The organism is Streptomyces marispadix (genome assembly GCF_022524345.1).
GTDB lineage: Bacteria > Actinomycetota > Actinomycetes > Streptomycetales > Streptomycetaceae > Streptomyces > Streptomyces marispadix.
Window position 1 is genome coordinate 2,298,919 of the sequence record NZ_JAKWJU010000002.1, and the last position, 115,343, is coordinate 2,414,261.

The window sequence follows — 115,343 nt, forward strand, 5'->3', positions numbered from 1 at the left end:
ACTCAAGACGCAGGAGCACTACGCATGACCACACACCGCATTTCCCTTCACCGTGCCGCCGTAGCGGCGGCGGCCACGGCGGTCGCCGCACTGGCGCTCACCGCCTGCGGCGGCAACGAGCAGTCCGCGGGCGGCGAACAGCACGGCGGCGGCCACGGCGGCACGAGCCACGACAACGGCGGCAAGGCCGCGAAGGAGGCCGGCCGCGCCGACGTCTCCTTCGCGCAGGGCATGATCCCGCACCACCGCCAGGCCCTGGAGATGTCCCGGCTGGCCTCTTCCCGAGCGGAGTCGGCGGAGGTGAAGTCGCTCGCCGGGAAGATCGAAAAGGCACAGAAGCCGGAGATCGACAAGCTCTCGGGATGGCTGAAGTCCTGGGGCGAGAAGGTCCCGGCGGCAGGCGAGGGCTCTGAGCACTCCGCGCACGGCGGCCACTCCATGCCCGGCATGATGACGCCTCAGGACATGGAGAAGCTGAAGAAGATGTCCGGCAAGGAGTTCGACCGCGAGTTCCTGAAGATGATGACGGCACATCACGAGGGCGCCGTGGAGATGGCCCGTACCGAGGAGTGGGACGGTACGTACAAGCCCGCCAAGGCGATGGCCCGTGAGATCCGCAGCTCACAGACCGGCGAGATCAAGGAGATGCGCGGGCTTCTGAAGAAGTAGGCCCGCCGCTCCGTTCCGGGGACCGCTCTCCGGACCGGCCGCCCTCGGCGTCCCATGCGTCGGCACCGCCGTCACCCGACGGACCGGTGCCTACGGACGGGCGCCGGGGGCGGACTTCGCCGACGCCGTACCGCTGCCGGGCCGTGGAGGCCGACGGCGCCACCCGTAGCCCTGCCCCTGCGAAGACAGCGGCCCAGCGGGCACCCTTCCGGGCCGACGGGGTACCCGCCTCCGCCGTAGGCAGCGAGGAGCGGAGGAGCGTCAGTGCCCGGAGGCAGATCGTCCGGAGGGCCGGACCGGGAACCGATGCCGGAACGGGAGCCGGGGCCGCGACGGGATTCCGGCCCCGGCTCCCGCACCCCCGCCGCCGAAGGCCCGGTCGCCGCCGAAGGCCCTGTCACCGAAGAAGGCCCTGTCACCGAAGAAGGCCCTGCCCCCGCCGAGGAGGACCCCGGCTTCGGCGCCCGCAGCTGGAAGGCCCTCGCCGTCTGCCTCGTCGCGGGCTTCATGACGCTGCTGGACGTCTCGATCGTCAACGTCGCACTGCCGTCCGTACGGGAGGGACTGCACACGACGGAGTCCGAACTCCAGTGGGTGATCTCCGGTTACGCGCTCTCCTTCGGCCTGTTCCTCGTCCCTGCCGGGCGGCTGGGCGACGCCCGTGGCCGCCGCCGGGTCTTCATGGCGGGACTCGCGCTGTTCACACTGGCCTCCGCCGGATGCGGCGCGGCCCGCAGCAGTACGTGGCTGGTGGTCGCCAGGCTGGTGCAGGGCCTGGGCGGCGCGCTGATCGCACCGCAGGTCTCGGCCCTGATCCAGCAGATGTTCTCCGGGCGGGAACGCGGCAGGGCCTTCGGCATGTTCGGCACCGTCGTCGGAGTCTCCACGGCCGTGGGCCCGCTGCTGGGCGGGGTGATCATCCAGGCCGCCGGTGCGAGCGAAGGCTGGCGCTGGGTCTTCTACGTCAACCTCCCCATCGGCGTCGTCTGTCTGCTGCTCGCCCGGCGGCTGCTGCCGGACACGCCCTCGGCAGGTACCCGGCAGCGGCCCCAGAGCCTCGACCCGGTGGGCGTCCTGCTGCTGGGCGCGGCCGTGCTGGCGGTGCTGCTGCCCTTCGTCCAGTCCCGCCAGTGGCCCGGTGACGGCAAGTGGCTGCTGCTGGCCGGGGCGGCGGTGCTGCTGCTGTGCTTCGTGCGGTGGGAGGCGCGGTGCTCCCGATGCGACACGGAGCCGCTGGTGGCGCTCTCCCTCTTCCGTATCCGCTCGTACTGGACGGGCTGCCTGCTGATCGTCTTCCACTTCGCGGGCTTCACCTCGATCTTCTTCATCACCACGCTCTACCTCCAGAGCGGGCTGCGCTACAGCGCCCTGGAGGCGGGGCTGGCGATCACGCCCTTCGCGCTGGGGTCCGGGATGGCGGCGCAGTACGGCGGGCGGGCCGTGGACCGGTACGGGCGCAGTCTCGTGGCCAGCGGGCTGGCGATGACGGCCGTGGGTCTCGCGGGCACCGCGTTCACGGCTCATCAGGTCGACGGGCGGGCCACGGGCTGGTATCTGATGGTGCCGCTGCTGCTCGCGGGCCTGGGCAGCGGGCTCGTCATCTCACCGAACCAGACGCTGACGCTCTCCCGGGTGCCGGTGGAGCGAGGCGGCAGCGCGGCGGGCGTGCTTCAGACGGGGCAGCGCATCGGGGCGGCGGTCGGCATCGCGGGCGTGGGCTCGCTCTTCTTCACACGCCTCAACTCCGGGGCGGGACACGGCCGTCCGGGGCTGGAGGACTGGCGGTCGGCGTATCAGCACGGGCTGGCGCTGTCCGTCGTCTTCGTACTGATCGCGCTGGCGGCCGCTTTGGCCGACGTATGGACGGACCGCAAGAACACGGCCCAGGAGCCGTCCGCGTCACGGCGGTGACCCCCATGGCCGCCGCCTGAGACGGAGCCCCTACCGCGGCGGTGGTCCGCTGTCGTCCAGCGCCGCCTCCTGGCCCGGCCCGGGAGCCCCCGTCGGCATCGCGGGATGCCGTCCGAGGATGAAGACCCCGCCGACGGCGGCGCTCAGCCCCGCGATCTGGCCCAGGATCGCCGGCGGCGTCAACCGCACGGTGTCCCCGAGGAATCCGATGCCGCACACGATCCCCGCCAGCGGCTCGGCCGCCGTCAGCGCGGGCAGCGACTGCCGCAGGGCTCCCGCCTCGAAGGCGCTCTGCACCAGTACGAGCCCCACGACGGCCGAGGCGACGATGACGTACGGCTGCCAACTGGTGGCGAGCCCGACGACGCCGGAGTCGTCGAGGATGGTGCTGGCCTCCCTCGTCAGGGCGTCCTGGAGTCCGTAGAGCACGCCGGCCGCGGCAGCGAGCAGCGGCGGCTCCTCCACCAGCCGCATGTGCCGCGCGATCACGACGAGCACCAGCGCCACCGCCACCACGGACCCCAGCACCAGCCAGTGGCGTAGCGCACCGATGGTGTCGGAGTCGGTGCCCTCGGGGGCACCGGCGAACATGAACAACGCGACGCCGCCGCTGAGCAGCACCACCCCGGCCCAGCCGCCGCGCCCCAGTCGCTGCCCGCTGATGTAGCGGGCCAGCGCCATGGCGAAGAGCAGATTGGTGGCGAGCAGGGGCTCGACGCGTGACACGTCGCCCTGGGCCAGGGCCAGCGCGCTGAGGATCTGCCCGATCACCATGAAGCCGATGCCGCACAGCCATCGCGGCACCTTCATCAGGTCGAGCAGCAGCCGGAACGACAGGATGTCGGCGAGCGGGGCCCGCGCTGCGGCCTCCTGCTGGAGTACGAACCCGAGGCCCAGAAAACAGGCCCCGACCAGGCCGTACACATAGACCATGATCGGCATGCCACTCCACGGCGCTTGAGCGGGCCCCGCGGTGCGCTGCGGGCCGTCCGCATCCGGGGGATGTGTCTGACGGACATCAGCATCTCCCATATGTGCCGGTACGGGACCGCTGGGAAGCCGCGACACAGGCGATGACAACGGAGCGGACCAAGGCCGGTTCCGCCCCGTTGCCGCGGACGCCCCGGACGCAGGCCCGGGACGTACGGACGGCAGGAGTCACCGGCCGCACATACCCGGGCGGGGGCAGGGCGGCGCACATGGGACGCCGCTCACGGACCGCCGCCCAAGAGGCCCAATTCCCGCCAGACGGACGCCCGATGGCCGGATCGGTCCCCCTGTGAGGCGCCGTCGGCCCCGGTTCTGCAACAGGCCCACCGAGGAGGTGAGCGCTGCATAGCGTTGAACCATGAGTCTGACGACCGAGGGAGAGGCGCCGGGGCCGGTGCGTTTCTATCTGGCCTGCGACGACATCGGCTGCCCGGCTCGCGCCGTGTTCGATCTCGTGATCCACGAACCGCCGCCGCCCATCGAGGACGATCTCTTCGGGCACATGCTGCACAGCAGCAGCCTCGCGGCCCCGTATCTGGAGGAGCAGGGCTGGACGTACACGCAGGGCGTCGGCTACTGGTGCCCCACCTGTTCCACGCCGCGGTCCCAGCGCCGTACTCCGCCGAAGCCGGGGCGTCGGCACATCGCACGCCGTCAGCGCAGGGACCCCCGGGGACCGCAGTGAGCCGCCGAGAGCAGCGAACCGGTACTCCGTGACCGTCGGGCCTTACGCGGACGAGCGGTCACCGCCGACCCGCACACAGTCACGCTCCGTGCCGAACTCCCGGCCCCCGCCGCCACGCTCCGCAGCCTCCCCTGAGCCGAACGCCCCGCATAGGCACGCATCCACGCGCCCCCTCTGCCGACTCGTGCGCCCGCGAATTCCAGCCGTTTCCGGCCGCCGCTCCGCTGGGCGCCCTCACCGCGAAGCCCGCCTTGGTCCAGTCGCGACCACGCTTATGCACCGGTTTCATCACAGGTGGGCACCTCTGCCTGCTGCGGTTGTATCTGCTCCCGTATGGATCGACCCTGGAAGAAACGTATGCGGGCTGGATTGGTGCCATGAATGCGTGGAGCGAGGCCGAGACCATCGACTTCCGTGGGCCATTCGACGTCACGAGTGCCGCCACGGTGCTGCTCGACAGCGAGAGCGTGGTCATCGGGTGGAGCGAAGCCGCCGGAGAGCTCTTCGGCTATGAACCGCGCGAGATTCTGGGCCGGCCGCTCGAGACGCTGATAGTGGGGCGCGCGTCCCGGAAACAGCCGCTCATCGAGCTTCTCGACCGGTCCGTCGGTCCGGCATGCCGCAGCGAGGCGTGCGTAGCGCTGCACCGTGACGGTCACCGCATGGAGGTGGCGACGACGATCTGCTCCTTCTCCGGCCGGGACGGCTCCCCGCAGATCATGGTCGCCGCCGCCCTCGAACCGCTGCGTTCCTGGGAGGCGCACCAGGCCATGCTCCGCGGCCTGGCCACCCAGTCCCCCATCGGCCTGGGCATCTACGACACCGATCTGCGGCTGACCTGGATAAACGCCAAGTATCAGAGCGAGATAGACCGCAAGTTCCACGAGTACGCAGGCAAGCGCGTCAACGAGCTCTACGACGGCGGCGAGGTCATCTCGGAGGGGCACCCCAGCTCGCTGGAAGAGGTCATGCGCGGCGTGATCGACACCGGCGAACCGGTCTTCGGCATCCTCTACGAGGCACGGCCGCCCGTCGACCCGGAGCACGACCACGTCTGGTCGTGTGCGTACTACCAGCTCAGGGACGCCGACGGCAATGTGATCGGCGTCTGCGAGGACGCCCTCGACATCACCGAGCGCTACCGCGCCCAGCAGCGGCTCGCGCTGACGGTGCGCGCGGGCGTCCGCATCGGCACCACGCTCGACATGATCACGACGGCGAGGGAGATCGCCGAGGTGGTCGTCCCCTCGTTCGCGGACCGGGTCACCGTGGACCTGGTCGAAGGGGTGCTGGAGGGCGAGGAGCCGCGCCCGCAGGGTGCCTCGCCCTCCCTGATAAGGGTCGTGGAACGCTCGGGCAGCCCCTACGCCGACGCCGGAAGCGAGGACGCGACGGCTGCGGGCCCTTACCGCGTCGAGTACGAGCCCGGCTCACCGCAGCTCTCCTCGCTGGCGTCCCGTAAGGCCGTCACCGTCGGCCACCACCCCCCGTACGGCGGCGGGGCCGAGGACGGCGTCCACTCCACGCTCGCCGTGCCGCTGCGTGCCAGGGGCACCACCATGGGTCTGGCCACGTTCATGCGCAGCGGCAACCCGGCCCCCTTCGAGACCGACGAACTCACCCTCGCCAACGAGCTGGCGACCCGCACCGCCCTGTCCGTCGACAACGCGCGCCGCTACACGCGCGAGCGCGCCTCCGCCCTGACGCTCCAGCGCAATCTGCTGCCCCGGGGTCTTCCCGAGCAGTCCGCCGTGGACGTGGCACACCGCTATCTGCCGTCCGACATCGGACTGGGCGTCGGCGGCGACTGGTTCGACGTGATCGCCCTCTCCGGTACGCGTGTGGGCCTGGTCGTAGGCGACGTCGTGGGCCACGGTGTGCACGCCGCCGCCACCATGGGCCGGCTTCGTACCACCGTCAGGGCCCTGGCCCGCCTGGACCTGGCGCCCGACGAACTCCTCTCCCGGCTGGACGACCTCGTGCTACAGGGCGCCGAGGACCAGGAGCCCGGAGCGGTGCCCGGCACCGACGAGGGCCTGGGCGTCGCATGCCTCTACGCGGTCTACGACCCGGTGTCCCGCAAGTGCACCGCGGCCCGCGCGGGCCATCCGCCCGCCGCGAGCATCGACCCGGAGGGCAAGTTCCAGCTTCTCGACATCCCGCCCGGGCCGCCGCTGGGTGTGGGCGGGCTGCCGTTCGAGGCGATGGAGATCGAGCTGCCCGAGGGCAGCCTCCTCGCGCTGTTCACCGGTGGCCTCGTGCAGGACCGCGACCGCGACATCGACACCGGCGTCGCAAAGCTGAGGGACGTGCTGAGCGACCGCGACGGCACACTTGAGGAGCTGTGCGACCGCGCCCTCAACGAGCTTCAGCCCGACGGCCCGGCCACCGACGACGCGGCGCTCCTCCTGGTGCGTACGCACGAACTCGGCGCGGACCAGGTCATCGGCTGGGAACTGACCGCCGAGCCCAGCTCCGTGGGCCGCGCCCGTACGCTCGTGCTCGACCAGCTCTCCGAATGGGGCCTGGACGAGATGGCGTTCACCACCGAACTCGTCGTCAGCGAACTCGTCACCAACGCGATCCGGCATGCGGTCGGCCCCGTCTATCTGCGGCTCATCCGGGACCGCAGCCTGCACTGCGAGGTCTCCGACAAGGGCCATACGTCGCCGAACCTCCGGCACAGCGCCACGGACGACGAGGGCGGGCGCGGCCTGTTCATCGTGGCGCAGATGGTGCAGCGCTGGGGCACGCGCTACACGACCTCGGGGAAGACGATCTGGACCGAACAGAACCTGGTCTGAGGGGAGTTGGCCCCGGGGGCCCGGTCCGTACGCACATCTGGCCGTACGCATATCCGGTCCGTTTACGGCCGGTGAATACGCGATCCGGCGTCCCGGGCCGTCGCGGCTCTGGCGCATGGGTGGTGCCCGGAGCCGGACTTGAACCGGCACGGCCCTCAGGGCCAACGAGGTTTAAGCTCGTCGTGTCTACATTCCACCATCCGGGCACCGGCTCCAGGGACCCGCCGGTTACGCAGAGCGTGCGGGTTCCTACCCCAGGGTGCAGGTAGAGCCTATCCAGCGTCAGACCCCCAACTGCCGGGCGTCGTCCCGATGTTGTCTTATTTTATGGGCAACTGACGAGGCGTCAGCACCGCGGTCCCCACTTCGGAGCGCCGCCCGTAGAACGCGTCTGTCATGGGAAATGACGGAAAGTCGCCGTCCGGACACTGGAATTCCTCTTCCGCCGATGGGGACCGACGGTGAGCCGCCCGCCCCCGGCCTCAGGGAGCCCGTCATACCCAGGGATGACCGCACAACGAGGCCGTACCTCGGAAGGCTGGCTCCGATACCGGTACGGGGGCTGATCCGCGGGGGCGCACGGGAGGACAACATGGTGTGGTCCCAAGACACGTACACCGGCCCGACAGGAGCGCCCTCCCGTGACCACCACCTACTCATCCCCCGTACCGGCCGCCGCACCAGCGCCCGTCGGCGTCGCCGCAGCGCGCGCCACGGACCTCTCCAAGGTCTACGGTCAGGGCGAGACCAAGGTGGTCGCCCTGGACCGGGTCTCGGTCGACTTCCGCAAGGCCGAATTCACCGCGATCATGGGCCCGTCGGGCTCCGGCAAGTCCACGCTGATGCACTGCATGGCCGGTCTCGACTCGGTCTCCGGCGGCAGCGCCCTGATAGGCGACACCGAACTGACCAAGCTGAAGGACAAGAAGCTGACGAAGCTGCGCCGGGACCGCATCGGCTTCATCTTCCAGGCGTACAACCTGCTGCCGACGCTCAACGCCATGGAGAACATCACGCTCCCCCTCGACATCGCCGGCCGCAAGGCCGACAAGGCGTGGCTCGACCGCGTCATCGACACGGTGGGGCTCTCCGGGCGGCTCAAGCACCGGCCGAGTCAGCTCTCCGGCGGTCAGCAGCAGCGCGTGGCGGTGGCCCGTGCCCTGGCGAGCAGGCCCGAGATCATCTTCGGTGACGAGCCGACCGGCAACCTCGACTCCCGCGCCGGTGCGGAGGTGCTGGGCTTTCTGCGCAACTCCGTACGGGAGTTGGGCCAGACGATCGTGATGGTCACCCACGACCCCGTGGCCGCCTCCTACGCGGACCGCGTCGTCTTCCTCGCCGACGGACGCATCGTCGACGACATGTTCGGGCCGACGGCCGAGTCGGTGCTGGAACGGATGAAGAACCTCGACGCCAGGGTGCGTACGAACTAAGGCCCGCCGCCCGGCCGTCGGCGCCCGTCCATGGGCGGACGCGCCCGCCGGGATGCCACGGCAACGAACCCAGGACCGCAGGTCCCAAGCCTCGAACAGGGCTTCCCGGGACCCATAACCCAGGACTCACCGATGCTCCGTACCGCCTTGCGCAACGTATTCGCGCACAAGGCCCGGCTGCTGATGACCGTACTCGCCGTGCTGCTCGGCGTGGCGTTCGTCTCCGGCACCCTGGTCTTCACCTCGACCATCTCCGCCGCGTACCAGAAGAGTTCGGAGAAGGGCTACAGCAACGTCGACCTGGCCATCCAGCCGCCCTCGGGTGCCGCCGCTCAGGCGCCCGGCGGCAGGCCGGGCGATGTGAAGCGCCTGTCGCAGGCGACGCTCGACAAGGCCCGCGACCTGCCGGGCGCCCAGAGCGCCCGCGGGTCCGTCAGCGGCTTCACCGCGCTCGCCGACAAGAAGGGCAAACTCGTCGGCGAGGGCTGGCAGACCATGGGCGGCAACTACGACACGGGCCGCGACGGCCGTGCCGAGGACGTCCGTTACCCGATGAAGGACGGCCGCGCGCCGCAGCGGGCCCACGAGGTCGCGATCGACGCGGCGACCGCGAAGCGCGTCGGCTTCGAGGTCGGCGACACCGCCCGCATGTCGGTCGACGGCCCCGTGCTCAAGCAGCGCATCGTCGGCGTCTTCAACACCGACGACGGCAACGTCGCCGCGCGGCGGCACCCTCGTACTCTTCAACACCCCTACCGCGCAGCGGCTGTTCGCCCAGATCGGGCAGTACGACCAGATCACGCTGAAGGCGGCGCCCGGCACCTCGCAGAGCGAACTGAAGGACCAGGCGCAGGAGATCCTTCCGGCGGGGTCGAAGGCCGTGACCGGCAAGAAGCTCGCGGCCGACCAGTCGGAGACGATCAAGAAGAGCATGAGCGGCATGCAGACCGCGATGCTCGTCTTCGCCGGAATCTCGCTGTTCGTCGGCATCTTCATCATCGCCAACACCTTCACCATGCTCGTCGCCCAGCGCACCAAGGAGCTGGCGCTGCTGCGCGCGGTGGGCGCCGGGCGCCGGCAGGTCACGCGCTCGGTGCTGGTCGAGGCGCTCGTCGTGGGCGCGGTGGCCGCGGTGGCGGGCCTGGGCGCGGGTGTCGGAATCGGTGCGGCGCTGCGTTCGCTCATGGGCCGCTTCGGTGCGAAGGTGCCCGACGGTCCGCTCATCGTCGACGGCACCGCCGTCGGCGCCTCGCTCGCCACGGGCATCGTGGTGACCGTTCTCGCCGCATGGCTGCCTGCCCGCAGGGCCGCGAAGATCCCGCCGGTGGCGGCGATGAGCAGCGTGCATGCCGCCGCGACGACGCGGTCGCTGGTCATCCGCAACATCTTCGGTGCGCTGCTGGCCGGTGCGGGCACGGCGCTCGTGCTCTACGGCGCGGGCATGGACGACCGTGACACGGCGAAGATCCCGCTCTCGGCGGGCGCCGCCACCTTGCTCATCGGCGTCTTCGTGCTGACGCCGCTGCTGTCGCGGCCGCTGATCGCCGCAGCCGCGCCGTTCATGCGGATCTTCGGGGTCGCGGGGAAGCTGGCGCGTCAGAACTCCGTACGCAATCCCCGCCGTACCGCTGCCACCGCGTCCGCGCTGATGATCGGCCTGACCCTCATCACCGGCATGACCGTCATCGCGGGCAGCGTGCAGCAGGCCATCGAGAAGATGGCGACGGACGCTCTCAAGGCGGACTACACCGTCAGCATGGCCAACCGGTCCCCGCTCTCACCCGAGGTCGAGCGGAGACTGGCCCGCGACGAGCAGGTCGAGGCGGTCAGCCCGCTGCGCAACTCCCCCGCGAAGATAGGCACTTCGACCGAGTACCTCACGGGCGTCGACGGCGGGTCGATCGACGAACTGACCGATCTGCCGTTCGCCTCCGGCGGCTGGGGCGGCCTGTCGGGCGGCAAGGCCGTCGTGGACAAGGAAACCGCCAAGTCCAAGGGCTGGAAGACCGGTTCGACCTTCCCCGTCGTCTTCGAGGACGGCAAGAAGAGCCGGATGACCGTCTCGGGTGTCTACGAGGGCAACGAGATGATCAAGGGCATCATGATCGACACCGGCACGCTCGATCCGCACATGAGGCAGGTCTCGAGCATGCAGGTCATGGTCAAGACGAAGGACGGCGCGAGCGATTCGGTCAAGTCGTCGCTTGAGAAGACCATGGGCGACAACCCCGCGGTACTCGTCCAGGACGAGAAGGACGTCTCGGAGTCCATCGCGAAGGTCTTCACGCTGATGCTCAACATGCTCTACGGGCTGCTCGCGATGGCCGTCATCGTCGCCGTGCTGGGTGTGGTCAACACGCTTGCCATGTCGGTCTTCGAACGGTCGCAGGAGATCGGGATGCTGCGTGCCATCGGCCTCGACCGTCGGGGGATCAAGCGGATGGTGCGGCTGGAGTCGCTGGTCATCTCGCTCTTCGGCGGTGTGCTGGGCATCGGTCTGGGAGTCTTCTTCGGCTGGGCCGCGGGCAGGATCGTCGGGCTCTCACTTTCGACGTACACGCTGGTGCTGCCGTGGGAGCGGATGGGGATCTTCCTTGGACTGGCCGCGCTGGTGGGCATGTTGGCGGCGCTGTGGCCCGCGCGGCGGGCGGCGAAGCTGAACATGCTGACCGCCATCAAGACCGAGTAGTCCCGAGGGCGGGACGCCTGCGGAAGACGGCGGGCTCCCGCGCAGACCTGATCGCCCATCGGCTCATGTACCCGCGGCCGACCTCTCCGCCGGTACGGAGCCGAGCTACCGCGGCCCGGTCCCTCGACGGAGGGGCCGGGCCGCGGTGTGTCAGGCGACCCGAGGGGCGCGGGGTGTCAAGCGACCCGGGGCGCGCCGGGTGTTGCGGACGCGGGCCCGGGCCGGTCGGGGCCGGGGCCCAGGTGCCGGGCCCCGGCGCCGGATGCTGTCGGCGCGTGCGCTGCCGCCGCTCAGCCCGGTGCGTCCCCGAAGTCGGGTACGGGAAGCCGCTCCCCGTCGCGCAGCGCCGAGTCGTGCGCGACGATGCCCGGCAGCGTGTAACGCGCGGCCACCCACGCGTTGACGGTGGGCGTACTGCCGTCGTTCACGGCCGTGACGAAGTCGTCGACGAGGAAGTGATGGCTGCCTTCATGGCCATTGGGCGCGTGCGCGAACTCGCGTGGCAGACGCGCCCGGTCGTGCACCGGCGCCGTACCCGAGACGAACGCGTCACGCAGCGCCGGCGACACCTCCGCCAGCGACGGATCGTCCGCGGCGAGCGTCGGCACCGCCTGAAGGTGCTCCGAGACGTCCCGCACCCCGCTCTTGTCCTGCCAGAAGCTGACCGTGGCCAACTGCTCGAAGCTGCCTTCCGTGCCGAAGAACCGGAAGCGGGACTCACGGATGTGCGACGGATAGCCGACCCTCCGGAACTCGTTCGTACGGAACGATCCGCCCCCGGCGACCTCGAAGAGCGCCGTCGCGTTGGAGAGATCGTTGCCGAACTGGCTTATCTCCCGGTCGAATACGCCGTCGCCGCGCTCGTCGGGCACGCCGATCGCGCTGACGCTCGTCGCATATGTCCGCCAGGCGCCGAGCACTCCGCCGATGCTGTGGGTGGGGTAGAGCAGCGGCGGATAGCTCGCCGTCTCCTTCCAGCGCTCGCCGCCGCTGTAGCGGTAGGCGTCGTAGAAGCCCAGGTCCATGTCGTGTACGTAGTCGCCCTCGGCGTAGAAGAGCCGTCCGAAGCCGCCGTCGGCGATCTTCTCCCGTGCGTAGACCGTGGCCGGGTTGTAGTGGCTGGTCTCGCCCATCATGTACGTGAGGCCTGTCTCCTTGACGGCCTCGATGACGGCCGCGCACTCCTCGTGCGAGACGGCCATGGGCACCGCGGAGTAGACGTGCTTGCCCGCACGCAGCGCCTCGACGGCCAGCGGGCCATGGGTCCAGCGCTGGGTGAAGAGGGCGACCGCGTCGACGTCGGTCTCCAGCATCTCCTCGAACGAGGACACCGTGCCTGCCAGCCCCTCCGCGGCGACGAGCCGTTCGGCGCGCTCGGGGAGTAGATCCGTCACATGTATGTCGCCTACGCCCGGGTGGAGCCGGAAGAGCTTGGCGAACGATCCGGCGAACTGTCCTGCGCCGACGATTCCGATGGAGAAGGGCACCAGCGAAGCCTTTCCTGTGCGTGCCGTCGTTGGTCGATGCGTCAACCGCTGTGCTTGAAGAGGTAGTTGATCTGTTCGTTGGTCCTGGTCAGGGAGCCGGCCGAGGATTCGCCCGCGTATATGTCCTGCATGGCTGGGATCATGATCGCGTTGATGTCGGCCGCGTGGTCGCTCACCGGGAAGGAGAAGGTCGTCCCCTCCTCGATGTGGCGGGTGAAGGGCGAGACGTCCATCCCGTTCCTGCGGTGGGTGGCGACGGCCCGCTTCGTGCCCTCGGGTGTGGCCGGGAAGACGGTGGCGTCCTCGCCCACCAGCTTCTGGCACTCGTCGGAGGCGAGGAAGGCGACCCATTCCGCCGCGCCCTGCTTGTTCTTCGCTCCCTTCGTGATCGAGTCGGCGAGGCCGCCCATCATCGAGGCGCGCTTCCCGGTGGGGCCCTTCGGCGTGGGGGCCGTACCGAGGTCGACGCCCTTGAGACCGGCGAAGGTCTTGAGCATCCAGGAGCCGTGCATGGCGAGGCCGCCTTGCCCGAACCGAGCTGAGTCTCGGGGTGGTTGGTGTCCGAGTAGTCCTCGATGGGAGCCATATAGCCCTTCTCCGCCAGCCCGAAATACCACTCGACGGTCTTCTGGAAGCGCTTCTGGTCGTAGTTGTAGTGCTCCCCCCACGGGTTCTTGTCGGTGTATTTCCATCCGGCCGACGCCGCGAACGAACTCCACTGCGTCTGCCCGTGGTTGTCCCCTCCGGCGTCGTTGGTGGCCAGGCCGTAGCGGACCACCTTGTCCTTGTCGAACCCGGGCTCGTCGCCGCGGTCGCCGTCGGCGTCGACGGTGAGCCTCGCGAGGGTCTTCTCGAAGCTGCCGCCGTCGCGCGGATTCCACGCCATGTCGCGCAGCGCGGCGTCGCTGACGCCCGCCGCCCTGGTGACCTTCCTGTCGTAGAAGAGGCCCACGGTGTCCCAGTCCTTCGGGGCGCCGTAACGGTGGCCGTCACGTCCCGTCCAGGGCCTGGCGAGGCCGGGCTCGTAGTCCGATGCTCTGATGCCGCGCGTGGGGCCCAGCTCGTCCAGCGGGCTGAGCACGCCCAGCCGTTCGTACTGCGGATACCTGGCCACGTGGTTGGTGAAGACGTCCGGCTGGGTGCCGGCGATGAAGCTCGCCGTGAGCTTCGTCCAGTACGAGTCCCATCCGATCTGGGTGATGTTCACCCGCAGCCCCGGGTGCTTCTCGTGGAACGCCTTCGCACACGCCTCGTACGCCGGCTGCTGCGCGGCGTCCCACATCCAGTACGAGACGGTGCCGTCGTCCGAACCGGCGGAGCTCTGCGCAGCGCAGCCCGCGGCGGGCAGGGCCAGAGCGAGGACGGCGAAGGAGGACGCGAAGCGCCGCATCAGCGGGCGCCGCCGTGGTGAGCCTGCCGTGGAGCGGGGGTGGGCGCCGGATAGGGCTGCGGATGTGCGCTCGTGCACGTCGGTGTTCATCGCGCTCTCCCTCACTTGATGCCGCTGAAGCCGATGGAGTTGACGATGCGCCTCGCCAGCAGCGCGAAGAGCACCACCATGGGCAGCGCTGCGACGAAGGTGGCGGCCATCAGCCCCGCCCAGTCGGTGCCTGTCTGCGGGGTCTGCGCACGGAAGACGCTCAGCGCCACGGTGAGCACCCGCGAACTGCCGCTGTAGGAGACCATCAGCGGCCAGAAGTACTCGTTCCACGCCGTGATGTACGTGAGGATGCTCAGCGTCGCGACGGGCGCCGCGGACATCGGCAGTATCAGCCGGAAGAAGACCCGGACCCGCCCCGCGCCGTCGATGAGCGCCGCCTCCTCCACCTCGCGGGAGATGTTGAGGAAGAACTGGCGCAGGAAGAAGACGGCGAACGGCATCGTCATGAACACCATCGGCAGCGTGACGCCGGGCAGCGTGTCCACCAGGCCCGCTTCCTTGATCAGTACGAAGTTGGGCAGCAGCGTGAAGACGGTGGGGATCATCAGCCCGCCGAGTACGAACCCGAACAGGGCGTCCCTGCCGCGCCATCGAAGCCGCGCGAACGCATAGGCGGCCATGGCCGAGAAGAGCACCTGGCAGAAGGTGACGAGCGTCGCGACCAGCACCGAGTTGGCCAGGTAGCGCCAGAAGTCGAGGGAGCCGCCCGAACCTCCCTCGGCCAGCGCGTCCTCGGTGCTCTGGAGACCGAAGACCCGCAGGAAGCCGCCGAAGCTGAAGTCCACCGGCAGCGGCGAGGCGGGAGCCTGTGCGAGTGCGGTGTTCGTGGAGAAGGCCGTGCGCAGCATCCAGTAGAACGGGAACAGCGTGATCAGGGTGATCACACCCATCGCCCCCCAGGCGAGGAGCCGCCCGGGAGAGAGCCTCCGGCGCCTGCCGCTTGCGTTCGCCGGCCTTCCGCGGGTCTCCGCCGCGCGCCCGGTGCCGGGGTGGGTCATCGTGGCCGTCACTGTGCACTTCCCTTCTCAGCCGAGGTCGGAGCGGCCGGCGCGCATCAGCCGGTACTGGACGACGGTGACGGCCGTCAGCACGAGCATCAGCGCCACGGAGATGGCCGAGGCGTAGCCGAACTGGAGCCGGTCGAACGCGAGGTCGTAGACGTAGAGCTGGAGCACGTTGGTGGCGTTGGCGGGCTTGCCGTCGGTCGTGACCGAGACGGTGTCGAACACCTGGAACGAGCCGACGACCGTGATGATCAGGACCAGCGACAGCACCGGCCGCAGCAGCGGCAAGGTGATGGACCGGAAGGTCCGCCACTCACCGGCACCGTCGACGCGGCCCGCCTCGTAGACCGTCGGCGGTATGGACTGGAGCCCCGCGAAGATCAGCAGCGCCGTGTATCCGACGTGCCGCCACACGTTCACGAGGGCGATCGTCGGTATCGCCCATGAGGCGTCGCCGAAGAAGGCGATCCGGTCGAAGCCGAGCCACTCGACGACCTCGTTGCCCACGCCGAGCTGGGTGTCGAGTATCCACAGCCAGACGATCCCGGCGACGACGTTCGAGACCAGATAGGGGGCGAGGACGATGCCCCGCAGCGCGGTCGAGCGCGTCAGCCGGTGCATCAGCACGGCTATCAGCAGCGCCACGACGGTCTGCACGCCGATGTTGATCACGACGTACTGGAGCGTCACTCCCAAGGAGTCCCAGAAGACCGGGTCGTTGACGAGGCGGCGGTAGTTGTCCAGGCCCGCCCACTTCTCCGGCGAGAGCAGGTCGAAGCTGGTGAAGCTGAGATACACGCCGCGCAGCGTCGGCCACACCAGGAAGACCAGATACCCCAGCATCGCCGGGGCGACGAACAGCAGCGCGGTACGGGCGTCGCCGGGAGCGCGGCTCGCGGTCGGACTCACTGTCGTCGGTTTGATCACGGCCACCGTCAGACCTCCTCGTCCGCGTCGCCTCCGGTCCGTTCCTCACGACGGAGTTACTTCTACGTGGAAGTTAATGAGGGTGTCAAGGCATCGCACAGCAAGGATCACGGCATGAATCGGGAGGTTTATAATTCCGAGTGGAACTTAACCTCGTCTCGCATAAGCTGAGAGACGCGCTCCCCGCACGCCCCCGTGGCGGGCCGGCGGGAGCGGCCCGAGTACCGCCGTGGAGGCCGTGATTGAACAGTTCGAGCGGTTCGGCCGATGTGCCCCCGAGCTGGAGACCGCTGACGCCCGCAGAGCGCGCGGTGGCCATCGAGGTGCTCACCAACGGGCCTACGTCCCGCAGTGAGATCGCCCGGCGACTTGGCATGTCGGGCGGCAGTCTGACGCGCCTGGCGAAGCCCCTGATCGACTCCGGCCTGCTGCTGGAGGCACTCACACCGGTCCCCTCCGCGGGGCAGGGCCGCCCCGGCCGCCCCCTGGACATCGTCACCGACCCCTGGCACTTCGTCGGCCTGAAGATCACGGCAGACACGGTCTACGGGGTGGTCACGACCCTGAAGAGTTCGGTGGTCAGGCGCGAGGACCGGAAGCTCGGCTCGGCCGAGCCCGACGCCGTCGCCGACGCCGCTCACTCGATCGTGCGTACCTTCGCCGAGGACTTCCCGCATCTCGCGGGCATCGGCGTCGGCCTCGGCGGCCAGGTCCGGGAGAGAGCAGTGGCGGTCGACTCCCCCTATCTGGGCTGGGAGGAGGTGCCGTTCGCCGAGCTGCTGGAGGAGCGTACGGGGCTGCCGGTCGTCGTGGAGAACGACTTCGCGGCCCTGGTGGAGGCGGAGACGTGGTTCGGCGCCGGACGCGGCCTCGACCGTTTCGCCGTGCTGACGATCGGCGCCGGAGTGGGATACGGGCTGGTCATAGGCGGAGAGCCGGTCCGCCTCCCCGACGAGCACTACAGCGGCACGGCGGAGCGCTGGATCCTCGACCCCAGCGGCCCCCTCACCCCGTACGGGGAGCGCGGCAGCGCCACCTCGCTGCTGACGGTCCAGAGCATCGAGTACCAGGTGCGGGCGGCGACGGGCAGCCAGGTCGGCTACGAGGAGATCCTCGAACTGGCCGGACGGGGAGACCCGGCCGCCTCACGCGTCGTCGGCGAGGCGGCACGCGGCCTGGGCGTCCTCATATCGCACATCGCCAACTTCGCGCTGCCGCAGAAGATCCTGCTCGCAGGCGAAGGCGTCGGGCTGATGGACGTCGCGGGCGAGACCGTCTTCGAAACCCTCGCCGCTCACCGGAACCCCCGCGCGGACCCCGTCGACCTGGAGACGAAGGTCTCCGACTTCCACGACTGGGCGCGCGGCGCCGCGGTCCTCGCCATCCAGGTGCTGGTGCTGGGCGAAGCGCCCGGCGACTGAACCATGCGTCCTGGACGGGTCCCGAAGCCCCGGGTCGCACGCCAGGCCGGGTCCGGGGCCCCGGCTCATCGACGCGGCGCGGCGAGCGGGGCCCCGACGCCCCGGACACGACGACCCGGGCTGGGCGCCGAACTCAGGCGCCCAGCCCGCCGATTCACGTCGTTCCGTTCCTCCACGTCACGCCGCGAGCCACTCCCTGGTACGCAGCGGCATGCCCGACGACCCGTCGGGCGAGGCACGGACGGCGAGGATCTGGTTGACGCCGATCCGGTTGTGTTCGAAGGCGAGCGCGGACGCGGCCATATAGAGCCGCCAGACCCGGGCACGTCCATATGAGCTGAGCCGCGCGGCCCTCTCGAACGCCGCCTCCAGATTGGCGACCCACGCGCGCAGCGTCAGCGCGTAGTGCTCACGCAGCGACTCGACGTCCCGCACCTCGAAACCGGCCTCCTCCAGCACGGCGACGGTCTGCCCCACGGGGGCGAGTTCGCCGTCGGGGAAGACATACGCGTCGATGAACTCATCGACCTCGTAAGCCGATTCGTCCGTCAGCGGACGCCGCCCGATCTGGTGGTTGAGCAGCCTGCCGCCCGGCCGCAGCAGCGAGTAGAGATCGTCCGCGTAGTCGCGGTAGCGCTCCCGGCCGACGTGTTCGGCCATGCCGATCGAGGAGATCGCGTCGAAGGGACCGTCGCGCACCTCGCGATAGTCCTGCACGCGGATCTCCACGCGGTCCGTCAGTCCTTCCTCCGCCACGCGCTTACGGGCGTAGGTGGCCTGTTCGCCGGAGAGTGTGATGCCGACGGCGCGCACTCCATAGGTGCGAGCCGCGTGCAGCACCATCGAGCCCCAGCCGCATCCGACGTCCAGCAGCCGCTGCCCCTCGCGCAACGCCAGCTTGCGGCAGACCAGATCGAGCTTGGCGCGCTGCGCGTCCTCCAGCGTGGGCGTGCTGCCGGGTGCTTCGGGCTCCCAGTAGGCGCACGAATACACCATGCTCGGGCCGAGTACGAGTTCGTAGAAGTCGTTGCCCACGTCGTAGTGGTGGCTGATGGCCTGACGGTCGCGGGCGCGGCTGTGCCGAACGCCGAACCTCCTGGTCCGTTCCTCCACGGGGGGCGGGGGCGGGGGCAGCGCACCGCCCAGAGCGACGAGTTCACGTGCTGCGGCCCGTGATGCGGGGTCGCGGACGCGGGCGAGGGCAGCGCGAACGCCGCGCCGGGGCGGCTCCCCCGCACCCTTCGCCTCCTCGTTCCGCTCCCACATCAGGCCGGCCAGCCGGTCGAGCAGCCCGTACAGTTCGCCGTCGCCGTCGGTGTCCAGCTCTCCGGCCACCCATGCGCGGGCCAGGCCCAGTTCGCCGGGCCGCCACAGAACGCGGCGCAGCGCACGCCGGTGGCGTACGCGGAGGACGGGGGCTTCCGGCGGGCCGGCCTCGCTGCCGTCCCAGGCACGGATGCGGACTGGGAGCGGCGCGCCGAGCAGCCTCTCGGTGAGCGCGCTGAGTCGGGACGCGACATCGGTCATTGCACACACCTCCATGACGGAAGGGGTGGAATCCCCGTACATGCAACACGATTGTCTTGCGAACTATGCCGCCGCACACACCGATTTGTCCCTACGTCACCTCACAACCGCGAGCATGGACGGCGGGCGCCGACGAAGGAGGGGACGGCGGGCGGGGTGTACGGGAACGAACGACGAAGGGGGCGCCCGCCCCACGGATGGCGGACGCCCCCTTCGCGGAGGTCTTCCGGCGGCCGGTACGGCCGCGGTCTCAGGAGGCCCGGGCCTCTTCCCGGTGCTCACGGCCGGCCCGGTCGCCCTGGTGGTCCCGGCCGCTCACGTCCCGGTTGTTCGCGTCGCGGTTGTTCGCGTCGCGGCTCTCCTTGACCCGGGTCTTGCGATCGGCCGCGGCCTGCTCGGCGGCGGCGGCCGTCACCGGCGACGCCGCCTCGTAGAACTCCTCGCGGGGGTGTTCCATCGCTCCGAGCGAGACGACCTCGCGCTTGAGGAACATCGCGAGGGTCCAGTCGGCGAAGACGCGGATCTTCCGGTTCCAGGTGGGCACCGCGAGGCCGTGGTACGTGCGGTGCATGTACCAGGCGAGGCGCCCCTTGAGCTTGATCCGGGTGCGGCCGAAGACGATCATCGCGACGCCCTTGTGCAGGCCGAGCCCGGCGACGGCGCCCTTGTTGGCGTGCTTGTACTCGCCCTGCGGGAAGCCGCGCAGCCGCGAGATCACGTTGTCGCCGAGGGCCTTCGCCTGACGCAGCGCGTGCTGGGCGTTCGGCGGGCAGTAGGCGCCGTCCTTGCCGGCGGCCACGTCGGGCACCTGCGCGTTGTCACCCGCGGCCCAGATGTGGTCCGTGCCGCTGACCTGCATCGTCGCGTCCACGTCCACGTGTCCCCTGGGGCCGAGCGGCAGGCCGAAACGGGCCAGCGCCGGGTTCGGCTTGACGCCCGCGGTCCACACGATGGTGCTGGAGTCGACCTCCAGGCCGTTGCTCAGCACGACGTGCCCGTCGACGCAGGATTCCATCGAGGTCTTGAGGTAGCACTCGATGCCGCGGCTCTTGAGGTGCTCCAGACCCCACTCGCCGAGCTTCGGGCCGACCTCCGGCAGGATGCCGGGCGCGACGTCGACGAGGATGAAACGCATGTCCTCGCGGCGGACGTTCGGGTAGTAGCGGGCCGCGTCGCGCGCCATGTCCTCGACCTCGCCGACGGTCTCCGCGCCCGCGAAGCCGCCCCCTACGAAGACGAAGGTCAGCGCACGGCGGCGCACGTCCTCGTCGTTGGTCGAGTCGGCCTTGTCGAGTTGTTCGAGCACGTGGTTGCGCAGGCCGATGGCCTCCTCCACGCCCTTCATGCCGATGCCGTTCTCGGCGAGGCCGGGGATCGGGAAGGTGCGGGAGACGGCGCCCATGGCGACGACCAGGTAGTCGAAGGGCAGGTCGTACGCCTCGCCGACCAGCGGCGCGATCGTGGCGATCTTGCTGTCCTGGTCGATCGTCGTCACGCGGCCGGTGAGGACCTCGGCCTTTGGCAGCACCCGCCGCAGCGGGACCACGACGTGACGCGGCGAGATGCTTCCGGCGGCGGCTTCGGGAAGGAAAGGCTGGTACGTCATGTACGAACGCGGGTCGACGACGGTGACGGTCGCCTCGCCGTAGCGCATCTTCTTCAGAATGCGCCGCGCCGTGTACAAGCCGACGTACCCGCCACCCACTACGAGGATTCGGGGACGCTCCGTGGTGCTCATGCCATCGAGTATCCACCCGGCCCCGGGGGTGACCTCGTGAGGGGCTTCACAAGCATGGGTGCGACCCCTGCTACACTGCGCGGCCACGCATCGGTCCCGTTTCCCGGGCCGATTCTCCGGCCGAGGCCCCAGTCTCCGAATCCTGGCCGTGAGCTGCGCTTATCCGCTTCAACGCGAGACCGCCGCGCTTCGCGGGCGCCGCGCTTCATCTGGCCGGAATCCTGCGTTCACAGACGTTCGCCCGCTCCAGGGCCCCGTGGGCGCCTCCGATCGGTGTGATGTGCGTCCGACGAGGCGGTTTTCCACGTGAATTATTTCACGAGACTTCTTTCCGTGGCCTCCCAAGCGGTGCCGGGCCACCCTTTCAAAGGTGACCAGGCCCGCTCAAGTGAGTCATCGAAGGGGCCGTCAAGTCAGGCTCCACGCAATGCCGTCGAGGATGTCGTGCTCGCTGACGACGACCTCCCGCGCACCCGTACGTTCCATGATCGTCTGGAGTATGACGGCGCCCGCGGTGATCACGTCCACGCGGCCGGGATGCATCACGGGAATCGCCGCCCGCTCGTCGTGCGTGGAGGCCAGCAGCCGCCCCACGATCGAGGCGACCTGCTCGCGGGAGACGCGTGAGTGATGGATGACGGTGCCGTCGTAGGCGTCGAGGTTCAGCGCGATCCCGGCGACGGTGGTGACGGTGCCCGCGAGTCCGACGAGCGTGCGGGCACCCGCCAGCGGCACGCTGCGCTCCACCTCGTCGAGCGCGGAGGCCACGTCCGCCCGCATCGCCTCGTGCTGGTCCGTCGTCACGGGGTCGGAGAGCCGGTGGCGCTCGGTGAGCCGTACGCAGCCGATGTCGACGGACCGCGCGGCTTCGACGGACTCGTCGCCGACGACCAGTTCCGTGGAGCCGCCGCCGATGTCCACGACGAGATACGGGCGCTCGAGGTCCTCGCGGCCCTTCAGCTCCCGTGTGGCGCCCGTGAAGGAGAACTGCGCCTCCTGGTCGCCGGTGATCACCTCGGGCTCGACGCCGAGGATGTCCACGACGCCTCTTACGAACTCGTCTCTGTTCTCCGCGTCGCGCGAGGCCGAGGTGGCGACGAAACGCACATGGCGGGCACCGTGCCGCTCCACGGACCGTGCGTAGTCGCGGCACGCGGCGAAGGTGCGCTCCAGCGCCTCCGGGGCGAGACGGCCCGTGCGGTCGACGCCCTGGCCCAGGCGGACGATCTCCATCCGCCGCTCCAGATCCTTCAGTTCGCCCGTGTCCGGGTCGGCGTCGGCGACCAGCAGCCGGATCGAGTTCGTACCGCAGTCCACTGCGGCGACGCGGGTCATGCGCTCTCTCACGCTCCTCACACGACGGGTGGGCCTCAGCGTATGCGGGCCGGGTGCGGGCCCGCGCCGCGTGGAGGCGGGGAGGGCACGCAAGGATTACGGACAGGCTCGTTGCGGGCCGGCGTCATGCCGTGCCGGGATCAGGCCGTAGCGGCGTCAGCGCGTGGCGGCGTTAGCGGGCGGCGGGGGCGAAGTGACGGACACACAGGGCCCCTTGGCCCACCACTCCGGCAGCATCGCCAGGGCCTCGTCGCCGAGCGGGTTGACTCCGGGCCCGGCTACGAGCGAGTGCGCGACGAGTACGTGCAGACACTTCACACGGTCCGGCATTCCGCCCGCGCTGGGGAATCCCACGAGGACCTCGATGGCGTCGCGGCGGGCGAGATAGTCCTCGTGGGCGGCACGGTAGGCGGCGGCCAGCTCCTCGTCCTCGGCCAGCCGGGCCGTCATCTCACGCATCACGCCCTCGGCCTCCAGGGTGCCGATGGCCGACGCCGCACGCGGGCACGTCAGGTAGTACGTGGTGGGGAACGGCGAGCCGTCCTCCAGCCTGGGCGCCGTCTCGACCACGTCCGGCAGCCCGCACGGGCAGCGGTGCGCGATGGCGCGCAGTCCGCGCGGGGGGCGGCCCAACTGCGCCTGGAACGCGGCCACATCGGCGTCCGTGGGCGGCGCGGGCTCGGTCTGCGGCGGAGGCTTTTCCATCGGTACGGGCTCTGCTCTCTCGGGTTCTTCGGGTCGGGTTCTGCCGCGACCGGTACGGGCCGGGCCGGGCACGGATGCGGAACTTCGGGCCGCGGGGCGGGAGTTCAGCGGTCCGCGGAGGACGGCGCGGAGTCGTCGGAGGACGCCGGGGAGCCGCCGCCGCGTCCGGCGGGACGGCCCGCAGGGGCCTCGCCGTCGGCACGGCCCGCACGGTCCGCCTTGTCCACGCCGTCCCAGAGGTTCTGATACCAGGCACGGTCGGAGCCGCGGCCGACGGGACGCCGGGCGTCGCCCGTGCCGTCCGGCAGCGTGAAGCCCGTCTCGCCGGGCCGTACGAAGTGCAGGTGCCTGCGGGCCTGTTGCTCGACGTACGCCGGGTCCTGCCAGCGGGCACGCTCCTCGCGCAGCCGCTTGACCTGCTGACGTGCGTGCTCCGCCTGACGCTGCTGCTCGGCGATCTCCGTACGCTGCGAGACGTACTGGCGCATCGGATAGGCCAGGGCCACCACCAGCGAGCAGACGACGAGCGCAAGCACCGCGGCACGGCCGGTGAGGCGGCTACGGCGCGGGGCGCGCACGGTGCGGCCGCGGGCGCGGTAGACGCGTTCGGCGGCGCGGGTGCCGAGCGCCCTGAGTCTGGTCGCGGTGGAGAACCGATCCGCGGGCACGTTCCTCCCCTGTCCCCTTCTCATGTCCCCTTGCTCAGCCGTCCGGCAGTCGGGATGTCCGGCCGTCCATGGTGCCGGTGCGGGCCGACGCCCGGCGGACGGCCCCACCGGCCAGTGCCCGACGGCCCAAGCCACCGTACGGGAACCGCGGCGGGGACGGGCGCAGCGACGGCCGGTCCGCACCGCGGCGCAGGCCACGGCACGGACCGGCCGTGCGAAGAGCACGCCCCGTACAGCGGGAGCGGGCGGGGTGCGGCGCCGTCAGCCCTTGTAGCGGGGGAAGGCGCTGCGTCCCGCGTACACGGCGGCGTCGTCGAGGATCTCCTCGATGCGCAGCAACTGGTTGTACTTGGCGACGCGTTCGGAGCGGGCGGGGGCACCCGTCTTGATCTGACCGCAGTTGGTGGCCACGGCGAGGTCGGCGATCGTGACGTCCTCGGTCTCGCCGGAGCGGTGGGACATCATGCACTTGAAGCCGTTGCGCTGGGCGAGTTCCACGGCGTCGAGGGTCTCGGTGAGCGAGCCGATCTGGTTCACCTTCACCAGCAGGGCGTTCGCGGCGCCGTCCTCGATACCGCGGGAGAGCCGCTCCGGGTTGGTGACGAAGAGGTCGTCGCCGACGAGCTGGACCTTGCCGCCGAGCTTCTCCGTGATGGTCTGCCAGCCGTCCCAGTCGTCCTCGTACAGCGGGTCCTCGATGGAGACGAGCGGGTATGCGTCGACGAGTTCCGCGTAGTAGTCCGTCATCTCGGCGGCGGTGCGCTCCTTGCCCTCGAAGGAGTAGACGCCGTCCTTGTAGAACTCGGACGCGGCGACGTCGAGCGCGAGCGCGATGTCCTGCCCGATGGTGTAACCGGCCTTCTGCACGGCCTCGACGATGAGGTCGAGCGCCTCGCGGTTGGAGCCGAGGTTCGGCGCGAAGCCGCCCTCGTCGCCGAGGCCGGTGGCGAGACCGCGCTCCTTCAGTACGGACTTCAGCGCGTGGTACGTCTCGGCGCCCCAGCGCAGGGCCTCGGAGAAGGACTCCGCGCCGATCGGGGCGATCATGAACTCCTGGACGTCCACGTTGGAGTCCGCGTGGGAGCCGCCGTTGAGGATGTTCATCATCGGCACGGGCAGCATGTGCGCGTTGGGGCCGCCGAGGTAGCGGAAGAGCGGCAGGTCGGACGCCTCGGAGGCGGCGTGCGCGACGGCGAGCGAGACGCCGAGGATGGCGTTGGCGCCGAGCGAGGACTTGTCGGCCGTGGCGTCCAGGTCGAACATCGCCTGGTCGATGAGGCGCTGCTCGGTGGCGTCGTACCCCACCAGCTCCGGGCCGATCTGCTCGATGACGGCGAGGACGGCCTTCTCCACACCCTTGCCGCCGTAACGGCCCGTGTCACCGTCGCGCAGCTCCAGTGCCTCGAAGGCTCCGGTCGAGGCGCCCGACGGAACGGCAGCACGGCCGGTGCTGCCGTCGTCGAGTCCGACCTCGACCTCGACCGTGGGATTGCCTCGCGAGTCGAGGATCTCGCGGGCTACGACGACGTCGATGGACGGCACGAGGATCTCCTTCGTGAAGGGTCTGGCTTACTGCCCAGAGCCTAACGGGCGTGGGGTGGTGCCCCTGTCGGCCAGTCGTGTCGAGGGGTTGAACAGCGGGCGACGGAATGCGAAGGAAGCCTGCTCAGGGGTGTGCGAGGGACGCCCGGAATTTGTTTGGGAGGGGAAGAAAATGGCGCGGGGGCGAGCGACCGCGACCGGTGGGAAGGAGCCGCAGCGGGCGGCCGGGCGGCGAGTTTCCCGCGAGGCGTGCCGGGGCCGGGAGCCGCGGCGGAGGCGTCAGAGGCGGAGTTCCTGGCCGGTGATGATGAGGCAGGGGTCGGAGCCGATGACGTCGCGGTTGCGCTCGTACAGCTCCCGCCAACCGCCCTTGACGTGCTGCTCCTCCGCGATGCCGGAGAGCGAATCCCCGTGCTCGACGCGGTATTCGCCGTTGCCCTGGCCGTCCGAGCCCGTACCGCTGTCGCCGCTGTCCGTGCCGGAGCCGCCGTCCTCCGCGTCGCCGCGGCCGTCGCTCTCGTCGCGGGAGGGGTGACTGGCGGAATCGTCGGGGCTCGTGGGGTCGTCCGGGTCGTACGACGAGCCGCCGTCGCCGGCGGAGCCGGACGGGTCGGGGGACTCGGAAGGCTCGGTGGTCTCCCCGGAGCCGGTGTCCCCGCTCTCGTCCTCCGGCGCATCCGGCGACGGCGAGGTGGGGTACGGGCGTTCGGCCACGGGGCCGTCCGCGACCTCGGAGCCGTCCGGGTCCACGTCCGGCGACCCCTCCGAGTCCTGTGAGAGCCCCGTGCTCTCCGCGCAGTCGCCGAAGGACTCGGTGCCCTCCTCGTCCAGCAGGCTCTCCGCCACCGTTATCTGCTGGTCGCGGCTGGCGAGATCGGGACGCTCGGCGTACTCCTTGCCGCCGTACTGCTCCCACGTCTCCTGGTCCAACTGGAGCCCGCCGTAGTAGCCGTTGTCCTCGTTGGCGCTCCACAGGCCGCCGCTCTCGCACTCCGCGACCGCGTCCCAGGTGGTGTTGTCCGCCGCGCTCGCCGTCGTCGCACCGAGCAGCGGAAGGACGAGGCCTGCTCCCGTGACGCCTGCCGCGACCATGAAGTCGGGGGCCTGGCGGGGGCGTCGGTGGCGCCCGTTCCCGGAAAGCAGGGGCGGCATGTGGTGACCTCTCGTATGGGCGCGGGAGTTGCTACGTCGCTTGCGTGGGGCAGGTGCGTGTGTGCTGGTGCCGGTGGCGTGGTGCGCGGTACGTGACGGCGTGGTGCGTAGTGCGTAGTGCGTAGTGCGTAGTGCGCGGTGCGTGGTGCGAGTGGGGTGGCGCCCTCGGCGGCTTTCGCTGCCTGGGGCGGCCGGTGGTACAGGGCGTGGTGCGCCTTGAGTTCACATGACTGAGCCGTCGCTGGGTCCGGACGTAGGACGTCCGGCGAGCGGCGAGCGGCTCGGCTGCCGCCCGAAGGTAGCTTCCGGATGTTCATCATCACAAGGTGGTGTCACGCACATCACGTGAAAGTCACACCCGCGACTCGTGTCACATCTGTCGCGCTGTTTAGTCCCGTTCGGGCTGCTCCGGGGCGAACTCCACGGGCAGCGTGCGCAGTCCACGCATGATGAGACCGCCGCGCCATCGCAGATCCGTGGCCGGAACGGCCAGCCGCACATCGGGAAGTCGCCGCAGCAGAGCGCCCAGCGCGACCCGGCCCTCCAGCCGCGCGAGCGGCGCGCCAAGGCAGTAGTGGATGCCGTGGCCGTAGCCCAAGTGCTGGTTGTCACGGCGCCGTAGGTCGAGTACGTCCGGATCAACGAACTTGTCCGGATCCCTGTCCGCCGCGGCCAGCACCACCAGCACCGGCTCTCCCGTCGAGATGCGTACACCGCCGATCTCCAGCGGCCGGGTGGCGAATCGCCAAGTGGCGATCTCCACCGGCCCGTCGTAGCGCAGCAGTTCCTCGACGGCGGTGGCGAGCAGACCGTCGTCGCCGGAGGTCACGGCCTCGCTCAGCAGGGCTCGCTGCTCCGGGTGCCGGAGCAGTGCGTACGTGCCGTTCCCGATGAGGTTGACCGTCGTCTCGAAGCCCGCGAAGAGCAGGATGAAGGCCATCGCCGCGGCCTCGTTCCCGGTGAGGTGCTCGCCGTGGTCGCTCGCGCGGATCAGCCCCGAGATCAGGTCCTCGCCCGGCTTCTCCCTTTTGCGGTGGATGAGTTCGGCGAGATAGGCGCGCATCCTCTTCACCGCGCGGCCGACGCCGCCGCGCGGCGGGCCCGGCTCCCCCGGCTTGTGGTGGCGCAGCATCATGCCCGCCCAGTCGCGGAAGTCGTCCTGGTCCTCGGCCGGTACGCCGAGCATGTCGCAGATCGCGTAGATGGGCAGCGGGAAGGCGAACTCGTGAATGAGGTCCGCCTCGCCCCGCGTTGCGAAGCCGTCGATGAGCCGGTCTGTCAACTCCCGTACACGCGGCTCGAATTCGGCCACCCGCGCGGGCGTGAACGCCTTGGAGACGAGTCGGCGGAGCCGCGTGTGGTCCGGCGGATCGATGTTGAGCAGGTGCGTCATCAGGTTCGCGCTGCGCTCGCCGGGGATGCCGACCTTGCCCTTGCCGTGGGCGGAGGTCTCGTGGTGGTGCACGGGGTTCTTGCTGAGCCGCTGGTCTGCGAGGGCCTGCCGGGCGTCGGCGTAGCGGGTCACCAGCCATGCCTCGACGCCGCTGGGCAGCTCGGTCCGCCGTACGGGCGCGTGCTCGCGGAGCCAGGCGTAGGCGGGGTAGGGGTCGGCGGCGAACTCCCAGTCGAAGAGCGGGGGCATGGGCGGGGAGGGTGAGGACGCGGGCTCCGGGGCGTGGGCGTGGGCGTCGGGGCTGGTGCCGGGGGTGGTACCAGGAGGGGTCCCGGGGGTGGGGGCGTCGGTCATGTCGGGCGCGCGGTGAGGCGGGCGCGGGGCATGGGCGCCGGGGTGTCCGAGTAGGCGGTGGGGTGCGGATGCGCGGTGGCGTGCGAGTACACCGTGGCGTGCGAGTACACCGTGGCGTGCGAGTACGCCATGGCGTGAGCGCGGGGATTGCGGGCCGTTTGTTGCACGGGGCGACGCTAGCGGGTGGGGGCGGGAGGGGGTGACGGGCGGGGTCGCGTGAGACGGGGCGGGGGCGGTCGAGGTCCGGGGCGGAGGCGCACGGAGGCCGGGGGCCGGGGGCGCACGGAGGCCGGGGCCCGGAGGCGCACCCAAAGCCGGGACGGGGCCGACGGGCAGGCGAAGAGGCCGGGCGGAGGCGCACTAAGGCCGGGACGCGGCTGGGGCGGCGTTCTGTGCGTCAGTGGTGACCGAGGCCGCCGCTGCCGAACCCGCCGCTGCTGCCCTCGTCCCACTTGGGCCTGGGCTGCTCATGCTCTCCGGGGTGGCTGTCGGAGTCGTAGTCCTTGAAGTCGTACGGCATACGGCGCTCACCGTCGTGCGGCACCTCATCGGGAACCCGGTGCCTGGTCTCGTACTCCTGAGGCGAGTTCGGGCCCTTCTCGCCGGGGCTGGACGGGCGCTGATCGCCCCGGGCCCGGATACGGATGCCGTAGGCGACGGCCGCGATCAGGCCGATGACGACCACGAGGCCCGCGATGAACGGTGCGATGCCTACGAGCAGGTCACGCTCGGCGGCCACGAGCACCGGCAACGTCTCGGATGCGGTCTGTATGGCGTACATGCCGCTCGGGTACCCCGGCCTCGGCCGCTATGCCGGTGGGGTGGCGGCGAAAGGCGAGGCGGGTGTGGGCGGGACGAGGTGGGGTGAGCCGGGCGAAGTGGGGCGCCATGCGGCGGCGTGGGCGAGATGGACGAGGTGGACGAGGCGAGCGCCGGAAGCGGGCCGGAGCCGGGGCGCTGCTCTGGAGCGAGAGCGGTGCTCTATGCGCAGCACCGCTCTGGTGAGGGTCAAGCGTGCGGGCTCTGCGTGCGGGGAGGGCGTGGGGCGCGCTGCTCGTGGTGAACACCGGTCTCCTGGAAGTACGGCGCTCCGCTTCGAGAGCACTGCTCGCGGCAAGGCACCGCCGCACGGCCCGCGAGAAGAGCACCGCTCCACTCAGCGAGCGCCGATTGTTGAGCACTGCCCCAGCCATGACGAGCGACCGCTCCGCAAGAACACCGGCCACGAACGAGAGCACCGCTCCGCCGCTGGAGCGCCGATCACGCAAACCGCGCCCCCAGACCACCGCGTCCCCCGCGAGAACACCGCCCCGCAGCGCAGCGCCAGAGAACAGCGGTCACTTCGCAGAGCACCGCTCTCACCCCGGGCCACCGCTCTCGCGCTCGCCCTCCCCCCGCGCGACCTCGTCCGCATCCGCTGCTTCGCCTTCGCCCCCGCCCTGCAATCCCTCCGCCGCCCGGATCGCGTCGCGGTAGGTGCGGGCCGCTACGCGGAGGGCGGTTTCCGGGTCGACGCCCTGGGACTCGGCGCGTACGGCGAGGGCGAGCAGTTCGTAGCCGATGCCGCCCGGATCCGCTGACGTCCCCGGCCCGGCGGGCGGCGCCCCAGAACCCGGGCCCGCCGCCTGCCCGGCGGTCACTCCCGACCCGTCGGCCGCACGGTCCGCCCCGCCCGGGTGCGGCACCTCCAGTCCGGCCAGGCGGACGCGTTGGGCCAGCTTCGCGGGGCCAGGGCCAGGGCGGGCTGTCCCAGGGGGATGCCCTCGGTCACGGAGTCCCGTCGCTTCTCGGCGGCCTTGGTGCGGAGCCAGTGTTCGCGTACGTCGTCCGCCGTGGCCGCCTGTTCCTCGCCGAAGACATGCGGGTGCCGGTGGATCAGCTTCTCCACGATGCCGCCCGCCACATCGTCGATGGAGAACGGCTCCTCCGGGTCCTCCTGTGCGATGCGGGCGTGGAAGGCCACTTGGAGCAGCACGTCCCCCAACTCCTCGCACAGGGCGCCTCGGTCGCCCTCCTCGATCGCCTCGACGAGTTCGTACATCTCCTCGATGCCGTACTTGACGAGCCCCTCATGGGTGCGGGCGCCGCTCCACGGGCAGTGGGTGCGGATGCTGTCCATGACCTGTACGAGATCGAGGAGGCGTGCGCCGGGGAGGTCGTAGGAGCCGGGCAGCAGCTCCAGTTCGGGCATCGCCGCCCGGCCCGATCCGGCCAGCGCCGCCAGTCCGTCCGTGAGTGCGGGTTCGCCCTCCGCGGCGGCGATGACGACGGTGGTACGTCCTGCCGTGCATTCGCCGACCAGTTCGCGGGCCGTCGGCAGTTCGCCGGTGGTGACGTGGACGCCTGCCTCACGGACGTATGGGAGCTGAGGGTGTTCGGGGTCGCCGCATACGACGTGGTCGGCGGAGCGCAGCGCCTCCCAGGCAGGCCAGGACAGCAGTCCGGGTGCCACCCGGTGGCTGGTGGTGAGGAGGACGATGCGGCCGATGCGGTCGGGGTGCGGCGAAGAAGCGTTCACGGGTCGAACGTAACGCAGGGTCCCCAGGTCCCCGCCTCCGGCCGAAGTCCCGCCCGGCAGCCGCCCCTGGTCGGCAGCCCCCCTGCTCGGGAGCCGCCCCAGCGCATGGCCGTCCCCGCGACGCGGCCCAGCGGCGTGCAGGCCCGGGCAGGCGGAGTCCGCCCGCGATCCAGGGTCCGTGACCCGGAGTCCGTGACCCGGGAGTGCGTGACCCGGAGTCCGTGATCCGGCGTCTGTGATCCGGAGTCCGGCCCACCGCTCCGGCCGCGACTCCGCCCGCACCCCCGCTACGTCACATCGGCGGCTGCGCCTGCTGCTGTTGCTCGCGGTCCTGCTGCTTGCCGGTGAGGTCGCGCAGCCACGGCTCCGTCTCGTTGCCGAGGGTGGACGCCTCCACGTTCCACTTGCCGTAGCGGGGATTGACGGAGATGTGCAGGTCCTTGGAGGTCTCGGAGAACTTCTTCCGCAGGGCCGCGTTGCCCTGCGGCGTGCGGGGATCGATGTTCTCCGCCTTCGAGATCTTGTCGACGGCGACCTGCATGCGCATCCAGTCGTCGATCTGCGAGGGGGCCACGGCCTGCTGCTGGAGCAGCGCGTCCTTCAACTGCTTCTCGCCGCCTGCCTGCTTGCGCAGTTGGGCGTGGTACTTGCCGACTTCGCGACGTGTGACGGAGACGCCGGCGTCCTTCGCGGCCTTCTCCACGATGCGTTCGCGGATCAGGCCGTCGAGGGCGGCACGCGTCAACTGCCCGCTGCCCTTGACCAGCTCCGCGCCGTGCGGCGCCGCGCGCTGCGCGTCGCGCACCGCCTTCACCTTCGCCTGGAGCTGGCCCATGGTGATGCGCTCGCCGCCCGTCACGGCGGCGGCACCGGGGTGCGCGTCGTCGCCGCACCCGGTGAGCAGCGGCGCTGCGACGAGCAGCGTCACCGCACCGCTGAGGGTGAGCGTTGACCTGCGACGACGGCTTCCTGTGGTGCTGCTGTGCATCGAGACTCCCGGACGGCGGCTAGGGGCGTGCGACGGTTGTGCACGACCTCGGCGTTGATCGATGTTAAGTAGTCAAGGTGGTTGAGACCACCGCTTCGGCTCTCTTCCCGGCAACGGTTCGGGGTGAACCGGGCGGTTTCGGCGCCGGTCACGCCTCCGCGCTTCTCGCCCCGCTTCCCCTCGCCCAGGCACCCGGCCGCCTGGCGCCGGGCCCTGTGACCTCCGGTCCACGAGCATCCGGCTCAGGGCACCGAAGCGTTCAGCTCCGCCGTGGCCGACAGGTCCTGCCGTAGGCGACGTTACGCCGTCGTCGTCACCGCGACCGCGCTGGCCCTCTCCTTGCCGTCGCCCTCGCTCACGGCGCCCCAGGCCGCACCCCGCACGGCAACGCCCGCCCTACGCATCCGGCGTCGGCGGTCACGGCCCCAAGTCCCATGACTCCTGCGGCGGTTCAGAGAGCGGCGAACGGAAAGCGCGGGCCGCTGCCCGGCTGGGCTGCCCCGTCCCTCGGGCGGTTGGGCTGCCCCGTCCCTCGGGCGCCTTCGCCGTCTCGGCCGCGAAACGCTCTGCACCCCGTCGACCTCGTCGACCGGTCCCGTACGGACCCCTGGCAACCGGAGGCGGGCGCACGGGAGTCGACGGCGCCGGTGCACTGCCCGGCGCGGCACTCCTCCCCGCTCCGCGCTCCGCCTCGGACGCCCGGCCCGCCCACGGCCGGACTTCCGAACCGCCCCGTATATGTCCGCGCCGGAGGCGAGGGGGCCGGCCGACCGGCCGGAAGCCGGACGGGAAGATCCCGGTACGCCGGGGCCCCGCGCGGCGTCACGCCCCCGGCACGGTGGTGAGGAACTCCCCGACCCATGCCAGCAGTTCGCGCCCCACCACCGGCTTGCCGCCGATGCCGCCCGCCTTCGGCCGCGGCACCAGCACCTGGCGGCTCGCCTGCTTGATCACCGAGCGCGGATAGACGCGCTTGAGGCGCAGCTCCTGCGATTCGCGCAGCTCCACGGGCGAGAAGCGGACGTTGGCGCCCTGGAGGGTGATGTCCGTGATGCCGCACGAGCGGGCGAGCATGCGCAGGCCCGCGACGAGCAGCAGGTTCTCCACCGGTTCGGGCAACGGCCCGTAGCGGTCGGCGAGTTCCTCCCTCACGGCCGCGATGTCCTCCTCGGAGTTGGCGGAGGCGATGGCCCGGTACGCCTGGAGCCGCAGCCGTTCGCCGGGCGCGTAGTCGTGGGGGACGTGCGCGTCGACGGGCAGTTCGATCTTGACCTCCAGCGGGGCCTCCTCGACCTGGCCTCCCTGCTCCAGGGCGTTGCGGTAGTCGGCGACCGCCTCGCCGACCATCCGTACGTAGAGGTCGAAGCCGACGCCCGCGATATGGCCGGACTGCTCACCGCCGAGCAGGTTGCCCGCGCCGCGGATCTCCAGGTCCTTCATCGCGACGTACATGCCCGCGCCCATCTCGGTGTGCTGTGCGATGGTCGCGAGCCGTTCGTGCGCGGTCTCCGTGAGCGGCTTCTCGGGCGGGTAGAGGAAGTAGGCGTAGCCGCGTTCCCTGCCCCGGCCGACTCGTCCGCGTAGCTGATGGAGCTGTGAGAGGCCGAAGTTGTCGCCGCGTTCGACGATGAGGGTGTTGGCGTTGGAGATGTCGATGCCGTTCTCGACGATCGTCGTGGCGACCAGCACATCGGACTTCTTCTCCCAGAAGTCGACGACCACCTGCTCCAGCGCCTGCTCCGACATCTGACCGTGTGCGGTGGCGATGCGTGCCTCCGGCACGATCTGGCGCAGCCGGGCCGCCGCGCGCTCGATGGACTCCACACGGTTGTGGATGTAGAAGACCTGGCCGTCGCGCAGCAGTTCACGCCTGATCGCGGCGCCCATCTGCTTCTCCTCGTAGGGCCCTACGAAGGTCAGCACCGGATGGCGCTCCTCGGGCGGAGTGGTGATCGTCGACATCTCGCGGATGCCGGTGACGGCCATCTCAAGGGTGCGGGGGATGGGGGTGGCGGACATGCTGAGCACGTCCACGTTCGCCCGCAGCTTCTTGAGCTGCTCCTTGTGCTCCACGCCGAAGCGCTGCTCCTCGTCGACGATGAGCAGCCCGAGGTCCTTGAAGCGGGTGTCGGATGAGAAGAGGCGGTGCGTGCCGATGACGACGTCGACCGTGCCGTCGCGCAATCCGTCGACGACCGCGCGGGCCTCGGACTCGGTCTGGAATCGGGACAGCGCCCTCACGTTGACGGGGAACTGCCCGTAGCGCTCGGTGAAGGTCGAGAAGTGCTGCTGGACGAGGAGCGTCGTGGGCACCAGAACGGCCACCTGCTTGCCGTCCTGCACCGCCTTGAACGCGGCACGCACCGCGATCTCCGTCTTGCCGTAGCCGACGTCGCCGCAGATCAGCCGGTCCATCGGCACGGACTTCTCCATGTCCTCCTTGACCTCGCCGATGGTGGTGAGCTGGTCGGGCGTCTCGGCGTAGGGGAAGGCGTCCTCAAGCTCCCGCTGCCAGGGCGAGTCCTGGCCGAAGGCGTAGCCGGGCGCTGCCATGCGGGCCGAGTACAGCTTGATCAGGTCGGCGGCGATCTCCTTGACGGCCTTCTTCGCCCGCGCCTTCGTCTTCGTCCAGTCGGCGCCGCCGAGGCGGTGCAGCGAGGGCTGTTCGCCGCCCACGTACTTGGTGACCTGTTCGAGCTGGTCCGTGGGTACGAAGAGGCGGTCGCCGGGCTGGCCGCGCTTGGCGGGGGCGTACTCCACGAGCAGATACTCGCGGGTGGCGCCCTGCACGGTGCGCTGGACCATCTCGACGTAGCGGCCCACGCCGTGCTGCTCGTGGACGATGTAGTCCCCGGGGGAGAGCGTGAGCGGGTCGATCTGCTTGCGGCGGCGCGCGGGCATGCGCGCGGCCTCGCGGCCGGCGGCCCGCTGCCCCGAGAGGTCGGTCTCGGTGAGCACGGCGAGCTTCAGGCCGGGGTCGACGAAGCCGTTGTCGAGGCAGCCGCGCGCCACGTGCACGACGGACGGGGCGATGGCGCCCAGGTCGCTCTCCTGCCGGGCGGGGATGCCCTCGCCGCTGAGGACCTCGACGGTACGCATGGCGGGGCCGTGCGCCTCGGTGATGTACACGCAGCGCCAGCCCGACGACAGCCACTCCTTGGTGTCGGCGAGGGCGCGGGCTGTGTCGCCGCGGTAGCTCTCGGGGGCGCGCATGCCGAGGCGCAGCACGTCGGCGCCGCCGTCGAAGTCGGCGTCGAAGTCCGCGTCCTCCGCGCCGCCGCCCTCGTCGCCGCCGGCACCGTCGCCGGCACCGTCGCCGGAAGCCGCACCGGGGCTGAAGGGGCTGACCGACCACCACATCATGCCCAGCTCGCGTGCCCGCTCGCGAAGGTCGGCGATGCCCCACAGCGAGGCCGCGCCGAGGTCGACGGGGGCCTCGCCCGCCTCGGACATCGCGGTGGCGCTCCACGACGCCTGAAGGAACTCCTGCGACGTGGCCACGAGGTCCGCCGCCCGCGTACGGACCCGCTCCGGGTCGCACACCAGCGCCATCGTCCCCTTGGGCATCACATCGAGCAGCAGCTCCATGTCGTCGACGAGTACGGGCGCGAGGGACTCCATGCCCTCGACTGCGATGCCCTCCGCGATCTTCCCGAGCAGTTCGCCCAGCGCGGGGTGCTCCTCGGCGAGGGCGGCTGCCCTGCGCCGCACATCGTCCGTCAGCAGCAGCTCGCGGCACGGCGGCGCCCACAGCCCGTGCTCGGCGGCCTCCAGGGAACGCTGGTCGGCGACGCGGAAGTAGCGGATCTCCTCGACCTCGTCGCCCCAGAACTCCACGCGCAGCGGGTGTTCCTCGGTGGGCGGGAAGACGTCGAGGATTCCGCCGCGTACGGCGAACTCGCCGCGCTTCTCCACGAGTTCGACCCGCGAGTACGCGGCGGCTGCGAGCGCGTCGACGATCTCTTCCATGTCGGTGCTCTGCCCCTGCCGCAGCGCGACCGGCTCCAGCTCCCCCAGCCCCTTGACCTGCGGCTGTAGCACGGACCGTACGGGCGCGACGACGACGCTGACGGGGCCGGTGCCCGCGTCGCCGTCCTCGTCGGGGTGCGCGAGGCGGCGCAGCACGGCGAGACGCCGCCCGACGGTGTCGGAACGCGGCGAGAGCCGCTCGTGCGGCAGCGTCTCCCACGACGGGTACTCCACGACGCCCTCGGGCGGCAGCAGCGAACGCAGCGACTCCGTGAGGTCCTCCGCCTCCCGGCCCGTGGCGGTCACGGCCAGCACGGGGCGTCCCGAGGAGCGCGCGAGGGCCGCGACTGCGAAGGGACGGGCGGCGGCGGGCCCGACAAGATCGACATGGTGCCGGTTGCCGTCGGCGGCGGCCTCGACGGCCTCCTGAAGCGCGGGGTCGCGCACGACGGCGTCGAGCAGTCCGGTGAGACTCATCTGGGGTGGCTTCCCGTCCGGAGGTGGGCAACGCGAACGCCCCGAAGCGGCGCGGCGCGGACGTTCCGGGGGGTTCCAAGCGTACGGCGGTCCGGCGACCGGCCGCGCCTCCGGTGGACTAGGTGGTAGGCTTAGTCCAGTGGTTAGTCTTCCTAGCCCGGACACAAGCTCCGGAGGGCGATTCCCGAAGGGCAAGCGCGGAGGACCATCCCGGAGGACGTTCCAGGAGGACATCGTGGAAGCGGCGAAGCCGTACAACGTGCACGAGGCGAAGACCCACTTCTCGCGCATTCTCGAACAGGTCGCCACGGGTGAGGAAGTCGTGATCAGCAAGGCGGGCGAGCCCGTGGCGAAGGTGGTCCCCCTGCGGCCCAAGGTGCAGCGGGCCGACCTGGGTTCGCTCCGGGGGCAGATTCACATCGCCGACGACTTCGACGAGCTGCCCGACGACATCGCCGACGCGTTCGGTATGCGCTGATGCGGCTTCTGCTCGACACCCACGTGCTGCTGTGGTGGCTCGACGACTCTCCTGAACTGTCGGACGAGACCAAGGAGTTGCTGCGTACAGAGCCCTCGGTCCACGTCAGTGCAATCTCACCCTGGGAGATTGCGATCAAGCAGTCCCTCGGGAAGATCAGAGGGCCTGAGGACCTGGCGGAGCGGGCGCGTGACTCCCAGTTCACGCCGCTGCCCGTGGGGGCCGGTCACGGCGTGCGCGCGGGCAAGCTGCCGCCGCACCACCGCGACCCCTTCGACAGGGTTCTCATCGCCCAGGCTCAGATCGAGGGCATGACTCTGGTGACCCGCGACAAGTGGATGCAGCAGTACGACGTGCAGATCCTTCCCGTCTGACACCGGGCACGGGCCGGGTGCGGGCCGGTGCGGACAGCAGCAGGCACCGGGGCCCTCGACCTCGTGGGTCTTACGGGACCGCCGGTGCCTCGGTGCCGCGTCGTGGCGACGGTACGGGAGCCGGTGCGGGTGTGCGGCGCGCTCGCCCCCGGTCAGCTCCAGGCCGCCGCCTGCCGTCTGCCGCCCGTCAGCGCGGGTAGGCGCAGATCGCGAAGACGCTGATCCCGACCGTGGAGCTGTTCGGCTGCCGTCCCAGGCCGATCCAGCCCCTGTTGTCGTCGGTGGGGAAGCTGCCGACCAGGATCGCCTCGTTGCCGCGGGCCTCGGCACCGCCGCCGAGCACCTTCTTGCCCCTGGGGCATGTCACGGTCCTGCGCTGGAAGTTGGGCACGTTCTCGTTCGCCAGCCGTACGACCTCGTAGCCGTGGATCTTGTCGTGACCGCCCGAGGACTTGACCGACCCGGTGGAGTCGGCCTGCGCCGTCCAGCCGCCTCCGGCCACGAGGGCCAGCGCCAGCGCGCTCACGCCGAGAATCCGGTTCCTTCTCATCTGTGCTCCTTTCCGGTCCTGCTGATTCGGGCCCGGCGATCACCGGACCCGAATCAGTATTAAGCGGACATTCGGAAAGGAAGACGCAGACACGAACAAGCTACGCAGTATCGCGCCTTCGCCTCAGCCGGGCCCTGCCTCGCCACCCGCGCGCTCCGCTCGTCACTCCGTGGCGATCGCGTTCAGCACGTTCATCCGTCCCGCGCGGAACGCCGGTACCAGCGCCGCCACCAGGCCCACCAGGGCGGAGCCCGCGAAGACCGCGCCGATCGTGGGCCAGGGGATCTCCAGTACGTTCAGGCCCTCCAGCGCGAGCAGCCTCTGTGCCGCCGCGCCCCAGCACATGCCGAGGCCCAGCCCGAGCAGGGCGCCGAAGAGCGCGATGACGACCGACTCCAGGCGGATCATCCGGCGCAGTTGCCTGCGTGCCAGGCCGATGGCCCGCATCAGGCCGATCTCACGGGTGCGCTCGACGACCGACAGCGCGAGGGTGTTCACCACTCCCAGCACGGCCACGATGATCGCCAGCGCCAGCAGTCCGTAGACCATGTTGAGCATCTGCCCGACCTGGTCCTGGAGGGTCTCCTTGAAGTCGGCCTGGTCGCGCACCTGATACTGCGGATACGGTTTGAGGAGCTTCTTCAGCGACGAGTACGCGGCCTCCTCCCGGCCGTCCTCCGCCGAGCCGAACATCATGACCGTGGGCGGCACTTGGGCCTCGGGGATGTGGCGCTGCGCGGTGGCGACGTCCGTGTACATCGCGCCCTTGTCGACGCTCGTCTCCTCCTTGGTGACGGCGGCCACCGTGAGCTTCGCCGTACGGCCGCCCGCGAAGGCCACCTTCAGCTCGTCGCCCGTGGCGACGCCGTGCTCCTTGGCGAAGGCGGCGCCGACGGACATCGCGTCCCGGCCGTAAGCCCCGGACAGATCACCGGACTTGACCTCGCGGCGCAGGTCCTTCATGTACGACGGGTCGGTCGCGGAGAGCTGTTCGCTGCCCGTCTTCCCGTCGGGTGTGGTGATGCGTACGGGGACCACCTTGTAGGACGTAGCGGTCCTCAGGGACTTCGACGCCTTGAACTTCTTCTCCACGGCCGGGGTGATCGGCTGCCCGTTGCCGGACTGGACGATGAAGTCCGCGCCCACGGAGCGGTCCAGTTCCTTCGTGGCGGACGCGACCATCGACGAACCGACGACCGAGAGCGACGCGACCAGCGCCAGGCCGATCATCAGGGCCGCCGCGGTGGCGCCCGTACGCCGCGGGTTGCGCAGCGCGTTGCGCTCGGCGAGGCGCCCGACGCGGCCGCCGAACGGCCTGAGCGTCACCACCGACAGCACACGCACCAGGACCCCCGCGAGCACCGGCCCCACGACGACGAATCCGAGGAGCGTCAGCACGACGCCCACGCCCAGGTACAGCGACCCCTGTGACGCCTTCTCCGCCTGCGTGGCCGCGTAGAGACCGGCGGCTCCGCCGCCCGTCAGCAGTACGCCGAGCACCGCGCGCACCGCCCCCGCCTTGCCGTCCGCGGGGGTGCCCGCGTCCCGCAGCGCCGCCATCGGCGAGACGCGTCCTGCTCGGCGGGCCGGCAGATACGCGGCGAGGAGCGTGACGAGGACGCCCAGCGCGACCCCGGTCACGGGCGTCGTCCAGGCCACCGTGAGTTCGGACGTACTCAGGTTCATCCCGAGCTTGCCCATCAGCTTCATCAGCCCCACGGCGAGGCCGACTCCGGCGCCCACGCCCAGCACGGAACCGACGACACCCAGCAGCAGCGCCTCGATCAGCACCGACCTGTTGACCTGGCGGCGGCTGGATCCGATGGCCCTCATCAGGCCGATCTCACGGGTGCGCTGGGCGACCAGCATCGAGAAGGTGTTGACGATGAGGAAGACGCCCACGAGGAGCGCGATCCCGGCGAAGCCGAGCAGCGCGTACTTCATCACGTCCAGGAAGGAGCCGATGTCCTCCCGGCTGGAGTCCGCGGCCTCCTTCTGCGTCTGGTACGTGTACTTCCCGGCGCCCAGCGAGGCGGTGACGTTCTTCTTCAACAGGCCGTGTGTGACGCCCTGTTCGGCGGTCACGGCGATGTTCGTGTAGGAGCCGGTTCCGCCGAGGAGCCTGCGCTGGGCGGTGGCGGTGTCGAAGTAGACGATCGCCGCACCGGGGTTGGTGACCTGGAAGGTCGCGATGCCGGAGACGCGTGCGGAGAAGTCGCCGGTGGCGGCGATGGTCCGCAGCTTGTCGCCGCGCTCGATGTGGCGCTTCTCGGCGGTGTCGGCGTCGACCATCACCTCGGAGGAGTCGCGGGGCGCGTGCCCGGAGGTGATCTTCATCGTTCTGCGGTCGCCGGACGTCCAGTTGGCGGCGATGGTGGGGGCTCCGGTGTTGGAGCCGATGTTCTTGTCGTCGCCGTCGACGACGGTGACCTGTTCGCTGGAGACCACGCCCTCGGCGGACTTCACGCCCTCCGCCGTACGGACCTCGCGGAGCACGGAGGCCGGCAGCGTGCGGGGCCTGGCGGCGCGCTGATCCGCGCCTTCCGCCTGGCCCTTCTCCTTCTTGGGGCTCACGGTCACATCGGCCGCGGTCGCGGCGAAGAGCCGGTCGAAGGTGGTGTTCATGGTGTCGGTGAAGACGAGCGTGCCGCAGACGAACGCCACCGACAGCAGTACGGCGACGGCGCTGAGCGCCATGCGGCCCTTGTGCGCGAAGAAGTTGCGCAGCGATGCCTTGAACACGGTCACGGCCAGCTCCCCCTGAGGTCGCCGTGGTCGCCGCCTCCGGCGCCCCTGGCGCCGAACGCGTCGAAGCCGTCGTGGAGCGTGCCGAACGCGGCCAGTCCGTCCGCCGCGGCGGCGGAGCGCCCGTCGGGCGCCTGGGCGTGAACGGCCGCCTCACTCGGGACCGTTCCGGCAGCCGATCCCGCCTCCGGCCCGCCCGTCTCGGCGAGCCGCAGCATCCGGTCCAGCACGGCCTGCGCAGTGGGCTTGTACATCTCGTCGACGATCCGTCCGTCCGCGAGATACAGCACCCGGTCCGCATACGCGGCCGCCACCGGGTCGTGGGTGACCATCACGATCGTCTGCCCCAACTCGTCGACGGAGCGCCGCAGGAAGCCCAGCATCTCGGCCCCCGCGCGGGAGTCGAGGTTCCCGGTCGGCTCGTCGCCGAAGATGATCTCGGGCCGGGACGCCAGCGCACGTGCGACCGCCACCCGCTGCTGCTGGCCGCCGGAGAGCTGGCTCGGCCGGTGGTGGAGCCGCTCGTGGAGGCCGACGGTCGAGATGACCGTCTCCAGCCACTGCCTGTCGGGCTTACGGCCCGCGATGTCCATGGGGAGGGTGATGTTCTCCAGGGCGTTGAGCGTCGGCAGCAGGTTGTACGCCTGGAATATGAAGCCGATCCTGTCGCGCCGCAGCCGCGTCAGCTTCTTGTCCTTCAGGCCGGTTATCTCCTGCTCGCCGATGCGTATGCGCCCCTCGGTGACGGAGTCCAGACCGGCGAGGCAGTGCATCAGAGTCGACTTGCCGGACCCCGAGGGGCCCATGATCGCGGTGAACGCGCCACGTTCGATGTCCACGTCGACATGGTCGAGCGCGATGACCCGCGTCTCGCCCTGTCCGTATGCCTTCACCAGCCGGCGGGCGGAGGCCGCGACAGCCGAACTCGCCCCTCCGCCCCCGCCCTTGGGGTCTGCTGCCGCCGTCGTCATGGTGTGTTTCCTCTCCCCGTCGTATTTCGGTGTTCCGGCAAATCTCGGCGTTCCGGCGTTCCGGTGTCCCGTGCCCACCCCCCGGTGGGTCATGAAGCGGGCCCGCGTGGGACCCCTGAGCGAGTGCGTGAGCCGTCGCGTATGCCGTTACGTCCGCGGCGCGATCACGCACACGCGGACGAACCGGAATCTACGCCCGGCACATATGGGTGGCGATCGAGTTTTGAAGGAGTCTCCCGGCGTGCGGTGCGCGCCGCGATGGTGCCCGTACCTCTTCCGGAGCGGGGGCTTGCCCCACCCCCGTCACCGCCCCCGCCCGCGACGGGCGCCTCCTGCCGGCTCCCTGGATGAGCGTATGCACCTGCGGCGGCGGCCTCCTCCTGCTCCAGGACGATTCCCCGGCACCGCGAACCGAGGGGCCACCCCCTAGGGGGCGGCCCCCGCTCGCCGGACGCCAGGCCCCGCCCCTGCTCCCGGTCGCCTGACCACTTCCCGCCTCAACTCCCCCCACCTGCCATTACCTTCAGTAACGATGTTGGAAATGTGACAGGTTTTCCCACCGGCTCTTCCAAGCGCGCGACACTCGCCAGTAACCTGCGCTCAACCTCGGGCGTTCGGCCCCGTACGGAGGGGAGGCGCGCATGGCGTTCGGCACCGGCGAGCAACACGGATTCTCCGAAGACTACGGACCGTATCGAAACGCACCCGCTTATCCGCCGCGACCCCACCACCCCCCGCGCCCCGCATACAGCCCCCCGCCCTCGCACGCCCCCAGCGTGCCCGCACGCGCGGACACCGAACTGGTCCGGCTGCGCAGCGCCTACCGCTGGCTGCGCCGCAGCATGACGCTCGGCGTCCTCGGCTACTTCACCGTCTGGCTCGCCATGGCCGCCTATCTCCCGAACCTCATGGCACAGTCCGTGGCCGGTTCGGTGAACCTCGGCGTCCTTCTCGGGCTGCTGCTGATCCCCATCACCCTGCTGACGATCATCAGCTACGAACTCTTCGCCCGCGTCACCGTCGACCCCATCTCGCACCGGGTGCGCATAGCCGACGAGGAAGAGCGCGAGAACGAAGAGGAGGGCCGTTGAACCCCAGCTCCGTGGACGCCGGTTCGCAGTCCCTGTCCTTCGCCATCTTCGCCGCGCTCGTCAGCGTCACGCTGCTGCTGTGCATCATGACCAGCGCCGAACGCGACGACCTCGACGAGTTCTACACCGGCTTCCGCACCCTCGCGCCGCTGCGCAACGGCTTCGCCATCGCCGGTGACTACATCTCCGCCGCGACCGTGCTGTCCACCATCGGGATCATCGCCCTCACCGGCTTCGACGGGCTCGTGCTCGCCCTGGCCACCGCGCTGTCGCTGCTGCTGCTGATGGTCCTGCTGGCCGAACCGCTGCGCAACGCGGGCCGGTTCACGATGGGCGACGCGCTCACCCACCGCTCCCCCAGCAGGCTGGTGCGCCTCGCCGCGACCGGCGTCACCCTCTCCGCGCTGCTTCCGCTGATGGTCTTCCAGCTCGCCGGCGCGGGCCAACTCGTCACCCTGGTCCTCGGGTTCGAGGGCTCTTCCGTACGCACGGTCACCACCGTCGCCCTCGGCGGGCTCATGATCGGCTACGCCGCGATCGGCGGGATGAAGGGCACGGCGCTCATCCACATCATCAAGCTCGTGGTGCTCTTCGGCGCCTCGCTGATGCTGGCCGTGCTCGTCATGGACAAGGTCGGATGGGACCCGTCCCGGCTGATCACGCTCGCCGACGTCGGCAGCGGACGCGGAGCGGCCTACGCACGCTCCGGACTGCTGATCCAGCCCACCGACATCGGCAGGGCCGATCTGATCGCCAGCTCGCTGACCGTGGTCTTCGGCGCCGCGTGCCTGCCGCACGTCACGATGCGCATGTACACCGCGAGGAGCGCACAGGACATCCGCCGCGCCATGTCCTACGCCGTGATGATCATGGCGGTGTTCGTGCTCTTGATCGCCGTCATCGGCGCCGGAGCCACGGCTCTTCTCGGCAGGCAGAACATCGCGGCCGGCGACCCCGAGGGCAGCACGGCGATCCTCCGGCTGGCACGGGCGATCGTCGCCGACTCGACCGCGCTGTCGACGTTCGTCTTCACCACCGTCTCCACGGCCGTCTTCCTCACGCTGCTCTCGTCCGTCGCCGGGATGATTCTCGCCTGCGGCAACTCCCTCGCCCACGACCTCTACGCGGGTGTACTGAGCCGCACCAACTCGCCTTCACCGCGGCGGGAGTTGCTCATCGCCCGCCTCGCCGCCTTCGCCGTGGGCGCACCGGCCATCGCGCTGGCCGTGCTCGTGCAGGACAAGGCGCTGCGGGCACTGATCATCCTGTCCTTCAGCATCGCCGCGTCCGCGATCGCCCCCGCGCTCGTCTACGGCCTGTTCTGGCGGCGCTTCACCCGCTTCGGGCTGCTGGCGACGCTCATCGGCGGCAGCACCGCGGCGATCGTGGTGACCGCCCTGTCCACGACGGTCTCCGGCACGCCCCGATCCCTCATCCCCGACCGGGACTTCCACGTCTTCCCGCTCACCACCAGCGGCATGATCAGCATTCCCGTGGGCTTCCTGCTGGGCTGGGCGTGCACCTTCCTCAGCACCCGCCGCTCGCAGCACCGCGGCCGTACGGAGTACCGCGCCGCCGAGCCCCGGCTGCTGGCGGGGGCCAGGCGGCGCTGAACCACCGGGCGTCCGAGGCAAGCCGGGCGTCGCGGACGATTCCGCGTCCCGGGGCTCCGGGTCGGGGGCATACGGCCGCCGGTCGCCTCCCGCGTACGCGGCGCCGCGCGGGCGTCAGCTCTCCCGGCCCCTGAGCTGGCCGGGGACTGTGACCGCCTCGGCCGCGCGGGACGCGTCGCATGCGTCCCCGTGGCCGTCGTCCACGTCGTTGCCGCCGTGCGCGGCGCCGGGGCCGTGTCCGTCGTTCGCACCGTTCGCACCGTTCGGCCCGTGCGCGCCGTCCGGTCGCCCCGGGTCCTCCGGCTGCCCGAGGGCCGCCCCGGGTGCACGCCCCGTGATCGACGCCAGCGTGCTGCGCACCCGCGCCATGTGCCCCCGCATCTCCGCCGCGCGCTCGGCGTGTTCCCACAGCACACGCTCCGTCTCCCGCTCGACGGCCTCCTCCCGCACCCGCGCCCCCGCCAGCAGCTTGTCGCCGCGCGCCCGCGCCTCTTCCTGCCAGCGGCGGGCGTCCTCCTCCGCCTCGGCACGTTCGGCCCGTGCGTCCTCCAGCAACTGCTCGCCGCGGTCGGCCAGTTCGCTGACGTACGCCTCCAACGCGCGCCGCTGCTCGGCTAGTCGGCGCTCGGCGTCCTCCAACTCGGCGGCCTGCTTCCGCTCCTGGTCGGCGAGTGTCCCGGCGCACTGCGACTCCGCCTCGCGCAGGCCCTCCTCCGCCGCGTCACGCGTCTGCTGCGCCGCCTCCCGTGCCGCTGCCCTGACCGCCTCGGCCTCGCAGCTCGCCGCCTCGACCCTGCGGGAGGCCGCCGCCTCCGCCTCCGTGCGCAGCAGCTCCGCCTCCTCATCGGCGGCCTCACGTACCGCCCGTGCGTGCGCCTCGGCCTCGGCGACGGTGCCCGCGGCCTCCTCCCCGGCGCTGGTGCGTACGGCCTCCGCCTCCGCCTCCGCCAGCGACAGCAGACGGCGTGCACGGTCGCCCAGCGACTCGTAGGTCTGCGGAGGCAGCGACTCGGCCAGACTCCTCAACCGCTCGGCCTCCGCGGCGAGTTCCTCCTCGCGTGCGGCGAGGCCGGCGATGCGCCCACGGCTCTCCTCAAGCTCGCCGATCAGCCCGTCCATCGCCCTGTCGACCTGCTCGGGCCGGTAGCCACGACCCCGTACGACGGTGAACGCATGCGGCGACGCACCCATTTCGAGCCCCTTATCTCAGCAACACACTCAACGGCGGACGCACATCCTTCTTGATGCGAGCGAAGCGGTCATAACGCGACACTCCATACGAGGGTGTTACGAACAAGGCGTCACAGCAGGGGAGTCGGGGACCGCACCACGCCCATGACGGGCACTAACGCGCGGCACCGGCGACGATGCGCACACAGCGAAAGGCCCGCCGCCCGTCACCTCAGGGACGGCGAGGACCATCCGTGAGGGTGAAGGGCGACGGGACCTGGTACCGCCGCGGGGAGTCGACGAAGACTCGGGAGTCGACGAGGACTCGGGTCCTGGACGTGCGGGCCGGAGACGGGCCGGGAGCGGGCAGCCGGGGGAACGGACCGGAAGGGGACTGGAAGGGGATTGGAAGGGAGCCGGGCTAGAACTAGAAGAGGCCGTCCCACATCTGTTCCAGCAGCACCGCCCACCAGTTCTCCGGCGAGGACAGCGCCGCCGGGTCCAAGGCCGCCAACTGCGCCTGGAAATCGACCGTCCAGCGGCCAGCCTGCTCCTGCGTCAGCCCGTAGCGCAGCGGCCACATCCGGCCCAGCAGCGCCAGCGAACGCACGAACTCCGGCAGCCCCGTACTGACGAACTGCGGCTGTGCGGGCTGCCCTTCGGGACCTGCCTCCAGCGGTACGGCGACGATGTGCGCCGTGCCGTACTGCACGCAGAGCTGCTTGCCGAAGTCGTTGCCCATCACCAGATACGAGCCGGCGTCGGAGGCGGGCCGCACACCCCGCTCCTGAGCCAGTTCGGCCAGCGTCGGCACCGGGCGGCCAGGCTGAGTCTGTCCCCAGAAGAACGGGCCCACGTCCACCGGAAGTCCCGCCCACACCAGCGTCTGCCCGACGATGTCGGGAACTCCCTGCCGCGAGACCGCGTGCTGGTCGAAGCGGAAGACCGCCTGCGGCCCGAACGCCTGGTTGAGTTCCTGCCCCACCGCGTCCGGCGGCAGCGGCGGAACCGGCGGGATCTGATGCTGCGGCGGCAGCGGCACCCGGCACGGGGCCGGGCGCGCGGGCCCGTCCGCGACCTGGTGCAACTCGCCCTGGTGCTCGATGAGATGACGCATGCCCTGCTGCCGGGTCGCGTGGTCGCGTCCGTAGGGAGCGGTGTGCGTCACGCGGACCTGCGGCCAGGTCTCGCGGATCATGCGGGCGCAGTAGCCGCCGGGCAGCTCGCAGGACTCCAACTCGGTGTGCAGCTCGACCACTTGCTGCGGCGGCACGTTCAAGTTCCGCAGCTCGTGCAGGATCTGCCACTCCGGATGCGGAGTACCGGGAGCGGAGCGGCGGATCAACTGCTGCTCCGAGCCGTCCGGTGCGCGGTAGCGCAGCACCGCCATATAGCCGGGGCCGACGGTGGGCAGACCCGTCGGCTGCTGTTGCTGCGGTGGCTGCTGCGGATAGCCGTACGCGGGTGGTGCACCGGCACCGGCCGGTACGGGCCCTGCCGGTGCCCCCGGCGGCGGGCCCGCGGCGGGCGGCACTCCAGGCGGCGGACCCTGCTGCGGGAAGCCATAGCCCTGCGGAGGGCCGGGCGGAGCGGGAGGCGGCGGTCCGGGCGGCGCACCGGGAGCGGCCGGTGGCGGGCCGGGGGGCGCGGGCGTGCTGGGGCCGCCTCGCGAGGGGTCCGCGAGCATCGTCGCCGCATGGTGCACATCACCGGCGCCGCCCGAGGAGTCGCCGCCGCCCGAACCACGGCCGCCGGTACCGGAACCGCCCGGACCGGAGTCGGGACCCGAATCCGGGCCGGAACCGGGGCCGTTCGAGGGGCCGCCGCCGTCGCGCATCCGCGACACCTCGTCGGCCGAGACCATCTGCGTGGGTACGTATCCGCCGCCGGGCGGGCCCGACGCGCCACCGGAACCACCGCCCTGGGCCGCACCGGGCGTGCCGGGCGCTCCCGGCGGAGGCGGTACGGACGGTCCGCCGCCCCGCGAACCACCGGACCCCGCCTGGCCTCCGGCCGGTGCCCTGCCCGTATCGGCGTCGGCCCCGCCTGAGCCCACCGCCCCGGGAGGCCCGGGCGGCGGAGGAGGAGCGCCGATGCCGCCGGCGCCGCCTGTCGAGGGGCCCGCGAGCATCGTCGCCGCATGGTGCACATCGCCCGCGCCGCCGCTGTTGCCGCTGTCGCCGCTGCCCGGCGGCGAACCGGGCGGCGGCGGGGGCACGTCGGGCGGCATGGGAGGCGGTGGCGGCACGGCGCCGGGAACGCCCGTGCCCTGTCCCGGACCCTGCGGCGCCTGGCCAGGCTGCTGCGAACCGTCGACCGCGGGTGAGACGGCCGTCCTCGGAAGGGCGGGGCCCTCGCGCATCAACTCCGTCTTGGCGTCGGCCGAAGCCTGGCCGGCTCCGTCACCGGAGAGCGGCGGAGCGAAGACTGTCGCCGGAGGCGCCTGTGCCTCGCCGCCGCCCGAACTGCTCGTGTCCGCCGCGTCCCAGGGGCTGACACCGGCGTCCGGAGACGTGCCCGCGGACGCTCCCGCACCGGTCCCCGCGCCCGCGCTGCTCGCCTCGCCTGCCCCGACTCCCGTACCGGTGGCGCCACTCGGCGAACCGGCCGTGCCTCTGCGGTCCGGAATGCCCATCTGGTCCGCGGCCTGCTGAAGCCACTCGGGCGGCGTCAGCAGGAACGACGTGGCCTCCAGGTCGAGCCGCTGCGCCGTGGGCGCAACGCGCGGCGCCGGTACGGCCGAGGTCCCGTACTCCTCCTCGTAGCGGCGGATGACCTCACCGACCGGCAGCCCCGGCCACAGCGTCGTGTCACCGCTGTCCCGCGCTATCACCAGCCGCATGCGCGGGGCCTCGGCTCCGGCGCTCCCGGCTCCGGCCGCGTCGCCGGACCCGGCACCGGCTCCCGCGCCGGGGCCGTCCCCGGCGGCAGGCTCCGCCCATGCCACGAAGCCCAGGTCGAACTCCCTTACGCACACCTCGAGTTGCCGGTCGCCCGGCACATCGCCGTTGACCCAGCGCTCCGCGCGCTCCTGAGCCTGAGCGAAGGTCACCATCGCGCGCTCACTCCTCAACCACCGTCGCCACCGTCGCCACGACCCGCACACCGTCCTCGCGCCGGCGCCCACGCATCGGCGCCCTCACACCGGCACCGCACGAGCGAAGCCGCCGTCCACCATCAGGTTCGCCACGGTCTCCAGCTCCGGCGGACTGCCCGCGAGCCGCAGCAGGAAGTCGTCGAAGTCGGAACCGCACGGCCGCAGCAGCCGCTCCACTCGCGTCTGCACGTCCAGCCCGTCCTCGTCACGTGCGTCGTCGAAGGCGCAGAACCACACCGACCCGTACGACTCGCCCTTCACCTTCACGGCGATGAGGCCGCCCTGTACGAAGCCGACCCCGAGGAAGTCCTTGGTGAAGTGGTCGCGCAGACACTTGTTGATGTAGACGAGGTCGTTGACCGCCGCGTCCTCCCGCACCGTGAAGAACGGCTGGTCGACCAGGAGCCCCAACTCGGGGTCCAGCGCCACCCCGCGCGGCGCACAGCCGCCCGCGGCCTTCAGGAACGCCCGGTAGGCGGGAGGCAGCCGGTATCCGAGGCGCTCCTCGACCTCCAGCACCTGCGGCTCGGTCACCGCGACCGAGTGCGGCACCTTGAAGTGCACGGGCCTGGTCTCCTGCAACGGCCGCGTACCGCCCCTGGCGTGGTCGACGTTCGCCGTCGCCAGCCCGCCGTGGTGCCGCAGCAGCACCTTCACCTCTACGGGGACCAGCTCCATGCGGCGGCTGAATGGAACGTGGTGCCAAGTCCAGCCGTGCGGCGTCGCCACCGGCGGCAGATCCGCCCACAGCCGGTGACCGGACGCGTGCAGCGCGGCGTTGGCCGATACGTAGTCGGTGAGGCGCAGTTCGTCGCCGCCGAAGCCCTCCGGCGGTTCCGCGATCTCCGCGGCGGCCTGTGCGTAGGGGGAGAAGTCCGGCATGCCGTGCTCGTCGACGCGCACACCGGCCGGATGACGGGAGAGCCGCACCGGATCGGGGAAGTTCACGACCTGGCCCGCGTACGCCCGGTTCGGCGGGCCGTACGGTGATCCCCCCGGAGCGGCGACGGGGTCTGCCCCCGGCTGTAGCCGACCTGTCGTCATCGCGGAAGCCCCCTGCTGCACATCTGGCCTGACATGGGACAGCCTATGCGGTACGCCGACGAGGGGTCACCGCCCGCACCTCGGCGGCGGTCGGCCCCCGGCCGGCGGGCGCGGCCGGTGCGGCGACCGGATCGAGGACCTGCCGTCCGACGGCCCCCTCGGCCGTCCCCGGGCCGTCTCCGGAATCAGGACTTGCCGTCCCCGGCCTCCGTCAGCTTCTCGTGCTGCTTCTTCACCAGCGCGGCGGCCACGGCCTGCGGCTCGCCCGACAGCGAAACGGACATGAACGACGCGGTGTTGGCGCCCGTACGGACGATCGTGAAGACCGTCGGGGACTCCTTGCCGCGGGCGTCCTCCATCGTGAAGCGCACCGAGTCGTCCCCGACGCCGACGCCCTTGCCGGGCTTGACGCTCAGCCGTGACTTCTCACCCGTGTTGATCTGCCCGGTGAACGAACCGCAGTCGCGCACGGCCTTCTTCAGCTCTCCCAGCCACTTCTCGGCCTCGCCCTCGGCGTAGGAGGAGAGCAGCACCTGCTGCACCGCGCCGCCCGTGCTGAGTGAACCTTTCATCAGCACACCGCTCGAGAACGCCTTGCGTTCGTGCTCCGGCTTGGAGTCCACGACGTCGGTGATCGGCGAGCAGCGGGGGTCGTCCGCCTTCATCGTGTTCTGCGCGGGCAGCGCGTCCTCCTTGTTGCGCTGCGCCCGGTAGCCCTTCACATCGCCGGACTTCAGCAGCGCGCCGTCCAACTGCTTCTGGTCCAGCGGGGGAACACCGCCGCCCTCGGCTCCGCCCTCACCGGCAGAACCGGAATCCGAACCGGAACCGGAACTCTGGCTTCGGCCGTCTTCCTTCTTCCCGCCACTGCCGTCACCGCTGCCACTGCAAGCAACAGCCGTCACGGCCAGCACCGGCACAACAACCGCCACACCCAGCACACGACGGACACGAGGACCGAGGCGACTACCCCTGCGACCACACGTGCGACCGTGTCGGTCACCATCACTGCGACAACGAACAGAGGTGCTGCTGCCCATGACGGAACTCCTGCCTCGAGTAGAGATGTACGCCCGATGCTGACTTCAACCGTCCCCACGCGCCATCCCTGTATCACCCCCGTACGGGAATCCGTCACATACGGATGACATGCCCACTGGCATGATCGACTCGCCCCCCACGCTGCATACTTGGCCCGGCACACCGCACACACCAGACACAAACGGCAGAAGGGGCCGTGCGGGGAGGAACCAGCTCATGAACACCGCATCGCTCAATTCCCCGGCGTCCGCCGCCGGTTCGGCAGGGACCGCCGAGTCGGCGACCGCCGGACCGGCACGAGCCGCGACAGCCGCGACGGCACCGGCGGCGCACGCCCCTCCGGCGCCGCGGACCGCGCCGGGCGGCCCGGCACGTACCGGCACGGCGAGCCCTGCGAGCCCCCGAACCGCCGACGACCCCCGCGTCCGCTGGACCGCCGCCCCCGAGGACCCCACGCCACCGCTGCACGAGCGGCGCGACGGCATCCTCCCCGCGGTGGCCGCCGCCCTCTCCGTACGAGGCCGCACCCTCACCTCGACGGGCAACAAGGGAGACCAGGCCCCCGCACCGCACCCCCTCGTGCAGGACTTCCTCGACACCCTCACCACCGAGCACCGCGCCCGCCACACGGGCCGCTGCCCGGAGACCGTCCTGATCTCCCGCTACCTCGGCGAAACCGAGGCCGCGCGCCCCTCGAAGCGCACCAAGGGCCGTACGAGCGGCGGAAAAGGCGGGAAGAGGACCCTCACCCTCGCCGAGGCCAAGCGCGCCCTGAAGAACGCCAAACTCACCGCCCGCCACATCCGTGAGCAGGGCGACCCGCTCCACGGCCGCTACGCACCGCCCTGCCGCTCCTGCGGCGCGCTCCTCGCGCACTTCGGGGTACGCCCCGTCGACTCCGGCAGCCGGCACCAAGGCCGCTCGGTGACCCCGCCCCGAAACCTGCGCGACTCCACCACCCGCTTCTCCGTGGCCGTCGACGACGCGCTGCGCAACGCGGGCTGGCGGCCCGGACGGCGCGACATGCGCCAGGCCGAGGAGTGGGCCGACACCCTCCGGCTGCACGCCTCCCCCGGCGGGCACAGACACGCCGTGCTGCCCGCCGCCGTGGAGGTCTGGGCCGAGTTCGGCAATCTGCCCATCGTCCCCACCGGGCCCGGACGCAACATCGCACCCTCGGCCGTACGCATCGACCCCCTGCACGCGCTGCACGCCGCCCGCACCCTCGCCGAACTCGGCCGTGCCCTGCGTACGAAGATCTGCCCCCTCGGCACCGACGGTTCCGACGCGGCGATCCTCGCCATCGACACCGAGGCCCGCGTCTACAGCCTCGACCACACCGGCGACTGGTATCTCGGCCGCGACTTCGACACCGCGCTCGCCGCGCTGCTCACGGGCACCCGCCCGGAACGGCTCACAAGACCGCTGGACGCGTCCGCCGCCGGGGACTCCGTATGACGTGAGATCCCCAGTTGGGCAGAGCCCGTATGACGGCAGAGCCCGCATGACGGGAGCGTTCTCACGAGGGGCGAACGGGGCGCTTCTACGAGAGAGGGTCTGCGCAGCCGGGGTTCGCAGCGCCGGCAGCGTTGCCCGGACTGCCTTGCCTGCTGGGCCTGTTCGGCCCGGTGAATCCGTTGGACTCGCGGGGCCTGTTCAGCCGGGACGCCCGCGCTGTCCGTCCGCGCCGCCGGGTCCCGCCGCCTCCCGCCGTCCCGCGGGTATCACCGCCGAGACCTTGAATCCGCCCGCGTCCGTCGGGCCCGAGACGAAGCCGCCGCCGAGCGCCGCGACCCGCTCCTTCATGCCCACCAGGCCGTTGCCGCCGCTCGGCAGGCCCGCACCGGCCACGCCCTCGCCGTCCACCGGACGCTCGTTCTCCACCTGGACCGCGACCTCTCCCTCGCGGTGCGCGAGCCGCACCCTCGTACGGGCACCGGGCGCATGCTTGTGGACGTTCGTCAGCGCCTCCTGCACCACGCGGAACGCGGTCTGCTCCACGCCCGCCCCGTAGCCGCGCGACGAGCCGTCCACCGAGAGGTCGACCGACATCCCCGCCTCCCGTGACTGGCCCACCAGCGCGTCCAGTTCCGCGAGGCACGGTCCGTCGTCCGTCCCCCGTCCCTCGCGTGATGCACCGTGCGCACCGCCTTCGAGCGCGGCACCCGGGCCCGCTCCCCCGCCCGTGTACGCAGCGGAGCCCGAAGCGGAACCCCGGCCGGAACCGGCGTCCACGCCGCCGGGCCCCCGCGACGCGTCCCCGCGCCGCCGCGCGTCGCCGCCGTCTTCCGCCGAGGCCACCATGCCCACCGCGCCCGCCGAACCATCCGGCTCCGCCGAACCCGCCGACCCCGCCGCCGCCACCGCGAACTCCGCCAGGCGCACCGAAGCGCCGCCCGAACCGGCCGTACGCTCGACGCTCCCCTCCGGGGCACGCAGCACGCCCAGCATCGTCCGCAGCTCCGTCAGCGCCTGCCTGCCCATGTCGCCGACCAGTGCCGCGTTCTTCGACGCCTTCTCCGGGTCCTTCAACGCCACCGCCTGCAACGCCGCAGCGTGCACCACCATCAGGCTCACCCGGTGCGCCACCACGTCGTGCATCTCCCGCGCGATCCGCGTGCGCTCCTCGCTGCGCGCCCACTCCGCGCGTTCCTCCGCGCGGTCGGCCAGCAGCGCCAACTCCCGTTCCAGACCGTCCGCCCGCTCCCTGAGCGACTCCACCAGGCGCCGCCGCGCACCGACGTAGAGGCCCATCAGCACAGGGGGCGCCGTGAGCCCTATCGCCACCACGAGGGACATCAGCGGGATGAACCACGGCGGAGGGTTGAACCCGGGGTCCTGCCCGATGCTCTGATGCATCCGCACGACGGTGATGATGACCGCGGCGGCGGCCTGCATGCTCGTCAGCAGCACCGTGATCCGGCGGGGCACGTTGGCGGCGACGGCGAGGCTGTAGAGCCCGACGAAGCCGAGCAGGAAACCCATCTCCGCGGGGGTCAGCGCGATCGACACCAGCACGACCGCGATCGGCCAGCGCCGCCGCAGCACCAGCGTCGACCCGGCCAGCAGCCCGAGGATCACGCCCGCCACATCCGGCAGGCCCGCCTCGTCCGCGAAGTCCACGCCCTGTACGGCGCACTCCACGGCGGAGGCCAGGCCCAGGGCGATGTCCAGCACGGCGCTCCGCCGGCGCTCCCACCACCATGGCCCGCCGACGGTCGGCCTCTCCCCCGTCTCGGTCATACCGACCAGCGTACGACCGGGGGCCAACCAGTTTTCCGGCTCGCACAGGAACCGAACACTCCGTCGCCGGACCCCAACATTCCGCTCCGCGCCGAGCCCTGGAGCGGCGCCCGGCGAAGCCGCCCGCACCCAGGACCGACCGCGCACGTGACGGCGCACATGACGGCGCACATGACCGCGTAGATGACCGCGCATATATGGGCCTCAACGCGGGCTCGCGGCCCGCGTCCTGCGTCACGCGGACCCCTGCCGTCGCGTCGACGGGCCAAGGTCGGGCATAGTATGTGGGGTCCGAGGGACCCCGGCGAGGGAGAATCGGACATAGTGCGATCCCGGGTCGACTAAGGGCAAGTCCTTGGTTTTTGGTGCCAATGATGGGGGTTCGAATCCTCCCCCGGGAGCTTGAGGTTCCGCCAGCGGCCGGCGCCCGCTCCTTCCGTCCGCCGATTCCGGCCGCTGAGCTGATCACCGGTCCCGGTCACGTCGCGGACGCCGACCGCCGGTCCTGAGCGCGGACGGCGACCGCGGGCTCCGACCGCGAACACCGATCGCGAACACCGGCCGCCGACTTCGACTCACGGCCCCGCCCACGCAGGCCGGGGCCCCTCCCGTGTCCGGATCCGGACCCCTGTGTAACCCACCGGTATCCTGCGGGTGTTCCCCCTGACCCCGTAGCCGAAGGGCACCCCCGTGAGCGTCAACCGCCCGGCAGCCGTCGTCGTACTCGCAGCGGGTGAGGGCACCCGTATGAAATCGGCGACGCCCAAGGTTCTGCACGAGATCTGCGGCCGTTCCCTTCTCGGCCATGTCGTCGCCGCGTCCCGCAGCCTCTCCCCCGAGCATCTCGTCGTGGTCGTCGGTCACGCCCGTGAGCAGGTGACGGCGCATCTCGCCGAGGTCGACGCGGAGGTGCGCACGGCGGTGCAGCACGAGCAGAACGGCACCGGGCACGCGGTCCGCATGGCCCTTGAGGAGCTGTCGGGCAGCGGCGTGGCGCTCGACGGCACGGTGGTCGTCACATGCGGGGACACCCCCCTGCTGACGGGCGAGACGCTCCAGTCGCTCGCCGACACCCACGCCGCGGACGGCAACGCCGTCACGGTGCTCACCGCCGAGGTCCCTGACTCCACGGGCTACGGCCGTATCGTGCGCGACCCGGACAGCGGCGCGGTCACGGCGATCGTCGAGCACAAGGACGCCACACCCGCCCAACTCGCCGTCACGGAGATCAACTCGGGGGTCTTCGCGTTCGACGCGCAGCTCCTCATTGACGCCCTCGGCAAGGTCCGTACGGACAACAGCCAGGGCGAGGAGTATCTGACCGACGTGCTAGGCATCCTGCGCAGCGCGGGTCACCGGGTGGGCGCCTCGGTGGCGGGCGACCACCGGGAGATCCTGGGGATCAACAACCGTGTGCAGCTTGCCGAGGCACGCGGGCTGCTCAACGGCCGCCTGCTGGAGCGGGCGATGCTCGCGGGCGTGACCGTGGTGGACCCGGCGTCGACGCTGCTGGACGTCTCGGTGACCTACGAGCAGGACGTGACGGTGCTTCCCGGCACGCAGTTGACGGGTTCGACGCATCTCGCGGAGGGCTGCGAGGTGGGCCCCAATTCGCAATTGGCCGATACGGCCGTGGGCGCGGGGGCCTCGGTGAGCAACACGGTGGCGCAGGGCGCGGAGATCGGAGACGGCGCGAAGGTGGGCCCGTTCACATATTTGCGGCCGGGCACGCGACTGGGCGTGAAGGTGAAGGCGGGCAGCTTCGTCGAGATCAAGAACGCCGAGATCGGCGAGGGTTCGAAGGTGCCGCACCTTTCGTATGTGGGTGACGCCTCGGTCGGTGAGCACACCAACATCGGTGCCGCGACGGTGTTCGTGAATTACGACGGTGAGAACAAGCACCGCACGGCGATCGGTTCACACTGCAAGACGGGCGCGGACAACATGTTCGTGGCGCCGGTCACCGTCGGGGACGGTGCCTATACGGCCGCGGGTTCGGTGATCACGAAGGATGTGCCGCCAGGTTCGCTCGCCGTGGCGCGCGGCCAACAGCGCAATATCGCGGGGTGGGTGGCGCGTAAGAGGCCGGGCAGCGCATCGGCACAGGCGGCCGAGAGCGCGTCGGGAACGCCGGGCGGGGAGGGCACCGAGAGCCCGTCCGGTGGCTGACGAGCGGCGACGGCTCCTGCCGGGTGCGCGTGGCCGATGGCCGGGGCGTACGGTTAAGACGCACGCACGCCCCGCGGAACTCAAGGAGACGGTGCAGTGACCGGGATCAAGACGACCGGCGAGAAGAAATTGATGCTCTTCTCCGGCCGCGCCCACCCCGAGCTTGCGGAGGAGGTCGCGGAACAGCTCGGTATCGGCGTGGTCCCGACCAAGACTTTCGACTTCGCGAACGGCGAGATCTACGTCCGCTTCCAGGAGTCCGCCCGTGGCGCCGACTGTTTTCTGATGCAGAGCCACACGGCTCCGATCAACAAGTCGATCATGGAGCAACTGATCATGATCGACGCTTTGAAGCGTGCTTCGGCGCGCAGTATCACGGTGATCGTGCCGTTCTACGGCTATGCGCGTCAGGACAAGAAGCACCGTGGACGGGAGCCCATTTCGGCGCGGTTGATGGCGGATCTGCTTCAAACGGCGGGCGCGGACCGCATTCTCACCGTGGATCTGCACACGGATCAGATTCAGGGATTCTTCGACGGCCCGGTGGACCACCTTTTCGCGCTGCCGGTGCTCGCCGACTACGTGGGCGAGCAGGTGGCGAGGGACAAGCTGACGGTGGTCTCGCCGGACGCGGGCCGGGTACGGGTCGCCGACCGCTGGGCGGACCGTCTCGGCGCGCCGCTGGCGATCGTCCACAAGCGCCGCGACCCGGAGGTCGCGAACCAGGTGACGGTGCACGAGGTCGTCGGTGACGTCGAGGGCCGGGTGTGCGTGCTGGTCGACGACATGATCGACACCGGCGGCACGATCTGCGCCGCGGCGGACGCGCTGTTCGCGAACGGCGCCGAGGACGTGATCGTCACCGCCACGCACGGTGTGCTGTCGGGCCCCGCGGCGGACCGTCTGAAGAACTCGAAGGTGAGCGAGTTCGTCTTCACCAACACCCTGCCGACGCCCGGCGAACAGGACCTGGACAAGATCACTGTGCTGTCGATGGCGCCGACGATCGCCCGCGCGGTGCGCGAGGTCTTCGAGGACGGGTCGGTGACCAGCCTCTTCGACGAGCAGGCGTAGGACGCGGCGGCGCACTCGCCGCTCCTCCTGCCCTGTGGCTCGGCGACCGGCCACCGGCCGCCCACCGGCGGCTGCCTGCTCGTGATCGATTTCCGCACGGCCTTCCTCGCCCCGTAGACTCGCGATGTCGCTCGGCGAGGGAGGCCGTGTTCGTGCTCCGGCGCAGGCGTTCGACGCGTCGGCCGCATGCTCCCGGCTCATCCGTTATCGACGCGCGCTCTTCGCCAGGGTCCCCGCGGCTTACGTCCGCGGCCGGCTCTGCGGCGTGGCCGGTCTGTCGTGGACGGACCGAGTGACACCACAGATGCCAGATCCGTTTTCGAGTGCGAGGAGCGCAGCATGGCTGACGTCAATCTTTCCGCGAGCGTCCGTTCCGAGTTCGGCAAGGGCGCTGCCCGCCGGCTGCGCCGCGAGGAGAAGATCCCCGCGGTGATCTACGGCCACGGCGAGGACCCGGTCCACGTGGCCCTGCCCAGCTACGACATGATGATGGCGCTCAAGACGCCGAACGTCCTGATCCACCTGGACGTCGAGGGCAAGAAGCAGCTCGTCATCCCCAAGGCCGTGCAGCGCGAGGCGATCCGCGGCTTCCTCGTCCACGCCGACCTGCTGGTGGTGCGCCGCGGCGAGAAGGTCAACGTGGAGATCCCGATTCACGTCGAGGGTGAGCTGGCTCCCGGGCAGAACCTGCTGGAGCACGTGCTGAACGCGCTGCCGGTCGAGGCCGAGGCCACTCACATCCCGGAGTCGGTCACGGTGTCCGTCGAGGGTCTCGACGCGGGCGACTCCGTCACCGCCTACCAGATCAAGCTGCCGAAGGGCACGTCGCTGGCCGTCGAGGAGGACGACGTGGTGATCCAGGTGCTGGCGGCCCAGGCGGAGGAGCCCTCCGCCGAGGAGGAGGCCGCGGGCGAGACGGAGGCCGCGGGCGAGGCCGCCTCCGAGTGACGTCCGGCGGCGGCCCCGTTCCCGGGCACTCGCCCGGAAGCCGGTTCCGGGGTCGCCTCCCGGAGCGTTCGTTCCGCGACGGTCCCGAACAGGACGTTCCCGGAACAGGGCGGTCGCGGACGAGACAGTCCCGAACGGGGAGCGGTCCCGAACGGGGCTCTCCCGTCCGGGACTTGGCCCGGTCCGCCCCGGCCCGGTGCTGACCCTGGCGGTCGCGTCCCTGGTCCCGGCCAGGGGCGGTGACGTTCCGGATCTGTTCTCCGACTGCCGCCGCGTTCCCCGGCCGCACGGGCCGTGCGGGGCGCGGCGGCGCTCGTTCCCACTGCCGTTGTACGCCGAAGGCTGGACGCCTGATTCCGAAGGGCCGCTGAGATGACGACTGTTGCCGGTACGGGTGCCGCCGGTGCCGCGGACGGCCCGTCGGGTCCCTGGCTGATCGTGGGCCTGGGCAACCCCGGCCCCGGGTACGCCGGCAACCGGCACAACATCGGTTTCATGGTCACCGATCTCCTCGCGTCCCGTATCGGGGGGAAGTTCAAGACCCACAAGTCGCGTGCGCGAGTGCTGGAGGGCCGGTTCGGGCCGCCGGGATCGCCGTCGGGCCGCCGAGTGGTGCTCGCACAGCCGATGTCGTACATGAATCTCTCCGGCGGCCCCGTGACGGCGCTGCGGGACTTCTACAAGGTGCCGGTGGACCGGATCGTGGTCGTCCACGACGAGCTGGACATCGACTACGGCGTGCTGCGTCTCAAGCTGGGCGGCGGCGACAACGGGCACAACGGGCTCAAGTCCCTTACGAAGTCGCTGGGTCCGGGGTACTACCGGGTGCGGTTCGGCGTGGGCCGCCCGCCCGGACGGATGCCGGTCGCCGACTATGTGCTGAAGGACTTCTCCACGGCGGAACGCAAGGAGTTGGACTACTTCGCCGACCGGGCGGCTGACGCCGTGGAGTCGCTGGTGCTGGACGGCCTGGAGCGGGCACAGAGCACCTATAACTCGTAGGGCACGCACGACTCGCAGGGCACGCACGCCTCGCAGAGCACGCACGCCTCGCAGAGCACGCACGCCCTGCTGAGCGCGCACATTCAACTCGCCTCCCCTGCAATGGAGTCGGCGACTCCGGGGTCACACCCACCCATGCGGCACCGCTTCCCGATCGGTGCTTTACGGGAGGACCCGGGCGGATCGGCATTCGACGCCCAAGCAGGGCGCGGAGGTTGACCCTCTGGGCGATCTGCCCAAGGATCCGGCCATGTCCTCCTCGACGTCCTCTTCCACGGGTACCGGCAGAGCCAGAAGGCGCAGCCGCACTCGCCGGGCAGGGGAGAGCATGTTCGGCGTGCTGCTGCTGACGCGGAACATCGTGCTGACCCTCGTGGCGGTGCTGCTTCTCGTAGCGGGCGGCTGGACGTCCTGGCAGACGGCCGGACCGGCGCTCACGGGAGATGTGCGGGGCACGGTACGCATCGCGAAGTGCGGCGAGGAGGAGTGCGCCGGAACGTTCATCCCCGAGGCGGGCGGCGGCAGTTCGGCCGGTGCGAACGGTTCCGCCGGTTCGAGCGGTTCGCGGGTGCGGAAGGTGACGATCGCCGAGTCCGCGTCCGGCACGGTCGGCGAACGGCTCCAGGTGGCGCTGCGCCCGGGCACCGGGGAGGCCGTACGGACGGGACCGTCGGGCGCCCTCTACGGCGCGGTGCCGCTGGGAGGTTCGCTGGTGCTGGCGGCGCTCGTCTTCGTCGGCGGTATGCGCATGAAACGTACGGCGCTGGTGCTGGGACTGCTGGGCGTGGCGCTGATGGGCGCCTCCTGGGCGGTTCTCACGTTCTGACGAGGCGCCTGAAGTGCCATGACAGCGGCGGCCGTCGAACGCGCGGCGCCGCCGCGGCGGGGACTTCCCCACCAGCGGCGGCGCTCTGAGGCCGGCGGCTCCTCCTCCGCGTCAGCCGGTGTTGCGCAGCCCCGCCGCGACGCCGTTGACCGTCAGCAGCAGCGCCCGGCTGAGCATCTGATCGGGCTCCTCGCCGCGTTCCGCCGCGGCACGCTGCCGGTGCAGCAGCGTCACCTGGAGGTACGACAGCGGGTCGAGGTAGGCGTCGCGGATGGCGAACGTCTGCTTCAATACCGGGCTGGCGTCCAGCAGTTCACGCTCCCCGGTGATGCCCAGCACCTCCCGCACGGTCAGGTCGTGCTCGGCGCGGATGGTCTCGAAGACGTGCTTGAGTTCGCCGGGCACCAGGGTGTCGACGTAGTGCTGTGCGATGCGCAGATCCGTCTTGGCCAGGGTCATCTCGACGTTGGCGAGGAAGTTGCGGAAGAAGTGCCAGTGCTCGTGGGCCTCTTGGAGCACCCCGTCGAGCCCGGCCTCCCGTGCCGCCTTCAGCCCGGTCCCGACGCCGTACCAGCCGGGCACGATCTGCCGTGACTGCGTCCAGCCGAACACCCAGGGGATGGCGCGCAGTCCGTCGAGTCCGGCGCCGCTGTCGGGCCGCCGCGAGGGCCGGGAGCCCAGATGGAGTTCGGCGAGCTGGTCCACGGGCGTGGAGGCGAAGAAGTACGCGGGCAGATCCGGGTCCTCCACGAGCCGCCGGTACGCGCCGTGCGCCGCGTCGGAGACGGTGTCCATGGCCGCGTCCCAGCGCGCGAGCGCCTCGTCGGACTGGCGGGGCGCGGTGTGCAGCGCGGACGCCTGGAGCGTGGCCGCGACGGTCAGCTCCAGGTTCTCCCTCGCCAGCGACGGCACGAGGTACTTGTCCGAGATGACCTCGCCCTGCTCGGTGACCTTGATCTCGCCTTCGAGGGTGCCCCAGGGCTGGGCGAGGATCGCGTCGTGGGTGGGGCCGCCGCCGCGTCCCACGGTGCCGCCGCGTCCGTGGAAGAGCCGCAGCCGTACGCCGTGCCGGTGCGCCACGTCGCGCAGCCGCCGCTGTGCACGGTGGATCTCCCACTGCGAGGTGGTGATCCCGCCGAACTTGGAGGAGTCGGAGTAGCCGAGCATGACCTCCTGGAGGTCGCCGCGCAGCGAGACGAGCTTGCGGTAGGAGGGGTCGGAGAGCATCGCGTCGAGGAGTTCGTCGGCGATCTTCAGCTCGTCCGTGGTCTCCAGCAGCGGGACGATGCCGATGTTCGCCCAGCCCGCGTGCAGGTCGACCAGGCCCGCCTCACGGGCCAGCACCGCGGCGGCGAACACGTCGTCCGCGCCCTGGCACATGGAGATGATGTACGACTCCACGACCTCCGGACCGAAGGTCTCCAGCGCCTTGCGGACGGTGGTGAACACACCGAGGGTCTTCGCCCCCGCGGCGTCCAGCGGCGCCGGCGACGGCGACAGCGGACGCCGGGAGCGCAGCTCCTTGGCGAGCAGGCGCTGCCGGTAGTCGCGGGGCATGTCGATGTAGCGCCAGGACTCCTCGCCGAGACGGTCGAAGAGCTGGCCGAGGGCGTGGTGATGGGCGTCCGCGTGCTCGCGCACGTCCATGGTGGCGAGCTGGAGCCCGAACGCCGCGAGAGTGCGCAGCACACGCTCCAGCCGCCCGTCCGCGACGAGTTCACCGCGATGAGCGCGCAGCGACGTCTGCAACAGCATCAGGTCGTCGACGAGTTCGGCGGTGCCGAGATAGTCCCGCCCGTCCACGTGCGGAGCCCCCGAGGCGAGGCGGTCGCGGGTGTTGAGCAGCTTCTGCCGTACGCAGGTGGCCTTGAGGCGGTACGGCTCCTCTGCGTTGAGCCGCTTGTAGCGCGGGCTGATCTCGGGAAGCCGCTCCAGGTCGCGGCTGAGGGAGTCGAGCAGTTCGCTGGTGGCGCCGCTGTTGCGGATGGAGTTGGACAGGGCGCCGCGCAGCTCGTCGATGTGCTCCAGGGCGTCGGTGATGCCGTGCTCGTGCTGGAGCAGCAGCACCTCCCACGTCACCTCGGGGGTGACGTTGGGGTTGCCGTCCCGGTCGCCGCCGATCCAGGTGCCGAACGTCAGCGGCCGGGTGCCGGTGGGAAGGGGCGCCCCTGCACGCTCCAGCTCCGCGGCGAGGTCCTCCAGCACGTCGCCGACGGCGCCGCGGTGCAGCTCGTCCAGGTAGTAGACGGCGTTACGCGCCTCGTCGGCCGGTTCGGGCCGTGCGACGCGCAACTCGTCGGTCTGCCACACCAGGTCGACGTTCTCGGCGAGACGCAGATCCGTACGGCTGCGCTCCAGCGGGTCGGTGTGCTCCAGCAGTTCGGCGATCTTGCGGAGCTTGGTGAGTACGGAGCGCCGCGCGGCCTCCGTGGGATGCGCGGTGAAGACGGGCCGCACGCCCAGGTGCCGCACCGTCTCGGCGAGGTGCGCGGGGTCGGCGTCCTTGAGCATGTCGGCGGTGCGGGAGAGGTTCCCGCCTTCGGCGGCACGCCGGGCACGCAGCTCCCGGCCGCGGTGCACCTGCTCGGTGACGTTCGCGAGATGGAAGTACGTGGAGAAGGCCCGTACGAGCTTCGTCGCCGTCTCCAGGTCGGTCTGGCCCAGCAGGGCGGCGGCGGCCTCCCCGTCGCTGCGCGTGAGGGCCCTCACCCGCTCGACCAGATCGAGCAGTTCCCTGCCCTCCTGGCGTACGAGGGTCTCGCCCAGCAGATCGCCGAGGCGGCGGATGTCGGCGCGCAGCGCGCTGGCGGACTCTGCTTCGGCAGCGGTCTCGGGAGAGGTCTCGGGGGCTGCCGCGGCGGTGTCGGCGGCGCGGCCCGAGGCGGTCTCGGCGCTGTCGGCGGGGCCGGTGTTCCTTCCGGCGGGGGTCTGCGAGGGCTTGTCCACAGGGTTCTCCGAGGCGGAGTCGGAAGCGGTCGCGGCATCGGTCCCGTGGCCGGGTCCGGACCCGTCTCCGCCCTGCCGGCGGCGGATCTCGGCACGGCTCACTTCGGCGCTGCTCACAGGTGAGGCTCCTTGCGGCATTTGCTTCGGGCAGGTCACGGACCGCGCTGTCCGACGCTCCCCAGGATATGCGCGGGCGGCTGCCGGACCGGCGCGACGTCCGATGGGTGAGCACGCACCCGTCTGCCCCACGCCCCCCTTGCTAGGCCTGTGAGGGCTGCCATACTTACGATGCCGTAGGTTACGGTTCCGTAGGACTTGCGTGGGCACGAGACGCGAAAAGTGCACGACGCGCAGCCCCTTACCGCTCTGACAAGGGACATCTATGACCACCAGCCCCCCGGACGTACTCGACAGCTCCCCCGACACCCGTAGGAAACCCGGCTCCGACGCCCCGGACTCCCCCGTCGTGGTCTCCGCGACGCTGGGCGGCGAGAAGCGCCGCTCGGTGGAGCAGATCGCGCTGCTGGCCTTCATCGTGGTCCCCTTCGTGGCACTGCTCGCCGCGGTGCCGCTGATGTGGGGATGGGGGGTGAGCTGGCTGGACCTCGGCCTGCTCACGGCCATGTACTTCATCGGCTGCCACGGCATCACGGTCGGCTTCCACCGCTACTTCACCCACGGCTCCTTCAAGGCGAAGAGGCCGCTGCGGATCGCACTCGCCGTCCTCGGCTCACTGGCCGTGGAGGGCCCGGTGGTGCGCTGGGTCGCCGACCACCGCAAGCACCACAAGTTCTCCGACGCCGAGGGCGACCCCCACTCGCCGTGGCGCTATGGCGAGACCGTCCCCGCCCTGATGAAGGGCCTGTGGTGGGCGCACGTCGGCTGGATGTTCGACGAGGAGCAGACCCCGCAGCACAAGTACGCACCCGACCTGATCAAGGACCCCGCGATCCGCGCCGTCTCGAAGCAGTTCGTGCTGTGGACGACGGTGTCGCTGCTGCTGCCCGCCGTGATCGGCGCTCTGGCGACGATGTCCTGGCAGGGCGCGCTGACGGCCTTCTTCTGGGGTTCGCTCGTGCGTGTGGCGCTGCTGCACCACGTCACCTGGTCCATCAACTCCATCTGCCACGCCGTGGGCAAGCGGCCGTTCAAGTCCCGTGACAAGTCGGGCAACGTGTGGTGGCTGGCGATCCTGTCCTGCGGCGAGTCCTGGCACAACCTGCACCACGCGGACCCGACGAGCGCCCGCCACGGTGTGGAGCGCGGCCAACTCGACTCCAGCGCCCGGATCATCCGCTGGATGGAGCTCGCGGGCTGGGCGTACGACGTGCGCTGGCCGGCCCGTTCGCGTATCGACTCCCGCCGCAAGGAGCCGTCTCGCCAAGCGGCATGATGGAGTCTGTGCCGACCGATGACAGCACCGCCAAACCCGCAAGAGGGGCGGCAAGGGCCGCCAAGAAGGAGAAGCGCGCCGCACGTCGCCGGATGAGCGGCAAGGAGCGCCGCGAGCAGCTTCTCGACATCGGACGTGCCCTGTTCGCCGAACGGGGCTTCGAGGGCACGTCCGTCGAGGAGATCGCGGCGAAGGCGGGCGTCTCCAAGCCGGTGGTGTACGAGCATTTCGGCGGCAAGGAAGGTCTCTACGCGGTCGTCATCGACCGTGAGATGCGACAGCTCCTGGACATGGTGACGGGTGCCCTCACCGGGGGGCACCCACGGGAGCTGCTGGAGCAGGCGGCGTTCGCACTGCTCGACTACATCGACGTCTACACGGACGGTTTCCGCATCCTCGTACGCGATTCGCCCGTCGCACAGTCGACGGGCAACTTCGCGTCCCTGATCAGCGACATCGCCACACAGGTCGAGGACATCCTGGGCCGGGAGTTCAAGTCCCGCGGCTTCGATCCGAAGCTGTCGCCGCTCTACGCGCAGGCGCTGGTCGGCATGGTGGCCCTCACCGGCCAGTGGTGGCTGAACGTACGCAAGCCGAAGAAGGCCGAAGTCGCCGCGCATCTCGTCAACTTGGCGTGGCACGGCCTGGACGGGCTGGAGGCGAGGCCGAGGCTGATAGGCCACCGGCGAAGCTGACCCTCTCATTCCATCGAGTGCACGCCTGGACACAGGCCGCAACGGCGCGACGCCTGGCACGGACCCTGTACCGATCTGCTGGAGACGCACCCGGGGCCGCTCGTCGTGCCGGCCCTGGCAATCGCCGAGGTGGCTCATCTCGTGGAGCGACGCCTCGGCCCGCGGACGGAGTTGCTGCTCGCTCAGGACTTCGCCGAGGGAGCCTTCAGTGCCGAACCGGTGCGGCCCGAGGACTGGCTGCGCATAGCCGAACTGACCGCGCAGTACGTCGGCTTCCCCCTCGGCATAGTCGACGCATCCGTGATCGCATGCGCCGAACGCCTCGGAGCCGCCGAAGTGGCCACCGTCGACCGCAACCACTTCAGCGCTGTCCGGCCCCGGCATGTCCCGGGATTCACACTGCTCCCCTGACGGTTCCGCGGGGCCGGCACGTTCGTATCAGGTCAGCGGCGTACCAGGTCAGCGGGAGGCGAACTCGTCGAGCGCCGTGCGGATTTCGGCGCTCATGGCGTCGCTGCCGAGATGGCCGGCGTCCTCCACGACGACGAGGCGGGCACCGGGCCAGGCGCGTGCCAGTTCCCAGGCGGTGGCGAGCGGTCCGCCCATGTCGAAGCGCCCGTGGATGAGCACCGCGGGGATGTTCGCGAGGCGCCCTGCCTCCCTGATGAGCGCGCCCTCCTCCAGCCACGCTCCGTTGGAGAAGTAGTGCGCGGCGATACGGACGAGGGCGTGCCGGGCGGCGTCCGGCCGGTCCGAGAAGGGCTTCTCGGCGTCGCTCGGCGTCTCCATGGACAGCACGGTGTCCTCCCACCGGCACCACTCGTGGGCGGCCTCGGCCCTCACCGCCGGGTCCAGGTCGGCCATGCGCTCCGCGTACGCCGCGAGGACGTCGGGGAGGGTCGCGTCGCGGCCCGCCTCGGGCACGGCGTCACGGAAACGCCGCCACTCCTCGGGGAAGAACAGCCTGGCGCCCCGGTAGAGCCAGTCGATCTCGGAGCGCCGGGTGGTGGTGACGGCGGGAATCACGATCTCCGAGACGCGGTCCGGGTGCCGCTGGGCGTAGGCGAGTATCAGCGTGGAGCCCCATGAGCCGCCGAAGAGCAGCCAGCGCTCGATGTCCAGGTGGCGGCGCAGGAGTTCCATGTCGGCGACCAGATGGCCGGTGGTGTTGGAGGTCAGGTCCGTGGAGGGGTCGGCGGCGTGCGGGGTGCTGCGTCCGCACTGGCGCTGGTCGAAGAGGACCACCTTGTAGCGGTCGGGGTCGAAGCGCCTGCGTGCGACCGTGCCGCAGCCCGAGCCGGGGCCACCGTGCACGACGAGGGCGGGCTTGCCGTCGGGGTTGCCGCAGACTTCCCAGTAGATGCGGTTGCCGTCACCGACGTCGAGCATCCCGTGGTCGTACGGCTCGATGGGCGGGTGGAGCGAGTTCACTTTGCGGCAGCCCTTCCGGCTTGCAGGGTTGGGAACGACCGTAAGCATGATGGTGTGTCAGGGCGCGGCGATCCAGTGGCTGATCGAGATGCGGCCCAAGCCGGGATGAAAGCGCAACGTACGGACGCCGCAGTCCAGTTGGGCGGCGTGCGCACGGTCGGGAGGCGGCGGGCGGGCGGCGGAAACCGCCGGGGCTCGGAGGCTCGGAAGCCCAAGGGTTCGGAGGCTCGGAAGCCCAGGGCCCGGCGGCTCCAGGCTCAGTCCGAGGGCTCCGGGATGGAGGGCTCCAGGAACTCCAGGCGGTTTCCGACCGGGTCGAAGGAGTAGAAGCGCCTGTGCCCCGGGAAGTCGTCGTCCCAGACCACGTCGGCGCCTCCCGCGCGGAGGCGTTCCGCGAACTCGTCGATCCCACGGACGCGGATGCCGGGGTGCGCCTTCTCGGCGGGACGGAAGTCCTTCTCGACTCCGAGGTGCAGCACGGCCGTTCCCGCCGCGAACCAGCAGCCGCCGCGTGCGGCGAGCACCGGCGGCTTGGGGATCTGCTCCATGCCGAGGACGCCCGAGTAGAACGCGCGGAGGGCGTCCTCTGAGCCTGGCGGCGCCGCGAGTTGCACGTGGTCGAGGGAGTCGACGGTCCCGCTCGCGCGGGCGGCTCCCTCGGGGCCGGTGCGGGTCTCGGGCAGGGGTTCGTGGTCCGTCATCGCTTCACCGCCACTACGAAGATGCGCCGGAAGGGGAAGACCGTGCCCCGCGAGGGGTCGCCGCCCAGCGGGGGATACGCCTCGCGCAGCAGCCGCCCGTACTCGTCGAGGAACTCCGCCTGCGCGGCCGGTTCGTCCGCGAGGAGCGTGAGTACCGGCCGCAGCCCGGTGCCCTTGACCCAGTCCAGTACGGCGTCCTCGCCGTGCAGCACATGGGCGTACGTGGTCTCCCAGGCGTCCACGTCGCAGCCCATCGCGTCCAGCACGTCGAGATAGCCGGCCGGGTCCAGTACGGAACCGGAGCGGGAAGCGGTGCCCAGACGGCCGCGCCAGCGCGGGGAGTTGCGCAGTTCCAGCAGCAGCGCGTGGCTCGGGGCGTCGAAGTTGCCCGGGACCTGGAAGCAGAGGACGCCGCCGGGCGGCAGGGCTCCGAGCCATGACGGGAAGAGCGCCGCATGCCCGGGTAGGCCTGCCTCGCCACCGGCGGAGCCCGCCCCTCCGTTGCCCTCGACGGGGAGCACCCAGTGCAGGGCCGCGTTGGAGAAGAGCAGGTCGAAGTGCTCACCCGGGCCGGGGCGCCATGTGGAGAGATCGGCGTCCACGAATTCGAGGCTGCCCCCGGCGGAGGTCTTCCCGGCGTAGGCGCGGGCCTCCCGCAGCATGGCCGGGGAGTTGTCGTAGCCGGTGATACGGGCGCGGGGCCAGCGTTCGGCGAGCAGCAGGGAGGGGCCGCCGGGCCCGCAGCCGAGGTCGGCGATGTGCGGGGTCGCCTCGTCGGGCAGCGAGGGCACCCGGGCGAGGAGGTCCTGTGAGGGGCGGTTGCGGTGCGCCGAGTGGCGTTCGTACAGCTCTGGGTCCCAGACAGGTGACGTCATGGGGGCAGCTTCCCGCCGAAGTTATCTCGATGTCAAGAGACTTCATGTCGACACAACTACTACACTGATCACATGGAGGACGAGGTCGACCGACTGGTGGCAGCCTGGCGCCGCGAGCGCCCGGACCTCGACGTGGAACCGTTGGAGGTCCTCAGCCGCGTGAGCAGACTCGCACGGCACCTGGACCGCGCACGCCGTCTCGCGTTCTCCGAACACAACCTGGAGCCCTGGGAGTTCGACGTTCTCACCGCGCTGCGCCGCGCGGGCACGCCGTATCAGCTCTCCCCCGGGCAGCTCCTCACTCAGACTCTGGTCACCTCGGGGACCATGACGAACCGCATCGACCGGCTCGCCAAGAAGGGCCTCGTCGAGCGCCTGCCCGACCCCAGCGACCGGCGAGGTGTGCTGGTGCGGCTGACCGCCGAGGGCCGCGACCGCACGGACAGCGCACTGGCCGGGCTCCTCGCGCAGGAGCGCGCGATCCTCGTGGAGCTGTCCTCGGCGCAGCGGGCCGAACTCGCTTCGCTGCTACGTCAGTTGACGGCGCCGTTCGACAACATCCCAGGCTGAGACGGCCGATGGGGGCGTGGGCGGGGCGCGAGCGGTCATGATGCGCGGCGTTGTGTGCGTCGCCGTGCGGGCGGCCCGCGACCCGGACCGCCCGTCGTCGCAGCGCCGAAGTCCCGGCGGGCACGGGCGGGTTGAGGACCCGTCGCAATCCTGCCGAGTGCCTGCCGGAAGTCCGCCGGGGCAGCCGCGCGGCCGTGCCCGGGGTGCCCCGCTGCGGGAGGTGAGGCACAGCCCGTAACATCCGTGCATGGGCGGACGTCATTCGGATCGATTCGCGGGACGCACCGTCCTCATCACAGGCGGTGGCGCGGGCATCGGGGCCGCTACGGCTCACAGGCTGGCCGATGAGGGCGCGGCCGTGGTCGTACTCGACAGCGACGAGGGCGACGGCCATCGCACCGCACGCGAGATCACGGCCTCCGGGGGCCGTGCCGCCTTCGTGCTGGGCGACGTCACCGACGAGCCCGCATGGAACAGGGCGGTACGCACCGCACACGACGGTTTCGGGCCGCTCGACGGGCTGGTGAGCAACGCCGGGCTGATGCTGCCGGGCGAGGCCGGACAGCTCTCCCTCTCCGACTGGCAGTGGCAGCTCCATGTGAATCTGACGGGCGCGTTCCTCGGTCTGCGTGCGTGCCTGGACGATCTGCGCGCACGAGGCGGTTCGGTGGTGCTGACCTCGTCGGTGCAGGCTCTGGTGGGTCTGCGGGAGCGGCCCGCGTACGCGGCGGCGAAGGCGGGTCTAACGGGGCTCGGCCGTCAGCTCGCAGTCGACTACGGCCCCGGAATCCGCGTCAACAGCGTGCTGCCGGGGCCGATCGTCACCGGCGCCTGGGAGGGCACGAGCGAGGAGGACGCACGGCGGACCGCCGAGCAGACCGTCGCGGGCCGCTACGGCCATCCCGACGAAGTGGCCGCCGCCATCGCGTTCCTGCTCTCCGACGACGCCTCGTATGTGACGGGCACAAGCCTCGTCGTGGACGGCGGCTGGAGCGTGTACAAGACCTCGCTGTGAGGCCGCCGGTCGTCCGGCGGTCCGCGCCAGGCCCTCCGACTTCGCGCTGTGCGGCCCAGGTTCAGCGCGCCGCGCCGCTCGGCTCCAGGTCGACCGGGCCAACTCCCGCCCTGCGTGCCAGCGCGACCGCGGCCAGCGTGGAGTGGACCCCCAGCTTGCCCAGGACGTTCTGCATATGCGTACGGACGGTGTGCGGCGAGAGATAGAGCCGCTCGGCGACGGCCTTGCGGCCGAGACCCGCGACCATGCAGCGCAGCACCTCCCGCTCGCGCGGCGTCAGCGACTCCACGAGCCGTTCGCTCTCCGTACGATGCTTGCGGGACGCGGTCAACTCCTTCAGCACGCCCGTCAGAAGCGCCGGCGGCAGATGCGTCTCGTCCTTCAGCACACCGCGGATGACCTGGAGCAGCCGGGAGAGCGAGCAGTCCTTGGCGACCCAGCCTCCGGCACCGGCCTGTAGGGCTGACGCGGCCTGACGCGGATCGTCCCGTTCGGCCAGTACGACCGTGCGCACCGCCGGGTGGTCGCTGCGTACCCGCCCTACGAGGGGGATGCCGCCGGGGTCGGCGTCCGACGGCGCCTGGGACCTGCCACCGGATGAGGCGGAACGAGGGCCGACTTGCTGCCCGCCTACGGGAGTCGGGACACCGGAGGCGGCCTGAACTCCGGAGGCCGGGGCGCCGGGCGGACGCGCGGCTCCCGGCGGGCCCTGACCCGTCGAGCCGGGGGCCGAAGTGATCGCCGACGGCGGCCCGTTGGGCGAGCCGTCACGTGAAGCCACCGAAGACGGCGGCCAGTTGGCCCCGTTCGCAGGTCCGGCATGGCCGTGTGCGCCTGGCCCTCCGCCCGTAGCCGCGCCCGCGCCCCCTGGCGGCGGCGACAAGTCCGCGTCCACCAGCAGCACGTCGAAGCGGCGCCCGTCCGCGGCGCCCCGCTCCAGGCAGCGCAGCGCGGCCTGCGCACTGCCCGCCGCGGCGACCTCGACGTCCTGCTCGGCCGCGAGCGCAGCGGCCAGGGACTCGGCGAAGATGCGGTGGTCGTCGACCACCAGCACACGGATACGTTGCATGTCGCCCCCTGGCAGTGCGGGTACGTCACCCCCGGCGAAGGGAAGAGATGCGCGTACTGGGGGAATCCCCTCGCCCGGCCGGGTCCCCCTTCCCACACCGAAGGTCGTGGTGGGGGTACCTCCCACACCGAAGGTCGTGGGGGAGACACCGCCGCGCCCTTGCCTGCCCCGCCCGGCATCACTGCCTGCGTGGCCTGCCCGGCCGCCCGCCCCCTGACTGGCACCGGCCCCCACCGGTGCGATGCGTACGACTCAGGGTAAGGCCGGGGGATGACAACGGAAACCGATTGGCGAAACTGCTTGCGCGTGACGTGAACTGAGGGACATGTTCCGCATAGAGACTCAGGCCGACGAGGAAAGACGCCGCCTCGTGCGTCAGCGGCTCCGTGAATCCAACTCCCGCAGCTCACCGGTGATGGCGGAGCTGCGCGGCACACCTTCGGATTCCGAAGTGCCCGTGGAGGTCTACGCGTTCGACGGCGACAGGCTCAACGGGGGCCTCGTCGGCGAAGCTTGGGGGTTCTGGCTGCACATCCGGCTGCTGTGGGTGGAGGAGTCGGCAAGAGGGTCCGGCCTCGGCTCACGGCTGATGGCCGCAGCCGAGGAACACGCCCGTGACCGGCTCGGATGCGTCAACTCGCGGGTGGAGACCTTCGATTTCCAGGCCCCCGGCTTCTACCGGAAGCTCGGCTACAACCATGTGGGAAAGATCGAGGACTATCCGCCCGGATGCACCGAGCATCTCTTCGTCAAGCGTCTGTAACCCTTCGCGCACCGGGGCCGGGCACCGCCTCGAAGACGCTCGGAGCGCGGTGACCGGCCTCCGCGAACGCCTCGGCGACCGCCTTCGCCACGGATTCCGCGGCGTCCTCCCTTACGAGCACGATCGCCGAGCCTCCGAACCCGCCGCCCGTCATACGTGCCCCGAGGGCACCTGCGGTGTTCGACGCCTCGACGACGAGATCGAGTTCGGGGCAGGAGACGCGGAAGTCGTCACGCAGCGAGGCGTGTCCTTCGGTCAGTACGGGCCCGACGGCGTGCGTCTCGCCCGCGTCGAGGAGGCGGATGGTGCGTGCGACGCGTTCGTTCTCAGTGACGACGTGCCGCACCAGCGGGCGCAGCGACGCGTCCGTCAACCGGCCCAGCGCCGACGGGAGTTCACCGGGGGTGACGCCGCGCAGGCTGGGCACGCCCAGCTCGGCGGCGGCGGCCTCGCAGCCCGCTCGGCGCTCGGCGTAGGCGCCGTCGCCCAGCGCGTGCTTGACGCGGGTGTCGACGACGAGCAGCCGCAGGCCCTTCGCCGCGAGGTCGAGGGGGACCTGTCTGCGTGTGAGGTCGCGGGTGTCGAGATACAGGGCGTGGCCCTCGGTGCAGCACGCGGACGCCATCTGGTCCATCACTCCGCAGGGCACGCCCGCGAACTCGTTCTCCGCGCGGCGGCACAGCTCCGCGATGCGGTGCGGCGGCAGGCCCAGCCCGTACAGCCCGTCGAGCGCCACGGCCGTGGCGACCTCCAGCGCGGCGGACGAGGAGAGCCCGGCGCCGGTGGGCACGCTGCTTTCGAAGTGCAGGTCGGCGCCGCCCACTTGGTGGCCCGCGGCACGCAGCGCCCATGCCACTCCCGCCGGGTACGCGGCCCAGCCGCCGCGGTCGCCTGCCGTACCGGGCGACTGCGGGCCGAGGGTGTCCACACGCAGCTCGGTGACGCCGCCGGAGGTGTCGGCCGAGTGCAGCCGCAGCACGCCGTCGTCCCGGCGGGCCGCCTCCACGCGGCACGTCTGCGGCAGAGCGAGCGGCATGACGAAACCGTCGTTGTAGTCGGTGTGTTCGCCGATCAGATTGACGCGGCCCGGCGCCTCCCATACACCCTCCGGCGACGACCCGTACACCGAGTGGAAGCCCGTCATGCTCCCCCTCGTTCCCTGCCGCCGGAACCGCGCTCGCCGCCGGAGAGCGCGCCTTCGGCGGCTGCGGCCTGCTCTTCACGGGAAGTCCGCGACCGGGCGAAGTCCCAGGCGGTCTGGACGATTTCGGCCAGGTCCGTACGCGTGGGCCGCCAGCCGAGACGGCTCACGGCACGCTCCGCCGAGGCGACGAGCTGCGCCGGGTCGCCCTCCCGCCGGGGCGCGGCGGTCTCGGGCACCGGGTGCCCCGTGACCTTGCGGACGGTCTCGACGACCTCGCGTACGGAGAAGCCGTTGCCGTTGCCCAGGTTGCAGATCAGATGCGTGCCTGCGGGGACTTCGCCCGCGCCGGGGTCCCCGCGCTCGCCGTGCATCGCGGCCATGGCGAGCAGATGGGCCTCCGCGAGGTCGGCGACATGGATGTAGTCGCGTACACAGGTGCCGTCGGGTGTCGGATAGTCGTCGCCGAAGACGGAGACCGCCTCGCGGCGGCCCTGCGCGACCTGGAGCACGATGGGGATCAGATGCGACTCGGGGTCGTGCCGCTCGCCGTAACGCCCGTAGGCGCCCGCGACGTTGAAGTAGCGCAGGGACACGGCGGCCAGGCCGTGCGCACGGCACTCCCCGCTGATCATGTGGTCCACGGCGAGCTTGGAGGCGCCATAGGGGTTCGTGGGCGCCTCGGACGCGTCCTCGTGGATGGGGGTGCTCTCCGGCTCGCCGTAGGTGGCGGCGGTCGAGGAGAAGACGAGCCTGCGCACGCCCGACTCCCGCATGGCGCTGAGCAGTTCGATGCTGCCGCCTACGTTGTTGTTCCAGTACTTGCCGGGGTCCTGGACGGACTCGCCGACCTGGGAGTGGGCCGCGAAGTGCAGCACGCCGTCGTACGAGGAGTCCAGCACCCGTGCGGCGTCCTGCACGCGCCCCTCGACGAACTCGGCGCCTTCGGGGACCGCGTCGCGGAAGCCGGTGGAGAGGTCGTCGAGCACGACCACGGAGTGCCCGGCCTCCAGCAGATGGGCGGCCACGACGCTCCCGACGTAACCCGCGCCGCCCGTGACCAGGTACTTACCGCTGTGTGCTGCGGGGGTCCTCCCCCGTGGGCTGGCAGTCACTCGCTACCTCTCGCAGTCGCTCGGCCGCCCGCTCCGGCGGCACATCGTTGATGAACACGCTCATCCCGGATTCGGAACCCGCGAGGAACTTCAGTTTGCCGGAAGTCCGTCGGATGGTGAAAAGCTCAAGGTGCAGTGCGAAGTCCTCGCGGGCGACGGACATCGCGGCACCGTCCCGTACGCCGTCCGTCTGCCGCCCGCGTGCGGGCAGCGAGAACGGCGCCTGGTGCCAGGCGGATATATAAGGGGTCGGCGGCTCGTCCGGGCCGAAGATGCGATCGAAGCGGCGCAGCACCTCCAGATAGATCCCCGGGAACGCCGCCCTCGCCTCCTCGCTGAGCGCCATCAGGTCCGGCACCCGGCCGGTGGGATAGAGGTGCACCTCGTACGGCCAGTGCGCGGCGTGCGGGACGAAGGCCACCCAGTGCTCGTTCCGGCACACCACGCGGCGGCCGTCGGACAGTTCAGCCGCGAGTACGTCGTCGAAGAGGTTCCGTCCGTCCGTACGGGCCGCGTGCCGGGCCACGGAGTCGAGCATGCGCGCGGTGCGCGGCGTGACGAACGGATAGGCGTAGATCTGCCCGTGCGGGTGCGCGAGGGTCACGCCGATCTCCGCGCCACGGTTCTCGAAGCAGAAGATCTGCTCCACGCCCGGGAGTTGGGACAGCTCGGCGGTGCGGTCGGTCCATGCTTCGAGCACGAGCCCGGCATGCTCGCCGGTGAGGGACGCGAACGAGGCGTGGTGGTCGGAGGTGAAGCACACGACCTCGCAGCGGCCAGCGCCGGGTCGGTGCGTCAGCAGTCCGTCGCGCACGGAAGGCACAGCGCCGTCCGCGGTCTCCGGGCCGGGCCCGCCCGCGAATGAGGGGAAGCGGTTCTCGAACACCGCGACGTCGTAGTCCGGTTCGGGGATCTCGCTCGGATTCCCGTCGTCGCGGGTCGGGCAGAGCGGGCAGGCGTCGGCGGGCGGGTGGTACGTACGCTCCTGCCGGTGCGCGGTGACAGCGGTCCACTCCGCGAGCAGCGGGTCGTAGCGGATCTCGGAGGCCGTGGTGGTGCGCCCGAGCGGACGCCGGTCGTCGCGGTCGCGCACCTTGTCGTCACGCAGATCGAAATAGATGATCTCGCGGCCGTCGGCCAGCCGGTTCGACGTCTTCTTCAACGGTGTTCACTCCTCACCAGCAGCCGACTCGGTGCGTCTCAGCGTTCTTGTCTCTCGTCCGGATCTCGTGTGCGGTCTCTGCCCCCGCGAAGCCTCTCAAACATAATCACACAGAAATAATCAGAGACCAACATCGGGCTCCAAGGCCGTTGAACAGCCTCACACATGGCACTGACAACAGCCGCGACCGTTTCCACAGGCCGCAATACGGTACATAGTGCGCACACGGCTGGGGGCCTACGCGTTTGCGACATTCGGCAGCGAACAGTGGCGCCGTCGACGTGGGGCGATCCAAGGTGAGTGGTGCCGACTTGGGCGTGCCGGCGTGGCGTGCCGGCGTGAGCGGGGCTCAACTGCGCGGCGTCGGCGGGCAGTCGGCTGCTCGTGCGCGTCGCGCCTCACTGCCGGCGGCCGGGCCCGCGCACGGCACGGCTCCTCGCTCTCGGGGCCTCTCGGCGGTCAGCCCTGCGACGCGCCCGGCTCGTATGCCCGATCGAGCAGCCCCGTGCGGGCCGCCAGTGCCGCCGCCTCCAGCCGGGAGCCGACGCCCAGCTTCATCAGCACCCGCTGCACATGGGTACGGGCGGTGCTCGGCGCGATGTTCATCCCCGTGGCGATAAGACGGGTGTCCTCCCCCTCCGCGACCCGCGTCAGCACCTCCACCTCACGGGGCGTGAGGAGTTGGAGGAGACGTGCGCCCTCGTCGTCGGGCTCGGGGGCCGGATTGAGGAGGTCGGCGAAGGACTCCTGAAGGAGCTGCGGCGCCACCGCGACGTCGCCTGCCCGTGCCTTCATCATGGCGCGCTCGACGCCCTCTATGCGCTCGTCGTGCCGCACGTAGCCGGACGCGCCCGCGGCGAAGGCGGAGGCCACACCGCGAGGACTCGGCACGGGGCCCAGCACCACGACGGCTATCTGCGGCTTCTCGTGCTTTATCCGCACCACCGGATCGAAGACGCCCGCCTCGGCGGGAACCGCCGTGCCCAGCAGACACACTTCGGGCGCCCTGCTCAGCACCAGATCCGCCGCACCCGCGCTCGGGGCGGCGGCAGCCAGCACCCGGTGGCCGCGCAGTTTCAACGCCGAAGCCAGCGCCTCGGCGAGCAGTCTGTGATCGTCCACCACCATGAGCCGGACGCTCATGCGCAACAACCCCCACCGCCGCTCCATGTGGGGCGCCCCCTGAAGGCCCCTGCGGCCCGGGTGGCCCGGGCCCGCGGGGAGCGGCCCCTCCTGTGCCCACGGAAGCTACACGTTCCCCCGCCGTTCCGGGCCACTTCGGGGGGAGAAGTGGGAGGAACGGCGGACGAACGGTGATCAGGCGTGCCTCACACGGTCATTGCGACGCGCCCGTCGGCACGGCGGCCAGGATGCTCACGTCAACGCGCCGCCGTCGCCCGGCAGTTGTAACGGCAGAGGCGGCAGAGCGTTCGCTCTGCCGCCTTCGCCGCACGATCGGCCCCGCACGGCCGGGCTCCGCGGGCGCCTCGACTCGGTCGCCTCGACGCGGGCGTCAACCCGCTGCCGTCAGCGTCCAGTTGACACCTCGCAGTCCTCAACGCCCGTACGCCACCGCACAGTCGGCGGTCACTTCGCGCCGAAGCCGATGCCGAGGTACTTGCCGTAGCTGCTCGTGCTCCGCTTCGACAGGATCGTCTGGTGGAGGAAGAGACGCCCGTTCTGGTACAGGGGCGGCTCGCGCAGGGTGATGCCCGCGAGGTTGTTCTCGATCTCGGCGCTGTCGTCGGGGTTGCGCATGTACAGCTCCTGCTTCCCCTGCGCGGCCGGATCGACGGCGACGACCTGCCCGCCCGCGTCGTACGTCGGCTTCTTGTACGCGATGAGCTTGTCGCCCTCCATGCGTACGGGCACGATGGTGCGCCGCTCGCCCGCGTCCGACTTCCACTTGGGGCGCCCGGAGTCGATGTCGAAGGCGATGATCTCGTTGGTCGACGCGGAGTCGCCCTGGTGCCGCGCCGAGGGCAGATAGACGTAGTCGTCGTCGACCACGACGCTGGAGCACGACTCGACGCCGGTGCTGCATCCCGGGTCGTACTTGCGGTCGCCGAGGGAGATCTTGGACTTGAGCTTCTCGTCCTCACCGACCGTCATCACGTCCGTGGTGGTGCTGGTGCCGGCGCTGACGGCGATCACCACCGGGTCGGAGGAGACCACCCGGGCGCTCTGCACGCCCTTCGGCACGTCGAACTCCCAATTCGCCTCGCCCGTCTTGGGGTTGAGCTTCTGCACCTTCAGCTTCGGCTCGCTGTAGCTGCCGCACTGCACGACCGCCATCAGCTCCTTGCCGCCCGCGAAGCCCTCGTCCTCGCAGCCGCCCGTACCGCTGCTGCCCTCGGACTTCCACAGCGGCCCGCCGCCGGAGAGCTTGTACGCCACGGAGCCGCCGATCCACTTGGCGGCGACGACGTTCTGGCTGATGCTCATGTTCATGCCCAGCGTGGTGGCGCTGTCGCTGTTGGGCATCGTCTCCTGCCAGAGCTTCTTGCCCTTGTCCAGGTCGACGACGGCCATCTGATTGCACCTCGCGCGAGAGGACCTGGTCTCGGCGACGATCACGGCCGTCTTGCCGTCGTCCGTGGCGTGCCTGGACGCGGCGCAGATCTGGCCGTCGAGGGAGATCTTCCACGCCTGCTTCCCGCTGGCGGCGTCCATGCCGATGATGCCGTCGAGGGTGCTCTTCGCGAAGATCTTGTCGGTGGCCCAGGCGCCCGTGACGCTCGCCGTCTCCTCGTCCGTGAGCTTCGGCGACGGGATCTTGAACAGTTCCCTGCCCTCGGTGCTCGCCGGCTTGCCGCCTCCGCCGCCGGTCGTGCCCGTCTTCTTCTCGCCCTCGGCCTCCGTCTTGCCGTTCTCGTGCACCAGGAAGAAGCCGACCGTCACGACCGCCAGCACGGCGGCGACCGCGGCCGCGACGATCGCGATCACCTTGCCGTTGCCGCCGCCTTGGCCCGGTGCGCCGGGTCCATAGGGGCCGCCGGGAGGGGCCGTCGGGTACATGCCCGGGTTCTGGCCGTACGGCTGGCCCGGTTGACCAGGCTGGCCGGGCTGCTGCGCGTAGCCGTAGCCGTATCCGCCGCCCTGGGGCGGCTGTTGGGGGAAGCCGTAACCGGCGCCCTGCGGTGGCTGCTGCGGATAGCCGTAACCGCCTGCCGGAGGCTGCGGCGGAGCCCCGAAACCGCCCGCTGGCGGCTGCTGCGGATAGCCGTAGCCACCGGCCGGAGGCTGCGGCGGCGCGCCGAAGCCGCCCGGCTGCTGCGGTGGCTGCGCGGGCTGCTGAGGGGTCTCGCCGGGGGAGCCGGACGGCGGCTGCTGAGCCCCCGGCGCCCCGGACGCTCCGGACTCCTTGTCCAGCCCGGGGGCCGGTTCAGGGCTGCCTGTGTCCTCGGCGGACTTGTCCGGGTCAGGTGTGTCCCCTGCCGGGGGCTGACTGGGCGGCGGAGGCGGCTGCGACATGAGCGATTCCCTCGTTGACGTTCAGACCGGACACCCGCCCCTCAAACCCCCGTAGGGCGGAGCGAATCGGACATCAGGCCCGCCTTCGGCTGGCTTGTACGCGGATGTCTTTCTATCACCGGACACCACCGACCGGCGGTCCGGTTCCCGTCGGTGGATGACGTAAGAGACGTGGCCGAGACGCAGCCGTTGTCCGGCCGTTAGCGACGCGCGAGTAGCCCTCCGCCGAGGAGAACTCACGGGTGTGTGCACCGGACCGGGCCCTGGAGCGTATCGGCCCGGTACGGATGTGCCCCCTGTGGCGGGCGAACTCGCAAGCGCCTCAGGCGCCTTCGGCGAGTTCCAGCCAGCGCGTCTCCAGATTCTCCCGCTCGCTGTCCAGTTCGCGCAGCTCGGCGTCGAGCCCGGCCACCCGCTCGAAGTCCGTGGCGTGCTCGGCCATGGCCTCGTGCAGCTCGGACTGCTTCTCCCCGATCCGGTCGAGCCTGCGCTCGATGCGCTGCATCTCCTTCTGCCCGGCACGCGCGATCGCCGCGGGCTTCCTCGCGGACTGAGCCTCGGAGGAGGCGGCCGCGGAGGACGAGGCCGTGGACGTGGACGACGAGGCCGCCAGTGCCTGAGCCCGCTTCCCCGAACCTACGGAGCCCGTACGGGCGTCGGCGCTCGGCTGCGCCGACTCCCGCTGCCGCGCACGCCGTTCCAGATACTCGTCGATGCCTCGCGGCAGCATCCGCAGCGTGCCGTCGCCGAGCAGCGCGTACACCTGGTCCGTCGTACGTTCGATGAAGAAGCGGTCGTGGGAGACGACCACGAGCGAACCGGCCCAACTGTCCAGCAGGTCTTCGAGTTGGGTGAGGGTCTCGATGTCGAGGTCGTTGGTCGGCTCGTCGAGGAAGAGCACATTGGGCTCGTCCATCAGCAGCCGCAGGATCTGAAGCCTGCGACGCTCACCGCCGGAGAGGTCGCCCACGTGCGTCCACTGCTTGTCCTTCACGAAGCCGAAGCGCTCGCAGAGCTGCGACGCGGTCAGCTCACGGCCCTTGCCGAGGTCGACGCGGGAGCGTACCTGTTCGACGGCCTCCAGCACGCGCAGCTTCGGGTCCAACTCGGCGACCTCCTGCGAGAGATACGCCAGCTTCACCGTCCTGCCGACCTTCACCCTTCCGCCCGTGACCAGCTCCGACTGCTCCTCGCCGCCGCTTCGGGCGGTCGCGGCGAGCGACTTCAGCAGCGACGTCTTGCCGGAGCCGTTCACTCCGACCAGCCCCACGCGGTCGCCCGGCCCGAGCTGCCAGGTCAGGTGCCGCACCAGCGACTTGGACCCGGCCTGCAAAGTGACGTCCTCCAGGTCGAAGACGGTCTTGCCGAGGCGCGAGTCGGCGAAGCGCATCAGCTCCGCGTCGTTCCGCGGCGGCGGCTCGTCGGCGATCAGCGCGTTCGCCGCCTCGATGCGGAAGCGTGGCTTGCTCGTACGGGCCGGGGCGCCGCGGCGCAGCCAGGCCAGCTCCTTGCGCATCAGGTTCTTGCGCTTGGCCTCCTCCTGAGCGGCGATGCGTTCCCTCTCGGCCCGCGCGAAGACGTAGTCGGAGTAGCCGCCCTCGTACTCGTGCACCGAGCCTCGCTGCACGTCCCACATACGTGTGCACACCTGGTCCAGGAACCAGCGGTCGTGCGTCACGCAGACCAGCGCCGAGCGGCGTGCGCGCAGATGAGCGGCGAGCCAGGCGATGCCCTCGACGTCGAGGTGGTTGGTGGGCTCGTCGAGGATGATCAAGTCCTGCTCGGCGATGAGGAGTTGAGCGAGCGCGATACGGCGCCGCTCGCCGCCGGAGAGCGGGCCGATCACGGTGTCGAGGCCCTGTGGGAAGCCGGGCAGGTCGAGGCCGCCGAAGAGTCCCGTCAGCACGTCGCGGATGCGGGCGTCGCCCGCCCACTCGTGGTCGGCCATGTCGCCGACGACCTCGTGCCGTACGGTCGCGGACGGGTCGAGCGAGTCGTGCTGGGCGAGCACTCCCAGTCGCAGCCCGCCGGAGTGGGTGACGCGGCCGTCGTCGGCGGGCTCCAGCTTGGACAGCAGCCGGATCAGGGTGGTCTTGCCGTCCCCGTTCCTCCCCACGACGCCGATGCGGTCGCCCTCGCTCACGCCGAGCGAGACGCCGTCCAGCAGCGCCCGGGTGCCGTAGACCTTGCTCACGGCTTCCAGATTGACGAGGTTGACGGCCATCTCACTCCTGTCGCACACGGCTCCCTTGGCCTCCGGCATGGGGCCCGGCATCAGCCCTCCAGGGTACTGAGCCGCCGGCGGCCGGGTTCGTCCGCCCGATATGCCGTCCTGCCCGGTCCGGCCTGCCGCCCGCGGGACGCCCGGCTACGTCAGCCGCCGTGCAGCATCAGGGCGATCCCGCCGACCATCAGCGCGGAGGCGGCCACACGGGGAGCACCGAAGCGTTCCTTGAAGAACAGGGCGCCTATGGCCGCGCCCGCGATGATCGAGGATTCACGCAGGGCCGCGACCGGGGCGAGGGGCGCACGGGTCTGGGCCCACAGGACGAGCCCGTAGGCCGCGATGGACAGCGCGCCCGCGATCACGCCGCGTACGGCGAGCGGCCGGAGCTGGGCGAGCAGCGCGCCGCGGCGGGTGGCGATCGCGTAGGCGGGGATGACGAAGCTCTGGAGCATCATCAGCCAGGCCACATATCCGGGCGCGGAGCCCGCGGCGCGCACGCCCGCCCCGTCGACGACGGTGTACGAGGCGATGGCGAGCCCCGTGGCGACGGCGGCGATCAGCGCGGGGCGGCGGGAGGAAGGGGCGGGTGCCGGGCCGGACGCGTCCTGCCCGGTGGGCACGGGGTGCTCGATGGGCCCGGCCGGGCCGTCGCCCGTCCCGTGGCCCCGGCGCCGTATCCCCCACAGCGCGACGCCGAGCAGCCCCGCCGAGGCGACGGCCACTCCCGTCAACTGCCAGGCGTCCGGCAGCTCTTGGAGGAAGAGCGCTGCGAGGACCGTCACCACGAGCGGTGCCGTGCCACGCGCTATGGGGTACATCTGGCCGAAGTCGCCGAGCCCGAACGACCGCATCAGCAGCACCTGGTAGACGACGTGCAGCAGCGCCGACACCAGCAGCGCGGGCCATGCCCCTGAGGCGGGCAGCGGTACGAAGCACGCCAGCACCAGCCCGCACAGCGCGCCGCCGACGCCGACGAGTGTGAAGGCGAGGAGCTGGTCCTTGATGTGGTGGGCGAGGGCGTTCCAGGAGGCGTGGGTGACTGCGGCGACCAGTACCGCCGCGACGACCAGCGGCGTCACGGAACGCCGGCGGTCTCGCCGCGCCCGTCCCGCGCGCGTGCCTCTTGCCCGCCCGCGCCTTGTCCGCCTGCGACCTGTCCGCCCGCGTCCTGTCCGCCCGCGTCGGACGGCGTGCCCGCGTTCTGTTCGCGTACGTCGGCCAGCGTGCCGCGGGCGTGCTCGATCAACTCGGCGGGAGCGAGGGGGAAGACCGTGTGCGGGGTGCCGGCGGCTGCCCAGACCTCGTCGTGTGCGAGGAGTCCCCGGTCGGCCAGCACGCGCATCTCCTCGACGTGCCCGAAGGGCGGCACGCCGCCGATCGCATAGCCCGTCGCCGAGCGTACGAGTCCGGCGCTCGCCCGTCGCACGGTCTTCGCGCCCAACTCGGCCCGTACGAGGGCGACATCGACACGCGAAGCCCCGTCCATCAGCACGAGTACGGGCTCGCCGTCGGCCTCGAAGACCAGGGACTTCACGATCTGGCTCAGCTCGCAGCCGATGGCCTCGGCGGCCTGCGCGGCGGTGCGGGTGGCGTCCGGGAAACCGCGTACGACGGGGTCGAGGCCGAGGGCGGAGAGGGCTTCGGCGAAACGGGGGTGGGCTGTTGGCGCCTTGCTCATGGGGCGGACGCTACCTGCCGTGGCGCGGGGCACGCGACGGTGTTTTTCCCGTCGCCGGGACTCCCGCGTCCGCAGTCCCTGGACCGCAGATACCGGAACACGCGCCTCACGCACGGAAAACGAGCGGTGCCTCCCGCGCCCGTCCGGAGTGTTCCGGAAGGCGCCGGGAGGCACCGTTCGCAATGCGCTTGCGCTGCTTGCCGGTTGCCGGTTGCCGGTTGCCGGTTGCCGGTTGCCGGTCAGCCTGCGGCCGCGTCGAGGATCTTCCGTACGACCGGGCCGGCGTTCTCGTTGCCGTGCCCGGAAGCGGGTACGACGGCCGCCGCGGCCACGTCGCCGTTGTACGCGGTGAACCAGGCGTTGGGCTTCTTCTGCCCGTCGACCTCCGCCGAGCCGGTCTTGGCGCCGACGTCTCCGCCGAGCCCGGCCATCGGCTCAGCGGCCGTACCGCTGTTGGCCGTCAGCTTCATCAGGCCCTTGAGCTGGGTGTTGACCTCGGGCTTCATGCTGCGGGCGGCCTTCGCGATCGGACGGTCGTCCAGCTTCGGCGAGACGATGACCGGCTGCTTGAAGGTGCCGCTCTGCACCGTCGCGGCGACCGACGCCATGTTCAGCGGGTTCATCCGCACGCTGCCCTGCCCGATGAGGGACGCGGCCATCTGCGCGTCCGACTGGACGGGCACGCTGCCGTCGAAGGTGCCGGTGCCCACCTGCCAGTTCTTGCCGATGCCGAAGACGTCGGAGGCCTCCTTGCTGAGGTCGCCGTCCTGGAGTTCCTTGGCCTGGCTGATGAAGGCGGTGTTGCAGGAACGGGCGAAGCTCTGCGCGAACGTCCCGTTCTTGATCTCGAACTTGTCGTCGTTCTGGAACTTCCAGCCGCCGTACTCCACGAACTTGGGGCACGGGTGGGGCTTGTCCGGCGACGCGAGGCCCTTGTCGAGCAGCATCTCGGCGCTGATGACCTTCATCGTGGAACCCGGCGCGAAGGAGCCGCGGATGGCGCTGTTGTAGGCGCTGTCGGCGGGCGAGTTGGCGACGGCGCGCACCTCGCCGGTGCTCGGCTGGAGCGCCACGGCGGACGCCTTCGGCTTGCCCTTCACGGACTGCTCGGCGGCGATCTGCATGTCCTTGTCGAGGGTGGTCTTCAGCGTGCCGGGCTTGCCCTTCGACAGGGTGCGCAGCGTGGTGCCGGTGTCCTCGCCCTTGGCGTCGACGATGCGGGTCTCGACGCCCGGGGTGCCGTCGGTCTTGTCGCCGTAACGCTTGCGGAGGTCGTCGAGGATCGACCCGAGCGCCGGGTGCTCTTCCTTGGTCAGCGCGGCGCCGTTGCGGTCGACGGCCTTGATGGGCGGGGTGCCCGCCTTGCCCGTCTTGACGGACTGGCCTTCCTTGAGCTTCGGGTACAGCACCGACGGCTTCCAGTCGACGACCGGGTCGCCCGTCTTCTTCTCCCGTACGACCTTCAGCGAAGAGGGGTAGGACCAGGCGGAAGTCTGCTGTGCGTAGGAGATCTGCGCGTTCACGCCGAACGGCACCGTGGCGCCGGAAGCGGAATCCTGCGAAATCTTCACCTTGGCGATGTGCGCCTCGTCCTGGAAACCCTTCAGGGCTTCGGCCGCCTGAGCCTTGTCGTCGGTGAGTGCCGCGGCCTTCCTCGCGTCGCCGGACGACCAGGCGGTCAGAAAGCGCTTCGCGGTCGTACGAACCTCGGCGGCGCTGGGCGGGCCCGGGTCGGCCTTCTTACCGCCCTTGCCGTCGGCCGAGGTCACGCTGTTGTTGCTGCCTTCGCTGCCGTCACCTCCGACGAGTGCGTACACGCCGAAGCCGGTCGCGCCGACGACGACTGCCGCGGCGCCACCGATCAGCGCCATCTTCTGTGTGTCACGCATCTGAGAATCTGCCCCTCCACCCCGACTCGGCCACGCGGCCGAGGACCTGTGCGAGGCACCCTAGAGCACGCGCGCAACATCACGTGCCCCCGGTATCCCCGTTAGGGAGCATATGGACGGGATGCCGATTCGAATAATCACCGGTTCAGGGGGAGTAACGCGTAGCGGAACCTTACGCGAACCCCTTTTGTGTCCAGTCCGTGACGGCTCAAATCCCCCGGTTCGGGCGGCAATTGGGCCCCCGGCCCGCGATGCGGCCGCTGACGGCACGCCGCGCGGCTTCACTGGGACGTCACTCTGGTTTCGTTCAGGATTCACCGGGGTCACGGCGGTCGCTGACATCCCGCACGGATTGAAAACGGGGATTCAGATCCACGTCTCGAACCACATGCGATTGCGCCATGCGTCCATGGGGAGCGTCTGCCCCGTGTAGATCGGCCAGAAATAGACGAAGTTCCACACGATGAGCAGCACCAGCACGCCCGAGGCGACGATTCCGGCGGTGCGTCTGCGCTCGCCCACGCCCGGCGGCCCCGCCAGCGCGCCGATCATCATGGCGAGCGCGAGGCAGAGGAACGGGACGAAGACAACCGCGTAGAAGAGGAAGATCGTGCGCTCCTGGTACATGAACCACGGCAGATAGCCCGCGGCCACGCCGCACAGCACGGCGCCCGCGCGCCAGTCGCGGCGCAGCAGCCAGCGGTAGAGCGCGTACACCACCGCGAAGCAGGCCGCCCACCACAGCAACGGCGTGCCCAGCGCGAGCACTTCACGCGCGCAGCCCTCGCCCTGTGCGGTGCAGCCGTCGTGGCCCGCCTTGGGCGACTCGTAGAAGTACGAGACGGGGCGGCCCAGGATCAGCCAGCTCCACGGGTTGGACTCGTAGGTGTGGCCGGAGGTCAGGCCGACATGGAAGTCGTACACCTCCGACTCGTAGTGCCACAGGCTGCGCAGCGGTCCGGGCAGCCAGCCCCACGGGCCGCCCGCGCCGTCCTTCTCGGCCCAGTCGCGGAAGTAGCCGCCGGAGGTGGCGAACCAGCCGGTCCAGGACACGAGATACGTACCGACGGCGACGGCCACCGTGGAGGCGAACGCCGGGAGTGAGTCGCGGCGGAGCATCGCCGCGAAGGGGCGGGGGGCTCCGGCGGTGCGGCGGGCGCCCATGTCCCACAGGACGGTCAGCAGGCCGAAGGCGGCGAGGATGTAGAGGCCGTTCCACTTGGTGGCGCAGCCGATGCCGAGGCAGAGTCCGGCGGCCAGCCGCCAGGGGCGGAGTCCGAAGCGGATGCGGGCGCCGATTCCCGGGTCGGGGCGTACGGGAGTGGAAGCGGGAGGGGCGGCGGACGCGGAGGGCGTCGCAGGCGCGTGGGTTGTGAGCGGCGCGGCCGCGGTGGCGCCCGGCGGGCCGCTGCCGTTGCCGCTGCCGCTGCCGCTGCCGCTTGCCCACGAGAGCGTGCCCGCCCTCACGGCGGCAGGGTCCACGGCCGAACCGTCCGGAGGCGGATCTTCCGGAGAGGGCGCGGAACCGTCAGGGGGCAGCGCGTCCGCCAGCTTCGCTCTGGTGCGGTCTCGGTCCAGCAGCAGACAGCCGAAGGCCGCCAGCACCCAGAACATCAGCACCAGGTCGAGCAGTGCCGTGCGGCTCATCACGAAGTGAAGCCCGTCCACCGCCATCAGCGCCCCGGCGAGGCAGCCGAGCGCCGTCGAGCGGAAAAGCCGTCGGCCGATGCGGCAGAGCATCAGCACCGACAGGGTGCCGAGCAGGGCCGTCATGAAGCGCCAGCCGAAGGGATCGAGGCCGAAGAGCGACTCCCCCAGACCGATGATCCATTTCCCGGCGGGCGGGTGGACGACGTAGGCACCGTCAGGGGAGAGCGGGATCTTCGGATGCGGGGCCAGGATCTGGTCGTTGGCCTTGTCGGGCCAGCTTCCCTCGTAGCCGTACTGATAGAGGGACCAGGCGTCCTTCGCGTAGTACGTCTCGTCGAATATCACGGCGTGCGGCGAGCCCAGCTTCCAGAAGCGGAGCACGCCCGCGACGAGTGCGACCAGCAGCGGAGCGCCCCACGCGGACCAGCGGGAGAGCCGGGCAGCGGCCAGCGGTGAGAGTCCGAAGGCGGCGCCGACCCGCAGATCCGGGCCGGGGAACGGCGGGACCAGACGCTCGCGGGTGCCGACGCGGCGACGTCCCGCATAACCGAAGCGGCGCAGGCGGACCTGCCAGTCGGGCAGGGGTTCCTGGGGCTGCGCGGGTCGGCTGGGGCTCTCCGCCGCGGTGTCGCTGGTCGTCACCGGGCCCATGGTAGGGAACGGTCCGGTGCGTGAGTGCGAGCACGCGAAGTCCGCGCAATCATGCGCGGAGATCGCGGGGGCGGCCCGGGGGAGGCTTCGATACGGCGACCGGCCAGGCTGCGTGCCGCCTCCCCCATGACTTCGGGCTGGGCCCCGGCCGGGGGCGGTCCCCGGTGGGCGGAGGCGTAGCGAGCATCACGCCCCCTGCGAGGATGGGCCCGTGACAGGGACGCTCGTACTGGCCGGAACACCCATCGGGGACGTCGCGGACGCGCCGCCGCGCCTCGCCCGCGAACTGGAGGGCGCGGACATCGTCGCCGCCGAGGACACCCGGCGGCTGAGGCGGCTGACGCAGTCGCTCGGCGTGCGTCCGCGGGGCCGGGTGGTGTCGTACTTCGAGGGCAACGAGGCAGCGCGTACGGCCGAGTTGGCCGATGCGCTCGAGTCGGGCTCGCGTGTGCTGCTGGTGACGGACGCGGGCATGCCGTCGGTCTCCGACCCCGGCTACCGGCTCGTGGCGGCGGCCGTCGAGCGGGGCGCCGGGGTCACGGCCGTACCCGGCCCGTCGGCGGTGCTGACGGCGCTGGCGGTGTCGGGTCTGCCCGTGGACAGGTTCTGCTTCGAGGGCTTCCTCCCCCGCAAGGGCGGCGAACGCCGTGCGCGCCTGCGCGAGGCGGCGGACGAGCGGCGCACGCTGGTGTACTTCGAGTCGCCGCGGCGCCTCGCGGAGACGCTGCGGGAGATGGCGGAGACCTTCGGCGGAGAGCGGCCCGCGGCGGTGTGCCGCGAACTGACCAAGACGTACGAGGAGGTCAGGCGCGGGCCGCTGGCGGACCTGGCCGGGTGGGCGGCCGACGGCGTACGAGGCGAGATCACGGTCGTGGTCCGGGGCGCGGCCGACGGTGACGGCGAGCAGGTGGACCGGGACGAGCTGGTTCGCCGGGTCGCGGTACGCGAGGAGGCCGGGGAGCGCCGCAAGGAGGCCATCGCGGCGGTGGCGCAGCAGGCGGGCCTGCCGAAGCGGGAGGTCTTCGACGCGGTGGTGGCGGCGAAGAACGCGGGCGGCGGGTAGCCGGTCCCGGGGACGCCGCGGGTGTGCCGGGGCCGCCGCGGGCGTCGGAGGTGCGCCGAACCGGGGCCGCCGGACGCCGAGTTGGGGCCGCGTGGCCGCGACGGGCGCGAGAAGCGGCGCCCGAGGGCCGGAGCGCGGGCTTCGGGGCCGAGGGCCGGGGCCCGGACTTCTAAGCCGAGGGCCGGGGCCCGGACCGGCAGTGCCCGCCGCCTAGGATCGGCGGCATGCCGACCTCCACGCAGCGGCAGCAGAAGCCGCAGCCCGCGCCACCGCTGCCCGAGCCGCTTCGCATCCCCGTCGCCGACTCGCACACGCACCTCGACATGCAGGAGCCGTCCGTCGAGGAGGCGCTGTCGGCGGCGGCATCGGTGGGCGTCGGCACGCTCGTACAGGTCGGCTGCGATCTGGAGCGTTCCCGTTGGGCGGCCGAGACCGCCGCCGCTCATCAGGCCGTGCACGCAGCGGTGGCCCTGCACCCCAACGAGGCCCCGCGTGCCGCCGAACGCGGCGAACTGGACTCGTCCCTCGCTGAGATCGAGAAGCTCGCCGCACTGCCGCAGGTGCTCGCCGTAGGCGAGACGGGGCTCGACTACTTCCGTACGGGAGAGGACGGGATCGCCTCGCAGCAGTACTCGTTCCGCTCGCACATCGCCATCGCCAAGCGGCAGGACCGCGCACTCGTCATCCACGACCGCGAGGCACACGCCGACGTGCTGCGCGTCCTGGACGAGGAGGGCGCACCGGAGCGTACCGTCTTCCACTGCTTCTCCGGCGACGCGGAGATGGCTCAACTGTGCGCGTCGAGGGGCTGGTTCATGTCCTTCGCGGGGAACGTGACCTTCAAGAACGCCCGGCCGCTGCGCGACGCGCTCGCCGTCGCGCCTCCCGAACTCGTCCTCGTGGAGACGGACGCACCGTTCCTGACGCCCGCCCCGTACCGCGGACGGCCTAACGCCCCCTACCTCGTTCCGGTCACGCTGCGGGCCATGGCCGAGACGAAGGGGATGACGGAAGACTCGCTGGCAGAGCACGTGGCCGCCAACACCGCCCGCGCCTTCGGTTATTGACAGCAGCCCCTCGTGAGTCCCCCCGGCCGTCCAGGAATCCATCCTTGAACACTCTTAGTGGTCAATCGACTTTGGAGAGTGAGCAGCCCTCCGGTTACAGTCCGCGCGACATCCCGCCGGACCTTGGAGCGCTTGTTGAGCCAGACGCAGGGGAGTCGTCGCACGGTGCACCGTGGGGGACGCGGTGCGCACGGGGGACGGACCGAGCCGTCGCGGACGCCGCAGTCGTCACCGCGCCCGCCCGAGCGGGGGTACGACGACCGCCGGGGCCTCAACCTCCGTACTGCGCCCGGGAGTTCGTACGTCCCCTACGTACCGCCGGGGTACGGGGCCGCGCCGGGGCACGGGCGTCATCGTGCCTACGGGCCGCCGCAGACGCCGTTTCCGCAGGCGGCGTCCCCGCAGAGACCGTTTCCACAGACATCGTTCCCGCAGACGTCGCCTGCGACGCCGGATACGCGAGGCCGCACGCAGCCGCCGTCGCAACCGCCGTCCCGACCGCGGCCCGTGGGGCCGCAGTCCATGCAGCCGCCGTTCCGGCAGCCGGTGATGGGCCCCGTGCCGGTGCGCGCCCCGATCCCCCCGCGTGTGCCGCCGCCGCGCCACGCACGGCCCGCCCCACCGGCACCGGCTCCCCCACCGCACTGGTCCTCCTCGCCTGCGCCCGCGCCGGCTTCGCCGCCTCCGTACACCCCGCACGGTCCGTACGCCCCGCACGGTCCGCATGACCCCCACGATCCGCACACACCGCGGACTTCGCTCTCCCCCGAGCAACTCGCCCAGGACAGGCCCCCTGAGGGTGGCCGCGCGGCCGTACGCCGTGCTGCCCGCGACCGCAGCCGTGCCCGCAGGGCCGCCCAACGGCCCGAGGTGCTGCGGCGGTTGGTGCCGCAGGCGCTCGTCGTGGCGTTCCTGGCGGGCGGGACCTCCGCCTTCGTCGCATACGACAAGGAGGTCGAGCTGACCGTCGACGGCACTCCCCGCACGCTTCACACCTTCGCGGACGACGTCGGTGAACTGCTCGCCGAGGAAGACCTCGACCTCGGCGCACACGACAGCGTCGGCCCGTCTCCGAGGCGCCAGTTGGCCGACGGCGACGAGATCTCCTTCAGTCACGGTCGTCCGCTCGACCTCACCCTCGACGGCACGCGCCGCCGCGTATGGACCACGGAGCGCACCGTGCACGACGCGCTGCGGCGCATGGGAGTACGGACCCGGGGTGCCGCACTGTCGCTCGCGCCGAGCGCGGACATCCCCAGAACGGGGCTCACTCTGGAGGTCCGCACCCAGCGCACCGTGACCTTCCTCGCGGACGGCCATGAGAAGTCCGTACGCACCAACGCCGGTTCGGTCCTCGAAGCGCTCACGGAGGCCGGCATCGAACTGGACGGTCTGGACACCACGTCCGCGCCGATGGACAGCTTCCCCCGGGACGGGCAGACCGTCACGGTCATGAGGATCACCGGCAGCGAGAAGGTCAAGGAGGAACGCATCCCGTTCAAGACGGTGCGGCACGCGGACCCGGGGCTGCCGGAGGGCACCGAGGTCGTGGCGCGTGCCGGCCGCACGGGTCTGCGCCGGGTCACCTACCGGCTGCGCACGGTCAACGGCGTACGGGAGAAGCCCCGCCGCATCGCCGTCGAGGTGCTGCGGCGCCCCCGTAAGCAGATCGTGCGGGTGGGGACGCTTCCGCTGTCGCGCTCCGTTCCCGGGGCCGACCATCTCGACTGGACGGCGCTGGCGCGGTGCGAGTCGGGCGGGCGGCCCCGCGCGGTGGACTCCTCCGGCCGTCACGGCGGGCTCTACCAGCTCGACGCCCCGACATGGCGGAGCCTGGGCGGCGGCGGCCGTCCCCAGGAGGCCACGGCGCAGGAGCAGACATACCGGGCGAAGAAGCTTTACGTCTCCAAGGGGGCGAGTCCCTGGCCGTACTGCGGCCGTAAACTGTCGCGGTGACCGCAGCCGACGAGCCCGACCGAGAGCGTGAGCGCGACGCCGAAGGCGACGCCGGACGCGAGAGCGGGCACGAGGGCGACCGCGAGCGCGAGGGCGGACCTGCCGGGCCGGACGCCGCCGATCTCCTGCTTGGCGCCGCCGACATCCGCGACCTCGCCGCGACGCTGGGCGTACGGCCGACCAAGCAGCGCGGTCAGAACTTCGTCATCGACGCGAACACCGTGCGCAGGATCGTGCGTACGGCCGGCGTCGACGCCGACGACGTCGTACTGGAAGTCGGCCCCGGTCTCGGCTCGCTGACGCTCGCGCTGCTCCAGAGCGCGGACCGCGTCGTGGCCGTGGAGGTCGACGACGCCCTCGCAGGGGGTCTCACGGCCACCGTCGAGGCCCGACTGCCCCACCGGGCACGGCAGTTCGCGCTCGTACACGCGGACGCGATGGACGTGACGGACCTTCCCGGGCCGCCGCCGACCGCGCTGGTCGCCAATCTCCCCTACAACGTGGCCGTTCCGGTGCTGCTGCACATGCTCGCGTCGTTCCCGACGCTGCGGCACGGCCTGGTGATGGTGCAGTCCGAGGTCGCCGACAGGCTTGCGGCGGCGCCCGGTTCGAGGGTCTACGGTGTGCCTTCGGTCAAGGCGTCCTGGTACTGCGAGGTGCGGCGGGCGGGCGCGATCGGCCGCAACGTCTTCTGGCCCGCGCCCAACGTCGACTCCGGTCTGGTGTCGTTCGTACGGCGTGATCCGCCACACACCAGTGCCACGCGGGAGGCTGTGTTCGCCGTGGTGGACGCGGCGTTCGCGCAACGCCGCAAGACGCTGCGTTCGGCGCTCTCGCGGTGGGCGGGCTCGGCGGCGGCGGCCGAGGAGGCGCTGACGGGGGCCGGGGTATCGCCGCGTGCGCGCGGGGAGGAGCTGACGGTCGACGAGTTCGCCGCGATCGCGGAGCAGGGCATGAAGCACAAGGAGAACGCCGCGTGAGTGAGAGCGCGAAGGTGACCGGGGCCGGCGGCCCGTACCCGGCGAACGCCTCCCGGGGGCGCGTGGCCGGGGACAGCGCCACCGCACGGGTGCCCGCGAAGGTCAACGTCCAGCTCGCGGTGGGCGGTCTGCGCCCCGACGGCTTCCACGGACTCGCCAACGTCTTCCTCGCCGTGGGTCTCTACGACGAGGTCACGGCCAGTCACGGCGACGGCCGGGACGACGGCAGCGCCGAAGGCGACGGCACCGGGCGCCAGGACTGCGGCCACGGCGTCCGGTTGACGGTCTCCGGCCGGGACGCCGCGCACGTGCCGCTGGACGAGAGCAATCTCGCAGTGCGTGCGGCCCGGCTGCTCGCCGAACGGCACGGGCGCGAGCCGCGCGTACGGCTGCACATTACGAAGGACATCCCGGTGGCGGGCGGCATGGCGGGCGGCAGCGCCGACGCCGCGGGCGCGCTGCTGGCGTGCGACGCGCTGTGGGGCACGCACACGCCGCAGGACGAACTGCGCGCGATGTGCGCGGAGTTGGGTTCCGACGTGCCGTTCTCGCTGGTCGGCGGGGCGGCGCTGGGCCAGGGCCGTGGCGAGCTGCTGACGCCGCTGGAGACCGGGGGGACCTTCCACTGGGTGTTCGCCCTCGCGGACGGAGGCCTCTCCACCCCGGCGGTCTACCGGGAGTGCGACAGGCTCCGCGAGGCCGCGGGCACGGGCGCGGACGTCGACTCCGTGCCGGAGCCGCGTCCGTCGGCGCTGCTGCTGGACGCGCTGCGCTCGGGCGACGCGGAGGCCCTGGCCGCCGCGGTGTCCAACGACCTTCAGGCGGCGGCCGTTTCGCTACGTCCGTCGCTGAGCGACACCCTCAAGACGGGCACGGCCGCAGGCGCGCTCGCGGCTCTGGTCTCCGGCTCGGGGCCGACGTGCGCGTTCCTCGCCGGGGACGCGGGGTCGGCGGCGAGGATCGCCGCCGCGCTGGAGGAGTCCGGCCACTGCCGCTCGGCACGGACCACCACCGCACCGGCGCCGGGCGCCCGGCTGCTCCCGGCCTGAGCAACTGCATTGCGCTCATGAGTAGGTGCCGACGGTGCCGGGAGTGTTGCTGGTGGTGCCGGGGAGTGGTTCGGCGGTGCAGCGGGTGAGTTCGAGGACGAGTTGCGTGGCGAGGAACCAGCGTGCGGCGTTGGGGAGTTGGCCGTACGGCAGGTACGCGTCGGTTTCGAGACAGGTGAGACCCCGGCCGCCGTCGCCGGGTGCGTACTGGTCGCCGTAGACGCCCCAGATGCGGGGGCGGCGGGATCGCAGGGTGACGGGATTCTTCAGGTGCGGGCAGTGGGCGATCGCCTGCGGGACGCAGGGTTGGCAGACGGGCGGCTTGGTGCACCAGATGTCGCGCCCGTCGAAGACGGTGCCGCCGCCTTCGGATGCTTCCTGGTTCGGCATCAGGAACAGCCAGCCGCGGGACGTTCGGCTTGCGGGCCCTCCGCAGACCTGGCACAGCAGCGCACGCATCGCCTGCCGCTGCCGAATGGGGTGCTGATGACCGTAGTTGGGGCGTCCTACCCCGGCGGCCCGTCGCGTCCGTGCCCACAGCACGCCGTGCTGGTCCCGGTCCGCGGGCGTCTCATCCCGATAGCACAGTCCGCTTCCGTCGGCTCGGACGGTCAAGTTACGGCCGGTGCCGCCCACTTCACCGCTCCAGGCCGCCACATACGGCACCGGCATCCGACGCGGCCCCCACGTACGCAAACGGGCGCGGGCGGACTCGACAGACATGCGAACTTCCTTCTCTTCGTCACAAACCAGGCCGACATTCTTGAGCTGCGCGGGGAACACTGCTTGGTCACGTGCCGTATTTGCGAAGCACCGTAGAGCGGGGTACAACCGAAATGAGCACGCAAAGTGCGTGCACCGGTGCGGGAGTTGAGATGGACACTGGCGTCGGCCGCCGCATCGCCTACTGGCGCGACCGACGCGGGCTGACACAGTCCGACTTCGGACGCCTCATGGGACAGTCACGCAGGTGGGTCCAAGACCTCGAAGGCGGGCAGCGGCAATCTGACCCACGGCTGTCCGTCCTCGCTCGGGCTGCCGACGTACTCCGCCTCCCCCTGGAACGACTCGTGGCCGACACCCCCACCGCCCCGGCAGCCGCCGCACTCCCGCCTGCTGTCGCGGATCTCGCTGACTCACTCCACGCGCCCGGGAGCCGGCAACACCGTCCCCGTGCGCCATCTCCGGCGTCGTGTCGAATACTGCTGTCAGGCATGGGCAAGCACCCATTACGCCGCCGCCGCACGAGACCTCCCCGGCGTCATTGCAGACGCCCACGCCACGGCTGCGGACAGCCCCGAAGGTGGTCTGCTGCTGTCCCGGGCCTATCAGCTCGCGGCAAGCCTGCTGTTCAAGTACGGGACTCTCGCCCGTGTACCCGCAGTTCTCGCCGCGGACCGTGCGCTCACCGCAGCCAACGCATCCGGCGATCCGGTCGCCATCGGCGCTGCTGCACGTCGAGTCGCCCGCGGCCTGATGCATCAGCAGCGGCACACGGCTGCCGCGGAGTACGCGACATCGACTGCGACAGAGCTCCGCGATGACCTCGAACGATCCGGTGTCGCAGGTCTGTCCACGCTCGGCATGCTGTATCTCGTCGCCGCTGTGGGGACCAGCAACGAGGACCGGTCACCTCGGTGCGTCGCAGTAGCGGAGGAAAGACTCGCGGAAGCGGCGGAGGTAGCCGATCAACAGGGCGAGAAAGGCGCGGACTTCACGAGTTTCGGCCCCACGAACGTTGCTCTGCATGAGGTCGACGTGCTGCTGCGCCTCGACGACGCCTGGTCCGCTGTCGAGGCGGCCCAGCGCATCACGCCGCAGGCCGTCGGTGCGTTGGGCAGGGAACGGCGAGCGCGACATCTCGTCACCACTGCACGCGCCCGAGCCATGACACGCAGCCGCGACAATGCGGTCAGGGATCTGCTGGAGGCGGAACGCCTTGCGCCGGAAGAGGTCAGGCGCCCCGCCGTGACCAAGCTCGTAGGAGAACTCGTCGAGCTCATTCCGTCGCCGGGACCGGAGTTGACCGGACTCGCGCGGCGTTGTGGACTCCCAGTGTGATGACGCGCGTGCTCTACCTCATCGCGACCGCCGCAGGTCCGGCGCAGCACATTGATGACGGCGTACGGCAGGCGCAGGCTGCCGGGTGGGATGTGTGCCTCATCCTGTCGCCGACCGCCGCGACCTGGTGGGCGGACCGCCGTGCCGAGTTGGAGGAGTTGACCGGGCATCCGGTCCGGTCCCGGTACACCGGGCCCGGCGAGTCGGGCGGTCTGCCGAAAGCGGACGCGATGGTGGTGGCACCGCTGACCACCACGTCGGCGTGCAAGTGGGCCGCAGGGATCACCGACACCGTCGCGTTGGGAATCCCCGCCGAGGCAGTGCATCTCGGGGTGCCGGTGGTGGTGATGCCGTTCTGGTCGACAGCGCTCGGCGCACAGCCCGCTGTCGCGCGAGCCGTCAACACGCTTCGCGAGCAGGGTGTCCACGTGCTGTTCGGGCCGGGCGAGCCCCACCCGCCCAAGCAGGGGGAGAGCGCCGGTTTCCCGTGGCGACTGGCGCTGGACTCACTGCATCTGAGTCCCGGCACGTCTATGGGACGGCCCTGAGTGCCACCCGTGCCTGCGCACTGCCCGAACCCTGCGGAACAGCGGAGCCAGTTGGGGCGAGCCTGCAAGTATCCGGGTGGCCCGAGGAGTCCCGCCAACTCCCGACGCCTCCACCAGCGGAGCAACGATCCCAGACCGGCGTCAGTGGCTCTCGCGCCCCCGTGCCCCCTCCGGGGCGCTCATCGCCTGCTGGAAGCCGGAGTTGACGGCGGTGACGCCACCGTCGACGGGAAGCGTGACACCGGTGATCCACTCCGCGTCCGCGGACGCCAGGAAGGCCACCGCCGCCGCGATGTCCTCGGGTCGTCCGACCCGGCCCAGCGGATAGAGCCCGGCGGCCCGTTCCAGCGCCTCTTCCCGCCCTGCCCAGGCACCGGTGTGCACGGTCCCCGGGGCGACGAGGTTGACGCGTACGCCTCGTGCTCCGCCGTCTCCCGCGAGCGTGCGGGTGAGACTCGCGAGACCGGCCTTGGCGGCGCTGTACGCGTGGTTGCCGAAGTCCTGAATGCCGTTCACGGAACCGATGTTGACGATCGCGCCGCGTCCGCCGGCCGCCGCCAGACACGGCATCGCGGCACGTGCGCAGCGGAAGGCGCCGGTGAGTGTGATGTCCAGGTCGCGTGCCCAGAGTTCGTCCGGCTCGTCCTCCAGCAGTTCGGCGTCCGGGTTGCAGGAGTAGGCGTTGTTGACGAGCACGTCCAGGCCGCCGAAGTTCCGTACGGCCTCCGCCACCGCGTCCTCCACCGCTCGCCGGTCGCCTACGTCGCAGGCGAGCGGGAGCGCCGTGCCGCCTGCGTCGCGGATCGCGTCAGCCGTGCGTTCGGCCCGCGCGGGATCGAGGTCGGTCACCGTCACTCGGGCGCCCTCGTCCGCCAGCCGCCGGGAGACGGCGGCCCCGATCCCCTGTCCCGCGCCCGTGACGAACGCCGCGTAGCCCTCGAATCGCCTCATCGGGCGAGGCTACCGCCGCGGATACGTCGACGTTGCGGCTACGGAACGGTGCAGGCACGGGGACAGACCCGGGCACGGGAGGGACCCAGGCACGGGGACGGGCACGGGACGGGCAGTGCTCGGTGCCCGCTCGGTCGCAGTCGACGGCGCCCGGCGGCGACTGCCGCGCCGTGCCCCGTCAGTGGCCGTCCTCGCCGACGGCCCCGCGCCGGCCGCGGACTCCGAGGAGGGAAATCACGGGGGCCAGTTCCCGCCTCCCCGGCCTCCCCAGTCTCCCCGGTCTCCCCGTGTTGCTCGGTCCGGCCGGTGTCCTGGCCCGCCGGGGCTGCCGGACCCGGCGGGCCGGACGTATCAACCGGGCCGGCGGCGAGCACCGCTTCGGGCCCCGCGGCGAAGGCCGCGGGCTGCTCGCCGTAGCGGCCCGCGCCCATGAACACCGACAGCACACGGGAGAGGGGCTCCCCCGTCGCGTCCGCGCGGACCTGCGCCATCCGGAGCTGATGCGCGGTCGGTCTCGGTCCGCCCTGTCCGGGCTCGGCCCCCTGCCGGAGTGGAAGGTTCACGGCTTCCTTCCCACCCCCGCGTACAGGGCGGCGCTGCGGAGCAACTCGGCCTCCTCGCCGGTGACTTCGACGGGTTCGTCGGGTCGCCAGTCGTGAGCCGCCGTCACCTGCGGATCGATCAGTTCGAGACCGTCGAAGAAGCGCTCGACCTCCTGCCTGGTGCGGAACTGGACGGTGGTGCCGCCCGCGTCGTACACCTTCTTCACGCCCTGCCAGGCCACCGGGTCGAAGTCGTTGGTGCAGTGGCTGAGCACCAGGAAGCTTCCCGGTGCCAGCTTCTCCAGCAGGCCGCCCACGATCTCGTACGGCCCGTAGTCGTCCGGGACGAAGTGGAGCAGCGCCACAAGGGAAAGGGCCACCGGCTGGTCCAGGTCGATGACCTCACGGAGCTGAGGGGAGTCGAGTATGGGGTCCTCGCGCACGTCGGCGCTTATGTATGCGGTGCGGCCCTCGGAGGTGCTGCGCATCAGGACGTGTGCGTACTCCAGCACCGTCGCGTCGTGGTCGGCGTAGACGACGCGGGCGTCGGGAGCGACCTCCTGCGCGACCTGGTGGAGGTTGGGCGGTGTGGGGATGCCCGTCCCGATGTCGACGAACTGGCGTACGCCGTACTCGGCGGCCAGCGTGCGCGTCGCACGGTGCATGAACGAGCGGTTGGTCTCCGCGGTGCGGCGGATCTGGGGGCAGACCTGAAGGACCTTCTCCGCGGCCTCCTCGTCGACGGGATACCAGTCCTTGCCGCCCAGGTAGTAGTCGTACATCCGGGCCGAGTGCGGCCTGCTCGTGTCGATTTCTGGCCTGCCGGGCATGGTCATCGGTCATCCCATTTCTGCCGTATGAGGCCGGCGGGGAGAGCACACGGCGAAAGTGCTTCCCCGCCGGCCGGCCGGTTGGTCGGTGGTCGAGGGGACGGTCGGTGGTGCGTGTGGTGCGTGTGGTGCGCCCACGCCCTGCCGGGCGAGGGCCTGGCCGGGTGCCCGCCGGCTGCTGGCATAAGGGCGGGCACCCGAAATCCGCGGCTCACGACGGCCGTCGGGCCGCCGGGAGGTCAGCTTGTGAGGAAGTCGGCTCCGCCGGTCTTGGCCGCCTCGATGAACGCGCTCATTCCGTGCGCCGAGTACAGCAGGGCGGGGCTGTCCGGGTCGGTCGACTGACGGAGCGCGACACAGCCGTCGGGAAGACGCTTCGCCTCGACGCAGGCGCCCCCGTTCTGGCCGCTCCACGGCTTGTGCCAGCCCTCGGTGCCCAGTTCACGCGCGGGCATGCCGTTGCGGACGTGGTGACCGCCGCGAGCTTCAAGGGTCATTTGTCGAACTCCTTACGCAGATTGCTCATATACGTCCGGGGATCCGGCACGTGTTCCGCGGCCAGCAGCGAGACGCGCGTGAGCGCCTCCAGATGCGTGACCACATCGGGCCTCTGGTCCAGATAGACCGCGCTGGTCAGCCCGACCTCGGTGTAGACGATGTCCTGCAACTCCCGTTCGGCGAACCGGAAGTAGGTCACATGGCCGCCCGTGCCGGGATGCGGCCCGGCGGACAGCGGCACGATGCGCAAGGTGACGTTGGGCAGTTCGGAGACTTCGAGGAGCCTGTCGAGCTGTGCGCTCATCACCGCGGGCGAGCCCACCTCGCGGCGCAGCGCGGTCTCCTCCAGCACGACCCAGAGCGTGGGCGCGTCCTCGCGCTCCAGCAACTCCTGCCTACGCACTCGCAGATCGACGCGGTGCTCCAGCGACTCCTCGTCGTCGTTGGGGAATCCGGCGCCGATGACGGCGCGGGCGTAGTCCCGGGTCTGCAACAGCCCGGTCACATAGTGGGGTTCGTAGACGCGGATGACCTCCGCGTCGGTCTCCAGGCTCACGTATGCGCGGAACCAGTCGGGCAGGGCGTCGCGGAAGGGATACCACCAGCCCGGCCGGTTGGCGCGCTCCGCCATGCCTATGAACTCGGCGACCTCGGCGTCGCTCACGCCGTAGAGCCTCAACAGCTCCTTGACGTAAGGGACTTTGAGGCCGACCTGGGCGTTCTCCATCCGCCTGATCGTCAGATGGTTGACGCGCAGCGCCTTCGCGGCGCCGTCCAGGCGCAGACCGGAACGCTCACGCAGCTCCTTCAGGCGCTTGCCGAGGATGATGCGCAGCACCGTCGGAGCACTGGAACCGCTCGGAAGTGCATCGGTCACGCCCTCACCTCCCCGGGTACCGGCACCGTCGCCGGTCGTTGCGGGCAGCGAACCGCCGCCGGCCGGGCCGGCTTCACGGCAGCCGCCGTGGGCATGCCAGAGCCTCTGCCGATGCGTCAACTCCAGCCGCCTCATTGCGCCTTCACTCTGAAATTATCAGAAGGAAGCTTGCGAGTTGAAGACCGCAGCACTCATAGTGAGGCCGTGCTCCCCATGAGCGTGCCCCCCACGCATCACCGCCCTCAGCGCCCTCCGTCCGCCGCGCGAACGGATTCACACGCGCTCCGGCTCCCGGCCGAGGACGTCAGCGTCCCCCGGGTCCGGCACGCGATGGACCGTTGGCTCGGCCGCCGGGGTGCCTCGTCCGATTTACGCGAGCAAGCTGCCCTCGTGCTCTCGGAGTTGGTGACCAACGCCGTCACCCACACCGACAGCGACTGGATCGTGTGCGCCGCGTCCTACTGCCCGTACGACGGCGTACGGATCGAGGTCCACGACGACGACACCAGCAGCCGCGCGCCGCAGCGGCGTGCGCCCACGGCCGAGAAGGAGTGCGGCCGGGGGCTGTACATCGTCGAGACGCTGTCGGTGCGCTGGGGCGTGGCGGTCTCGCCCGTCACGCGGGGCAGCGCGGTGTGGGCGCATCTGACCGACTAGCCGAAGTGCTCAAGGGCCGAGCGGGCCGCCGCGGAAGCATGTCACGGCCGGGCCATCCGCCGGGCCGTCCAGGCTTCCCGCCAGGGTCGCCCGGCCCCAAGTCCCGGGCTTCCAGGGCCTGTTGCCTGACCTGTCGGACGTTCGTGCCGACCTGCCGGACCTGCGCGGCCGTCGCTCACAGACAGGCGCGCAGCGCCCGTACGAGCGCGTGGGCACGTGGGTCCGAGGTGACGGAGCGCTGCATGGCCGCGGTGACGTACGCGAAGGCCGTGCCGGACTCCGGATCGGCGAACGCCAGCGAACCGCCGCGTCCCGGATGGCCGAAGGAGCCGGGGGCGAGCATCGGCGCACCCGGCCCGTGGAGCATGAATCCCAGCCCGAAGCGGGAGTTGACGACCAGCACCCGGTCGGGACCGCTCGACTCCTGGGAGCGCGCCTGAGTCAGCGTTGCGGGTGTGAACAGCCGTCCGCCGCCCGTGAGTCCGCGAGCGTGCCGGCGTCCTGCGGGAGCGCCGGCGGCCGGTGTGCCCGTTCCCGCAGGCGGATCGACCCGGCCGATCAGCGCGGCGTAGAAGCGTGAGAGGGAACGGGCGGTCGCCACACAGCCCGCGCTGGGCAGTCCGGCCGCGAGCCAGCTCGGATCGTTCTCGTAAGGGCGCGGACCGGCGCAGTCGAAGGCCCGCCGGGTGAGGGACGCGGGATCGCGATACGCCTCCGTCACGGCCGCCTTGGGCCGCAGCCGCAGACCGGCGGCCGGAGAGGGCTCGGGCGTGGGCACCTCCGTCAGACGCGCCAAGTCGACGCCTCCGTCCGGCACTTCGGGTGTGGCGGGGATTCCGAACCACATGCTCAGGCCCAGCGGCCGTGCGATCTCCTCCGCGAACCAGCGCCCGAACGGCCGCCCCGTGGCACGCCGCACCAGCTCGGCGACGAGCCAGCCGAAGGTGTGCGGGTGATAGCCGTGGTCGGTGCCCGGCTCCCACAGCGGGGCCTGTGCCACGAGCGCGGAGGGCCCGCTGACCCCGTCGGTGGCCTGTGCGACGGTGAGCGGGGCGTCGAGCGCCGGAAGGCCCGCGCGATGGGCCAGCACATGCCGCACCAGCAGGCGCTCCTTGCCGTTGGACTTGAACTCCGGCCAGTACGTGGCCACGGGGGCGTCGAGGTCCAACTGCCCGCGCTGGTGCAGCAGATGGAGAACGGCAGCCGCGGGCCCCTTGGAGACGGAACGCACGACCGCGGCCGTCCCCTCCCGCCAGAGGTCCCCGGTCTCGTGGTCGTCCTGGGGGTCCTCCGCGCCCGTCTCCTGGTCGTCCGCAGGGGAGTTCCGGGGGTTCGGGGAGTTCCGCGTGCCCGCCCAGAGATCCACGACGGGGCGCCCGTCGCGGTGCACGGCGAGGGCGGCGCCGGTGTCGCCACGCTCGGCGAAGTTCGACGCGAAGGCGTCCCTCACGGCCTCATAGCCGTCCGCCACGGTGCCGTTGACGTCCACCGCGTTCTCAGCGTCCGGAGCCTTCACGCCTCTGCCCGTCCCCCTCGTGCCGTCGTACGTGCACCGCCCATGGTGCTATCGCTGTGGGACGCTCACCGAGCCGGGGTCGAAGCCGAACGGCAGCTCCAGCCGGTGCGCGGCCAACAGCTCCTCGTCGCACAGGAGTTGCTGTGTGCTCCCGTCGGCGACCAGGACGCCGTCGCTCAGCACGACCGAACGCGGGCAGAGCTGGAGTGCGTACGGAAGGTCGTGCGTGACCATCAGCACCGTCACATCGAGCCGACGGAGGATATCCGCCAGTTCGCGGCGCGAGGCCGGGTCCAGATTCGAGGACGGCTCGTCGAGTACGAGTATCTCCGGCCGCATGGCCAGCACCGTGGCGACGGCGACCCTGCGGCGCTGCCCGAAGGAGAGGTGGTGCGGCGGACGGTCGGCGTACGCCTCCATCCCGACCATGGCGAGCGCGTCGTCCACGCGTGCCGCCAACTCGCCGCCGCGCAGACCCTCGTTGGCGGGCCCGAAGGCGACGTCCTCGCGCACGGTCGGCATGAAGAGCTGGTCGTCGGGGTCCTGGAAGACGATGCCGACCCGGCGGCGTATCTCCGCGAGATGCTTCGGCGCCACGGGCAGTCCGGCGACGGTCACGGAGCCCGCGCCCGCGGTGAGGATGCCGTTGAGGTGGAGCACGAGCGTGGTCTTGCCCGCGCCGTTGGGACCGAGCAGGGCGACGCGTTCGCCCCGTTCCACGGTCAAGTCGACGCCGTACAGGGCCTGGTGGCCGTCGGGGTACGCGTAGGCGAGCCCGGAGACATGCAGGGAGGGCGGGACCGCGGAGGGGCCGCCGCCCGCTTCCGCGCTCGTGTCCACGTCCATGCCCCCGCCCGTCCTCGTGCCCGCGCCCGCGGCCGTATCGGCGCCCGTGCCCGTACTCGTGCTCGTACTGTCGCCGTTCACAGTGCCCATCCCATCAGGCAGACCACCAGCGCCGCGAACGGGAGCAGCGCGGCCCCCGTCCACTGGGCGCGCGTCGCGGCCACCTCGTCGACGACGGGCATCGTTCCCGTGTAACCACGGCTCACCATGGCGAGATGGACGCGCTCGCCGCGTTCGTAGGAGCGGATGAAGAGCGCTCCGGCGGACTTCGCCAGCACGCCCCACTGCCGTATGCCGCGTGCGCTGAAGCCCCGGGACAGGCGCGCGATCCGCATTCTGCGCATCTCGTCGGCGATGACGTCGCCGTAGCGGATCATGAACGACGCGATCTGCACGAGCAGCGGCGGCAGTCTCAACCGCTGCATTCCCAGCAGGAGTTCGCGAAGCTCCGTGGTCGAGGCGAGCAGCACGGAGGCGGCGACGCCCAGGGTCCCCTTGGCGAGGATGTTCCAGGCGGCCCACAGCCCCTGCGAGGACAGGGTCACTCCCGCCATCTCGGTGTACGGGCCGCGCGCCACGAACGGCATCAGCACCGCGAACGCCACGAACGGCACCTCGATCAGCATCCGTTTGAGCAGATGCCCGTAAGGGACGCGGGCGGCGCCGGCGACCGCCGCGAGCAGCACCGCGTACAGCCCGAATGCCCACACCGCCTCGCGCGGAGTGGAGACGACGGCGAGTACGAAGCAGACGACGGCGGCGAGTTTGCAGTGCGCCGGAAGCGCGTGCACCGGTGAGGCGCCGTGCAGATAGAGCTTGTGTGCGTGGCCCGCGCCCATGTCAGACCGGCTCTCGACCGGAGCCGGCGCGGGGCCCGGCGGCCTCCCGGCGGCGGCGCACGGCCACGAAGACGCTGCTGCCGACCGCGAGGGTCGCACCGGCGCCGATGACGCCCGCGAGACCGCCCGAGAGGCGGGGGTCGGCGATGCTCTCCACTCCGTAGTCGGCCAGCGGCGAGTCCTTGGCGGCGTGGTCCTCGGCCTTCTTGTCGATGCCGTGGTCGGCGGCCACCTTCTCCAGGCCGTCAGGGCTGCCGGATGCGTAGAAGCTGACGACGCCCGCGCAGATCACGGTGGCGGCCATGCCACCGATCCACAGACCCCTGTTGGGACGGCGCGGCGCGGAGACAGACGAGGCGGGGGCAGACGAGGCGCCGACGGGTCGATGCTCGGACGGGCGCACCGAAGCAGAAGCAGGCGCGGCAGCAGATCCATGCCCCGGCGTGAACGTGTTTTCGCGCTCCGATTCGGACCGCGCCGGATGGGCCGCCTCGGACTCGCCCGCGGGCTCCTTTCCGGACGCGGACGCCTCCGCTTCCGGCTCGTCCGTCTGCTCCGCCCCGTGGCGGACCGTCCCTCCGCCCGGAGTCGCCACCGCCGCCGTACGGAACTGAAGCGGCCGTACCGCGAAGTCCCTTGCCCCGTACACGAGATCGGGACGCACGGCGACGACCGCACCGACCGTGGCAGCCGTGATCGCCGCCTCGCCGATGCCGATCAGCACATGTACGCCCGTCATCGCGGCGAAGACCCTGGCCAGTTCGACGTCGGCGGTGCCGCCGAGCGCGTAGAGCCCGGTGAAGGCGACGGCGGCGGCAGGCACCGAGACCAGCGCCGCGGCGAACGAGGCGCCGGTGATCGCCCCACGGCCGCGCGGCAGTACGCGCAGCAGCAGCCGGAAGACCAGATACGCGACGGGCACCGTCACGACGCCCATGTCGACGATGTTCACGCCGAGCGCGGTCAGGCCCCCGTCCGCGAACAGCACGCCCTGCATGAGAAGTACGACGGAGACGCACAGCAGACCCGTGTACGGGCCGACGAGTATCGCGGCCAGCGCTCCGCCCAGCAGATGGCCGCTGGTGCCCGCCGCGACGGGGAAGTTGAGCATCTGCACCGCGAAGATGAACGCCGCGACGAGCCCCGCGAGCGGCGCCGTGCGCTCGCCGCCCATGGGCGCTGCCACGGCCGGGGGTCCGCCTCTGCGTGGCCTGTCCGCCGCACCCGCGCGGCCCGGACCGTCGGCCGTACCTGCCGTGAACTCGGCCGTCGCGCCGCCGAGTTCACGGCGCGCACCGCGCAACGAGACCGCGACCGCGCCCGCCGCGACGACACCGGCGGCGACGGACACGGGGGCGTTGATGAATCCGTCGGGCACATGCATGACGCCACTCCGCTTCTCGGGACGGCCGGCTGGTTGCGGCCGATAGACAACCGTTCGATGATAGGGCCTTACTGCAAACCGATTGCAAGAGCGCCCGTCTCGCTGGAAATGCCCGAGAGCCTCACGGTGTTCACGAGAGGCCGGAACGGGGCAGCCTGTGGCACACCTCACCCTGTTTTTCCGGTGACTCCGGCCCATCCCCGTGCGTCTGTCAGGTGGAAAGGGCAACACGGAGTTGAGCGGCCGGGGCCGCCCCGACGACATAGGAGCAGAGGATGTCCGCAGTCTTCGATCACACCGTGCAGGCCCGCCTCATCGCCGATCCGCACACGACCAGGGAACTGAGCGCCGCACTTCGCTACGACGACGCGGACCCGCTCGCCGTCCGCCTCGTCTTCCCCGCCGACGCCTCCCTCGACGGAGCGGAGGTCGCCTGGGCCTTCGCCCGCGAGCTGCTCGACGCGGGGCTTCACGGCCCGGCGGGAGAGGGAGACGTCCACGTATGGCCGCGGGACGGGTCCCGCACCGTGATCGAACTTCTCTCCGAGGAGGGCGTCGCCGTCGTCGAGTTCGACAGCGCGGATCTGCGCTACTTCCTGCTCCGTACGTACGACGTGGTCGCGGCGGGACAGGAGCACGGGGACGCGGACGTGGAGACGGGTCTGGCCGCGCTGCTGCGCGGGGTCTGAGGGGTCCGGCCGAAGGGCCCGGCCGAAGAGCGCGGTCGAAGGAGCGCGGTCGGGAGCGCGGTCGGGAGCGCGACCGCGAGTCGCGTCGACGGCCTGGGAGGGCTGTGTCTACCGGGCTGAGGTGACGGGGCTGCGTTTACGGGGCGGGTGCGCGGCGCGTCCGGTCCCGGCTCGTCTCGGCTGTTCCCTGCTCGGCTTCCACTGCTCGCGTGTGCCACCGAGGTCCACGAGTTGCCGCCCCGCGAACCTGCTCGAACCATGGCAGTCATGGCCATACGTCACGATCCGCCGCCGTCGCTGCCGCCGTCCCGTACGGCAGCCGTACCACGGGCACGGCCCATGTCGGCGGGTGCGGACACCTCGCCACCGGGCGGCGAGTGCAGGGCCTGGAACCGGACTGGGGGCCGGAGACGGCTACCGGCAGGGGGCCGCCGTGACTGAGGACGCCGCTCACCGCCCCTATCTGCGCTTTCCCCATCTCAGCGGCGACCTGGTGTGCTTCGTCGCGGAGGACGACGTATGGGTCGCACCGCTGGCTCCGGGGGACGGCGGCACCGGTCCGGGTGGCGGAGGGGACCGGAGCAGAGACAACAGCGGAGGGGACCGGAGCCAAGGCCACGACGGAGGGCACCGGAGCCAAGGCCACGACGGAGGGGACCGGGGCCGTGCCTGGCGGCTGACCGCCGATCGCACCCGTGTGAGCTGTCCACGGTTCTCGCCTGACGGTGGACGGATCGCCTTCACCTCGTGGCGGAGCCTGGACCCTGAGGTCCATCTCGTTCCCGTGGACGGCGGCACCGCCCGCCGTATGACGTACTGGGGCGCCCCGCAGGCGCGAGTGTGCGGCTGGACGCCGGAGGGAGACGTGCTGGCCGTCTCCTCGCACGAGCAGCCGTTCCATTACCGGACCTGGTCGTACCGCCTTCCCACCGACGGCAGCCCCGGCAGCCGCCTCCCCTGGGGACCCGTGGCGGACATCGCGGTCGCCGAACTCGACGGCGCACGCCGCACGCTGCTGCTGACGGGCAAGCCCCCGCACGATCCCGCGTCCTGGAAGCGCTACCGGGGCGGCGCCACCGGGCGGCTGTGGCTGCACGGCGAGCGGCTGCTGCCGGAGTTGGAGGGCCACCTCGACTCGGTGATGTTCGTGGGGCACGACGCGCGCATCGCCTTCCTCTCCGACCACGAGGGCGTCGGCAATCTCTACTCCTGCCGCCCCGACGGCACCGATCTGCGGCGTCACACCGATCACGAGGACTTCTACGCCCGCAACGCCTCGACCGACGGCCACCGCGTCGTCTACCAGTGCGGAGGCGATCTGTGGCTCGTCGACGACTTCTCACCGTCCGGGAGTCCGCGGCGTCTGAACGTCACGCTGGGCGGCCCGCGCACCGGGCGCCGCCCCTACCAGATCCCGGCCGCGGCGAATCTCGACGCGCTCGCCGTGGACACGACCGGACGCGCCAGCGCGGTGTGCGTACGCGGCAGCCTCTACTGGCTCACGCACCGGGACGGCCCGGCACGTGCGGTCGCCGACACCCCGGGTGTGCGTGTACGGATGCCGGTCATGCTCGGCGGCACCGGGAAGGTCGCATACGTGACGGATGCGGAAGGCGAGGACGCCGTCGAGATCCAGGACCTGCCTCGGGCGACGCGTACGTACCCGCCGCGGCGGATCGCGACGGGACTGCTGGGGCGCGTCCGCGAGTTGGCCGCGTCGCCCGACGGGCGGACGCTGGCGGTCGCGTCGCACGACGGGCGGCTGCTGCTGCTCGATGTGGAAGAGGGCGGCGAGGAGTCCGGACCGGACGCGGGGGAAGGAACCGCCGAGACGGGGGCCGGGTCCGGGACAGGAGCCGCGGACCCGGTCGTCGAGGAGCTGGTCCGTTCCGGCAACGGGCCCGTGCACGATCTGTCCTTCTCCCCGGACTCCCGCTGGCTGACCTGGGCGCACCCGGGCGTCGGCCGTTCCCTCAGCCACATCAAGATCGCCAGGCTCGACGAGTCCCGAGGCGCCGGCGAGCCCCGTACCCGAATCGACGTCACCGACGGCCGCTTCGAGGACGAGCAGCCGGTCTTCACCCGGGACGGCCGCTATCTGGCGTTCCTCTCCTGGCGCGGCTTCGACCCCGTCTACGACGTGCACACCGGCGATCTGTCGTTCCCGCTGGGCTGCCGCCCGTATCTCGTACCGCTGTCGAGCGCGACCCCCTCCCCCTTCGCGCTCTCCCCCGAGGGACGTCCGGCAGCGGGCGGTCTCGACCCCGTGCCCGCCGGCGGCGAGGAGACCCCGTACCCCGGTGGCGAGGAAGGCCCCGTTCTGGTGGAGGCGGAGGGGCTGGCCAGCAGGGTGACGCCCTTCCCGGTCACGGCCTCCAAGTACTCGGCGCTGGCGCCGGTGAGCGGTGGCGGGCTGATCTGGCTGCGCTATCCGATCTCGGGAGCGCTCGGCGAGACGTTCGCCAATCCGGCCGACACCTCGGGCCGCCCGACTCTGGAGCACTTCGACCCGGCGACGGCGAAGCTCACCGAACTCAGCGAGGACGTCGACTGGTTCTCGCTCAGCGGCGACGGTACGAGGCTCGTCGTCAACGACGACGGCGAACTGCGGGCGGTGCCCGCCGCCGAAGTCGCCGAGGAGGAGACGACGACGTGGATCGACCTGCGGCGCGTGCTGCACGACGTCGATCCGGCCGCCGAGTGGCGGCAGGCGTACGAGGAAGCGGGCCGCATCGTGCGGGCGTACTTCTGGGAGCCGCGGATGTGCGGCATCGACTGGGCGGCCGTACTCGACCAGTACCGTCCGCTGGTGCGCCGGGTGGCGTCGCCTGACGAGTTCGCCGACCTGCTGCGCGAGATCCTCGGCGAACTGGGCACCTCGCACGCCGACGTCGTGCCCGCGCGGCGCGACGAAGGCCCGTCCCACTACCAGCGGCCCATCGGGCTGCTCGGCGCCGACCTCGCGCGCACGCCGTCCGGGGAATGGCACCTCCAGCGCATCCTGCCGGGCGACTCCTCCGACTCCAAGGCGCGTTCGCCGCTCGCGGGCACGGGCGTACGGGAAGGCGCGGTGCTCACCCACGTCGACGGCCGGAAGGTCGACCCGGTGGCCGGGCCGTGGCCGCTGCTGGCCGCCGCGGGCGGCACGACCGTCGAACTCGGCATCGCCCAGCCGGAGTCAGAGCCGGGGCCCGAGCCGGAGCTGTACCGAGACGGGCGGCCCACGCGCCGGGTGGCCGTGCTCCCGCTCGTGGACGACCGTGCCCTTCGCTACCAGGACTGGGTCGCGCGACGGCGGGAGGTCGTAAGGGAGCTGAGCGACGGGCGGTGCGGCTATCTGCACATCCCGGACATGGGCGGCTCGGGCTGGGCCCAGTTCAACCGGGATCTGCGGATGGAGGTGTCCCGTCCCGCCCTGCTCATCGACGTACGGGGCAACGCGGGAGGGCACATCAGCGAGCTGGTGGTCGAGACGCTGACCCGCACCATCCTCGGCTGGGACCTCACACGCGACGCACAGCCCGTCAGCTACGCGGGCAACGCGCCACGCGGCCCGATCGTCGCGCTCGCCGACGAGATGACCTCCTCCGACGGGGACATGATCACCGCGGCGTTCCGGCTGCTCGGCCTGGGACCGGTGGTCGGCGCCCGCACCTGGGGCGGCGTGGTCGGTGTGACGGGACGACACCGGCTCGTGGACGGGACGACCATCACGGTGCCGATGCACGCCGCCTGGTTCGACGCGTACGGATGGTCGGTGGAGAACCACGGCATCGCACCGGACATCGAGGCGGTGCGTTCGCCGGTGGACTGGGCGGAGGGCCGTCCGTCGGTGCTGGAGAAGGCCGTACGGACCGCCCTCGAACTGCTGGAACGCCACCCGGCGGCCGTCCCGCCGGACTATGCGCGGGTGCCGGATCTGAGCCGCCCTTCGCTGCCGCCGCGAGGCTGAATCGGTGGCTGCCGCCGCGAGGCTGATTCGGACGCTGCCGCCGCGAAGGTGAACGGGGCGCTGCCCTCGGGCAGTTGAGCCGGGGGCGGCGAACGAGAGCGAGGGGCGCGCCCGTCGGACGTGCCCCTCGGCTTCGGCCCCTCGGCTTCGGCGCCTGAGCCCTCCTCGGGGCGGGGCCTACCTCCTGGCCGCGCGCTCCTCCTCGTCGGCCGCGCCCCCCGCGCCCACCAGCCCGGTACGGGAGTCGCCCTCGGCGAGGCGGGGCTCGAAGCGGCGCATCTCGCGCTGCCCCACGGTGCCGATGACGGGCGGCAGATAGCCGCGGACGCCCTGCATGCCGCGCAGCCACCACTGCCCGTACACATGACGGGAGCGGCGCTCGATCCCGGCCACGATGCGGTCCACGGACGGGCCCAGCGGATAGGTGCGGTTCGCGGGCCAGGGGAGCCGCTTGCGCAGGTCGCGCATGACGTCGTCCTCGTCGGCGCCGCGCACCATGTCGGTGTCGGTCCAGGAGAGATAGCCGACGCCGACCCTCACGCCCTTGTGGGCGACCTCCGCACTGAGGCAGTGCGCGAACGCCTCGACGCCCGACTTGGACGCGCAGTACGCGCTCATCATCGGCGCCGGTGTGATCGCGGCGAGGGAGGCGATCTGGAGGAAGTAGCCGCGGGAGGCGATGAGCCGGGGAAGGAAGGCACGTGCGGTGGCGGCGCTGCCGAGGAGGTTGACCTCGATGACGCGGCGCCACGAGACGGGATCGGAGTTGGTGAACGGACCGCCGCTGGCGACGCCCGCGTTGGCCACCACGATGTCGACCTTGCCGAAGCGCTCCCCGACCTCGTCCGCGATGCGCGTCATCGCCTCGTGGTCGGTGACGTCGCCGTGCCAGTGAGCGGACTCCGTGCGCAGAGAGTCACTCACCTTCCTCAACTCTTCCGGTTCCAGGCCGATCAGGGCGACCTTGGCGCCCTGCGCGGAGAGCTTCCGCGCCAGCAGCTCGCCCACCCCGCGGGCCGCTCCGGTGACGACCGCGACCTGGCCCTGCAGGCTCCGACGACGGCTCACGGGGTCTCCTCCTTCTCCCGGGTACGGGTGTCGGCTTCGTTCTTGGTGCTCGTAGGGCTCGTTGGGCCGCCGCCGGGCCGGCTGGGCTCGTGGCGGTGTCCGTGTCCGTCCCCGCTGCCGGTTGCGCGCTAGCCGCGAGGTGTTCCCGTACGAGCCTGCGCAGCACCCCGGTCACCTCCGACGGAGTCTCCACGGGTGTCATGTGCCCACGGCGCGGCAGCTCGTGGAAGCCGGTGCAGCGGGGCAGCGCGTCGGCCAGCTCATGAGCGAGGGCGGGCGGAGTCAGCCGGTCGGCGGTGCCCGTGATCACCTCGGTGGGAGCGCTGATCGCGGACACCCTCTCCGCGATGTCCAGCTTCGCGAGCATCGCGCCCCAGGCCCCGCGCTCTCGCGGCCGGCAGGCGTGCACGACGCGGGCGACGGCCTCGACCTGCTCGGGCGGCGAATCCGGGCCCATCGTGCCGTACTTCAGCGCCTTCCTGGTCAGCGGTGTCACGGGCCCGAGCGGCAGCTTCGACAGCAGCAGGAAGCGGTGCGCACGCTCGCGTCCCCGCTCCGAACGCAGCGGTATGACGCGTGCCGAGGCCGTCAGCCGGTGCGCACCGGTGTTGCACAGCAGCACGGCCGCCGCCCGCTCACGCAGTTCGGGCCTCCCGGACGCGGCTATGAGCGTCATCGCACCCATGGAGTGGCCGCCCAGCACCGCTCGTTCGCCCGGCTTGAGGGCGGTGTCCAGTACGGCGCACAGATCGTCGGCGAGGGCGTCAGGGCGGTAGGTGTGCGCGGCGGTGCCCGGTGAACGGCCGTGGCCGCGCTGGTCGTAGGCGATCACCCGGTGGCCGCTCGCGGTCAGCTCCCTGATGACGGCGGCCCAGAAGGCCGTGGAGCATGTCCAGCCGTGTATCAAGACCACCGCCGGGTCCGTGTCGTGCCCGTGGACCTCGACGTGGAGCCTCGCGCCGTCGGCGGAGGTGGCCGTCAACTCCCTTGCGGCGGGCGGCGGATCGTAGGGTCCCGGTGTCCTGCCCATGGACGCGGTCAGACGTGCCATCAGCCCTCCTCCGCCGCGTGGAAGGCGGCCGTGGCCGCGCTGCGTCCGGACTTGCCCGGCACGGCCCCGGTGCTGCGGGCCGTCGCGGTGCGTGCGCCCTTCGAACGACCGGCCCCGTTACGGGAGTCGGCGCTCCCGGCATTCGCGGCACGGGAGCCGTCGCCTCCGGCGGCAGGGCCTGGGGGCGCCGGCTGCCGTCGCACCTCGTACTCCTCAAGCCGCACCTCCCTGGTGACCTTGCGGAACTCGGAGGTGGTGCCCGGCCAGACCGTGGTGTTACGGCCGTTGGCGTCGAGGTACCAGCTGTCGCAGCCGGTGTTCCACACGCTGCGCCGCATCCGGTCCTGGATGTGGCGGTTCCAGGCGGTGACGGCCTCGGGGCGGGCGTCGAAGGCGACCTTGCCCGCCTCGCCACCGAGCGTCTCCAGCTTCTTGACGTAGTCGACCATGTAGTTGAGCTGCGCTTCGATGATGAGGATCATCGAGCTGTTGCCCAGGCCGGTGTTGGGGCCGATGACGGTCATGAAGTTGGGGAAGCCGCTGGCGGAACAGCCGCGCAGCGCCTCCATCCCCTCCGCCCAGGACTCGGCGAGCGTCATGCCGTTCGCGCCCTTGACGCGCTGTGCGATCGGCATGTCCGTCACATGGAAGCCCGTGCCGAAGATGATCGCGTCCACCTCTGCCTCGGTGCCGTCCGACGCCACGAGGGTGTTGCCGCGGATCTCCTTCAGACCGGACGCCACAAGCTCGGTGTTGGGCTTGGCGAGCGCCGGATAGTAGTCGTTGGAGAGCAGTATCCGCTTGCACCCGATGCGGTAGTCGGGGGTGAGCTTGCGCCGCATCACGGGGTCCTTCACGGCGCGCTTCATATGGCTCGTGGCGAGCCCTTCGATGAGGCCCAGCATCTTCGGGTGCTTGGCGAAAGCCGAGACCTGCAACTCCCTTATGCCCCAGAGGATCTGACGCCTCAGATAGCGCGTGGCGGGCACCCTGGCGTGCAGCTTGCGCTCCAGGGCGCTGATCTCGCGGTCGGCCCTGGGCATCACCCATGCCGGGGTGCGCTGGAAGAGGGTGAGCCGTCCGACCTTCGGCTGGATCGCGGGTACGACCTGGATCGCGGAGGCGCCCGTGCCGATGACGGCCACGCGCTTGCCGCGCAGGTCGTAGTCGTGGTCCCAGCGGGAGGTGTGGAAGACCTTGCCCCCGAAGCCCTCAAGACCGGGGATGTCGGGGATCTTGGCGTCGGAGAGCGGTCCGGTCGCGTTGACGACGAAGTCGGCGGTCAGCCGGTCGCCTCCGGTGGTTGCGATGGTCCAGTGCAGCTCCTCCGGGTCCCAGCTCATCAGCTCGACCTCGGAGTCGAAGCGGATGTGCTGCCGCAGCCCGAAGTTGTCCGCTACGTCCTCCAGGTAGGCGCGGATGTGCTCCTGGCCCGAAAAGGTGCGCGGCCACTCGGGGTTGGGCGCGAAGGAGAAGGAGTACAGATGCGACGGGACGTCGCAGGCGCATCCCGGATAGGTGTTGTCGTGCCAGGTGCCTCCGACCGCCTTGCGGCGTTCGAGGACGACGAAGTCGGTGACTCCGGCGCGGCGCAGCCGTACGGCGGCCCCCAGGCCGCCGAATCCGGATCCGATCACCGCCACCCTTACGTGCTCGTGCTCGCGCTCGGCCGCCATGCCGCCGCCTCCCGGGGTCCGTGCTTCCGCCAGTGCCTTGCCAGTTACCACGCCAGTGATTACTGGCACGGTTGGAGCGTAGGGCAGAGAGATACCGATGGGTAGGGGGTGCGCAAGGGAAGTTACCGCCGGTTGCAGGGTGGGGTGCGGGGGCAGGAGCCGACGGGCGGCTCAGGGCAGAGCACTGCACACAGGCGTACGGGCGCCCGATGCCCCTGGTTAAGCTGCCACGGTGACCGAGGACAGAGAGCGAGCGCGGAGTGCGGGCCAGGAGGGTCCGGGCGGGGCCGGTCACGCCGAGCCAGAGGCGCAACCGGCGGCCGGTCCGGCGGCGTCGGGAGCGGGTGCCGGAGGCGGGCGGGAGTACCGGGCCGCCGAACTGGCCGAGTCGGCCGGGATCACCACCCGCACCCTGCGCTTCTACCGCGAGCGCAAGCTGCTGCCGCCGCCGCGCCGCGAGGGGCGCGTCGCGTACTACAACGAGCACCATCTGGCGCGGCTGCGCACCATCGCCGGGCTGCTGGAGCGCGGGCACACCCTCGGCGGCATCGCGGACCTGCTCACGGCGTTCGAAAGCGGGCGCGACAGTCACGGGACCGCAGAACTGCTCGGCCTTGAAAAGTCCATCCTGACTTCGAAGTTCGCGGAGGAGACGCCGATCCGGCTGACGCCGGAGGAGCTCGCGGACTATTACCAGGGCGAGGTCACCGTCGAGAATCTCGCCGCCTCGCTCGACATCGGCTATATCGCCGTGGACGGGGAGAAGTTCGTACATGTCAGCCGCCGGCTGCTGGACGCTTCGTCGGAGTTGGTGAAGAAGGGCATTCCGCTCGCCGCCGTCCTCTCGGCGGGACGTGAACTGCGCAAGCAGAGCGAGGGGATCGCGGACGTATTCGTTCACCTCTTCCGTACGCATCTGCTGCCCAGGGAACAGGCCGAGGCGCCCGAAGGGCTCGACGCGGAGCGGCTGGACGATCTGCTGACACAGCTTCGTCCGCTCGCGAAGCAGGTCGTGGAGGCCGAGTTGGGGCTGGCTCTGGACCGGCGCGTACAGGCGGAGGTCGAGCACTGGATGTCCCAGTGCGCGTCCGGCACGAGGGCGGCCACGAACGGCGACGGGGCCGAGGCGACCGACGGGACCACAGGCGATCACGCCGCCGCGGAGGACGACTCGGCCACGGACTGAACTACCGGGCAGCGGCCGGGCAGCGGCGCAGCGCCGCAGCTCGACTGCCCGCCCGTACGGGCAGATACGGTCATGCGATGCCCGCCCGCGGGCACGCCGGTCCCCCTCGTATTCGGCTCGCGGCCACCCGCCCCGCTGCTCAACGGGAAATTCGATCCGTCCGGTCCGCAGGCCCGGCGCAAACAAATACGGGCGCAACGCGCGGAGACCTCGGGACCCGATAAGGGAATTGCGCGAAGGAAGTCCCATGCCTGGTCCGGCGGGGCGTCAACTGCCGTTGGACGGTGGCGCGTTCAGAGGTCAGAATCGGCATCCGCCCCTTCGCGGCGTCTCATGCGCGGGCCGGCGGAATTACTCCGACGGCTCTCTGCCGACTCTCTTCGGATTGGACGGAAAATGGACGAAGAAGACGGCTGGAACAGAATGCAGCCGGTTATCGGATCTGCGCCCGTCCTGCACCAGATGTCGCTGAACGAGACGTTCTTCCCGCCGACGCAGCGCGTGCTGCGGGCCGTTCAGGAGGCGGCGGCCGACTCGCACCGCACGAACGACGCGCTCGCCACGGGCCTGACGGGCCGGATCGCCGAGCGGCTCGGCGTGCCCGCCCCCGACGTCCTCGTGGGCCCCGGCTCCGCCGCCCTGTTGCAGCAGCTCTTCAGCGGACTGACGGGGCCCGGCGCGGGCGGCGGACCGGACGCGGAGATCGTGCACGCCTGGCCCTCTTGGGAGGCGTACCCGATGCTCGCGTCCAACGCGGGCACCTCCACGGTCCGGGTGCCGCTGCGCGACGACGACTCCCACGACCTGCACGCGATGGCCGACGCCGTCACCGACCGGACCCGTGTGGTGGTGCTGTGCCACCCCAACAACCCGACGGGCACGGCGCTGCGGCACTCGGACGTGGAGGACTTCCTGAACAGGCTGCCGTCCGGCGTGACGGTCGTGGTCGACGAGGCGTACCGGGACTTCGTACGCGACGAGTGCGCCGCCGACGGCGTCACGCTCTACCGGGAGGATGAACGGGTCTGTGTGGTCCGTACGTTCTCCAAGTCGTACGGGCTGCTGGGCCTGCGCGTCGGCTACGTCGTGGGGCGGGCGGGAACTCTCGCCCCGCTGCGCGGACTTCAGCCCTTCATCAGGGTGAGCAACACCGCACAGGCCGCGGCGCAGGCGGCCCTCGCCGAGGAGGCGGAGTTCCGGCGCCGCTGTGAGGCGACCGTCGAGGAGCGGGAGCGGCTGTACGGGAGGCTGCTGGAGCTGGGGTGGCGGGTGAGCCCCAGCCAGGCCAACTTCCTGTGGCTGCCGATGACCGAGGGCGTCGAGACCTTCACGCAGTTCTGCGCGGACCACGGCGTGCTGGTCTGCGGCAAGCCCGGCGAGGGCGTACGGGTCACCGTCGCGGAGCGGGAGGCGAACGACGCGTTCGCCGACCTGGCGGGCAAGTTCGGCGGCGACCGGACGAACGGCGTCGACGGCGGCGGCGGTTCGCGCGGCCACGGCGGCGCAGACGGCCACGGCGTCACGCGCGGCCAGGGCTTCACGGACGACCAGAGCTTCACGGACGACCAGGGCGAGGGCGGTGGCGTTCCGTGAACGCGCGGCTGTCCATGGACAGGAAGCGATGACAGCGCACGAGTTGGAACACATATCCACGCCGGTGGCAGGCCCCGGGACCCGGGACGACGCGACGGGGAGCACGGCCACCACGGCAGGAAGCACGACGGAAAGCACGAACAGCACGAACAGCTCGGACAGCTCGGACAGCTCGGACAGTTCGGGAAGCACAGGCGGGCGGACGGTCCGGGCCTGCAAGGCGCACATCGAGACCTGGCGGCCGTACACCCTCGCCTATCCGGGACTCGTCGGCCTCACGGGAGCGGCGCTGAGCAGCGGCGACGCCGGGACCGAAGGCCCCGCCACCATGGGACGGCTGCTGGTGGCATGGGCGGCGCCGACCCTGGGCTGGGTGAGCGGTCACTACCTCGGCGACTGGTTCGACCGTGCACTCGATGCGATCAGCAAGCCCCAACGCCCGCTGCCGTCAGGGCGGTTGAGCCCCCGCACGGCGTTGGTCTGCGGCGTCGGCTGTGCCGTGGCAGCCGCCGTCGCCGCCGCATCCGTCAACTGGCGGACGGTGGTGCTCTTCGGCGTGGCCATGCTCGGCATCGTGGCCTACAGCAGGCTGCTCAAGGGGCGCGGGCTGACCGGCAACGCCGTACGGGGAGCGCTGACCGCGACCACGGTCGTCTTCGGCGCCATGACCGTGACTGACCTGCCGTCGTGGCAAGTCCTGCTGTTCGCGGGGGCGTTCTTCGCTCAGGACACCGCCTCGAACCTGGTGGGCGCCCT

General features: G+C 71.2%; 83 protein-coding genes, 2 tRNA genes and 8 pseudogenes (1 of these 93 running past the window's edge). 39 read left to right on the plus strand and 54 right to left on the minus strand.

Features of this window, described 5'->3' with window-relative positions; translation table 11 throughout:
• The first annotated feature begins 24 nt into the window (after positions 1-24).
• Positions 25-669: a DUF305 domain-containing protein gene (locus MMA15_RS09750; RefSeq protein ID WP_241058720.1), complete on the plus strand. Its 645-nt coding sequence runs from the start codon at positions 25-27 to the stop codon at positions 667-669.
• Positions 670-933: 264 nt separating this feature from the next.
• Entirely contained in the window at positions 934-2,580 is a 1,647-nt protein-coding gene (locus tag MMA15_RS09755; RefSeq protein ID WP_241058721.1) for an MFS transporter, read from the plus strand.
• Positions 2,581-2,610: 30 nt separating this feature from the next.
• Here the strand turns inward: MMA15_RS09755 and MMA15_RS09760 are convergent, their stop codons facing one another.
• Entirely contained in the window at positions 2,611-3,522 is a 912-nt protein-coding gene (locus MMA15_RS09760; RefSeq protein WP_241058722.1) for a DMT family transporter, read from the minus strand.
• A gap of 406 nt (positions 3,523-3,928) precedes the next feature.
• On the opposite strand from MMA15_RS09760, the gene MMA15_RS09765 reads away from it, so the two are divergent.
• The gene (locus tag MMA15_RS09765) at positions 3,929-4,255 is read left to right on the plus strand and encodes a hypothetical protein (protein WP_241058723.1); all 327 of its coding nucleotides are present in this window, start codon (positions 3,929-3,931) and stop codon (positions 4,253-4,255) included.
• A 377-nt stretch (positions 4,256-4,632) separates the two neighbouring features.
• Positions 4,633-7,059, plus strand: coding sequence for a SpoIIE family protein phosphatase (locus MMA15_RS09770; RefSeq protein WP_241058724.1), 2,427 nt, complete (start codon positions 4,633-4,635; stop codon positions 7,057-7,059).
• 120 nt (positions 7,060-7,179) lie between these two features.
• Here the strand turns inward: MMA15_RS09770 and MMA15_RS09775 are convergent.
• Positions 7,180-7,265 (minus strand) — tRNA-Leu (locus MMA15_RS09775).
• 435 nt (positions 7,266-7,700) lie between these two features.
• On the opposite strand from MMA15_RS09775, the gene MMA15_RS09780 reads away from it, so the two are divergent.
• The gene (locus tag MMA15_RS09780; protein ID WP_241058725.1) at positions 7,701-8,492 is read left to right on the plus strand and encodes an ABC transporter ATP-binding protein; all 792 of its coding nucleotides are present in this window, start codon (positions 7,701-7,703) and stop codon (positions 8,490-8,492) included.
• 132 nt (positions 8,493-8,624) lie between these two features.
• Positions 8,625-11,181 (plus strand): annotated as a pseudogene (locus MMA15_RS09785) (ABC transporter permease).
• 290 nt (positions 11,182-11,471) lie between these two features.
• Here MMA15_RS09785 and MMA15_RS09790 read toward each other — a convergent pair.
• The 4 genes and pseudogenes from MMA15_RS09790 to MMA15_RS09805 form a co-directional block, all read right to left on the minus strand.
• A complete protein-coding gene (locus MMA15_RS09790; RefSeq protein WP_241058726.1) occupies positions 11,472-12,668 on the minus strand; it encodes a Gfo/Idh/MocA family protein in 1,197 nt (398 codons plus the stop codon).
• 41 nt (positions 12,669-12,709) lie between these two features.
• A pseudogene (locus MMA15_RS09795) lies at positions 12,710-14,058 on the minus strand (ABC transporter substrate-binding protein).
• A 101-nt stretch (positions 14,059-14,159) separates the two neighbouring features.
• Positions 14,160-14,999 carry a carbohydrate ABC transporter permease gene (locus MMA15_RS09800; protein ID WP_372498218.1) on the minus strand — a complete coding sequence of 280 codons (840 nt, stop codon included), beginning with the start codon at positions 14,997-14,999 and terminating at the stop codon, positions 14,160-14,162.
• Between the two features lie 135 nt (positions 15,000-15,134).
• Positions 15,135-16,052, minus strand: a complete 918-nt coding sequence (locus tag MMA15_RS09805; protein ID WP_372498332.1) for a carbohydrate ABC transporter permease — start codon at positions 16,050-16,052, stop codon at positions 15,135-15,137.
• Between the two features lie 230 nt (positions 16,053-16,282).
• Between MMA15_RS09805 and MMA15_RS09810 the strand changes: the two genes are divergently transcribed.
• Positions 16,283-17,461 carry an ROK family transcriptional regulator gene (locus tag MMA15_RS09810; protein ID WP_241058727.1) on the plus strand — a complete coding sequence of 393 codons (1,179 nt, stop codon included), beginning with the start codon at positions 16,283-16,285 and terminating at the stop codon, positions 17,459-17,461.
• Between the two features lie 177 nt (positions 17,462-17,638).
• Here the strand turns inward: MMA15_RS09810 and MMA15_RS09815 are convergent, their stop codons facing one another.
• From MMA15_RS09815 to mfd, 13 genes and pseudogenes are all read right to left on the minus strand, one after another.
• Positions 17,639-18,988: an SAM-dependent methyltransferase gene (locus MMA15_RS09815; RefSeq protein ID WP_241058728.1), complete on the minus strand. Its 1,350-nt coding sequence runs from the start codon at positions 18,986-18,988 to the stop codon at positions 17,639-17,641.
• A 250-nt stretch (positions 18,989-19,238) separates the two neighbouring features.
• Positions 19,239-20,726 carry an NAD(P)/FAD-dependent oxidoreductase gene (locus tag MMA15_RS09820; protein WP_241058729.1) on the minus strand — a complete coding sequence of 496 codons (1,488 nt, stop codon included), beginning with the start codon at positions 20,724-20,726 and terminating at the stop codon, positions 19,239-19,241.
• 408 nt (positions 20,727-21,134) lie between these two features.
• Entirely contained in the window at positions 21,135-22,061 is a 927-nt protein-coding gene (locus tag MMA15_RS09825; protein WP_241058730.1) for a Ppx/GppA phosphatase family protein, read from the minus strand.
• 156 nt (positions 22,062-22,217) lie between these two features.
• Positions 22,218-22,766 carry a DUF501 domain-containing protein gene (locus tag MMA15_RS09830; RefSeq protein ID WP_241058731.1) on the minus strand — a complete coding sequence of 183 codons (549 nt, stop codon included), beginning with the start codon at positions 22,764-22,766 and terminating at the stop codon, positions 22,218-22,220.
• 203 nt (positions 22,767-22,969) lie between these two features.
• Positions 22,970-23,434, minus strand: a pseudogene (locus MMA15_RS09835) (FtsB family cell division protein); the annotation flags it as partial.
• Between the two features lie 261 nt (positions 23,435-23,695).
• The gene (gene eno / locus MMA15_RS09840) at positions 23,696-24,976 is read right to left on the minus strand and encodes a phosphopyruvate hydratase (protein ID WP_241058733.1); all 1,281 of its coding nucleotides are present in this window, start codon (positions 24,974-24,976) and stop codon (positions 23,696-23,698) included.
• Positions 24,977-25,255: 279 nt separating this feature from the next.
• Entirely contained in the window at positions 25,256-26,128 is an 873-nt protein-coding gene (locus MMA15_RS09845; protein ID WP_241058734.1) for a transglycosylase family protein, read from the minus strand.
• A 388-nt stretch (positions 26,129-26,516) separates the two neighbouring features.
• On the minus strand, positions 26,517-27,770 hold the full coding sequence (locus MMA15_RS09850; protein WP_241058735.1) for a cytochrome P450 family protein: 1,254 nt from the start codon (positions 27,768-27,770) through the stop codon (positions 26,517-26,519).
• Positions 27,771-27,871: 101 nt separating this feature from the next.
• The gene (locus MMA15_RS09855) at positions 27,872-28,042 is read right to left on the minus strand and encodes a hypothetical protein (protein WP_241058736.1); all 171 of its coding nucleotides are present in this window, start codon (positions 28,040-28,042) and stop codon (positions 27,872-27,874) included.
• Positions 28,043-28,272: 230 nt separating this feature from the next.
• Complete coding sequence (locus MMA15_RS09860) at positions 28,273-28,656, minus strand: DUF6479 family protein (RefSeq protein WP_241058737.1); 384 nt, start codon at positions 28,654-28,656, stop codon at positions 28,273-28,275.
• Between the two features lie 577 nt (positions 28,657-29,233).
• Positions 29,234-30,393, minus strand: a pseudogene (locus MMA15_RS09865) (nucleoside triphosphate pyrophosphohydrolase).
• Positions 30,394-30,685: 292 nt separating this feature from the next.
• Entirely contained in the window at positions 30,686-31,381 is a 696-nt protein-coding gene (locus MMA15_RS09870; RefSeq protein WP_241058738.1) for a SurA N-terminal domain-containing protein, read from the minus strand.
• A gap of 822 nt (positions 31,382-32,203) precedes the next feature.
• Positions 32,204-35,827 carry a transcription-repair coupling factor gene (mfd, locus tag MMA15_RS09875; protein ID WP_241058739.1) on the minus strand — a complete coding sequence of 1,208 codons (3,624 nt, stop codon included), beginning with the start codon at positions 35,825-35,827 and terminating at the stop codon, positions 32,204-32,206.
• A 235-nt stretch (positions 35,828-36,062) separates the two neighbouring features.
• On the opposite strand from mfd, the gene MMA15_RS09880 reads away from it, so the two are divergent.
• Together MMA15_RS09880 and MMA15_RS09885 are read left to right on the plus strand one after the other, a co-directional pair.
• Positions 36,063-36,305 carry a type II toxin-antitoxin system Phd/YefM family antitoxin gene (locus MMA15_RS09880; protein WP_241058740.1) on the plus strand — a complete coding sequence of 81 codons (243 nt, stop codon included), beginning with the start codon at positions 36,063-36,065 and terminating at the stop codon, positions 36,303-36,305.
• Positions 36,305-36,679 (plus strand): type II toxin-antitoxin system VapC family toxin, encoded by a 375-nt coding sequence (locus MMA15_RS09885; RefSeq protein WP_241058741.1) that lies wholly within the window; start codon positions 36,305-36,307, stop codon positions 36,677-36,679. The genes MMA15_RS09880 and MMA15_RS09885 overlap by 1 nt, the downstream gene beginning before the upstream one ends.
• Before the next feature lie 187 nt (positions 36,680-36,866).
• Here MMA15_RS09885 and MMA15_RS09890 read toward each other — a convergent pair whose 3' ends face one another.
• From MMA15_RS09890 to MMA15_RS09900, 3 genes and pseudogenes are all read right to left on the minus strand, one after another.
• Positions 36,867-37,229, minus strand: a complete 363-nt coding sequence (locus MMA15_RS09890; RefSeq protein ID WP_241058742.1) for a hypothetical protein — start codon at positions 37,227-37,229, stop codon at positions 36,867-36,869.
• A 162-nt stretch (positions 37,230-37,391) separates the two neighbouring features.
• Positions 37,392-39,977: an ABC transporter permease gene (locus tag MMA15_RS09895; RefSeq protein ID WP_241058743.1), complete on the minus strand. Its 2,586-nt coding sequence runs from the start codon at positions 39,975-39,977 to the stop codon at positions 37,392-37,394.
• A gap of 212 nt (positions 39,978-40,189) precedes the next feature.
• Positions 40,190-40,945 (minus strand): annotated as a pseudogene (locus MMA15_RS09900) (ABC transporter ATP-binding protein); the annotation flags it as partial.
• A 776-nt stretch (positions 40,946-41,721) separates the two neighbouring features.
• Between MMA15_RS09900 and MMA15_RS09905 the strand changes: the two are divergent.
• Positions 41,722-42,036, plus strand: a complete 315-nt coding sequence (locus MMA15_RS09905) for a DUF485 domain-containing protein (RefSeq protein ID WP_241058745.1) — start codon at positions 41,722-41,724, stop codon at positions 42,034-42,036.
• Entirely contained in the window at positions 42,033-43,649 is a 1,617-nt protein-coding gene (locus MMA15_RS09910) for a sodium/solute symporter (RefSeq protein ID WP_241058746.1), read from the plus strand. Before MMA15_RS09905 ends, MMA15_RS09910 begins: the two co-directional genes overlap by 4 nt.
• A 114-nt stretch (positions 43,650-43,763) precedes the next feature.
• Here MMA15_RS09910 and MMA15_RS09915 read toward each other — a convergent pair whose 3' ends face one another.
• The 4 genes from MMA15_RS09915 to MMA15_RS09930 form a co-directional block, all read right to left on the minus strand.
• Positions 43,764-44,840, minus strand: a complete 1,077-nt coding sequence (locus tag MMA15_RS09915; RefSeq protein WP_241058747.1) for a coiled-coil domain-containing protein — start codon at positions 44,838-44,840, stop codon at positions 43,764-43,766.
• A 406-nt stretch (positions 44,841-45,246) separates the two neighbouring features.
• Positions 45,247-47,874 carry an SUKH-4 family immunity protein gene (locus tag MMA15_RS09920; protein WP_241058748.1) on the minus strand — a complete coding sequence of 876 codons (2,628 nt, stop codon included), beginning with the start codon at positions 47,872-47,874 and terminating at the stop codon, positions 45,247-45,249.
• Between the two features lie 84 nt (positions 47,875-47,958).
• Entirely contained in the window at positions 47,959-48,960 is a 1,002-nt protein-coding gene (locus tag MMA15_RS09925; RefSeq protein WP_241058749.1) for an SMI1/KNR4 family protein, read from the minus strand.
• Positions 48,961-49,145: 185 nt separating this feature from the next.
• Positions 49,146-49,865: a hypothetical protein gene (locus tag MMA15_RS09930; protein ID WP_241058750.1), complete on the minus strand. Its 720-nt coding sequence runs from the start codon at positions 49,863-49,865 to the stop codon at positions 49,146-49,148.
• A 352-nt stretch (positions 49,866-50,217) separates the two neighbouring features.
• Here MMA15_RS09930 and MMA15_RS09935 point away from each other — a divergent pair.
• Both MMA15_RS09935 and MMA15_RS09940 read left to right on the plus strand, forming a co-directional pair.
• A pseudogene (locus tag MMA15_RS09935) lies at positions 50,218-50,871 on the plus strand (YwqJ-related putative deaminase); the annotation flags it as partial.
• Positions 50,872-50,925: 54 nt separating this feature from the next.
• Positions 50,926-51,459 (plus strand): SUKH-3 domain-containing protein, encoded by a 534-nt coding sequence (locus tag MMA15_RS09940; protein WP_241063113.1) that lies wholly within the window; start codon positions 50,926-50,928, stop codon positions 51,457-51,459.
• A 198-nt stretch (positions 51,460-51,657) separates the two neighbouring features.
• Here the strand turns inward: MMA15_RS09940 and MMA15_RS09945 are convergent, their stop codons facing one another.
• Positions 51,658-53,244: a histidine kinase gene (locus MMA15_RS09945; RefSeq protein WP_241058751.1), complete on the minus strand. Its 1,587-nt coding sequence runs from the start codon at positions 53,242-53,244 to the stop codon at positions 51,658-51,660.
• Positions 53,245-53,574: 330 nt separating this feature from the next.
• On the opposite strand from MMA15_RS09945, the gene MMA15_RS09950 reads away from it, so the two are divergent.
• The 6 genes from MMA15_RS09950 to MMA15_RS09975 all read left to right on the plus strand — a co-directional run bounded on the left by MMA15_RS09950 (position 53,575) and on the right by MMA15_RS09975 (position 59,263).
• Positions 53,575-53,645: transfer RNA gene (locus tag MMA15_RS09950), tRNA-Gln, on the plus strand.
• Positions 53,646-53,934: 289 nt separating this feature from the next.
• Complete coding sequence (gene glmU, locus MMA15_RS09955) at positions 53,935-55,413, plus strand: bifunctional UDP-N-acetylglucosamine diphosphorylase/glucosamine-1-phosphate N-acetyltransferase GlmU (RefSeq protein ID WP_241058752.1); 1,479 nt, start codon at positions 53,935-53,937, stop codon at positions 55,411-55,413.
• Positions 55,414-55,509: 96 nt separating this feature from the next.
• The gene (locus MMA15_RS09960; RefSeq protein WP_241058753.1) at positions 55,510-56,487 is read left to right on the plus strand and encodes a ribose-phosphate diphosphokinase; all 978 of its coding nucleotides are present in this window, start codon (positions 55,510-55,512) and stop codon (positions 56,485-56,487) included.
• 339 nt (positions 56,488-56,826) lie between these two features.
• On the plus strand, positions 56,827-57,435 hold the full coding sequence (locus MMA15_RS09965; RefSeq protein ID WP_241058754.1) for a 50S ribosomal protein L25/general stress protein Ctc: 609 nt from the start codon (positions 56,827-56,829) through the stop codon (positions 57,433-57,435).
• Between the two features lie 372 nt (positions 57,436-57,807).
• Positions 57,808-58,437 (plus strand): aminoacyl-tRNA hydrolase, encoded by a 630-nt coding sequence (pth, locus tag MMA15_RS09970; RefSeq protein WP_241058755.1) that lies wholly within the window; start codon positions 57,808-57,810, stop codon positions 58,435-58,437.
• 250 nt (positions 58,438-58,687) lie between these two features.
• Entirely contained in the window at positions 58,688-59,263 is a 576-nt protein-coding gene (locus tag MMA15_RS09975; protein WP_241058756.1) for a hypothetical protein, read from the plus strand.
• A 111-nt stretch (positions 59,264-59,374) separates the two neighbouring features.
• Here MMA15_RS09975 and ppc read toward each other — a convergent pair whose 3' ends face one another.
• Positions 59,375-62,062 (minus strand): phosphoenolpyruvate carboxylase, encoded by a 2,688-nt coding sequence (gene ppc, locus MMA15_RS09980; protein WP_241063114.1) that lies wholly within the window; start codon positions 62,060-62,062, stop codon positions 59,375-59,377.
• 529 nt (positions 62,063-62,591) lie between these two features.
• Here ppc and MMA15_RS09985 point away from each other — a divergent pair.
• From MMA15_RS09985 to MMA15_RS09995, 3 genes are all read left to right on the plus strand, one after another.
• On the plus strand, positions 62,592-63,602 hold the full coding sequence (locus MMA15_RS09985) for an acyl-CoA desaturase (RefSeq protein WP_241058757.1): 1,011 nt from the start codon (positions 62,592-62,594) through the stop codon (positions 63,600-63,602).
• Complete coding sequence (locus tag MMA15_RS09990) at positions 63,599-64,297, plus strand: TetR/AcrR family transcriptional regulator (RefSeq protein ID WP_241058758.1); 699 nt, start codon at positions 63,599-63,601, stop codon at positions 64,295-64,297. Before MMA15_RS09985 ends, MMA15_RS09990 begins: the two co-directional genes overlap by 4 nt.
• 78 nt (positions 64,298-64,375) lie before the next feature.
• On the plus strand, positions 64,376-64,708 hold the full coding sequence (locus MMA15_RS09995; RefSeq protein WP_277400945.1) for a type II toxin-antitoxin system VapC family toxin: 333 nt from the start codon (positions 64,376-64,378) through the stop codon (positions 64,706-64,708).
• A gap of 48 nt (positions 64,709-64,756) precedes the next feature.
• On the opposite strand, the gene pip is transcribed toward MMA15_RS09995, so the two are convergent.
• The 3 genes from pip to MMA15_RS10010 all read right to left on the minus strand — a co-directional run bounded on the left by pip (position 64,757) and on the right by MMA15_RS10010 (position 67,304).
• Positions 64,757-65,776, minus strand: a complete 1,020-nt coding sequence (gene pip, locus MMA15_RS10000; protein WP_241058760.1) for a prolyl aminopeptidase — start codon at positions 65,774-65,776, stop codon at positions 64,757-64,759.
• Positions 65,777-65,985: 209 nt separating this feature from the next.
• Complete coding sequence (locus MMA15_RS10005) at positions 65,986-66,429, minus strand: VOC family protein (RefSeq protein ID WP_241058761.1); 444 nt, start codon at positions 66,427-66,429, stop codon at positions 65,986-65,988.
• A complete protein-coding gene (locus MMA15_RS10010; RefSeq protein ID WP_241058762.1) occupies positions 66,426-67,304 on the minus strand; it encodes a methyltransferase domain-containing protein in 879 nt (292 codons plus the stop codon). Before MMA15_RS10010 ends, MMA15_RS10005 begins: the two co-directional genes overlap by 4 nt.
• Before the next feature lie 72 nt (positions 67,305-67,376).
• Here MMA15_RS10010 and tamR point away from each other — a divergent pair, with 72 nt between their 5' ends.
• Positions 67,377-67,874, plus strand: a complete 498-nt coding sequence (tamR, locus tag MMA15_RS10015; protein ID WP_241058763.1) for a MarR family transcriptional regulator TamR — start codon at positions 67,377-67,379, stop codon at positions 67,872-67,874.
• A gap of 247 nt (positions 67,875-68,121) precedes the next feature.
• Positions 68,122-68,889, plus strand: coding sequence for an SDR family NAD(P)-dependent oxidoreductase (locus MMA15_RS10020; protein ID WP_241058764.1), 768 nt, complete (start codon positions 68,122-68,124; stop codon positions 68,887-68,889).
• 61 nt (positions 68,890-68,950) lie between these two features.
• On the opposite strand, the gene MMA15_RS10025 is transcribed toward MMA15_RS10020, so the two are convergent.
• Positions 68,951-69,958, minus strand: coding sequence for a LuxR C-terminal-related transcriptional regulator (locus tag MMA15_RS10025; protein WP_241058765.1), 1,008 nt, complete (start codon positions 69,956-69,958; stop codon positions 68,951-68,953).
• 325 nt (positions 69,959-70,283) lie between these two features.
• Here MMA15_RS10025 and MMA15_RS10030 point away from each other — a divergent pair, with 325 nt between their 5' ends.
• On the plus strand, positions 70,284-70,721 hold the full coding sequence (locus tag MMA15_RS10030) for a GNAT family N-acetyltransferase (protein WP_241058766.1): 438 nt from the start codon (positions 70,284-70,286) through the stop codon (positions 70,719-70,721).
• Here MMA15_RS10030 and galK read toward each other — a convergent pair.
• The 10 genes and pseudogenes from galK to MMA15_RS10080 all read right to left on the minus strand — a co-directional run bounded on the left by galK (position 70,708) and on the right by MMA15_RS10080 (position 85,708).
• A complete protein-coding gene (gene galK, locus MMA15_RS10035) occupies positions 70,708-71,865 on the minus strand; it encodes a galactokinase (protein WP_241058767.1) in 1,158 nt (385 codons plus the stop codon). The genes MMA15_RS10030 and galK overlap by 14 nt on opposite strands.
• The gene (galE, locus tag MMA15_RS10040; protein WP_241058768.1) at positions 71,862-72,977 is read right to left on the minus strand and encodes a UDP-glucose 4-epimerase GalE; all 1,116 of its coding nucleotides are present in this window, start codon (positions 72,975-72,977) and stop codon (positions 71,862-71,864) included. The genes galK and galE overlap by 4 nt, the downstream gene beginning before the upstream one ends.
• Complete coding sequence (gene galT / locus MMA15_RS10045; RefSeq protein ID WP_241058769.1) at positions 72,931-74,139, minus strand: galactose-1-phosphate uridylyltransferase; 1,209 nt, start codon at positions 74,137-74,139, stop codon at positions 72,931-72,933. Before galT ends, galE begins: the two co-directional genes overlap by 47 nt.
• Positions 74,140-74,598: 459 nt before the next feature.
• Entirely contained in the window at positions 74,599-75,282 is a 684-nt protein-coding gene (locus MMA15_RS10050; RefSeq protein WP_241058770.1) for a response regulator transcription factor, read from the minus strand.
• A gap of 444 nt (positions 75,283-75,726) precedes the next feature.
• Complete coding sequence (locus tag MMA15_RS10055; protein ID WP_241058771.1) at positions 75,727-77,613, minus strand: outer membrane protein assembly factor BamB family protein; 1,887 nt, start codon at positions 77,611-77,613, stop codon at positions 75,727-75,729.
• A 322-nt stretch (positions 77,614-77,935) separates the two neighbouring features.
• A complete protein-coding gene (locus tag MMA15_RS10060) occupies positions 77,936-79,837 on the minus strand; it encodes an ABC-F family ATP-binding cassette domain-containing protein (RefSeq protein ID WP_241063115.1) in 1,902 nt (633 codons plus the stop codon).
• 149 nt (positions 79,838-79,986) lie between these two features.
• Positions 79,987-80,919, minus strand: a complete 933-nt coding sequence (locus MMA15_RS10065; protein ID WP_241058772.1) for an EamA family transporter — start codon at positions 80,917-80,919, stop codon at positions 79,987-79,989.
• Between the two features lie 116 nt (positions 80,920-81,035).
• Positions 81,036-81,518, minus strand: a pseudogene (locus tag MMA15_RS10070) (YbaK/EbsC family protein); the annotation flags it as partial.
• Positions 81,519-81,757: 239 nt separating this feature from the next.
• Positions 81,758-83,407 (minus strand): penicillin-binding transpeptidase domain-containing protein, encoded by a 1,650-nt coding sequence (locus tag MMA15_RS10075; protein WP_241058773.1) that lies wholly within the window; start codon positions 83,405-83,407, stop codon positions 81,758-81,760.
• Positions 83,408-83,773: 366 nt separating this feature from the next.
• Complete coding sequence (locus MMA15_RS10080; protein ID WP_241058774.1) at positions 83,774-85,708, minus strand: dolichyl-phosphate-mannose--protein mannosyltransferase; 1,935 nt, start codon at positions 85,706-85,708, stop codon at positions 83,774-83,776.
• Positions 85,709-85,919: 211 nt separating this feature from the next.
• Here MMA15_RS10080 and rsmI point away from each other — a divergent pair, with 211 nt between their 5' ends.
• The 5 genes from rsmI to MMA15_RS10105 all read left to right on the plus strand — a co-directional run bounded on the left by rsmI (position 85,920) and on the right by MMA15_RS10105 (position 91,823).
• Entirely contained in the window at positions 85,920-86,771 is an 852-nt protein-coding gene (gene rsmI / locus MMA15_RS10085) for a 16S rRNA (cytidine(1402)-2'-O)-methyltransferase (RefSeq protein WP_241058775.1), read from the plus strand.
• 224 nt (positions 86,772-86,995) lie between these two features.
• Positions 86,996-87,838 (plus strand): TatD family hydrolase, encoded by an 843-nt coding sequence (locus MMA15_RS10090; protein ID WP_241058776.1) that lies wholly within the window; start codon positions 86,996-86,998, stop codon positions 87,836-87,838.
• A gap of 885 nt (positions 87,839-88,723) precedes the next feature.
• Positions 88,724-89,794, plus strand: coding sequence for a resuscitation-promoting factor (locus MMA15_RS10095; protein ID WP_372498333.1), 1,071 nt, complete (start codon positions 88,724-88,726; stop codon positions 89,792-89,794).
• 125 nt (positions 89,795-89,919) lie between these two features.
• A complete protein-coding gene (gene rsmA, locus MMA15_RS10100; protein WP_241063117.1) occupies positions 89,920-90,774 on the plus strand; it encodes a 16S rRNA (adenine(1518)-N(6)/adenine(1519)-N(6))-dimethyltransferase RsmA in 855 nt (284 codons plus the stop codon).
• 62 nt (positions 90,775-90,836) lie between these two features.
• Complete coding sequence (locus MMA15_RS10105) at positions 90,837-91,823, plus strand: 4-(cytidine 5'-diphospho)-2-C-methyl-D-erythritol kinase (RefSeq protein ID WP_241063118.1); 987 nt, start codon at positions 90,837-90,839, stop codon at positions 91,821-91,823.
• A 15-nt stretch (positions 91,824-91,838) separates the two neighbouring features.
• On the opposite strand, the gene MMA15_RS10110 is transcribed toward MMA15_RS10105, so the two are convergent.
• Positions 91,839-92,546: a hypothetical protein gene (locus MMA15_RS10110; RefSeq protein WP_241058777.1), complete on the minus strand. Its 708-nt coding sequence runs from the start codon at positions 92,544-92,546 to the stop codon at positions 91,839-91,841.
• Between the two features lie 152 nt (positions 92,547-92,698).
• Between MMA15_RS10110 and MMA15_RS28195 the strand changes: the two are divergent.
• The 3 genes and pseudogenes from MMA15_RS28195 to MMA15_RS10125 form a co-directional block, all read left to right on the plus strand.
• Positions 92,699-92,830 (plus strand): annotated as a pseudogene (locus tag MMA15_RS28195) (helix-turn-helix transcriptional regulator); the annotation flags it as partial.
• A gap of 166 nt (positions 92,831-92,996) precedes the next feature.
• The gene (locus tag MMA15_RS28200; RefSeq protein ID WP_241063551.1) at positions 92,997-93,884 is read left to right on the plus strand and encodes a DNA-binding protein; all 888 of its coding nucleotides are present in this window, start codon (positions 92,997-92,999) and stop codon (positions 93,882-93,884) included.
• Positions 93,884-94,432, plus strand: a complete 549-nt coding sequence (locus MMA15_RS10125; protein WP_241058778.1) for a flavoprotein — start codon at positions 93,884-93,886, stop codon at positions 94,430-94,432. The genes MMA15_RS28200 and MMA15_RS10125 overlap by 1 nt, the downstream gene beginning before the upstream one ends.
• A 141-nt stretch (positions 94,433-94,573) precedes the next feature.
• On the opposite strand, the gene MMA15_RS10130 is transcribed toward MMA15_RS10125, so the two are convergent.
• The 4 genes from MMA15_RS10130 to MMA15_RS10145 form a co-directional block, all read right to left on the minus strand.
• On the minus strand, positions 94,574-95,383 hold the full coding sequence (locus tag MMA15_RS10130) for an SDR family NAD(P)-dependent oxidoreductase (protein WP_241058779.1): 810 nt from the start codon (positions 95,381-95,383) through the stop codon (positions 94,574-94,576).
• A gap of 559 nt (positions 95,384-95,942) precedes the next feature.
• Positions 95,943-96,761, minus strand: a complete 819-nt coding sequence (locus tag MMA15_RS10135) for an SAM-dependent methyltransferase (RefSeq protein ID WP_241058780.1) — start codon at positions 96,759-96,761, stop codon at positions 95,943-95,945.
• 233 nt (positions 96,762-96,994) lie between these two features.
• The gene (locus tag MMA15_RS10140; protein ID WP_241058781.1) at positions 96,995-97,252 is read right to left on the minus strand and encodes a DUF397 domain-containing protein; all 258 of its coding nucleotides are present in this window, start codon (positions 97,250-97,252) and stop codon (positions 96,995-96,997) included.
• Entirely contained in the window at positions 97,249-98,130 is an 882-nt protein-coding gene (locus MMA15_RS10145; RefSeq protein ID WP_241058782.1) for a Sco1979 family transcriptional regulator, read from the minus strand. Before MMA15_RS10145 ends, MMA15_RS10140 begins: the two co-directional genes overlap by 4 nt.
• Positions 98,131-98,343: 213 nt before the next feature.
• Here MMA15_RS10145 and MMA15_RS10150 point away from each other — a divergent pair, with 213 nt between their 5' ends.
• The gene (locus MMA15_RS10150) at positions 98,344-98,787 is read left to right on the plus strand and encodes an ATP-binding protein (RefSeq protein WP_277400950.1); all 444 of its coding nucleotides are present in this window, start codon (positions 98,344-98,346) and stop codon (positions 98,785-98,787) included.
• Between the two features lie 175 nt (positions 98,788-98,962).
• On the opposite strand, the gene MMA15_RS10155 is transcribed toward MMA15_RS10150, so the two are convergent.
• From MMA15_RS10155 to MMA15_RS10170, 4 genes are all read right to left on the minus strand, one after another.
• On the minus strand, positions 98,963-100,303 hold the full coding sequence (locus MMA15_RS10155) for a serine hydrolase domain-containing protein (protein WP_241058784.1): 1,341 nt from the start codon (positions 100,301-100,303) through the stop codon (positions 98,963-98,965).
• 48 nt (positions 100,304-100,351) lie between these two features.
• Positions 100,352-101,149 carry an energy-coupling factor ABC transporter ATP-binding protein gene (locus MMA15_RS10160; RefSeq protein WP_241063119.1) on the minus strand — a complete coding sequence of 266 codons (798 nt, stop codon included), beginning with the start codon at positions 101,147-101,149 and terminating at the stop codon, positions 100,352-100,354.
• A gap of 77 nt (positions 101,150-101,226) precedes the next feature.
• Positions 101,227-101,988 carry a cobalt ECF transporter T component CbiQ gene (cbiQ, locus tag MMA15_RS10165; RefSeq protein WP_241058785.1) on the minus strand — a complete coding sequence of 254 codons (762 nt, stop codon included), beginning with the start codon at positions 101,986-101,988 and terminating at the stop codon, positions 101,227-101,229.
• Position 101,989: 1 nt separating this feature from the next.
• Complete coding sequence (locus tag MMA15_RS10170) at positions 101,990-103,372, minus strand: energy-coupling factor ABC transporter permease (protein WP_241058786.1); 1,383 nt, start codon at positions 103,370-103,372, stop codon at positions 101,990-101,992.
• Between the two features lie 275 nt (positions 103,373-103,647).
• Here MMA15_RS10170 and MMA15_RS10175 point away from each other — a divergent pair, with 275 nt between their 5' ends.
• The gene (locus MMA15_RS10175) at positions 103,648-104,061 is read left to right on the plus strand and encodes an SsgA family sporulation/cell division regulator (RefSeq protein ID WP_241058787.1); all 414 of its coding nucleotides are present in this window, start codon (positions 103,648-103,650) and stop codon (positions 104,059-104,061) included.
• A gap of 433 nt (positions 104,062-104,494) precedes the next feature.
• Positions 104,495-108,013 carry a S41 family peptidase gene (locus MMA15_RS10180; protein WP_241058788.1) on the plus strand — a complete coding sequence of 1,173 codons (3,519 nt, stop codon included), beginning with the start codon at positions 104,495-104,497 and terminating at the stop codon, positions 108,011-108,013.
• Positions 108,014-108,190: 177 nt separating this feature from the next.
• On the opposite strand, the gene MMA15_RS10185 is transcribed toward MMA15_RS10180, so the two are convergent.
• From MMA15_RS10185 to MMA15_RS10195, 3 genes are read right to left on the minus strand one after another with little or no spacing between them, the layout of a single operon-like run.
• Positions 108,191-109,021, minus strand: coding sequence for an SDR family oxidoreductase (locus MMA15_RS10185; protein WP_241058789.1), 831 nt, complete (start codon positions 109,019-109,021; stop codon positions 108,191-108,193).
• On the minus strand, positions 108,930-110,132 hold the full coding sequence (locus MMA15_RS10190) for an alpha/beta fold hydrolase (RefSeq protein ID WP_308290532.1): 1,203 nt from the start codon (positions 110,130-110,132) through the stop codon (positions 108,930-108,932). The genes MMA15_RS10185 and MMA15_RS10190 overlap by 92 nt, the downstream gene beginning before the upstream one ends.
• Positions 110,132-111,808 carry a flavin-containing monooxygenase gene (locus tag MMA15_RS10195; protein ID WP_241063121.1) on the minus strand — a complete coding sequence of 559 codons (1,677 nt, stop codon included), beginning with the start codon at positions 111,806-111,808 and terminating at the stop codon, positions 110,132-110,134. The genes MMA15_RS10190 and MMA15_RS10195 overlap by 1 nt, the downstream gene beginning before the upstream one ends.
• Positions 111,809-112,040: 232 nt before the next feature.
• On the opposite strand from MMA15_RS10195, the gene MMA15_RS10200 reads away from it, so the two are divergent.
• From MMA15_RS10200 to MMA15_RS10210, 3 genes are all read left to right on the plus strand, one after another.
• On the plus strand, positions 112,041-112,994 hold the full coding sequence (locus MMA15_RS10200) for a MerR family transcriptional regulator (RefSeq protein WP_308290533.1): 954 nt from the start codon (positions 112,041-112,043) through the stop codon (positions 112,992-112,994).
• Between the two features lie 462 nt (positions 112,995-113,456).
• The gene (locus tag MMA15_RS10205; protein WP_241058790.1) at positions 113,457-114,587 is read left to right on the plus strand and encodes an aminotransferase class I/II-fold pyridoxal phosphate-dependent enzyme; all 1,131 of its coding nucleotides are present in this window, start codon (positions 113,457-113,459) and stop codon (positions 114,585-114,587) included.
• Positions 114,588-114,615: 28 nt separating this feature from the next.
• Positions 114,616-115,343: the 5' portion of a UbiA family prenyltransferase gene (locus MMA15_RS10210; RefSeq protein WP_241058791.1), read on the plus strand. The gene runs 529 nt beyond the window's last position; 728 of the gene's 1,257 nt are visible here — the first part of the coding sequence; its start codon is at positions 114,616-114,618; its stop codon lies beyond the right edge, outside the window.

Coding starts and splice junctions, on each gene's coding strand:
- MMA15_RS09770 (WP_241058724.1), top strand. CDS start 4,633: ATGAATGCGTGGAGCGAGGCCGAGACCATCGACTTCCGTGGGCCATTC.
- MMA15_RS10160 (WP_241063119.1), bottom strand. CDS start 101,149: ATGGACGTGGACACGAGCGCGGAAGCGGGCGGCGGCCCCTCCGCGGTC.
- MMA15_RS09890 (WP_241058742.1), bottom strand. CDS start 37,229: ATGAGAAGGAACCGGATTCTCGGCGTGAGCGCGCTGGCGCTGGCCCTC.
- MMA15_RS10125 (WP_241058778.1), top strand. CDS start 93,884: ATGACGCGCGTGCTCTACCTCATCGCGACCGCCGCAGGTCCGGCGCAG.
- MMA15_RS09920 (WP_241058748.1), bottom strand. CDS start 47,874: ATGGTGACCTTCGCTCAGGCTCAGGAGCGCGCGGAGCGCTGGGTCAAC.
- MMA15_RS10135 (WP_241058780.1), bottom strand. CDS start 96,761: ATGACCATGCCCGGCAGGCCAGAAATCGACACGAGCAGGCCGCACTCG.
- MMA15_RS09850 (WP_241058735.1), bottom strand. CDS start 27,770: ATGCCCCCGCTCTTCGACTGGGAGTTCGCCGCCGACCCCTACCCCGCC.
- pip (WP_241058760.1), bottom strand. CDS start 65,776: ATGCTTACGGTCGTTCCCAACCCTGCAAGCCGGAAGGGCTGCCGCAAA.
- MMA15_RS09820 (WP_241058729.1), bottom strand. CDS start 20,726: ATGAGCACCACGGAGCGTCCCCGAATCCTCGTAGTGGGTGGCGGGTAC.
- MMA15_RS09975 (WP_241058756.1), top strand. CDS start 58,688: ATGTCCTCCTCGACGTCCTCTTCCACGGGTACCGGCAGAGCCAGAAGG.
- MMA15_RS09870 (WP_241058738.1), bottom strand. CDS start 31,381: ATGCACAGCAGCACCACAGGAAGCCGTCGTCGCAGGTCAACGCTCACC.
- mfd (WP_241058739.1), bottom strand. CDS start 35,827: ATGAGTCTCACCGGACTGCTCGACGCCGTCGTGCGCGACCCCGCGCTT.
- MMA15_RS09765 (WP_241058723.1), top strand. CDS start 3,929: ATGAGTCTGACGACCGAGGGAGAGGCGCCGGGGCCGGTGCGTTTCTAT.
- MMA15_RS10130 (WP_241058779.1), bottom strand. CDS start 95,383: ATGAGGCGATTCGAGGGCTACGCGGCGTTCGTCACGGGCGCGGGACAG.
- MMA15_RS09815 (WP_241058728.1), bottom strand. CDS start 18,988: ATGACCGATGTCGCGTCCCGACTCAGCGCGCTCACCGAGAGGCTGCTC.
- galK (WP_241058767.1), bottom strand. CDS start 71,865: ATGACGGGCTTCCACTCGGTGTACGGGTCGTCGCCGGAGGGTGTATGG.
- MMA15_RS09965 (WP_241058754.1), top strand. CDS start 56,827: ATGGCTGACGTCAATCTTTCCGCGAGCGTCCGTTCCGAGTTCGGCAAG.
- MMA15_RS09830 (WP_241058731.1), bottom strand. CDS start 22,766: ATGGAAAAGCCTCCGCCGCAGACCGAGCCCGCGCCGCCCACGGACGCC.
- MMA15_RS10055 (WP_241058771.1), bottom strand. CDS start 77,613: ATGTCGCAGCCGCCTCCGCCGCCCAGTCAGCCCCCGGCAGGGGACACA.
- MMA15_RS10170 (WP_241058786.1), bottom strand. CDS start 103,372: ATGCATGTGCCCGACGGATTCATCAACGCCCCCGTGTCCGTCGCCGCC.
- MMA15_RS10020 (WP_241058764.1), top strand. CDS start 68,122: ATGGGCGGACGTCATTCGGATCGATTCGCGGGACGCACCGTCCTCATC.
- MMA15_RS09800 (WP_372498218.1), bottom strand. CDS start 14,999: ATGGGTGTGATCACCCTGATCACGCTGTTCCCGTTCTACTGGATGCTG.
- MMA15_RS09860 (WP_241058737.1), bottom strand. CDS start 28,656: ATGTACGCCATACAGACCGCATCCGAGACGTTGCCGGTGCTCGTGGCC.
- MMA15_RS09925 (WP_241058749.1), bottom strand. CDS start 48,960: ATGACGACAGGTCGGCTACAGCCGGGGGCAGACCCCGTCGCCGCTCCG.
- MMA15_RS10050 (WP_241058770.1), bottom strand. CDS start 75,282: ATGAGCGTCCGGCTCATGGTGGTGGACGATCACAGACTGCTCGCCGAG.
- MMA15_RS10190 (WP_308290532.1), bottom strand. CDS start 110,132: ATGGCACGTCTGACCGCGTCCATGGGCAGGACACCGGGACCCTACGAT.
- MMA15_RS09845 (WP_241058734.1), bottom strand. CDS start 26,128: ATGCCGCCCCTGCTTTCCGGGAACGGGCGCCACCGACGCCCCCGCCAG.
- MMA15_RS10175 (WP_241058787.1), top strand. CDS start 103,648: ATGTCCGCAGTCTTCGATCACACCGTGCAGGCCCGCCTCATCGCCGAT.
- MMA15_RS10140 (WP_241058781.1), bottom strand. CDS start 97,252: ATGACCCTTGAAGCTCGCGGCGGTCACCACGTCCGCAACGGCATGCCC.
- MMA15_RS09750 (WP_241058720.1), top strand. CDS start 25: ATGACCACACACCGCATTTCCCTTCACCGTGCCGCCGTAGCGGCGGCG.
- MMA15_RS09945 (WP_241058751.1), bottom strand. CDS start 53,244: ATGACCGAGACGGGGGAGAGGCCGACCGTCGGCGGGCCATGGTGGTGG.
- MMA15_RS10005 (WP_241058761.1), bottom strand. CDS start 66,429: ATGACGGACCACGAACCCCTGCCCGAGACCCGCACCGGCCCCGAGGGA.
- MMA15_RS10090 (WP_241058776.1), top strand. CDS start 86,996: ATGCCGACCTCCACGCAGCGGCAGCAGAAGCCGCAGCCCGCGCCACCG.
- MMA15_RS10110 (WP_241058777.1), bottom strand. CDS start 92,546: ATGTCTGTCGAGTCCGCCCGCGCCCGTTTGCGTACGTGGGGGCCGCGT.
- MMA15_RS09760 (WP_241058722.1), bottom strand. CDS start 3,522: ATGCCGATCATGGTCTATGTGTACGGCCTGGTCGGGGCCTGTTTTCTG.
- MMA15_RS09915 (WP_241058747.1), bottom strand. CDS start 44,840: ATGGGTGCGTCGCCGCATGCGTTCACCGTCGTACGGGGTCGTGGCTAC.
- MMA15_RS10150 (WP_277400950.1), top strand. CDS start 98,344: ATGAGCGTGCCCCCCACGCATCACCGCCCTCAGCGCCCTCCGTCCGCC.
- MMA15_RS10080 (WP_241058774.1), bottom strand. CDS start 85,708: ATGGGCCCGGTGACGACCAGCGACACCGCGGCGGAGAGCCCCAGCCGA.
- MMA15_RS10205 (WP_241058790.1), top strand. CDS start 113,457: ATGTCGCTGAACGAGACGTTCTTCCCGCCGACGCAGCGCGTGCTGCGG.
- cbiQ (WP_241058785.1), bottom strand. CDS start 101,988: ATGGGCGCGGGCCACGCACACAAGCTCTATCTGCACGGCGCCTCACCG.
- pth (WP_241058755.1), top strand. CDS start 57,808: ATGACGACTGTTGCCGGTACGGGTGCCGCCGGTGCCGCGGACGGCCCG.
- MMA15_RS10060 (WP_241063115.1), bottom strand. CDS start 79,837: ATGGCCGTCAACCTCGTCAATCTGGAAGCCGTGAGCAAGGTCTACGGC.
- MMA15_RS10030 (WP_241058766.1), top strand. CDS start 70,284: ATGTTCCGCATAGAGACTCAGGCCGACGAGGAAAGACGCCGCCTCGTG.
- MMA15_RS09985 (WP_241058757.1), top strand. CDS start 62,592: ATGACCACCAGCCCCCCGGACGTACTCGACAGCTCCCCCGACACCCGT.
- MMA15_RS10010 (WP_241058762.1), bottom strand. CDS start 67,304: ATGACGTCACCTGTCTGGGACCCAGAGCTGTACGAACGCCACTCGGCG.
- MMA15_RS09990 (WP_241058758.1), top strand. CDS start 63,599: ATGATGGAGTCTGTGCCGACCGATGACAGCACCGCCAAACCCGCAAGA.
- MMA15_RS10195 (WP_241063121.1), bottom strand. CDS start 111,808: ATGGCGGCCGAGCGCGAGCACGAGCACGTAAGGGTGGCGGTGATCGGA.
- MMA15_RS10075 (WP_241058773.1), bottom strand. CDS start 83,407: ATGCGTGACACACAGAAGATGGCGCTGATCGGTGGCGCCGCGGCAGTC.
- MMA15_RS10025 (WP_241058765.1), bottom strand. CDS start 69,958: ATGCAACGTATCCGTGTGCTGGTGGTCGACGACCACCGCATCTTCGCC.
- MMA15_RS09885 (WP_241058741.1), top strand. CDS start 36,305: ATGCGGCTTCTGCTCGACACCCACGTGCTGCTGTGGTGGCTCGACGAC.
- tamR (WP_241058763.1), top strand. CDS start 67,377: ATGGAGGACGAGGTCGACCGACTGGTGGCAGCCTGGCGCCGCGAGCGC.
- MMA15_RS09825 (WP_241058730.1), bottom strand. CDS start 22,061: ATGACCCGCGTCGCCGCAGTGGACTGCGGTACGAACTCGATCCGGCTG.